81 protein-coding genes, 1 tRNA gene and 1 pseudogene (1 of these 83 running past the window's edge) are annotated in these 102,217 nt (G+C 75.5%); 41 read left to right on the top strand and 42 right to left on the bottom strand.

Annotated elements, in window-relative coordinates; all coding sequences use genetic code 11:
- Positions 1 to 268: ClpX C4-type zinc finger protein (locus ACFVNO_RS22850; RefSeq protein ID WP_355268522.1), on the bottom strand; the 268-nt coding region annotated here is incomplete at its 3' end.
- Between the two features lie 234 nt (positions 269 to 502).
- Between ACFVNO_RS22850 and ACFVNO_RS22845 the strand changes: the two genes are divergently transcribed.
- Genes ACFVNO_RS22845 through ACFVNO_RS22835 form a run of 3 tightly spaced genes read left to right on the top strand, consistent with a single transcriptional unit; the run spans position 503 to position 3,641 of the window.
- Entirely contained in the window at positions 503 to 1,612 is a 1,110-nt protein-coding gene (locus tag ACFVNO_RS22845) for an ATP-binding protein (RefSeq protein WP_378895553.1), read from the top strand.
- Positions 1,609 to 2,871, top strand: a complete 1,263-nt coding sequence (locus ACFVNO_RS22840) for a VWA-like domain-containing protein (protein ID WP_378895551.1) — start codon at positions 1,609 to 1,611, stop codon at positions 2,869 to 2,871. Before ACFVNO_RS22845 ends, ACFVNO_RS22840 begins: the two co-directional genes overlap by 4 nt.
- A 17-nt stretch (positions 2,872 to 2,888) precedes the next feature.
- Positions 2,889 to 3,641 (top strand): hypothetical protein, encoded by a 753-nt coding sequence (locus ACFVNO_RS22835; RefSeq protein WP_355268531.1) that lies wholly within the window; start codon positions 2,889 to 2,891, stop codon positions 3,639 to 3,641.
- Between the two features lie 49 nt (positions 3,642 to 3,690).
- Here ACFVNO_RS22835 and ACFVNO_RS22830 read toward each other — a convergent pair whose 3' ends face one another.
- Positions 3,691 to 4,779 (bottom strand): TetR/AcrR family transcriptional regulator, encoded by a 1,089-nt coding sequence (locus tag ACFVNO_RS22830; protein ID WP_355268534.1) that lies wholly within the window; start codon positions 4,777 to 4,779, stop codon positions 3,691 to 3,693.
- Positions 4,780 to 4,888: 109 nt separating this feature from the next.
- Here ACFVNO_RS22830 and ACFVNO_RS22825 point away from each other — a divergent pair, with 109 nt between their 5' ends.
- The 5 genes from ACFVNO_RS22825 to ACFVNO_RS22805 all read left to right on the top strand — a co-directional run bounded on the left by ACFVNO_RS22825 (position 4,889) and on the right by ACFVNO_RS22805 (position 8,871).
- The gene (locus tag ACFVNO_RS22825; protein WP_378895548.1) at positions 4,889 to 5,848 is read left to right on the top strand and encodes an ATP-binding cassette domain-containing protein; all 960 of its coding nucleotides are present in this window, start codon (positions 4,889 to 4,891) and stop codon (positions 5,846 to 5,848) included.
- On the top strand, positions 5,845 to 6,675 hold the full coding sequence (locus ACFVNO_RS22820; RefSeq protein WP_378895546.1) for an ABC transporter permease: 831 nt from the start codon (positions 5,845 to 5,847) through the stop codon (positions 6,673 to 6,675). Before ACFVNO_RS22825 ends, ACFVNO_RS22820 begins: the two co-directional genes overlap by 4 nt.
- Positions 6,676 to 6,805: 130 nt before the next feature.
- Positions 6,806 to 7,792: an aldo/keto reductase gene (locus tag ACFVNO_RS22815; protein ID WP_355268543.1), complete on the top strand. Its 987-nt coding sequence runs from the start codon at positions 6,806 to 6,808 to the stop codon at positions 7,790 to 7,792.
- A gap of 154 nt (positions 7,793 to 7,946) precedes the next feature.
- Positions 7,947 to 8,312 (top strand): VOC family protein, encoded by a 366-nt coding sequence (locus tag ACFVNO_RS22810; RefSeq protein ID WP_378895544.1) that lies wholly within the window; start codon positions 7,947 to 7,949, stop codon positions 8,310 to 8,312.
- A 43-nt stretch (positions 8,313 to 8,355) separates the two neighbouring features.
- A complete protein-coding gene (locus ACFVNO_RS22805) occupies positions 8,356 to 8,871 on the top strand; it encodes an SRPBCC domain-containing protein (RefSeq protein WP_355268549.1) in 516 nt (171 codons plus the stop codon).
- Positions 8,872 to 9,002: 131 nt separating this feature from the next.
- Here ACFVNO_RS22805 and ACFVNO_RS22800 read toward each other — a convergent pair whose 3' ends face one another.
- The gene (locus tag ACFVNO_RS22800) at positions 9,003 to 9,488 is read right to left on the bottom strand and encodes a MarR family transcriptional regulator (protein ID WP_355268552.1); all 486 of its coding nucleotides are present in this window, start codon (positions 9,486 to 9,488) and stop codon (positions 9,003 to 9,005) included.
- Between the two features lie 100 nt (positions 9,489 to 9,588).
- On the opposite strand from ACFVNO_RS22800, the gene ACFVNO_RS22795 reads away from it, so the two are divergent.
- From ACFVNO_RS22795 to ACFVNO_RS22780, 4 genes are all read left to right on the top strand, one after another.
- On the top strand, positions 9,589 to 10,620 hold the full coding sequence (locus tag ACFVNO_RS22795; RefSeq protein WP_220560112.1) for an LLM class flavin-dependent oxidoreductase: 1,032 nt from the start codon (positions 9,589 to 9,591) through the stop codon (positions 10,618 to 10,620).
- A 12-nt stretch (positions 10,621 to 10,632) separates the two neighbouring features.
- Positions 10,633 to 11,340: an NADPH-dependent F420 reductase gene (locus ACFVNO_RS22790; protein ID WP_378895541.1), complete on the top strand. Its 708-nt coding sequence runs from the start codon at positions 10,633 to 10,635 to the stop codon at positions 11,338 to 11,340.
- A gap of 282 nt (positions 11,341 to 11,622) precedes the next feature.
- Entirely contained in the window at positions 11,623 to 17,106 is a 5,484-nt protein-coding gene (locus ACFVNO_RS22785; RefSeq protein WP_378895538.1) for a carboxyl transferase domain-containing protein, read from the top strand.
- A 451-nt stretch (positions 17,107 to 17,557) separates the two neighbouring features.
- Positions 17,558 to 19,996 carry a M14 family metallopeptidase gene (locus tag ACFVNO_RS22780; protein WP_355268562.1) on the top strand — a complete coding sequence of 813 codons (2,439 nt, stop codon included), beginning with the start codon at positions 17,558 to 17,560 and terminating at the stop codon, positions 19,994 to 19,996.
- A 41-nt stretch (positions 19,997 to 20,037) separates the two neighbouring features.
- Here the strand turns inward: ACFVNO_RS22780 and ACFVNO_RS22775 are convergent, their stop codons facing one another.
- Positions 20,038 to 20,442 carry a VOC family protein gene (locus ACFVNO_RS22775; RefSeq protein ID WP_355268565.1) on the bottom strand — a complete coding sequence of 135 codons (405 nt, stop codon included), beginning with the start codon at positions 20,440 to 20,442 and terminating at the stop codon, positions 20,038 to 20,040.
- Positions 20,443 to 20,638: 196 nt separating this feature from the next.
- Between ACFVNO_RS22775 and ACFVNO_RS22770 the strand changes: the two genes are divergently transcribed.
- The gene (locus ACFVNO_RS22770; RefSeq protein WP_378895536.1) at positions 20,639 to 21,754 is read left to right on the top strand and encodes a PA2928 family protein; all 1,116 of its coding nucleotides are present in this window, start codon (positions 20,639 to 20,641) and stop codon (positions 21,752 to 21,754) included.
- A gap of 372 nt (positions 21,755 to 22,126) precedes the next feature.
- On the opposite strand, the gene ACFVNO_RS22765 is transcribed toward ACFVNO_RS22770, so the two are convergent.
- From ACFVNO_RS22765 to ACFVNO_RS22750, 4 genes are all read right to left on the bottom strand, one after another.
- Positions 22,127 to 22,200 (bottom strand) — tRNA-Val (locus tag ACFVNO_RS22765).
- Positions 22,201 to 22,264: 64 nt separating this feature from the next.
- The gene (locus ACFVNO_RS22760; RefSeq protein ID WP_355268571.1) at positions 22,265 to 22,723 is read right to left on the bottom strand and encodes a redoxin domain-containing protein; all 459 of its coding nucleotides are present in this window, start codon (positions 22,721 to 22,723) and stop codon (positions 22,265 to 22,267) included.
- Positions 22,724 to 22,823: 100 nt separating this feature from the next.
- Positions 22,824 to 23,249 carry a DUF3052 domain-containing protein gene (locus ACFVNO_RS22755; RefSeq protein WP_220560101.1) on the bottom strand — a complete coding sequence of 142 codons (426 nt, stop codon included), beginning with the start codon at positions 23,247 to 23,249 and terminating at the stop codon, positions 22,824 to 22,826.
- Positions 23,250 to 23,425: 176 nt separating this feature from the next.
- A complete protein-coding gene (locus ACFVNO_RS22750) occupies positions 23,426 to 23,836 on the bottom strand; it encodes a secondary thiamine-phosphate synthase enzyme YjbQ (protein WP_220560100.1) in 411 nt (136 codons plus the stop codon).
- Positions 23,837 to 23,965: 129 nt separating this feature from the next.
- On the opposite strand from ACFVNO_RS22750, the gene ACFVNO_RS22745 reads away from it, so the two are divergent.
- Both ACFVNO_RS22745 and ACFVNO_RS22740 read left to right on the top strand, forming a co-directional pair.
- Complete coding sequence (locus tag ACFVNO_RS22745; protein WP_378895533.1) at positions 23,966 to 25,618, top strand: alkaline phosphatase D family protein; 1,653 nt, start codon at positions 23,966 to 23,968, stop codon at positions 25,616 to 25,618.
- Positions 25,615 to 26,757: a phosphotransferase family protein gene (locus ACFVNO_RS22740; RefSeq protein WP_378895531.1), complete on the top strand. Its 1,143-nt coding sequence runs from the start codon at positions 25,615 to 25,617 to the stop codon at positions 26,755 to 26,757. Before ACFVNO_RS22745 ends, ACFVNO_RS22740 begins: the two co-directional genes overlap by 4 nt.
- Before the next feature lie 43 nt (positions 26,758 to 26,800).
- Here ACFVNO_RS22740 and ACFVNO_RS22735 read toward each other — a convergent pair whose 3' ends face one another.
- Both ACFVNO_RS22735 and ACFVNO_RS22730 read right to left on the bottom strand, forming a co-directional pair.
- Positions 26,801 to 27,862: a hypothetical protein gene (locus tag ACFVNO_RS22735; protein WP_355268581.1), complete on the bottom strand. Its 1,062-nt coding sequence runs from the start codon at positions 27,860 to 27,862 to the stop codon at positions 26,801 to 26,803.
- A 312-nt stretch (positions 27,863 to 28,174) separates the two neighbouring features.
- Positions 28,175 to 29,389 (bottom strand): helix-turn-helix domain-containing protein, encoded by a 1,215-nt coding sequence (locus tag ACFVNO_RS22730; protein WP_355268584.1) that lies wholly within the window; start codon positions 29,387 to 29,389, stop codon positions 28,175 to 28,177.
- A gap of 255 nt (positions 29,390 to 29,644) precedes the next feature.
- Between ACFVNO_RS22730 and ACFVNO_RS22725 the strand changes: the two genes are divergently transcribed.
- The 5 genes from ACFVNO_RS22725 (at position 29,645) to ACFVNO_RS22705 (ending at position 34,601) form a co-directional block, all read left to right on the top strand.
- Entirely contained in the window at positions 29,645 to 30,625 is a 981-nt protein-coding gene (locus ACFVNO_RS22725) for an ACP S-malonyltransferase (RefSeq protein ID WP_378895528.1), read from the top strand.
- Between the two features lie 3 nt (positions 30,626 to 30,628).
- Positions 30,629 to 31,585, top strand: coding sequence for a beta-ketoacyl-ACP synthase III (locus tag ACFVNO_RS22720; protein ID WP_355268590.1), 957 nt, complete (start codon positions 30,629 to 30,631; stop codon positions 31,583 to 31,585).
- Between the two features lie 61 nt (positions 31,586 to 31,646).
- Positions 31,647 to 31,904: an acyl carrier protein gene (locus tag ACFVNO_RS22715; RefSeq protein WP_220560092.1), complete on the top strand. Its 258-nt coding sequence runs from the start codon at positions 31,647 to 31,649 to the stop codon at positions 31,902 to 31,904.
- 127 nt (positions 31,905 to 32,031) lie between these two features.
- Positions 32,032 to 33,267, top strand: coding sequence for a beta-ketoacyl-ACP synthase II (gene fabF, locus ACFVNO_RS22710; RefSeq protein ID WP_220560091.1), 1,236 nt, complete (start codon positions 32,032 to 32,034; stop codon positions 33,265 to 33,267).
- 188 nt (positions 33,268 to 33,455) lie between these two features.
- Complete coding sequence (locus tag ACFVNO_RS22705) at positions 33,456 to 34,601, top strand: EAL domain-containing protein (protein WP_355268666.1); 1,146 nt, start codon at positions 33,456 to 33,458, stop codon at positions 34,599 to 34,601.
- Between the two features lie 257 nt (positions 34,602 to 34,858).
- On the opposite strand, the gene ACFVNO_RS22700 is transcribed toward ACFVNO_RS22705, so the two are convergent.
- The gene (locus ACFVNO_RS22700; protein WP_355268668.1) at positions 34,859 to 35,740 is read right to left on the bottom strand and encodes an SGNH/GDSL hydrolase family protein; all 882 of its coding nucleotides are present in this window, start codon (positions 35,738 to 35,740) and stop codon (positions 34,859 to 34,861) included.
- 739 nt (positions 35,741 to 36,479) lie between these two features.
- Between ACFVNO_RS22700 and ACFVNO_RS22695 the strand changes: the two genes are divergently transcribed.
- Positions 36,480 to 38,741 carry a hypothetical protein gene (locus ACFVNO_RS22695; protein ID WP_378895525.1) on the top strand — a complete coding sequence of 754 codons (2,262 nt, stop codon included), beginning with the start codon at positions 36,480 to 36,482 and terminating at the stop codon, positions 38,739 to 38,741.
- A gap of 112 nt (positions 38,742 to 38,853) precedes the next feature.
- Complete coding sequence (locus ACFVNO_RS22690) at positions 38,854 to 39,615, top strand: DUF2470 domain-containing protein (protein WP_355268597.1); 762 nt, start codon at positions 38,854 to 38,856, stop codon at positions 39,613 to 39,615.
- Here ACFVNO_RS22690 and ACFVNO_RS22685 read toward each other — a convergent pair.
- Complete coding sequence (locus tag ACFVNO_RS22685) at positions 39,612 to 41,051, bottom strand: PLP-dependent aminotransferase family protein (RefSeq protein WP_378895523.1); 1,440 nt, start codon at positions 41,049 to 41,051, stop codon at positions 39,612 to 39,614. The two genes, ACFVNO_RS22690 and ACFVNO_RS22685, sit on opposite strands and share 4 nt — an antisense overlap.
- On the opposite strand from ACFVNO_RS22685, the gene ACFVNO_RS22680 reads away from it, so the two are divergent.
- On the top strand, positions 41,050 to 41,943 hold the full coding sequence (locus tag ACFVNO_RS22680) for a DMT family transporter (RefSeq protein WP_378895521.1): 894 nt from the start codon (positions 41,050 to 41,052) through the stop codon (positions 41,941 to 41,943). The two genes, ACFVNO_RS22685 and ACFVNO_RS22680, sit on opposite strands and share 2 nt — an antisense overlap.
- Before the next feature lie 59 nt (positions 41,944 to 42,002).
- Here the strand turns inward: ACFVNO_RS22680 and ACFVNO_RS22675 are convergent, their stop codons facing one another.
- From ACFVNO_RS22675 to ACFVNO_RS22640, 8 genes are all read right to left on the bottom strand, one after another.
- Positions 42,003 to 42,380, bottom strand: coding sequence for a metal-sulfur cluster assembly factor (locus tag ACFVNO_RS22675; protein WP_220560084.1), 378 nt, complete (start codon positions 42,378 to 42,380; stop codon positions 42,003 to 42,005).
- The gene (gene sufU / locus ACFVNO_RS22670; RefSeq protein ID WP_220560083.1) at positions 42,380 to 42,856 is read right to left on the bottom strand and encodes a Fe-S cluster assembly sulfur transfer protein SufU; all 477 of its coding nucleotides are present in this window, start codon (positions 42,854 to 42,856) and stop codon (positions 42,380 to 42,382) included. The genes ACFVNO_RS22675 and sufU overlap by 1 nt, the downstream gene beginning before the upstream one ends.
- A gap of 93 nt (positions 42,857 to 42,949) precedes the next feature.
- The gene (locus ACFVNO_RS22665; protein ID WP_220560082.1) at positions 42,950 to 44,248 is read right to left on the bottom strand and encodes a cysteine desulfurase; all 1,299 of its coding nucleotides are present in this window, start codon (positions 44,246 to 44,248) and stop codon (positions 42,950 to 42,952) included.
- Between the two features lie 3 nt (positions 44,249 to 44,251).
- Positions 44,252 to 45,013: a Fe-S cluster assembly ATPase SufC gene (gene sufC / locus ACFVNO_RS22660; RefSeq protein WP_220560081.1), complete on the bottom strand. Its 762-nt coding sequence runs from the start codon at positions 45,011 to 45,013 to the stop codon at positions 44,252 to 44,254.
- Positions 45,014 to 45,020: 7 nt separating this feature from the next.
- A complete protein-coding gene (locus tag ACFVNO_RS22655; protein ID WP_220560080.1) occupies positions 45,021 to 45,356 on the bottom strand; it encodes a non-heme iron oxygenase ferredoxin subunit in 336 nt (111 codons plus the stop codon).
- Positions 45,349 to 46,509, bottom strand: a complete 1,161-nt coding sequence (gene sufD / locus ACFVNO_RS22650) for a Fe-S cluster assembly protein SufD (RefSeq protein ID WP_355268607.1) — start codon at positions 46,507 to 46,509, stop codon at positions 45,349 to 45,351. The genes ACFVNO_RS22655 and sufD overlap by 8 nt, the downstream gene beginning before the upstream one ends.
- A gap of 1 nt (position 46,510) precedes the next feature.
- Positions 46,511 to 47,923, bottom strand: a complete 1,413-nt coding sequence (gene sufB, locus ACFVNO_RS22645; protein WP_355268609.1) for a Fe-S cluster assembly protein SufB — start codon at positions 47,921 to 47,923, stop codon at positions 46,511 to 46,513.
- 28 nt (positions 47,924 to 47,951) lie between these two features.
- Positions 47,952 to 48,725 carry a helix-turn-helix transcriptional regulator gene (locus ACFVNO_RS22640; protein WP_378895517.1) on the bottom strand — a complete coding sequence of 258 codons (774 nt, stop codon included), beginning with the start codon at positions 48,723 to 48,725 and terminating at the stop codon, positions 47,952 to 47,954.
- A 318-nt stretch (positions 48,726 to 49,043) separates the two neighbouring features.
- Between ACFVNO_RS22640 and ACFVNO_RS22635 the strand changes: the two genes are divergently transcribed.
- Positions 49,044 to 49,988 carry an ABC transporter ATP-binding protein gene (locus tag ACFVNO_RS22635; protein WP_355268612.1) on the top strand — a complete coding sequence of 315 codons (945 nt, stop codon included), beginning with the start codon at positions 49,044 to 49,046 and terminating at the stop codon, positions 49,986 to 49,988.
- Positions 49,985 to 50,821, top strand: a complete 837-nt coding sequence (locus ACFVNO_RS22630) for an ABC transporter permease (protein WP_355268614.1) — start codon at positions 49,985 to 49,987, stop codon at positions 50,819 to 50,821. Before ACFVNO_RS22635 ends, ACFVNO_RS22630 begins: the two co-directional genes overlap by 4 nt.
- A 169-nt stretch (positions 50,822 to 50,990) precedes the next feature.
- Here the strand turns inward: ACFVNO_RS22630 and ACFVNO_RS22625 are convergent.
- A pseudogene (locus ACFVNO_RS22625) lies at positions 50,991 to 51,932 on the bottom strand (MFS transporter); the annotation flags it as partial.
- A gap of 247 nt (positions 51,933 to 52,179) precedes the next feature.
- On the opposite strand from ACFVNO_RS22625, the gene ACFVNO_RS22620 reads away from it, so the two are divergent.
- Positions 52,180 to 52,983: an inositol monophosphatase family protein gene (locus ACFVNO_RS22620; protein ID WP_378895514.1), complete on the top strand. Its 804-nt coding sequence runs from the start codon at positions 52,180 to 52,182 to the stop codon at positions 52,981 to 52,983.
- An 18-nt stretch (positions 52,984 to 53,001) separates the two neighbouring features.
- On the opposite strand, the gene ACFVNO_RS22615 is transcribed toward ACFVNO_RS22620, so the two are convergent.
- Positions 53,002 to 53,694 carry an RICIN domain-containing protein gene (locus ACFVNO_RS22615; RefSeq protein WP_355268618.1) on the bottom strand — a complete coding sequence of 231 codons (693 nt, stop codon included), beginning with the start codon at positions 53,692 to 53,694 and terminating at the stop codon, positions 53,002 to 53,004.
- Positions 53,695 to 53,816: 122 nt separating this feature from the next.
- Between ACFVNO_RS22615 and ACFVNO_RS22610 the strand changes: the two genes are divergently transcribed.
- The 3 genes from ACFVNO_RS22610 to ACFVNO_RS22600 all read left to right on the top strand — a co-directional run bounded on the left by ACFVNO_RS22610 (position 53,817) and on the right by ACFVNO_RS22600 (position 56,267).
- Entirely contained in the window at positions 53,817 to 54,185 is a 369-nt protein-coding gene (locus tag ACFVNO_RS22610) for a hypothetical protein (protein WP_355268620.1), read from the top strand.
- Between the two features lie 6 nt (positions 54,186 to 54,191).
- Positions 54,192 to 55,094, top strand: coding sequence for an EamA family transporter (locus tag ACFVNO_RS22605; RefSeq protein WP_355268670.1), 903 nt, complete (start codon positions 54,192 to 54,194; stop codon positions 55,092 to 55,094).
- A 66-nt stretch (positions 55,095 to 55,160) separates the two neighbouring features.
- Positions 55,161 to 56,267: a COX15/CtaA family protein gene (locus ACFVNO_RS22600; protein ID WP_355268622.1), complete on the top strand. Its 1,107-nt coding sequence runs from the start codon at positions 55,161 to 55,163 to the stop codon at positions 56,265 to 56,267.
- On the opposite strand, the gene ACFVNO_RS22595 is transcribed toward ACFVNO_RS22600, so the two are convergent.
- Positions 56,215 to 57,489, bottom strand: coding sequence for a PrsW family intramembrane metalloprotease (locus ACFVNO_RS22595; protein ID WP_355268624.1), 1,275 nt, complete (start codon positions 57,487 to 57,489; stop codon positions 56,215 to 56,217). The genes ACFVNO_RS22600 and ACFVNO_RS22595 overlap by 53 nt on opposite strands.
- A 153-nt stretch (positions 57,490 to 57,642) precedes the next feature.
- Between ACFVNO_RS22595 and ACFVNO_RS22590 the strand changes: the two genes are divergently transcribed.
- Positions 57,643 to 58,041 (top strand): hypothetical protein, encoded by a 399-nt coding sequence (locus tag ACFVNO_RS22590; RefSeq protein ID WP_355268626.1) that lies wholly within the window; start codon positions 57,643 to 57,645, stop codon positions 58,039 to 58,041.
- 63 nt (positions 58,042 to 58,104) lie between these two features.
- Here ACFVNO_RS22590 and ACFVNO_RS22585 read toward each other — a convergent pair whose 3' ends face one another.
- The 5 genes from ACFVNO_RS22585 to ACFVNO_RS22565 all read right to left on the bottom strand — a co-directional run bounded on the left by ACFVNO_RS22585 (position 58,105) and on the right by ACFVNO_RS22565 (position 70,575).
- The gene (locus ACFVNO_RS22585; RefSeq protein ID WP_378895512.1) at positions 58,105 to 59,880 is read right to left on the bottom strand and encodes a hypothetical protein; all 1,776 of its coding nucleotides are present in this window, start codon (positions 59,878 to 59,880) and stop codon (positions 58,105 to 58,107) included.
- Positions 59,877 to 63,509, bottom strand: coding sequence for a DUF5682 family protein (locus ACFVNO_RS22580; RefSeq protein WP_378895511.1), 3,633 nt, complete (start codon positions 63,507 to 63,509; stop codon positions 59,877 to 59,879). Before ACFVNO_RS22580 ends, ACFVNO_RS22585 begins: the two co-directional genes overlap by 4 nt.
- 1 nt (position 63,510) lies before the next feature.
- Positions 63,511 to 64,653 (bottom strand): AAA family ATPase, encoded by a 1,143-nt coding sequence (locus ACFVNO_RS22575; RefSeq protein WP_355268632.1) that lies wholly within the window; start codon positions 64,651 to 64,653, stop codon positions 63,511 to 63,513.
- A 94-nt stretch (positions 64,654 to 64,747) separates the two neighbouring features.
- Positions 64,748 to 69,694, bottom strand: coding sequence for a hypothetical protein (locus ACFVNO_RS22570; protein ID WP_378895510.1), 4,947 nt, complete (start codon positions 69,692 to 69,694; stop codon positions 64,748 to 64,750).
- Positions 69,691 to 70,575, bottom strand: coding sequence for a DUF4132 domain-containing protein (locus ACFVNO_RS22565; protein ID WP_355268636.1), 885 nt, complete (start codon positions 70,573 to 70,575; stop codon positions 69,691 to 69,693). Before ACFVNO_RS22565 ends, ACFVNO_RS22570 begins: the two co-directional genes overlap by 4 nt.
- Positions 70,576 to 70,705: 130 nt before the next feature.
- Here ACFVNO_RS22565 and ACFVNO_RS22560 point away from each other — a divergent pair, with 130 nt between their 5' ends.
- Positions 70,706 to 71,275: a DUF1203 domain-containing protein gene (locus ACFVNO_RS22560; protein ID WP_378895508.1), complete on the top strand. Its 570-nt coding sequence runs from the start codon at positions 70,706 to 70,708 to the stop codon at positions 71,273 to 71,275.
- 55 nt (positions 71,276 to 71,330) lie between these two features.
- On the opposite strand, the gene ACFVNO_RS22555 is transcribed toward ACFVNO_RS22560, so the two are convergent.
- On the bottom strand, positions 71,331 to 72,293 hold the full coding sequence (locus ACFVNO_RS22555; RefSeq protein WP_355268640.1) for a heme o synthase: 963 nt from the start codon (positions 72,291 to 72,293) through the stop codon (positions 71,331 to 71,333).
- Between the two features lie 624 nt (positions 72,294 to 72,917).
- Here ACFVNO_RS22555 and tkt point away from each other — a divergent pair.
- The 6 genes from tkt to ACFVNO_RS22525 all read left to right on the top strand — a co-directional run bounded on the left by tkt (position 72,918) and on the right by ACFVNO_RS22525 (position 80,990).
- On the top strand, positions 72,918 to 75,011 hold the full coding sequence (gene tkt, locus ACFVNO_RS22550; protein WP_355268642.1) for a transketolase: 2,094 nt from the start codon (positions 72,918 to 72,920) through the stop codon (positions 75,009 to 75,011).
- Positions 75,012 to 75,079: 68 nt separating this feature from the next.
- Positions 75,080 to 76,186 (top strand): transaldolase, encoded by a 1,107-nt coding sequence (gene tal / locus ACFVNO_RS22545; protein WP_355268644.1) that lies wholly within the window; start codon positions 75,080 to 75,082, stop codon positions 76,184 to 76,186.
- 112 nt (positions 76,187 to 76,298) lie between these two features.
- Positions 76,299 to 77,846 carry a glucose-6-phosphate dehydrogenase gene (gene zwf, locus ACFVNO_RS22540; protein WP_355268672.1) on the top strand — a complete coding sequence of 516 codons (1,548 nt, stop codon included), beginning with the start codon at positions 76,299 to 76,301 and terminating at the stop codon, positions 77,844 to 77,846.
- A gap of 28 nt (positions 77,847 to 77,874) precedes the next feature.
- Positions 77,875 to 78,795: a glucose-6-phosphate dehydrogenase assembly protein OpcA gene (locus ACFVNO_RS22535; protein ID WP_220560054.1), complete on the top strand. Its 921-nt coding sequence runs from the start codon at positions 77,875 to 77,877 to the stop codon at positions 78,793 to 78,795.
- Complete coding sequence (gene pgl, locus ACFVNO_RS22530; protein ID WP_378895505.1) at positions 78,792 to 79,538, top strand: 6-phosphogluconolactonase; 747 nt, start codon at positions 78,792 to 78,794, stop codon at positions 79,536 to 79,538. Before ACFVNO_RS22535 ends, pgl begins: the two co-directional genes overlap by 4 nt.
- Positions 79,539 to 79,715: 177 nt before the next feature.
- Complete coding sequence (locus ACFVNO_RS22525; RefSeq protein ID WP_355268648.1) at positions 79,716 to 80,990, top strand: MFS transporter; 1,275 nt, start codon at positions 79,716 to 79,718, stop codon at positions 80,988 to 80,990.
- A 313-nt stretch (positions 80,991 to 81,303) separates the two neighbouring features.
- Here the strand turns inward: ACFVNO_RS22525 and ACFVNO_RS22520 are convergent, their stop codons facing one another.
- Positions 81,304 to 81,723 (bottom strand): DUF6069 family protein, encoded by a 420-nt coding sequence (locus tag ACFVNO_RS22520; protein WP_355268650.1) that lies wholly within the window; start codon positions 81,721 to 81,723, stop codon positions 81,304 to 81,306.
- 128 nt (positions 81,724 to 81,851) lie between these two features.
- Here ACFVNO_RS22520 and ACFVNO_RS22515 point away from each other — a divergent pair, with 128 nt between their 5' ends.
- Positions 81,852 to 82,868 carry an AraC family transcriptional regulator gene (locus tag ACFVNO_RS22515; protein WP_355268652.1) on the top strand — a complete coding sequence of 339 codons (1,017 nt, stop codon included), beginning with the start codon at positions 81,852 to 81,854 and terminating at the stop codon, positions 82,866 to 82,868.
- Between the two features lie 3 nt (positions 82,869 to 82,871).
- On the opposite strand, the gene ACFVNO_RS22510 is transcribed toward ACFVNO_RS22515, so the two are convergent.
- From ACFVNO_RS22510 to ACFVNO_RS22500, 3 genes are all read right to left on the bottom strand, one after another.
- Positions 82,872 to 83,489: a hypothetical protein gene (locus tag ACFVNO_RS22510; RefSeq protein ID WP_355268654.1), complete on the bottom strand. Its 618-nt coding sequence runs from the start codon at positions 83,487 to 83,489 to the stop codon at positions 82,872 to 82,874.
- Positions 83,486 to 85,141 carry a serine/threonine-protein kinase gene (locus ACFVNO_RS22505; RefSeq protein WP_355268656.1) on the bottom strand — a complete coding sequence of 552 codons (1,656 nt, stop codon included), beginning with the start codon at positions 85,139 to 85,141 and terminating at the stop codon, positions 83,486 to 83,488. The genes ACFVNO_RS22510 and ACFVNO_RS22505 overlap by 4 nt, the downstream gene beginning before the upstream one ends.
- 129 nt (positions 85,142 to 85,270) lie before the next feature.
- Positions 85,271 to 87,103 (bottom strand): serine/threonine-protein kinase, encoded by a 1,833-nt coding sequence (locus ACFVNO_RS22500; RefSeq protein WP_378895501.1) that lies wholly within the window; start codon positions 87,101 to 87,103, stop codon positions 85,271 to 85,273.
- 222 nt (positions 87,104 to 87,325) lie between these two features.
- Here ACFVNO_RS22500 and ACFVNO_RS22495 point away from each other — a divergent pair, with 222 nt between their 5' ends.
- Complete coding sequence (locus tag ACFVNO_RS22495; RefSeq protein WP_355268660.1) at positions 87,326 to 88,087, top strand: hypothetical protein; 762 nt, start codon at positions 87,326 to 87,328, stop codon at positions 88,085 to 88,087.
- Positions 88,088 to 88,170: 83 nt separating this feature from the next.
- On the opposite strand, the gene ACFVNO_RS22490 is transcribed toward ACFVNO_RS22495, so the two are convergent.
- Together ACFVNO_RS22490 and ACFVNO_RS22485 are read right to left on the bottom strand one after the other, a co-directional pair.
- Positions 88,171 to 90,345 carry a CRISPR-associated protein gene (locus ACFVNO_RS22490; RefSeq protein WP_355268662.1) on the bottom strand — a complete coding sequence of 725 codons (2,175 nt, stop codon included), beginning with the start codon at positions 90,343 to 90,345 and terminating at the stop codon, positions 88,171 to 88,173.
- 81 nt (positions 90,346 to 90,426) lie between these two features.
- Complete coding sequence (locus ACFVNO_RS22485; protein ID WP_355268664.1) at positions 90,427 to 90,843, bottom strand: hypothetical protein; 417 nt, start codon at positions 90,841 to 90,843, stop codon at positions 90,427 to 90,429.
- Positions 90,844 to 91,199: 356 nt separating this feature from the next.
- On the opposite strand from ACFVNO_RS22485, the gene ACFVNO_RS22480 reads away from it, so the two are divergent.
- On the top strand, positions 91,200 to 92,348 hold the full coding sequence (locus tag ACFVNO_RS22480; protein WP_378895498.1) for a hypothetical protein: 1,149 nt from the start codon (positions 91,200 to 91,202) through the stop codon (positions 92,346 to 92,348).
- Here ACFVNO_RS22480 and ACFVNO_RS22475 read toward each other — a convergent pair.
- From ACFVNO_RS22475 to ACFVNO_RS22450, 6 genes are read right to left on the bottom strand one after another with little or no spacing between them, the layout of a single operon-like run.
- Entirely contained in the window at positions 92,338 to 94,569 is a 2,232-nt protein-coding gene (locus ACFVNO_RS22475; RefSeq protein ID WP_378895496.1) for a TIGR03986 family CRISPR-associated RAMP protein, read from the bottom strand. The genes ACFVNO_RS22480 and ACFVNO_RS22475 overlap by 11 nt on opposite strands.
- Positions 94,566 to 95,312: a hypothetical protein gene (locus ACFVNO_RS22470; RefSeq protein WP_378895494.1), complete on the bottom strand. Its 747-nt coding sequence runs from the start codon at positions 95,310 to 95,312 to the stop codon at positions 94,566 to 94,568. Before ACFVNO_RS22470 ends, ACFVNO_RS22475 begins: the two co-directional genes overlap by 4 nt.
- The gene (locus ACFVNO_RS22465) at positions 95,309 to 96,940 is read right to left on the bottom strand and encodes an RAMP superfamily CRISPR-associated protein (protein ID WP_355269312.1); all 1,632 of its coding nucleotides are present in this window, start codon (positions 96,938 to 96,940) and stop codon (positions 95,309 to 95,311) included. Before ACFVNO_RS22465 ends, ACFVNO_RS22470 begins: the two co-directional genes overlap by 4 nt.
- The gene (locus tag ACFVNO_RS22460) at positions 96,937 to 98,742 is read right to left on the bottom strand and encodes a hypothetical protein (RefSeq protein WP_378895492.1); all 1,806 of its coding nucleotides are present in this window, start codon (positions 98,740 to 98,742) and stop codon (positions 96,937 to 96,939) included. Before ACFVNO_RS22460 ends, ACFVNO_RS22465 begins: the two co-directional genes overlap by 4 nt.
- On the bottom strand, positions 98,739 to 99,404 hold the full coding sequence (locus tag ACFVNO_RS22455) for a hypothetical protein (protein WP_378895490.1): 666 nt from the start codon (positions 99,402 to 99,404) through the stop codon (positions 98,739 to 98,741). The genes ACFVNO_RS22460 and ACFVNO_RS22455 overlap by 4 nt, the downstream gene beginning before the upstream one ends.
- A complete protein-coding gene (locus ACFVNO_RS22450; RefSeq protein WP_378895488.1) occupies positions 99,401 to 101,212 on the bottom strand; it encodes a hypothetical protein in 1,812 nt (603 codons plus the stop codon). The genes ACFVNO_RS22455 and ACFVNO_RS22450 overlap by 4 nt, the downstream gene beginning before the upstream one ends.
- Before the next feature lie 249 nt (positions 101,213 to 101,461).
- Here ACFVNO_RS22450 and ACFVNO_RS22445 point away from each other — a divergent pair, with 249 nt between their 5' ends.
- Positions 101,462 to 101,617, top strand: coding sequence for a hypothetical protein (locus tag ACFVNO_RS22445; protein ID WP_355269304.1), 156 nt, complete (start codon positions 101,462 to 101,464; stop codon positions 101,615 to 101,617).
- Positions 101,618 to 101,885: 268 nt separating this feature from the next.
- Here the strand turns inward: ACFVNO_RS22445 and cas6 are convergent, their stop codons facing one another.
- On the bottom strand, positions 101,886 to 102,217 hold the 3' end of the coding sequence (cas6, locus tag ACFVNO_RS22440) for a CRISPR system precrRNA processing endoribonuclease RAMP protein Cas6 (protein WP_355269302.1). 619 nt of this gene lie beyond the right edge of the window; the window shows 332 of its 951 coding nt (coding positions 620–951); the start codon falls outside the window, past its right edge; its stop codon occupies positions 101,886 to 101,888.

The following is a 102,217-nucleotide window of genomic DNA, read 5'->3' as shown; positions in this document are numbered from 1 at the left end:
CCACCGACAACGCCTTCTTCGCCTGCTCCTGCCCGATCACATACGAATCCAGGAACTCGTAGATCTCCCGCGGCTTGGGCAACGCATCCCAGGAGTCCTCGGCGGGGAGGACGGCGTCCTCCTCCTCCATGATCTCGTTGCACAGGCCGACGCACTCGTCGCAGATGCAGATATGGCCGGGGCCCGCGATGAGCCTGCGGACCTCACTCTGGTCCTTGCCGCAGAACGAGCACTTGAGCAGGGGCCCGTCGGCACCGGTGCGTGTCACTGAACGTCTCCTCACGGGCTGGGGCGCAGGCCCCGTCGCGGGGGACGCCTCCGCCCTCCACGCTACCCCGGTTCGGAGACCGCGCAATCCAGCCGCCGGGGCCGTGAGCGGGGGCGCGGCCGCCCGACGGAAGTCAACCGGGGTTGACTTGTCCGGGGAGTCAACCTAAGTTGACTCATGTCGGGGCCGTCCGCGGCCCCCGCCACGCATTCGCACCCGGCCCCGGAGGACCCCGTGAAGGACACCGCCCGCACCCGCACCGCGCTCGCCCTGGCCGTGCGCGCGAACCTGCCGGTCCTGCTGTGGGGCGCCCCCGGCACCGGCAAGACCGCGTCCGTGCTCGCCCTGGGGCGCGAGCTGGACCTGCCCGTGGAGGTGGTCGTCGGCTCCGTCCGCGAGCCGGGGGACTTCTCCGGCCTGCCCGTGGTGCACGAGGGCGGCACCCGGTTCGCCCCGCCCCGCTGGGCCGAGCGGCTGGCCGCGGCCGGGGAGGGCCTGCTCTTCCTGGACGAGCTGACCACCGCGCCGCCCGCCGTGCAGGCCGCGATGCTGCGCGTCCTGCTGGAGCGCACCGTCGGCGACCTCGTGCTGCCCGCCGGGGTGCGGATCGTGGCCGCGGCCAACCCGCCCGGTCTGGCCGCCGACGGCTGGGAGCTGTCGGCCCCGCTGGCCAACCGCCTGGTCCACCTGGACCGGGAGGTGTCCGCCGCCGAGATCGCCGCGGGGTTCGCGCACGGGTTCCCCGCCTCCGGCGCCGCGGACGTGGTGGCGCCGGGCGCGGAGCAGGCCGCGGCGGCCCGCTCGGCGGTGGGGGCGTTCCTGCGGGTGCGCCCCGAGCTGGTGCTCGCCGTTCCCGGCGACCCGGCCGCCGCGGGCCGGGGATGGCCCAGCCCGCGCAGCTGGGAGGCGGCCGCGCTGGCGCTGGCCGCCGGACGGGCCAACCCCGGGGCACCGGAGGTGGAGGCGGCGGTGGCCGCCCTGGTGACGGGCGCGGTGGGCGAGGCCGCCGGGTTCGAAGTGCTGTCGTGGCTGCGCACCCTGGACCTGCCCTCGCCCGAGAGCCTCCTGGCCGACCCCGGCCTGCCGCTGCCGGACCGGGCCGACCGGCTGCACGCCCTGCTGGGCGCCCTGGTCGCCCACGTGGCGGCCGACGGCGGCGCCCCCGCGTGGGAGCGGGCCTGGGAGGTGGTCGCCCGCGTCTCCCGGGACGTGCCGGACGTGGCGGCCGCGGCGGCGCGCGACCTGGCGGCCCGCAGGCCGGCGGGGGCGGTCCCGCCCGCGGCGCTGCTGGAACTGGCCCCGGTGCTGCGCGCGGCCGGGCTCATGCCCGGGGAGGCGGCGTGAACGACCACGCGGCGCGGACCGCCGACCGGTTCGCCGCGGCCCGCCTGTGGGCGGCCGCCCAGGCGCCCTACCTGGCCCACGCCCTGTTCTCGCTCACCCCGGTCGTGCTGGAGCCGCGCCGGGACGAGGAGACCGGGGAGCCCGTCCCCGACCCCGACTTCCGCGCCTTTCCGACCGACCCGGGCTGGCGGGTCCACATCGACCCCGGGACCGCGCTGGCCGTGCCGGTGCGGGAGTTCGGGTGGTGGCTGCTGCACGGTGTGGGTCACCTGGTGCGCCGCCACGCCGACCGCGCCCCGGAGGGGGCCGCGGGTCCCGGCGATCCGGCGGCCCGGCGGTGGAACCGGGCCGCCGACGCCGAGGTCAACGACGACCTGGAGGCGGCCGGGCTGGAGGCCCCCGCCGGCGTGGTCTCGCCCCGGGCCCTGGGCCTGCCCCCGGGGCGGCTGGCCGAGGAGTACCTGTCGGAGATCGAGGTGCTGGACGAGGCACAGGCGCGCGGCGGACGGCCGGTGGCCGCGCTGGTGGACTGCGGCCGTTCGGCGGACGGACTGGCGAGGTCCTACGAGCTCCCCGGCGGCGGCGCCCTGTCCGATGTGGAACGCGCGGTGCTGGAAGCGGCGCTGGCCCGCGACATCGTCGCGCGGGCCGCCGCGCGCTCGGACGTCCCGGGCGGCTGGGAGCGCTGGGCGCGGGAGCGGATGCGGCCCGCGGTGGACTGGCGGGCCCGGCTGGGGGCGGTCCTGCGGCGCGGGGTGTACCACGGCGCGGGGCGGGTGGACTTCACCTACCGCAGGCCCGCGCGCAGGCAGGGGCCGCCGGGGCCGCACGGCCGGGTGCTGCTGCCCGCGACGGCCGCGCCCGTACCCGACGTGGCGGTCGTGGTGGACACCTCGGGCAGCGTCGGCGACGCGGTGCTGCGGCTGCTGGTGTCGGAGGCCGCCGGGGTGCTGGAGCGCGCCTGCGGCCGCCGGCGGCTGCGGGTGATCTGCTGCGACCGGCACGCCCACCCGGTGCAGACGGTGCGCCGGGTGGAGGAGGTGCGGCTGGTCGGCGGGGGCGGCACCGATCTGCGCGAGGGGATCGCCGCGGCCGCGGGCCTGCGCCCGGACCTGGTGCTGGTGCTCACGGACGGGGACACGCCGTGGCCGGACGCGCCGCCCCGGATGCCGGTGGTCGTCGGCCTGGTCGGCGGGGGCGCTGCTCCGGAACCGCCCGCGTGGGCGCACGTGGTGCCGCTGCCCGGGGACGTGGACTAGAAGAGAGGGGACATCCCGTGGAGACGTTGTCCGACCCCGACGGCCCGGAACGGCCGGAGGACCTGCACGAGTGGACCGCGCGCGGCTACGAGGTGGGCGAGGCCCGCCGGTGGATCGGCGCAGGGTTCGCGCTGGCCGACGCCGACCGGTGGCGGACCGCGGGGGTGTACCGGCCCGGCCCCGCCCTGTCCTGGCGTACGGCCGGGCTGACCCCGTACACGGTGCGGCCCCTGCTGCGGGCCGGGATGGCACCGCGGGAGGCGGTGCGCTGGCACGAGCTGGGGTACTCGCACGCGGAGGCGGCCGAGCGGCACCTGGCGGGCGAGCGCCCGCACCCGCGGAGCGCGGTGCGCCGGCTGCTGCGCCGGCTGCTGCGCGGTTCCCCGGCCCCCTCCCCGGAGGACGGGGGCGCCGAGGCGATGGGGGCGCTGCTGGCCGCCGGGATCGGTCCGGCCGCCGCGCGCCCCTTCGCCGACACCGGCTGGGCCGGGCCGGAAGCGGTGCCCTGGGCCCGGGCCGGGATCGACCCGGCGCGGGCGCTGATCCTGCGCGAGCTGGGGTTCACGGCCGCCGAGGCCCGCTCCCTCGGTGCCGACGCGGTGGAGCTGCTGCGCGCGTGGTGGGACGCGGGCGTCCCGCGCGGCGAGGTCGCCGCGTGGGCGGTGGCGGGGTTCGCCCCCGCCGAGGCCGCCCGCCTGCGCGCCCGCGGCGTGGACCCCGAACGCGCCCGCGTCCTGCGGGCCCTCGGCGGCGATACCGGGCGGGGGTGAGCGGCGCCTCCGGGGCGGCGGTCCCGGGCGGGGCCGCCGCCCCGGGCGGTCAGGACCCGGCCGGGGTGCGGGCGGCGGCCACGGCGTGGGCCGCGCCGCGGCCGGCGGCGCGGGCGGTGATCCGGCCGCCGCCGACGCGCACCGCGGCCTCGGTGTCCTCCGCCGCGGCCGTCCCGACCGCGGCCGCCACGGCGCCGGCGGCGTCCAGGACCAGCCGCGCCCGGGGGACGGCGCGGGCGGGGAAGGCCGCGGCCAGGTGGCGGTACAGGTCCGCCAGGAAGGCGTGCAGCAGCGGCCCGTGCTCGGCGGGGTCGTCGGTGGCCAGGACCGCGGTGACCGCGTCGGTGTCGGCTGCGGCGCGCAGCGCGTCCTCGACGGCCTCCAGGCGGCCCGGCCCCAGGACGGCCACCACGCCGTCGGCGCCGACCCCGACCCGCTCGCCGGTGGCCGGGTCGACCGCCTCGGGGGGCTCCCAGGGGTCGTCGGCGGGCTCGGCCGGGCCGATGTGGGCCAGGTGGGGCGGCTCGGGGTCGTCCAGGTCCAGCCCCGCCAGGTGCTCACAGGTCCGGATGACGGTGAAGGGGTCCACCGTGCCCGGGGCGACGGCGGCGGTGCGCTCGGCGCCGTGGAGCACGGTGAGGACGGCCCGCGCCTGCCGGACCCGGCGGCGGCCGTCACCGGCCAGGGCCTCCAGGGACAGGGCGAGCAGGACGGCCTCCACCCTGACCAGCTGCGCGAAGAGGCCGCGCACCGGGGCGTCGGAGAGCACTTCCGGGGTGAGCCCGGCCGCGGTGCCCAGCGGCTCGTCGGACCCGGTGAGCGGGACGCGGGCGAGCCGGGCCCGGGCGAAGGCCCCCAGCGCGGCCGCCGGGTCGGCGGGGCCGGGGGCGTCCGCGGGGGGCCGGGACGGGTCGCGGGCGGGGTCGGAGCGTTCGGCGGCGTCGGCCAGCACCGAGAAGTACAGGGCGCGCTTGCCCGGGAAGTTGGAGTACACCGCCCCGCGGGTGAGGTCGGCCCGGGCGGCGATGCCGTCGATCCTGGCGTCGTGGAACCCCCTCTCGGCGAACTCCTCCGCTGCGGCGGCCAGCACCCGCGCGCGGTTGCGGGCCTGCTGCTGCGCCCTCGTGAGCCGGACCATGCCCCTCCCCCGTGTCTGGTGGCGTCCACCCATCCTACGTTGAGATGCCCGCAGCATTCAGATACTCTCATCATCCGAATGTTGTCATCATCTGAAAGGAGGCGGAGCCGTGGAGGAACCCGCGTTCCAGGCCGAGGGCCTGGTCAAACGCTTCGGGAAGACCGTCGCCCTGGACGGCGTGGACCTGTCCGCCGCCCCGGGCACGGTGCTGGCCGTGCTCGGCCCCAACGGCGCGGGCAAGACCACCGCCGTGCGCATCCTGGCCACCCTCGCCCGCCCGGACGCGGGGAGCGCCCGCGTGGGCGGGTTCGACGTGGTGCGCGAGGCCGCCCGGGTGCGGCGGCTCATCGGCCTGGCCGGGCAGAGCGCCACCGTGGACGAGGAGCTCACCGGGCGGGGCAACCTGGAGCTCATCGGCCGCCTGCTCGACCTGCGCCGGGGCGCGGCCCGGGCCCGCGCCGCCGAACTGCTGGAGCGGTTCGGCCTGGCCGGGGACGCCGACCGGCCCGTCTCCGGCTACTCCGGCGGGATGCGGCGGCGGCTGGACCTGGCCGCGAGCCTGGTGGGTCGGCCCCGGGTGGTGTTCCTGGACGAGCCCACCACCGGGCTCGACCCGGGGCGGCGCGAGGAGCTGTGGCGGATGGTCCGCGAGGTCACCGCCGAGGGGGCGACGGTGCTGCTGACCACGCAGTACCTGGAGGAGGCCGACGCGCTGGCCGATGACGTCCGCATCATCGACCGCGGCAGGGTGATCGCCCAGGGCACGCCCGCCGAGCTCAAGCGCGTGGTGGGCGGCCAGGCGGTGTCCGTGCGCCCGGGCGGCCCGGACCACATGGACGCGGCCGCCGCGGTCCTGGCCTCCGTCACCGGCCGCGCCCCCGAGCGGACCGGGCGGACCGCCCTGTCTGCGCCCGTGGAGGACGCCGACACCGCCTGGCGGGTGGCCGAGGGGCTGCGCGCCCGGAACGTGCCCGTGATCGAGTTCTCCCTGCACCTGCCGAGCCTGGACGAGGTGTTCTTCGCCCTGACCGGGGACGCCCGCCACCGGGACGAGGAGCCCGCCGCATGAACACCCCTTCCCTCACCCCTTCGGCCGTCCCTCCGGCGGCCGCGCCCACCGCGGCACCCCCGCGGCCCGGCGCCCTGGTCCGGCACAGCCTGCTGCTGGCCCGGCGCGGCCTGGCCCGGTCCGTCCGCGACCCGGGGGCGATCGTCAACGGGGTCGTCACCCCGTCGCTGTTCATGGTGCTGTTCGTGTACCTCTTCGGCGGTTCGGTGTCCGGGTCCACCGGCGACTACCTCCAGTACCTCTTCCCCGGGGTGCTGGTGATGGGCGCGGGCCTGTCGGGGATGCTCGCCAGCGGGGTGAGCATCAACGTCGACCGCCGCAAGGGCGTGTACGACCGGTTCCGCAGCCTGCCCATCGGGCGCTCCGCCCCGCTGTGGGGGTCGGTGCTGGCGGACGTGGTGCGGTACGCGCTGGCGGTGGCGCTGCTGTTCGCGATCGGGGCCCTCCTGGGGTTCCGGGTCACCACCGACGCCGGCTCGGCGCTGGCGGCGGCCGCGCTGGCCATGGGGTTCGGGTTCGCGCTGAGCTGGGTGACGGTGTTCCTGGGCGTGCTGGTGCGCGGCGAGGGGACCGTGCTGGCGATCGCGTTCGTCGCGTTCCTGCCGCTGCTGCTGGGCACCAGCCTGGCCGCGCCGGTGGACACCCTGCCGGACTGGCTGCGGGCCTGGGCGGAGGTCAACCCGGTGACCCGGGTGATGGACGCCTGCCGGGCGCTGCTCACCGGCACCCCGGCCGGGTCGTCGATCGCCGCCTCCCTGGCCTGGTCCGCGGGACTGGTGGCGGTGTTCTGCCCGCTGGCGGTGGCCGCCCACGGCCGCGAGCGCTGAAGGCGCTCGGACCGGCCGCCTCCTCGCGCCGGGTGACATCGGCCCGGGGGCTTGACCTGGAGTGCGCTCCAGGTCGCAGACTCCTGTTCCAGGGCCCGCGGAGAGCGGGCCGCGAACGGGAGGAACCCCCATGCGTCAGCGCACCATCGGCACCGGCCCCGACACCCGGCGCGAGGTGAGCGCCCTCGCCCTGGGCACCATGCTCATGGGAACGCGCACCGACGAGAAGACGTCCTTCGCCATCCTGGACCGCTACGCCGAGGCCGGCGGCACCTTCCTGGACACCTCGAACAACTACGCGTTCTGGGAGAACGGGGACCAGGGCGGCCAGAGCGAGGAGCTGATCGGCCGCTGGCGGCGCAGCCGAGGCGTCGGCGACGAGCTCTTCATCGCCACCAAGCTCGGCGCCCGCCCGCTCGCCCCGGGGACGAGCTACACCGACAACGCCGAGGGGCTGTCGGCCCGGACCATCCGCGAATCCTCCGAGGCCAGCCGCGAGCGCCTGGGCCTGGAGCGGATCGACCTGCTGTACGCGCACATCGAGGACCGGGGCACGCCGCTGGAGGAGACCGTCGAGGGCTTCGCCGAGCTGGTGAAGGAGGGCTCGGTGGGGATGCTGGGGGTGAGCAACCACTCCGTCTGGCGTGTGGAGCGCGCCCGCGCCCTGGCCGCCGCCGCGGGCCTGCCCGGCTACGAGGTGCTCCAGTACCAGCACAGCTACCTGCGGCCGCGCACCGACATCGGCGACCCGCTGTGCCGGTACGGCAACATCGGCGGCGCGGGCCCGGACCTGCTCACCTACCTGGAGGCCGAGCCGGGCCTGACCCTGGTCGCCTACACCCCGCTGCTCAGCGGCGCCTACACCCGCGCCGACAAGCCGCTGCCCCGCGACTACGACCACCCGGGCACCGCGGCCCGGCTCGCGGTCCTGGGGGAGGTCGCGGCCGAGACCGGCGCCACCCCCAACCAGGTGGTCCTGGCCTGGCAGATCGGCCACGAGCTGCCCGTCATCCCGCTGGTGGGCGCCTCCTCCGTGGAGCAGCTGGAGGAGAGCCTGGGCGCCCTCGACCTGGAACTCACCGAGGACCAGCGCGCCCGCCTCGACGCCGCCGCCTGAACCGGCCCCGGGCGGGACCGCGGCGCCGGTCCCGGCCCGGTCGGCGACACTCCGTTCCCCCGGGAATCCTTCGAATGGATGTACGAAGAATGTTAGTTTGAAGACACGGAGCCCGGCTCCGCCCCCCGACGAACCGAACGGAAACGAGGCACCCATGGCCGACGGCCTGAAGCCCGCCCTGGTGATCGTCGACCTTCCGGTCAGGGACCTCCAGGCGGCCACCGCCTGGTACACCCGTGTCCTGGGGCACGGCCCGTCCGGCGAGCCCTCCCCCACCGACGTCGAGTTCGACCTGCGCGACGGGGTGAGCCTGCTGCTGACCACGGGCGACGAGGACGCCGAACGGGCCGGGGCCAAGGTCCTGCTCGGGGTCGGGGACCTGGACGCCGAGCGGAGCCGCCTCGCGGACGCGGGCATCGGGACCGGCGAGCGCCAGGAGATCGAGGGCGCGCTGGCCTGGTCCGACTTCGAGAGCCCGGAGGGCCACCTCCTCGGGCTGGTCCAGCAGCTCGGGCGGTAGGGACCGAGGCGTTCCGAGAACACGCGACACCGGGGAGGAAGCAATGGACACCGACGAGCGGGCCGCCGCCGTGCGCCGGACGGACGACGGCTGGGAGCTGCGCTTCCGGCGCGGGTTCGCGCACGGCCGCCCGAAGGTCTGGGAGGCGATCACCGAGTCCGGGCACCTCGCCCACTGGCTGCCCTGCGACATCGTCGGCGAGCGCCGCGCGGGGGCCGCGATCGAGCTGCCCTTCTGGCCGACGGGGGCCGGGGAGGAGGACGACGCCCCCCTGCACGGCGAGATCCGGGTGTGGGATCCGCCGTCGGTGTTCGAGTGGACCTGGGACGGCGACGTCCTGCGGTGGGAGGCGGCGGAGGCCGACGGGGGGACGCTGCTGACGTTCACCACCCTGCTCGGTCCCGACCCCGACGCGGCCGCGCGCACCGCCACCGGGTACCACGTCTGCCTGGAGTACCTGGAGGCGCTCCTGGACACCGGCACCACCGACCACGTGGTGGAACCCGACCCCGCCCCGCTGCGGAAACTCTACGGCGGGGCCGTCGCGGCGGCGGGCTGAACCGGGCCGTCCGCTCCCCGGGGCCGACGGCCCCGGGGAGCGGACGCGTTCCCGCCACCTCCCGTGCCCCGCCCCCCGGCGGGAGGCGGCGGCCCTGGCGCACGCGCCCTCCCGCCCGGCCGCAGAAGGGGTTAGGCGGGGCGCGCGTCCAGGTGGGCGCGCAGGGCGCGGGCGATCTCCCCGGCGGCGGCGACCTGCTCCGGGGTGAGGGCGTCGACGAAGAGCTCGCGGACGGCGGTCAGGTGCGGGACGGTCGCACCGTGGAAGGCCCTCGCCCCCTCCTCCTCCAGGACGATCTCGGCGCCCCGGTTGTCCACCGCGCAGTCCTCTCTGCGGATCAGCCCGCGCCGCTCCATGCGCTTGAGGTGGTGGGACAGGCGACTGCGCTCCCACTCGACGGCGTCGGCCAGCTCCGAGGAGCGCAGCCGCCCGCCCTCGGCCTCGGAGAGGGCGAGCAGGACCCGGTAGTCGGACGGCGAGAGCCCCGTCTCGTTCTGCAGGCGCGCGGACAGCTCGGCGCGCAGGGCGTCCGAGGTCTCGGTGAACACGCGCCAGTCGCGCAGCTCCTCGCGGGTGGGCAGGCGCCTGCGCCGCCGCACCGGTGTGTCGTCGCTCATCCACGGCCTCCTTATTGACACGTCAATCATATGATCGCATAATTGACGCGTCAATCAAGATGCGGCCGGGGGCCGAAGCCTCCCGCCGAGGAGGAGAACCATGTCTGACCTGCTGTTCGGACTCGACACCTTCGGCGACGTCCCCGAGGACGGCAACGGGGAACCGCTCTCCTACGGGGCGGCCATCCGCCAGGTCGTCGACGAGGCCGTGCTGGCCGACGAGATCGGCGTCGACGCGATCGCCCTGGGCGAGCACCACCGGCCCGAGTACGCCATCTCCACACCGGAGACCGTGCTGGCCGGGATCGCCGGGCGCACCTCCCGGATCAGGCTCGGCTCCGGCGTGACCGTGCTCAGCTCCGACGACCCGGTGCGGGTCTTCCAGCGCTTCGCCACCGTGGACGCCCTGTCGCAGGGGCGGGCCGAGGTCATCCTGGGCCGCGGCTCGTTCACCGAGTCCTTCCCGCTGTTCGGCTACGACCTGCGCGACTACGACGCGCTGTTCGAGGAGAAGCTCGACCTCTTCGTCAAGCTGCTCGACGAGAAGCCGGTGACCTGGAGCGGCACCGTCCGCGCGCCCCTGGAGAACGCCGACGTGTTCCCCAAGACCGAGTCCGGGAGGCTGCCCACCTGGGTCGGCGTCGGCGGGTCCCCGCAGTCGGTCATCCGCACCGCGCGGCACGGGCTGCCGCTGATGCTGGCCATCATCGGCGGGTCCCCGACCCGGTTCAAGCCCTACACCGAGCTGTACGAGCGCGCCGCGGCGCAGTTCGGCACCCCCGCCCACCCGGTGGGGATGCACTCGCCCGGGTTCATCGCCGACACCGACGAGCAGGCCAGGGAGATCTTCTACCCGCGGTACAAGGTCATCCGCGACCGGATCGGCGCCCAGCGCGGCTGGCCGCCGCTGCGCCCGGAGGAGTTCGAGTCCGAGATCGCCCACGGGTCGATGTACGTCGGCTCGCCAGAGACCGTGGCCCGCAAGGTGGCCGCGGCCGTCCGGGCCCTGGGCGTGGGCCGGTTCGACCTGATCTACTCCTCCGGGTCCACCCCGGCGAAGGACCGCATGCGCGCGGTCGAGCTGTACGGGACCCGGGTCATCCCGATGGTCCGCGACATCCTCGCAGGCTGAGAGGCGGAGAACATGGGCACGACGGAGCGGACGGGCGCCCCCGTCCTGGGAGTCCTGGGCGCGGGCAAGGTCGGCACGGTGCTGGCCCGGCTCGCCCTGGCCGCCGGGTACCGGGTGCTGATCGCCGGTTCGGGCGACCCCGCCGAAATCGCGCTGACGGTGTCCGTGCTGGCACCGGGCGCCGAGGCGGTGACCGCGGAGGAGGCCGCCGGCCGGGCCGACGTGGCCGTGCTGGCGCTGCCCCTGGGCAAGTACCGGTCGGTCCCGGCCGGAGCGCTGGCGGGCAAGCCGGTCATCGACGCGATGAACTACTGGTGGGAGGTGGACGGGGTCCGCGAGGACCTGCTGGACCCGCGCACCTCCTCCAGCGAGATCGTCCAGGGCTTCCTGCCGGGGTCCCGGGTGGTCAAGGCGTTCAACCACATGGGCTACCACGACCTGGAGGACGGGGCGCTGCCCGCGGGGGCGCCCGGTCGCCGGGCGATCGCGGTCGCCGGGGACGACCCGGCCGATGTCGAGCTGGTGTCGGGCATCGTGGACGCGCTGGGGTTCGACCCGGTGGTGGCGGGCCCGCTGGCCGCGGGCGTGCGCCTGGAGCCGGGCACCCCGCCCTTCGGCGCGAACGTGGGCGCCGGGGAGCTGCGCGCGATGATCGCCCGCTTCCCCGAGTCCGAACGTGGCCGGGCGGTGGTCTCCGCACGCGGGGGCGTCCCGGCCTGAGGCCGGCGCGCCCGGCGGTCGGGGGCCTGCGCCGCCCGCACCGGGGCGCCCGTGCGCCCGCTTCGATGCGCGGGACACGCCCCCGGGTGGGATCGGTCACGTGGAGCAGAGGGACCGGAGTTCCTTTTGTGGAGTTCCCACAAGGTTCGGCCTCAGCTGTGAGTGGTTCGGAATATCGCATGCCCGTGAGCGATCCAGCAGAGTAGATGCACAAGCTAGGAAAGGCGGCCTCCACACCCCGGAGGTCGCCTTCTGTCGTCAAACAATCGGGGAGGTCGGCCGGTGTTCGGTCGTGTCGCCATCGTCAACCGTGGAGAGGCCGCGATGCGGCTCATCCACGCCGTCCGGGAGCTTTCCGCCGAAACGGGGGCACGGATCGAAACGGTCGCCCTCTACACCGACGCCGACCGCAACGCCACCTTCGTGCGCGAGGCCGACATCGCCTACTCCCTGGGGCCGGCCGCGGCCCGCCCCTACCTCGACCACGCCGTCCTCGAACGCGCGCTGGTGGAGACCGGCGCCGACGCCGCCTGGGTCGGCTGGGGCTTCGTCGCAGAGGACCCCGCCTTCGCCGAGCTGTGCGAGAAGATCGGCGTCACCTTCATCGGCCCCAGCGCGGACGCGATGCGCCGCCTGGGCGACAAGATCGGCGCCAAGCTGATCGCCGAGGAGGTCGGCGTCCCGGTCGCCCCGTGGAGCCGCGGCGAGGTCGCCACCCTGGAGGACGCGCTGCGCGCGGGCGAGGAGATCGGCTACCCGCTGATGCTCAAGGCCACCGCGGGCGGCGGCGGGCGCGGCATCCGCAAGGTGTCCTCCGGCGAGGAGCTGGCCGAGGCCTACGAGCGCACCGGCCAGGAGGCGCTGCGCGCGTTCGGCTCCGGTGTCGTCTTCCTGGAACGCCTGGTCACCGGCGCCCGACACGTGGAGGTCCAGGTCATCGCCGACGGCCAGGGCACCGCCTGGGCGCTGGGCGTGCGCGACTGCTCCGTGCAGCGCCGCAACCAGAAGATCATCGAGGAGTCCGCCTCCCCCGTCCTGGCCCCCGACCAGATCGCCGACCTCAAGGCCTCGGCCGAGCGGCTCGCCGTCGCCGTCGGCTACCGCGGCGCCTGCACGGTGGAGTTCCTGTACCACCCCGGGGAGAAGCTGTTCGCGTTCCTGGAGGTCAACACCCGCCTCCAGGTCGAGCACCCCATCACCGAGGTCACCACCGACACCGACCTGGTCCGGCTGCAGCTGCACGTGGCCTCCGGCGGCCGCCTCGAGGGCGCCCCGCCCCGCGAGGAGGGCCACGCCGTCGAGGCCCGCCTCAACGCCGAGGACCCCGACCGCGACTTCGCCCCCTCCCCCGGCCGCATCACCCACCTGCGCTTCCCCGTCGGCCCCGGCATCCGCGTGGACACCGGCGTGCGGGAGGGCGACGAGATCCCCGCCGACTTCGACTCGATGATCGCCAAGGTCATCGCCTACGGCAGCGACCGCGAGCAGGCGCTGGCCCGGCTGCGCCGCGCGATGGCCGAGACCACCGTCGTCATCGAGGGCGGCGCCACCAACAAGGGCTTCGTGCTCGAACTCCTCGACCAGCCCGAGGTCATCGACGCGAGCGCCGACACCGGCTGGATCGACCGGGTGCGCGCCCAGGGCCGCCTGGTCGACCACCGGCACTCCGCGGTCGCCCTGGCGGCGGCCGCCATCGAGGCCTACCTGGACACCGAGGAGGTGAGCCGCCGCAGGCTGCTGTCCACGGCGCACGGCGGCCGCCCGCAGGTGCAGCACGACCCGGGCCGCCCCCTGGACCTCAAGCTCCGCGGGGTCGGCTACCGGGTGCACGTCGCCCGGACCGGCCCGGACCGCTTCCGCGTCGGCGTCTCCGGCGGCGGCGAGGTCCACCCCGCCGACGTCTCGGTGGAGCGCTTCGACGCGTACAGCGGCCGGATCACGGTCAACGGCCACCGGTACCGGATGGTGTCGGCCGTGCACGGCCCGGTCCACCTGGTGGAGATCGACGGCGTCACCCACCGGATCAGCCTCGACGAGGGCGGCGTGGTCCGCTCCCCCGCCCCCGCCCTGGTGGTCGCCACCCCGCTGGCGGTCGGCGACGAGGTCGAGGCGGGCGCCCCGATCCTGGTGCTGGAGAGCATGAAGATGGAGACGGTGCTGCGCGCGCCGTTCCGCGCCCGCGTCCGCGAGTGCCCGGTGTCCGTGGGCGCCCAGGTGGAGACCGGCGCCGCGCTGATGCGCCTGGAGCCCCTGGCCGACGGGGACGAGGACGCCGTACAGGGCTCCGGCTCCGCCGTGGAGATCGACCTGCCCGCCGAGGCCGTCGCCCCCACCGCCGCCGAACGCGCCGAGCGCGGGCTGCGGGACCTGCGCGCCGCGCTGCTGGGCTACGACTTCGACCGCGCCGAGGCCGACCGGGTGCTGGCCGGCTACCTGGCCGCCCGCGCCGAGCTGGGCGACCGTCCCTCCGAGGGCGAGCTGGAGCTGGTCGCGCTGTTCGCCGACCTGTCCGAGCTGAGCCGCAACCGGCCCGCCGGGGCGTCCGACGCCGAGCGCGACGCCCAGGTGCACAGCCCCCGCGAGCTGTTCCACGGCTACCTGCAGAGCCTGGACGTGGAGCGTTCCGCGGTCACCCCGGCCTTCGAGGCCACCCTCACCGCCGTCCTGGCCCGCTACGGCGTCACCGGCCTGGACCGCACCCCCGAGCTGGAGGACGCGGTCTTCCGGATCTTCCTCACCCAGCAGCGGATGGCCGCGCACGTCGAGACCGTGTCCGGCCTGCTGCGCGCCTGGCTGGCCGGGAACGTGCCCGCCCAGGCCCTCACCGAGAGGTTCGGGCTCACGCTGGAGCACCTGGTGGCCGCCACCCAGGTCCGCTTCCCGGCCGTGTCCGACCTGGCCCGCGGCGTCGTGTTCCGCTGGTTCACCCAGCCGCTGCTGCGCCGCAACCGCGCCAAGGTGTACGCGGCGGTCCGCGACGACCTGCGCCACCTGGACCGCGACCCCGACGCCCCGGACCGCGCCGAGCGCATCCAGGCCATGGTCGCCGGGTCCGAGCCGCTGGTCCGGCTCATCGGGCAGCGGATCGGGCGGCCGGGCCGCGACCACGCGCCGCTGCTGGAGGTGCTGACCCGCCGCTACTACGGCAACCGCGGCCTGTCCGCGGTCTCGGTCGGCGAGACCGCGGGCTGCCGCACGGTCACCGCCGACCACGCCGACCCGCGGGGCACCACCCGCCTGTTCACCACCGCGGTGGACATCTCCGCCCTGCCCTCCGCGCTGGAGGCCGTCGCCGAGGCCGCGGCCGGGGCGCCCGAGCGGGGCCTGGTCGCCGACCTGTACATCGGCTGGGAGGACCAGCCGGACGTGGACGCGATGGCCGTGCGCCTGGGCGAGCTGCTGGCCGCCCGGGAGCTCCCGGCGGGCGTGCGCCGCATCACCACCACCGTGGCCGGTGCGGGCGGCACCGTGATGCACCACCACTTCACGTTCCGCCCGACCGACGGCGGCCTGGCCGAGGACCGGTTGATCCGCGGCCTGCACCCCCAGCTGGCCCGGCGGCTCCAGCTGCAGCGGCTCCAGGAGTTCGACCTCACCCGGCTGCCCTCGGCCGACGAGGAGATCTACCTGTTCCAGGCCGTGGCCCGCAGCAACCCGGCCGACGAGCGGCTCATCGCGATGAGCCAGGTCCGCGACCTCACCCCGCTGCGCGACTCCGACGGCAGGCTCATCGCGCTGCCCGCGGTGGAGGACACCCTCAGCGGCTGCCTGGAGGCCATCCGCAACGTCCAGGCTCGGCGGCCCCAGCACAAGCGGTTCGACACCAACCGCATCCTCATGTACGTCTGGCCGTCGGCCGAGCTCGACCTGGAGGAGCTCGACACCCTGGTGCAGCGCATCCTGCCCACCACCGAGGGCGCCGGGCTGGAGGAGGTCCAGTTCGTGGCCCGCCAGCGCAACGCCGCGGGCGAGCTGGCCGAGGTCGCGGTGCGGATCACCCTCGACCCCGCGCGGGGTCCGCAGGTGCACATCGACCGGCCCTCCACCGAGCCGGTGCCGGTCCTGGACGACTACCGCCAGAAGGTGCTGCGCGCGGCCCGCCGCGGCACCGTCTACCCCTACGAGCTGACCGGCATGCTCACCGGCCCCGAGGGCACCTTCGTCGAGCACGACCTCGACGCCGAGGGGAACCTGGTCCCGGTGGACCGCCCCAAGGGCGGCAACACCGCGGCGATCGTGGCCGGTGTCGTCACCACCCCCACCCCGCTGCACCCGCAGGGCGTCACCCGGGTGGTGCTGTTCGGCGACCCGACCAAGGCGCTGGGCGCCCTGTCCGAGCCCGAGTGCTCGCGGGTGATCGCCGCGCTGGACCTGGCCGAGCGGATGGGGGTGCCGCTGGAGTGGTTCGCCCTGTCCGCGGGCGCCCGGATCTCCATGTCCTCGGGCACCGAGAACATGGACTGGGTGGCGGCCGCGCTCCGGCGCATCGTCGAGTTCACCCAGGCCGGCGGTGAGATCAACATCGTGGTCGCGGGCATCAACGTCGGCGCCCAGCCGTACTGGAACGCCGAGGCGACGATGCTCATGCACACCCGGGGCATCCTGGTGATGACGCCGGACTCGGCGATGGTGCTCACCGGCAAGCAGTCGCTGGACTTCTCCGGCGGCGTGTCCGCCGAGGACAACTTCGGCATCGGCGGCCACGACCGGGTCATGGGCCCCAACGGCCAGGCGCAGTACTGGGCGCCGGACCTGCCGGCCGCCCGCGACGTGCTGATGGCGCACTACGAGCACACCTACGTCGCCCCGGGCGAGGACCGGCCGCGGCGGGCGCGGACCGAGGACCCCGTCGACCGCGACGTGTCCGTCTACCCGCACCGGGTCGAGGGCAGCGACTTCACCACGGTCGGGGAGATCTTCTCCGCGGAGCACAACCCGGACCGCAAGAAGCCCTTCGACATCCGCACGGTGATGCGCGCCCTGTCGGACCTGGACCACCCGGTGCTGGAGCGCTGGGCGGGCATGGCCGACGCCGACACCGCGGTGGTGCAGGACGCGCACCTGGGCGGGCAGCCGGTCTGCCTGGTCGGCATCGAGTCGCGGGCGGTGCCGCGGCGCGGCTTCCCGCCGGCCGACGGCCCGGACACCTACACCGCGGGCACGCTGTTCCCCAAGTCGTCCAAGAAGGTCGCCCGGGCGATCAACGCGGCGTCGGGGAACCGGCCGCTGGTGGTGCTGGCGAACCTGTCCGGGTTCGACGGCTCGCCGGAGTCGATGCGGGCCCTGCAGCTGGAGTACGGCGCGGAGATCGGCCGGGCGATCGTCAACTTCGACGGCCCGATCGTGTTCTGCGTGATCTCCCGCTACCACGGCGGCGCGTTCGTGGTGTTCTCCAAGGCCCTGAACCCGAACATGACGGTGCTGGCCCTGGAGGGCTCGTTCGCCTCGGTGCTCGGCGGCGCCCCCGCGGCGGCCGTGGTGTTCTCCGGCGAGGTCGACAACCGCACCGCGCGCGACCCGCGCGTGGTGGAGCTGCAGAACCGCGTGGCCGAGACCAGCGGTGCCGAGCGCGCCGAGCTCAACACCAGCCTGGCCGAGGTCCGCGCCTCGGTGCGGGCCGAGAAGCTCGGCGAGGTGGCCGCGGAGTTCGACCGGGTGCACAGCATCCAGCGCGCGGTCGAGGTGGGCTCGGTGGACGCGATCATCGGCGCGGCGGAGCTGCGGCCGCGGATCATCGAGGCCATCGAGCACGGCCTCAAGCGCTGACCCGGGTGTGAGAGGGGCCCGGCGGGATCTCCGCCGGGCCCCTCCCGTTGGAACGGGCAGGCGGTACGGGCACCGGGAACGGCCCGCTCGCGAGGAGGGTCCGGGGTGTACGCGAGGACGTTCGGCCCGCGGGGATCCCGCGCCGGATCCGAGGCCGTCCGCGGATTTTTCGCCTTACCGTCCTTGACGTCCCCCCGGAGTCACGGAAGCCTCTGAGCGACAGCCGATTCGGGTGCACGACGGTGGCCGCGCCGTCCATCCGGACGCCTCCCCCATGTCCCCATCCCCCTCCCCCGATTGCGAACACGTCGACCCCCTCCGGTGTGAGTGCCGTCCCCGTGGTCCCGCGGCCGATCCCGTCTCGCCCGTCCGCCCCGCCCGACCGGCGGTGGCGCCACTTGCCGCGGGCACCGGGCCATCCGCCCGCTCCGCGCCGAGCGAGAAGGACACCATGGGACACAGGACATGGAGCGGGCCGAGGCGCGCGGGTCGCGCCGGGCTCGCCGCAGGGGCGGCCGCCGCGCTGCTGCTGCCGACGGCGGTGCCCGCGTCGGCCGCACCCGGTACGGCGGTTCCGGAACTGGACGGGCCGTCGGTGGTGGAGGTCCTCCTGGACGGCCGCGACGACCTCGACCGGCTCGTGGAGCTGGGCGGCGACATCGCCCGGCTGGACCCGGCGGACGGGGGCGGGTTCGTCGCCCAGACCGTGATCGGGCCCTTCGACGCGGAGGTCTACGAGGAGGCCGGGTTCACCTTCGGCGAAGTCCTCTACACCGAGTCCGACGCGCAGGACCGCATCGATGAGCGGGAGGAGACCATCGAGCGGCTGCAGGCCGAGAACGGGCCCGCCGACACCCCGCGCGCGCTGTCCTCCACCGACCGGCTGGAGGTCCTGCGGGCGGACTACTTCGAGGGCCGCAACGGCGCCTTCCTGTCCGTGGAGGTGCGCTCCGACTTCGGGCAGGCCGAGGACTTCCGGCTGACCGTGGAACGCGACGCCGGGCCGGGCACCGAGTTCGGCGACGGCGGCACCCAGACGCTGGGCCGGTTCGTCGACGTCGGGGTGTACATGTACCACCGCGGCCAGGCCCAGGTGCAGGAGCGGCCGGACCGCATCCGGGTGACCGGCCCCCACGGCGGCACCGCCGTCGCGGAGGTCACCGAATGGCTGCCCGACCCCCGCGGGCCCGGCGACCCGCTGCCCTACACCGACTTCCTCAACGCCTACATGACCCCGGGCGAACTCTACGACCGGATCCACCAGATCGCCGAGGAGTACCCGGACATCGCCGAGGTCATCGAGCTGCCCCACCGCACCAACGGCTACCGGCGCCACGCGCAGGCGATCCTCGGGGTGGGCGCCGACGGCCGGAACGCCGACCGCGGCGTCATCGTGGAATCGCTCGCCTACGGGCACGAGGGCGGCAACGACCTCGTCGTGGACCTGGTCGACCCCGCCGCCCCCGACTCGGCGCTGTCGGTCGCCGTGGACGGCGACGAGATCACCGTCTCCCTGGCCACCGACGGCGGCGGCGCGGTCACCACGACCGCGGCGGAGGCGGTGGCGGCGATCAACGCCGGGGCCGGCGACCTGGTCCGGGCCTTCACCTACCGGGGCGACGCCGGTGCCGGGACCGTGCGGGCCGAACGCGTGCGGGCCGACGACTTCCTCAGTGCTCCCGAGGACGCCGTCCCCCGCGAACCGGCACCGGTCTACGCGCTGCGCATCGGCGCCACCCGGGACGGCTCCAAGACCGGTGTGCTGGGCTACGCCCAGGAGCACGCCCGCGAGTGGCAGACCCCGCTGGTGACCATCGAGACCGCCGAGCGGCTGGTGCGCAACTACGGCATCCACGACACGACCACCGAGCTGGTGGACGAGCTGGACATCTTCCTGATGCCCTCGTTCAACCCCGACGGCGCGAACTACTCCTTCTACGACGTGCCGCTGCACCGCAAGAACATGACCAACTACTGCCCCACCGACGGGGCCCGCGACCAGTGGGCCGTGGAGCAGGGCGCGCAGTGGGGTGTGGACAACAACCGCAACTACGGCGCCTACACCCTGTGGGACGGCTACTCCGGGGCCTCCTTCAGCTGCACCGGCGGCAGCTTCGCCGGGCCACGGGAGCTGGGGCCGCTGTCGCAGCCGGAGAACCGGAACCTGGTGTGGCTGGTCGACACCCACGACAACATCGACTTCTCCATGAACATCCACTCCTCCGGCGACTACTTCATGTGGTCCCCGGGCGCCTACATCGCCGAGGGGCGCGTTCCCACGCCCCGGCCGACCGCGATGCAGGAGGCGTACTTCTGGGAGTCGTCGGCGGACATCCTGGGCGCGATCAAGGAGCACCGCGGCACCGTGGTGACCCCGGCCCGCACCGGCCCGATCATCGACGTGCTGTACTCCGCGGCGGGCAACTCCGGCGACCACCTCTGGTACGAGAACGGGATCTTCGCCTGGAACTTCGAGCTGGGCCAGGCGGGCTTCCAGCCGCCGTGGGACGAGGCCCACGCCCAGGGCATGGAGTACGCCAACGGCCTGTACGCCATGCTCGGGGTGGCGCTCGAGTACCAGCGGGACCGGTACAAGCCGCGCTCCAGCGCCTCCCCCCGCGCGGGCGCGCACACCGGGCCCGTGGAGGTCGCCTTCAGCACCAACGAACCCGCGGAGATCTACTACACGCTCGACGGCGGCCGCCCGGACTACGACTCCCCCCGGCTGAACCTGACGGGCGTGCGCGGCGGGCTGGAGACCCTGACCCTGGAGGAGACGACCACCGTCCACTGGTTCGCGGTGGACATCGCGGGCAACGTCGAGGGGGGCTACGACCCCGACGGCAGCGCCCGCAACCACCGCCGCGGCACCTGGACCGTCACCGACTGACCCCGGGGCGGCCCGGGGACACCCTCCCCGGGCCGCCCGGCTCAGGCGAAGTCGGCCTCCGTCATCCCGGCGGGATGGCCGGGCGGCCACTGCACCAGCTCGATCCGGTGGCCGTCGGGGTCGGTGAGCCAGGCGGTCCGCATCCCCCGCCCCGGGTCGGTCGGCGGCTCGGCCGCCACGCCCTTCGCGGCGAGGCGGGCGATGACGGCGTCCAGGTCCTCCACCTGCACGACGAGGTGGTTCACGGAGCCGGTGCCCCGGACCGGCCGGGCGGGGTCGTGCACGAGTTCGAGGCTGACGAACGGGTCGTCGGGCAGCCGGAGCATGGTCAGGGCGCCGAACTCCGTCTCGGGCACCCGGCCGACCTCCAGGTACCCGAGCGCGGTGTAGAAGGCGAGCGAGCGCTCCGGGTCGGTGACCCGCAGCCCCAGGTGCAGCATCCGCATACCGGCAGCCTAGCCGCCGGGGCTCTCCGCGGCGGGACGGCCGTGCGGACCGCCTCCGGCCGCGTCTTCCGCCACCCCGGCCGTCGGGCCCGCGCGGCCGTCGCCCATGATGATCCGGTGCGTTGCGGCCGGAACCCCGCGAGGACCCGCCCCTCCCGGACGGGGTTCCCCTTCCTCGGAACGTGGAGGTTCGGCGATGAGCGATCGTGAACGGGCGACGACCGTGCCGTCATCCGCCGGCACGGCGGGCGCCGGGAAGGGGCGCCGCCGGTGGCCGGTCGCCGCCGTGTGGGTCCTGGCCCCGCTGCTGTTCGTCACCGTGGTCGCCACGACCGTCGAGAAGACGCACGGTCCGGCCTTGACACGTCCGTCGAACGCGATCGCCACCGGTCAGACCGCCGACGGGCGCCGGGTCGCCGTCGTGGCGTACGAGACCGACACGTTCCCCAGCCTCGACCTCTTCCGGATCCGGTCGATCGGGTACAGCGTGCAGGCCACCGCGTTCGACCTCGACACCGGGGAGCGCCTGTGGGACACGATGCTGTCCAACGACCATCCCTCGGTCGGGGCCCAGGCCCTCGCGGTCGGCGGGGACCACGCCTACGTCCGCACCGACGACGGGCTCGTGATCCTCGACGCCGCCACCGGCGACATCGTCGCCCGTGACGACCGGATCCGCGGCCTGGGCGAGGACCGCGTCGCCTCGCTCACCTCCTACGGCTACGACCCGGGGGCGCGACTGGTCGTCCTGAAGGACGGGGACGGCACCGTCCTGGGCATACCGCTCGGCTCCGATACGGCCGGCCCCGTGCCCCCGGACGTGGCCCGCCGCTGGGAGGAGGACCTCGCCGCCACCGAACCCGATCCGTTCCTGTATTCCGAGACCATGGACGACACGACGAACCACGAGGCCCGGCTGCCCGGACCCGAGCCCGAACCCGACCCGCTGACCGGCATCGTCCCGAAGACCGACATGCTGCGGGCCTCCTGGGCGCCGGAGGACGCCTGGAGCGCGAACGTCGTCCTCGACCCCGCCACCGGGTACGCGGCGGGCTCCGAGTTCGGATTCGCCGTGTCCGAGGCGTACGACGGCGGCGGTTACACCTACCAGGTCGCCGATCTCACCACCGGCGAGGCCCGGGCGGGCCTCGAGGTCCGGTCGGGGGCAGGGATCACGACGGTCACGGTCGACCCGGCCGGATACGTCGTCATGACGGTTCCGAACGAAGAGGGCCAGGGGCTCCTCGTCGTCGCCACGGCCGACTCGATCCGCACGTCGGTGATCGGCGAGCGGGGATGGCTGGGAACATGACCGCCCCGGCGGCGAAGCCCCCGAGCAGCCGACCACGACCCCGGGGCAAGGCCCCATGTAAGGGATCGCTACCCACCCCGCCGATCCGCGCGGCCCCGGCCGCAGGGGATGCCTCAGGGGGTTCGGGGGTCTCCCCCCGAAAAACACGAAGGACGACCCTGCGAGGCGGCCGGAGGCCCCGGGCAGACGACCACGACCCACGAGGCGCGGCCCCGCGCCGTAAGGGACCGCTCCACCCACCCCGCCGATCCGCGCGGCCCCGGCCGCAGGGGGGTGCCTCGGGGGGTTCGGGGGGTCTCCCCCCGGTAGGCGGGACGGAACGACCCTGCGAGGCGGCCGAAGGCCCCCGAGCAGGGTCGTGTGAGAGTGGAGTGGGCGCGAAGGGACTCGAACCCCTGACCTATTGCTTGTAAGGCAATTGCTCTGACCAGCTGAGCTACGCGCCCTTGCGTCGCAGGCGATCATACCGCTTCGGGACGGCGGCCCGCGCGCCGTTTTCGGCGCCCCGGTTCAGGCCAGGGCGCGCATCTGTTCGAGGTAGGCGTCCGTGTCGCGGGGCTCGGAGACCGGGACGAGCGTGCTCCAGCGGACGACGCCCGCGGCGTCGATGAGGAAGGTGCCGCGGCGGGCGGTCCCCCGGCCGTGGTCGAGGACGCCGTAGGCGTCGGCGACGGCCCCGTGCGGCCAGAAGTCCGACAGCAGCGCGAACGGGAACGCCTCCCGGTCCGACCAGGTCCGCAGGGCGAAGACCGAGTCCACCGAGATGGCCAGTACCGTGCCCAGTTCGGCGAGTTCGGCGTGGCGGGCGCTCAGCTCGGCGAGCTCGCCGGAGCACACGCCGGAGAACGCCAGCGGGTAGAACACCGCCAGGACCGGCCGACCGCGCAGCGCGGAGAGCGCGGTGTCCCGTCCGTACTGGTCCTGGAGGGTGAAGTCGGGGGCGGCGGCCCCCGGAACGATGTCCGTCATCTACTCGTTCGTTCGGTCGTGTGCGGGCGTCCGTCAGCGCCGCGCGCCCGTGGTCGGGACGCGCGGCACCGGATGCGTCACCCCGTACGGGTGATGTCCGTCACCGCTTGGGCACGACCAGGCGCGTTCCCGACCAGTCCGCTCCGACGCTCACCGCGCTGGTCTGGGACAGACCGGAGGTGGTGGCCGCCTCGGCGACGTCGTTGGGGGACACGTGCAGCTCACGGCCCGCCTTGGGGGTCAGGACCAGGATCGTGCCGCCGTCCGCGATGGTGGTCACCACGTCCACGAGGACGTCGGTCAGGTCGCCCTCCTCGTCGGACCGCCACCACAGCAGCGCCGCATCGACGTCTCCGTCGTAATCCTCGTCGACCAGCTCCTCACCGGTGAGCTCGGCGATGGATGCGCGCAGGCCCTCGTCGACGTCGTCGTCGAAGCCGAATTCCTGCACCACCTGACCCGGCTTGAATCCGAGTCGGTCAGCCAAGCCACGCTCGCTCTGTGCCTGGCCCGCGGTCGCGCTCACGAAAGTTCTCCTCCACAGATGGTTTTTCTCAATCTTGCCTGCACGAAGCAGTTGTCACAACGATGCCGGGCCTTTCCCCCGCCCGTCACGTGTGCCGCGACCATCGCTGATGGCCTAGTTCACACGCTAGCGGGCCCGTCCGTCAACGTGTTCCCGCCGACGGCCGGCCCCTCGGCTCACCCGGAGGAGAGGAAGGACAGCCGGACCGTGCGGTCGGGGTTGTCCACGTTGAGGTCGACCACCGCGATGGACTGCCATGTTCCCAGTCCGAGGCGGCCCGAGAACACCGGAACGGTGGTCTGCGGTGCGATATAGGCCGGCATCACGTGCGACCTGCCGTGTCCCCGCGTCCCGTGCTCGTGCCGCCACCGGTCGTCGGCGGGGAGCAGGTCGTCGAGGTTGGCCAGGAGGTCGTCGTCGGAGCCCGCTCCGAGTTCGATGATCGCCACACCCGCGGTGGAGTGCGGCACGAAGACGTTGAGCAGGCCGTCGCCTCCGTGGTCGGCGACGAACTCGTCGCACTGGCGGGTGATGTCGGTGATGCTCTCCGATCCGCCGGTGTGCAACTCCAGGATCTGTGTCCGCATAGCGCCACCTTCGCGCAGGCGGGGCCGTCGTGCAACCATCCCGTTTTCGGCCTGTGGATGGCGATACGGTCCGGGAGGGGCCATACTCGTCCACTACGTGTGCCAACCCGCCCGAAACGAGGGAGAACGGTGACCGCCTCTTTACCGCTGGGACCCGTGCTGCGGCATGTCGGCACGACCACCGCGACCGTGTGGGTGCAGACGTCCGCGCCCGGCCGGGTCCGGGTGGTGGCGGACGGCGGGGTCACGGCGGTCGCGGACACGTTCACCGTGCACGGCCACCACTTCGCGGTGTGCGAGGTCACGGGCCTGGAACCGGGCTCCGCGACGCCCTACGAGGTCTTCCTGGGCGAGGAGCGGGTGTGGCCGGAGCCGGGGTCGGCGTTCCCGCCGAGCACGCTGCGCACCCTCGACCCGGACGCCCCGACCCGGCTGCTGTACGGCTCGTGCCGCACGCCCACCGGCGACACCCCCGAGGGGGTGGTCCGCTACGGGCCGGACCTGCTGCGGGCGACGGCCCGGCGGCTGGCCGCGGAGCCGGTGGAGGGCAACCTGGTGATGCTGCTCATCGGCGACCAGGTGTACGCCGACGAGGTCCAGGAGCCGATGCGCGCGTTCCTGCGCGGGCGCCGGGGGGAGGGCGGCGACGGCCCCGAGGACGAGGTCGTCCACTTCGACGAGTACGCCGAGCTGTACCGGCAGGCGTGGAGCGACCCGCAGGTGCGGTGGCTGCTGTCGACGGTGCCGGCCCTGATGGTGTTCGACGACCACGACATCCGCGACGACTGGAACACCTCGGCGGCCTGGCGGCGCACGATGGACGGCCGCCCCTGGTGGCGCACCCGGATCACGTCGGGGCTGGGCGCCTACTGGGTCTACCAGCACCTGGGCAACCTCTCCCCCGCGGAGAGGGACAAGGACCCGCTGTGGGCGCGGGTGCGCGCCGCCCGGGTCGACGCCGGGGAGGAGGTGGACGCGTTCGCGCTGCGGGCGTACGAGGAGCCGGAGTCCTACCGGTGGAGCCACCGCCACGACATCGGCGGGGTGCGGGTGCTGATGCTGGACACCCGGTGCGGCCGGGCCCTGGGCGAGGGCGACCCGTCGGACGGCTCCCGGTCCATCCTGGGGGCCTCGGGGCACGCCTGGCTGGACGAGCACCTGACCGGCGGGCCCGACCACGTGGTGGTGGCCTCCACGGTCCCGGTGCTGCTGCCCCCGGCGGTGCACCATCTGGAGTCCTGGAACGAGGCGGTGTGCGCGGGCGCCTGGGGCGGGTGGCTGCGCGGACCCGCCGAGCGGCTGCGCCAGGCCCTGGACCTCGAACACTGGGGGGCCTTCCGGTACTCGTTCGAGCGGCTGGCGGACACCGTGGGCCGGGTGGCGCGCGGCGAGCGCGGTCCGGCCCCGGCGTCGGTGCTGCTGCTCAGCGGCGACGTCCACTTCTCCTACACCGCGCCGGCCCGGCACCGGGACGTGGGGGAGGGCGGGTCGAGGATCCTCCAGCTGGTGTCCTCCCCGCTGTGCAACCGGCTGCCGTCGAACTTCCGCCGGATGGCCCGGTTGTCGGCGAGCGCGCCCGTGCACCTGGCGGGGCGGATCATGACGTGGCTGGCGCGGGTGCCGTCCTCACCGCTGCGCTGGCGGCTTTCCTCGGGGCTCTACTTCGGCAACACCATCGGCGAGGTGTCCTTCGAGGGGCGCACCGCGCGGGCCCGCTGGTACCACGTGGTCCAGGGCGGGCCCGACGCCCTGCCCGAGGTGCACTCCACCGTGGACGTGTGACCCGGGGACGACCCGCGGCGCGCCCCGGCCCGGCCCCCGGCACCGGGGCCCCCGACCACGAGAGGCCCCCTGTGCCCCCGCCCTCCCCCGAATGGACCGACCGGATCGACCGGCTCGCGCGCGCCGCCGAGGCCGGCGGACTGCGCTTCGCCTTCCACGCCCCGCCGCGGCGGCTGGGCGGCGGCTCCCAGGACGTGTGGGCGTTCGACGACCTGTTCCTCGGCCCGGTCGTCCTGCGGGTGGCATGGGGCGGCGGCCTCGACCGGGTCGACCGGGAGGCGCTGGTCCTGCGGCACCTGCCGGCGGAGGTGCCCCACCCGGAACCGCTGGGCCACGGCCGCGCGGCGGACGGCGGCCCGCCGCTGGCCTACTCGGTGACGCGGCGGCCGCCGGGCCGCCCGCTGCACGAGGCCTGGCCGTCCCTGGACGCGGCCCGACGGCGCTCCGCGGTGCGGGGGTACGCCGCCGCCCTGCGCGCCCTGCACACCTGGTCGCCCCCGGCCGAGGTCGCCGCGGTGCTCGCCGCCCGCCCGGAGCCCTCCCCCGGCGGCCCGGCGCCGCCCGTCGGCGCGGACACCGTCCCGCTGCCGGTGGAGCGGGGCCTGGCCCTGGTGGACCACGCACTGGAACTGCCGGGTGTCGACAGGGGCGTGCTGGCGGCCGCACGGGACATGGTCACCACCCTGGCCGACGCGGCCCCGGTGGTGGACGATCCTGCCGCGCACGGCCCGGTGCACGGCTGCGCCCGCCCCGCCGACCTGTGGTGGCACGAGGGGGCGCCGACGCTGCTGGGCTGGGAGCGGGTCCGGGCTGGCCCGCCCGACCTGGAGCTGCGGGCCCCGGTGGAGCGGGCCGACACCGCGGCGCTCGCCGGGGAACCGGGGCGGCCCGAACTCCTGGAGGGGCTGGCCCTGCACTACCCGGAGCTGTTCGCGCACCCGCGGCTGACCGACCGGCTGCGCCTGTACTCCCTGCTGCGGGCGGTGCGGCAGGTGGTGGTCCTGCGTCCGCGCGGCCCCTGGTCGGAGCTGCCCGCCGCCGACAGCGGCAACCGGCTGTGGCGGCTGGTCCGGGGGCGCTGGCCCGCGCCGGGGGTGCTGCCGCGGGGCGGGGCGGCGGGAGGCGGGACGGGGCCGTGATCCGGAGCGGGCCGCGGGGTCGGGGCGGCGGCTCCGGAACGGGTCAGGGCTTGTGCGGGTGGGGCCGGGTGGCGGAGTGGCCGCGGCGGGTCTTGCGGACGGCCAGGCCCAGGGCCCCGCTGCCGCGTTCGATGAACTGCCGGGCGGCCCGGTTGACGGTGGCGCGCGGCCCGGAGGCCCCGCGCTTCTCCTCGGCCTCGTCCTCGGTCCCGGCGCCGGGCTCCCCGTCCTCCGCGGCGGAGTCGCCGCCCAGGTGCGGGAGGACCGCGGTCGGCTCGACCTCGGTCAGGTGCGGCAGGGCCGCGGTGGGCTCCTCGCCGTCCTCCTCGGTAGCCCGGGGGGCGTCCCCGGCCGTGTCGGCGCCCAGGTGCGGGACGACCTCGGTGGGCTCGTCCGCTCCGGCCGCCGGCGGGGCCGTCGGCGGGACCACCGGGCGCAGCAGGTCGGTGCGCTCGTTGGCGGCCCGCACCTCCGGCTCCTCGGCGTTCTCGGTCTCCTCGCGGACGGCCTTGCGCCAGGCCCGCTCGGCGAGCTTCTGCCGCATGGACTCGCGGGAGCGCTCGGCCCGGCGGGAGCGCCAGGCCCTGTACGCCGGGGTGGCGATCGGCCAGGTGACCTTGGCCGGACGCGAGAGCGCGTGCCACAGGTAGGCGGTGGTGCCCCACGCCTCCATGGCGCGGCGGGCACGGGTGATGGTGAAGAAGGTGGGCATCGCCAGCAGCATCTGCGGCAGCGCCAGGGCCAGGGCGGCCAGCAGCGGGTACAGCCCGCCGCCCACCAGCGCCGCGGCGGCGCCGATCGCCGTCGTGGACAGGGCCAGCGCGATGCGCAGCCCGGTGAACTGGCGGAACCGGTGCAGCGCCCGGCGGGCGGACACCGGCGGGGCCAGGCCCTCGGGCAGCGGCGTGGGCTGGACGATGAGGGACATCAGCAGCGTGCCCACGCCCACACTCGTCGCCAGCAGGATCGTCCACCCCGCGGCCGAGAACGAGCCGCCCACGAACAGGGCGACCAGGCCGACCGCGAGGAGCGGTGCGGGCAGCCAGAAGAGCACCCGTCTGCGCAGCTCGCCCTCCTGCGTCGGTTGGAGCACGAACTCGGTCACAGGATTGTCGGTCCAGGACCACTTCCTCGGCCGTTCGACCACAGCGTTGACCCCCCAAGAACGTCGTGACCCGACGGTGTGCGCGGGTCCCCGCCCGGGAGTGCCCTCAGACCGGGAGGACCTCGCGCTTCACCGTTACAAAGCTATCCCTTTTCATGCGGTCCCCGGGCGCACACGGGCAGTAATAGACATACCCGGCGCAGGTGAAACTCGGATAAGGGCGCACGCATGGCGGACTAACGATCAGGTTACGTCCCGGGTTCCCCGGAGGACAGGGTCGCGGCCGATCAGGGATGAATGACACATCCCATGTCAACCGTCGGCGGCCTCGGAGAGTCGTCCCAGCGCGACGGCGACCCGCAGCACGAACGAGCCCCGCCCGTCGGAGGGCGTGTGCCCGGTCAGCTCGGCGATCCGGCTGAGCCTGTAGCGCACCGTGTTGGGGTGGACGAACAGCATGCGGGCCGTGGCCTCCAGCGACGACGCGTGCTCCAGGTACACCGACAGGGTGTCCAGCAGCGGTGACCCGGCCCCGGCCAGCGGCAGGTACACCTCCCGGACCAGCTGGGCGCGCGCCTCGGCGTCCCCCTGGAACGCCCGTTCGGGCAGCAGGTCGGCGGCCGACACCGGGCGCGGCGCGTCCGGCCAGGCCACCGCGGCCCGCAGCCCGCTGACGGCGGCCCGCGCCGACGCCCCGGCCGAGCGCAGGTCGGGTACGACCGGGCCGACCACCACCGGCCCCGGGCCGAACAGCCCGGTCAGCGGCTCGGCGGCGGCGCCGGGCAGGTCCTCGGCCGGGTAGCGCTCCCCCACGCCCACCACCACGACCACGCGGCGGCCCTGCGTGCCGGCCAGGACGTCGTGCCCCAGGCGGCGCGCGGCGGCGCGCAGGTCGTCCAGGACCTTGGTCGCGTCGTCGCCCTCGGCGATCTCCCCGGCCACCGTGATCACCGGCGTGAGCGACCAGCCCAGCGCCGACCCCCAGGTCTGGAGCCCGTCCTCCCGGTCGCCGTGCAGCAGGGCGTCGACGATGAGCGCCTCCAGCCGGGCGTCCCACGCCCCGCGGGCCTCGGCGGCGCGGGCGTAGACCTTGGCGGAGCTGAACGCCACCTCGCGCGTGTAGCGCAGCACGGCCTCGCGCAGCTGCTGGGCGCCGCCGGGCGCGGCCAGCTCGTCGACCTGGCCCTCGACGACGTCGATGACGACGCGGATCATGTCGACGGTCTGCTGCAGGGACACCGACCGGGTCAGCTCCCGCGGAGCGGTGCCGAAGACCTCGACGGTGATGGCGGGGCGCCCGCGCCTGGGGTTGCGGAACCAGTCGACGAACGCCGCCACGCCGGACTGGGCGACCAGGCCCACCCAGGACCGGTCCTGGGCCGACATCCGGCGGAACCAGCCGAGGCGTTCCTCCATGCGGGCGACGGCGGCGGTGCCCAGGGCGCCCATGGAGCGCTCCAGGCGGCGGACCGTTTCGGCGCGGACGCGCTCCTGCTCGTCGGTCCCGGCGTTCTCATCGGTGTTCACCCCTCTAGGTTCGCATCCCCCGCCCCCGGGGGCTGCGGTCCACCCCGGCGCTCCGGGGCTGAAGCCCTCCGGACCGCGGCGGGAGAGCCCCCGGGCTGCGGGGATGTACGGTCGGAGGGTGACCCCTCTCACCGGCCTGCGGGCTTGTGGACACACGTCGAACACGGGTTTGTGGGGTTCCCACAAGCACCCCCGAGGGAACTTCGTGTGCCTCCCCCTCCAACCGGTGATCTCCTACAGGGCAAGGTGGATGTCGTGCTTGTAATCGTTGCTCCCGGCCAAGGTGCCCAGGTTCCCGGATTCCTCTCCCCGTGGCTCGAGCTGCCCGGCGTCGCCGACCAGCTCTCCGCGTGGTCGGAGGTCGTCGGGCTCGACCTGGTGCGCTACGGCACCACCGCGGACGCCGACGAGATCCGCGACACGGCCGTCGCCCAGCCGCTGCTGGTCGCCGCGGGCCTGGTCGCGGCGTCGGCGGTCCTGAGCCCGCTGACCTCGCCCTCCCCCGCCCTGCCGGCGGAGGCCTCCCTGGTGGACGCCGTCGCCGGCCACAGCGTCGGCGAGTTCACCGCCGCCGCGGTGGCCGGTGTGCTCTCCCCCAAGGACGCCCTGTCCCTGGTCGCCGAGCGCGGCCGCGGCATGGCCGACGCCGCCGCCCGCACCGAGACCGGTATGACCGCCGTCCTGGGCGGTGACCGCGAGCAGGTGCTGGCGGCCATCGCCGCCGCGGGGCTCACCCCGGCCAACGACAACGGCTCGGGCCAGATCGTCGCCGCGGGCACCACCGCGCAGCTGGCGGCCTTCGCCGAGAACCCGCCGGAGAAGGCGCGGCTGCGCCCCCTGTCGGTGGCGGGCGCCTTCCACACCGAGCACATGGCCCCGGCCGTGGAGCGGGTGCGCGCGGCCGCGGGCCTGCTGTCGCCCTCCGACCCGGTGGTGCCGATCCTGTCCAACGCCGACGGCGCGGTGGTCGAGGGCGGCAAGGAGTACCTGGACCGGCTGGTCACCCAGATCTCCTCCCCCGTGCGCTGGGACGCCTGCACGCGGACCCTGGCGGATCTGGGCGTCACCGCCCTCATCGAGCTGACCCCCGCGGGCACGCTCACCGGTCTGGCCAAGCGCGCCCTGCGCGGCGTCGACCTCCTCGCGGTGAAGACGCCCGAGGACATCGAGCGCGCGGGCGTCCTCATCAAGGAGCACGCGGGGACCTCCGCCGCGGGCACCGACCAGGAAGGCTGACCCATGTTCCCCACCCCGAGCATCCCCGGCGGCGCGGCCATCCGCTCCTTCGGCGAGTACCAGCCGGCCCAGGTGGTCACCAACGCCGACCTGGAGAAACGGGTCGACACCAGCGACGAGTGGATCCAGAGCCGCGTCGGCATCAAGGAGCGGCGCATCGCCGGGCCCGAGGACACCGTGGCGAGCATGGCCGTGGCCGCGGGCGGCAAGGCCCTGGCCGCCGGCGGGCTGTCCCCGGAGGACATCGACCTGGTGATCGTGGCCACCTGCACCCCGCAGGACCAGATCCCCAACACCGCGGCGACCGTCGCCGCCCGGCTGGGCATCGTCGCCCCCGGCGCGTTCGACCTCAACGCCGCCTGCGCCGGGTTCTGCTACGCCCTGGGCGTGGCCGCCGACATGGTGCGCGGCGGCAGCTCCCGCAACGTCCTGGTCATCGGGTCGGAGAAGCTCTCCGACTGGGTGGACTGGGAGGACCGCTCCACCTGTGTGATCTTCGCCGACGGCGCCGGCGCGGCCGTGGTCTCCGCCTCGGAGGACAACGCCATCGGCCCGGTGGTGTGGGGCTCCTCCGGCGAGCGCGCCGACAAGATCCACCTGCGCGAACACAAGTACCTCTGGCAGGAGGGCCAGGCGGTCTTCCGCTGGACCACCACCGAGCTCTACAAGACCGCGCTGGAGGCGCTGGAGCGCGCCGGGGTGGCCCCCGAGGAGCTCACCGCCTTCGTCCCGCACCAGGCCAACCTGCGGATCGTCGAGTCGATCGCCAAGAAGCTGGGCGCGCCCCAGGCACTCGTGGCCCGCGATATCGTCACCGCTGGCAACACCTCCTCCGCGTCCGTCCCGCTCGCGCTGTCGCGCATGATCGGACGCGGGGAGCTCCCGTCGGGGAGCACCGTCCTCACCCTGGGCTTCGGCGCGGGGCTGGTCTATGCCGCACAGGTGATCCGCATCCCCTGAGGCACGCGGCCGAAGATCCGGACCGCATCCCCGTTCACAGAACACACGCAAGGAGAAGAACATGGCTTCCAGCGAGCAGAAGACTTTCAGCGAGCAGGAGATCCTGGAAGGCCTCGGCGAGATCATCGAGGAGATCGTCGGCACCGACCCCTCCGAGGTCACCCCGGAGAAGAGCTTCGTGGACGACCTCGACATCGACTCGCTGTCCATGGTGGAGATCGCCGTCGCCGCCCAGGACAAGTTCGGCGTGGAGATCCCCGACGAGCAGCTCAAGGACCTCAAGACGGTCCAGGACGTCGTCACCTTCATCCAGAAGTGATCGTCCGGGTCGCCGGGGACCGATGATCCGGCCCGGCGACCCGACCGGCCCACTCCGCCGGACCACCCCAGTCATCCGCCACGCCCGGCCCCGCAGCCGGGACCGACCCACGAAGGGCGATCGGATCATGGCAAAGACCGATGTCGTCGTCACCGGCCTCGGCGCCACCACCCCGCTCGGGGGGGACGTCGCGACCACATGGTCCGCGCTCCTCGACGGCCGTTCCGGCATCAGCACGCTGCCCGAGGAGTGGCACGAGAGCCTCCCGGTGCACTTCGCCGGGCGCATCGCGCAGGAACCCTCGGAGAAACTCCCCAAGCCCCGGCTGCGCCGGCTGGACCGCACACAGCAGTTCGCGCTCATCGCCGCCGGCGAGGCCTGGGCCGACGCCGGCTCCCCGGAGGTGGACCCGCTGCGCCTGGGCGTGGTGGTCTCCAGCGGCATCGGCGGCATCCTGACCATCCTGGAGCAGTACGACACCTTCCGTGAGAAGGGCTGGCGGCGGGTCTCCCCGTTCACCGTGCCCATGCTCATGCCCAACAGCCCGGCCGCCGCCATCAGCCTGGAGTACACCGCCCGCGCCGGCTCGCACGTCCCGGTCAGCGCCTGCGCCTCCAGCGCCGAGGCGATCGCCAACGGTGTCGACATGATCCGCGCCGGCCGCGCCGACATCGTCATCGCGGGCGGCACCGAGGCCGCGATCCACCCGCTCAACATCGCCTCGTTCGCGTCGATGCGCGCCCTGTCCACCCGCAACGACGACCCGCAGACGGCGTCGCGCCCCTGGGACAAGGACCGCGACGGCTTCGTCATGGGCGAGGGCGCGGGCATCGTCATCCTGGAGTCGGCCGAGCACGCCGCCAAGCGCGGCGCCCGCGTGTACGCGCACGCCTCCGGTGTCGGCTACACCAACGACGCCTACGACATCGTCCAGCCCGACCCGGAGGGCGCCGGCCAGTCCCGCGCCATCACCCAGGCGCTGGCCGACGCCGACCTGGCGCCCGAGGACATCGTGCACGTCAACGCGCACGCCACCTCCACCCCGGCGGGCGACGTGGGCGAGACCCGCGCCATCCGCGCCGCGCTGGGTGCGGCCGCCGACCGGGTCGCGGTGACCTCCACCAAGTCCATGACCGGCCACCTGCTGGGCGGCGCGGGCGCGGTGGAGTCGATCGCCACGATCCTGGCGCTGCACGACGGGCGCATCCCGCCGACCATCAACATCCAGGAGCTGGACCCGGAGGTGGCGGTGGACATCGTCCGCGACAAGCCCCGGGACATGCCCTCCGGCGATGTCGCCGCGATCAACGAGTCCTTCGGGTTCGGCGGCCACAACGTCGCGCTGGTGTTCCGCCGGGCCTGACCCGGTGACACCGCGTCCGCGGACGCACGGGGCCCCGCCTGCCGGCGGGGCCCTTCTCCTTGTCGGGGGAGGACCCGACCAACGGCCCGTGAAGGTGAGCTGAACAGCCGCGAAAACGCCTTCAGGTACGCAGGGCGTATCGTCACCATGGAGAGGTGACCACAGCGCACTCGCACCGGGCCCCCACGGTGACAGCTCCCCGGACGGCCGGACCGGCTCCCCGTCCGGACCGGACGCCGTTCGGCTTCCAGCCGATCGTCGACCTGGACTCGGGCGCCATCGTGGCCGTCGAGATCATCTCCCCCGCCCCCGCCGGAACCGGGGCCGGCCCGTTGGAGATGCCTCCGGAGGAGATGGAGGCCATCGCGGAGTGGCTGCTGTCCCTGGTGCGCGAGTCCGCCGGGACCGAGAGCCTGCTCCCGCTGGTGCTGCCGCTGCCCGCGCGGACCCTGATGGCCCGCAACGGGTTCGTCGACCTGGTGGACAGCCTGCTGCGCCGGGCCGGGCGGCGGCCCCGCGACATCACGTTCATGCTCGGGGCCGAGCTGGCCGACCTGCCCCGCAAGATCGTCGTTTCGGGGGTGGCGCGGCTGCGCAGCGCGGGCTTCCGGTGCGGTTTCGGCACCGCGATGGTGCGCCCGGACCTGGTCGTCGAGGCGGCGCCGTTCCTGATGCGGATCGACCCGGGCGTGGTCTCGGGTGTGGCGGCCGACCAGCGGCACGCCACCGTGGTGGAGGGCCTGGCCCGGATCGGCCGCGGCAGCGGGGTGTACGCCATGGCCGCGGGGGTGGACACCGCCGAGGACGTGGTGCGGCTGCGCCGCTGCGGCGTGAAGGTGGGCACCGGCCCGTTCTTCGCCGACGCCGCCTGGCGGCCCGGGGAGCGGGTGACCCCGGTGCCGGAGCCGACCGCCGGGCAGGAGCGGGCGGGGGACGAGGGCCCGCGGGTCACCGAGTTCATGGTCCCGCCGGTGGGGTTCGACGCCGACACCACGGCCGAGCAGATCCTTGAGGCCTTCACCGACGACAAGGCCCTCAACAGCGCGATCCTCATCGACCACCGGGAGCGGCCGGTGGGCGTGATCGACCGGACCCGGTTCCTGCTGTCGGTGACCGGGCGCTACGGGCACGCCCTGCACGCCAAGCGCCCCGCGATCCGGCTGGCGGAGTCGCCGCGCACGGTCCCGGCGTGGATGTCGGCGATCGCCGCGCTGCGCGTCGCCGGCCAGGACACCGAACGCGTCTACGACGACCTCGTGGTGGTCAACACCTACGGGCAGTGCCTGGGCGTGGTCCACATCAGCGACCTCATCCAGTCCCTCTCCCGCAGCTAGGCCGTCTCCCTTCGGACCCGCGGGCCCGGTGTCCGAAGCACCGCCGCCTCACCCGGCGCCCTTCAGAGGCAGGGCCCTTCGGTCCCGCGTCGGTGTCCTCGACGGACGGCCCGCGGCCGCGGCCCTTCCTCCCGACCGTCTCCTCCGGGCCTCCGGAACCCCGCCGGTCCGCCCGAAGACGGGGGCAGGGGCGCGGACGGGCCCGGGGACGGCGGCGCCCCGCGCCGGGGTCCGGGGCGGGGCGTGTACGGCCGGGTTCAGCGCAGGGGCTCGGGGCCCTTGACGCCGGAGGGGCTGTTGGTCGGCTGCTCGGAGGCCTCCTCCACCTGGGGCAGCGGGGAGCGGCCCTCGGCGATGGCGCGGGCGATGCGCTCGCGGGACGCCTCGTCGTTGAGGTAGTCCAGCTCGGGGCGCTTGGGCAGCAGGCCGTCGCCCGAGGAGCGGCCCATGGCCCGGCGGCGCAGCCACGGCACCAGGTACTGGCGGGCCCAGCGGCGGTTCTCCCGGCGGCGCAGGATGGCGGGCAGCTGCCGGGGCGGGGTGGTCCAGGGGTCGGTCCACGACTCGCGCGGCCCCATCGGGAAGCCCAGCAGGTCGGCGATGCGGGCCGCGACGATCTGGTGGCCGGTGCCGTTGAGGTGGAGCCGGTCCTCGCTCCAGGCCCGGGGGTCGGTGAGGGCGTTGAGCGCCCACATGTCGACGATCTCGGTCCCGGTGCGCTCGGCGATCGCGCGCATGTGCATGCTGAACACGGCGATGCGGCCGCGGTAGTAGCGCAGCACGGGGATCCACCCGGTGTCGTGACCGGACAGGATCACGGTGCGGATGCCCGCGTCGCGCAGGCGGCGGATGCCCCGCTCGAACTCCTCGGCCAGGTCGTCCAGGTGGGTGCCCGGGCGCAGCACGTCGTTGCCGCCCGCCAGCACGGTGACCAGGTCGGGCTTCCACTCCAGGGTCCGGTCGAGCTGCTCGCCGAAGATGTGCTTCATACGGCGGCCGCGCACACCCAGGTTGGCGTAGCGGAAGTCCGCGGTCACCTGGCCCAGGTGCTCGGCGAGCCGGTCCGCGAAACCGCGGTACTGGCCGCCGGGACCGCTGTCGTCCTCCATCCCCTCGGTGATGCTGTCACCGATCGCCACATAGGACCGGATGGGCTCCGGTCTGCGCGCGGGAGCGGTCACGGGGGGATTCATCTCAAGGTCTGTCACGTCAACCAATCATCCGGCTCGACCGTCCCACGCCGACTGGGCGCCGTAGGGTGCGCGGGTACGGAATCCTGGTACGGGTCGCGGTGGGTCGCCCCCCGTCTCCGAAACACCGTCGACCCCTGCGGCCGCGGGGCGGCCACCCGGCTCGAAGGTCGTTCGGGCGAGGACAGTGCCCATCCAGCATACCCGGGACCGACGAAGGCGTGCCGGTCACCGAACGCGCTGGTGGGGCGCGCCTGCATCCTCCGTCTCCGGTAGTCCTCCCCCGTTGCGGGAACGGGGAGCAGGCGTGAAGGCTCCGTGAACAACAACGGCCGCACACCGGCGGAAGAGCCGAATGTCCTTTATGAGGTGGATCACATATTCTTGCAGCCGCATGTACCGCCGTTCCCGTACCGGGGAGACGGTCGGCCCGCCGCCGGGGCGCCCTCCGCCCGGACCGGGACGGCCTGGGGGTACCCATGTGGCGTCAAGGGACGTACGATCTCCGAGAAGTACTCACGGCACCCCTGTCCCCCGGCCGCCGTGCCCACCCCTGGCATCCCCGCCCGTCCTCCGGACGGGTCCCCCCAGCGGGTGAAGGGCGCGTACTGTGGTGCATCGAACCGAAGGCCCGTGCGGTTCCTCCCCAATTCACGTGCAGACACCAGGAGGTCGAGGTCCCCAGCGGATGAACGCCGTCTCTCCGATCTGCCTCGTCGACCTCGCACCCGCGCTGCGGTGGTCGAGGTCGCCGGACGTGGCTCCACTACTCCACCATGACCGGTTGATCGACGGCTGGTGGCACTCGCTGCCGGTCGCCAGGGTCCTGGAGATCGCCGGTCCGCCCTGGCTGGCGCACGGGATCGCGCGCCTGGCCGTGGAGCAGTGGGCGCACGTGCCCCTGGCCGAGTTCCTGCCGAACCTGCGCTCCCAGGAAGTGCACTGCGAGGACCTCGCCGAGCCGGTGCGCAGCGTCGTGCTGTCGACGGCCGGCGACTGGGACCACCTCATCTCCAGCCCTCCCCAGGAGATCGGCTCCTGGCCCCTGGGCGACTGCCGCGTGATGGACGTGGTGAGCACCGTGGCCTGGCGGGCCCTGCAGCCCTGCGGCGACCTGCCCGGCGGCCCCGCCCCCTCGCCCGCGCTGATGCTGGAGGCGGTGCGCACCATCGCGCACTGGCTGCCCGACACCGCGCCCGAGCACGTGCGCAGCGCCCTGGACTACTTGACCACCGCCACCGGCTCCGACCAGGCCTCGGCCTCCGGGGGCGCCGGAGGCGACCCGACTCCGCCGCAGACCCCGGCCACCCGGGCCATCCGCACGCTGCGGGCGCTGCGCGCCCAGCGCGACGAGGAGCACCAGGAGGTCCCCCTGCCGGTCGCCGTCGGCGGGCACGAACCGGTGCCGATGGCCATGGTGAGCTCCGCCGCGATGATCCCGGGGGCGGCGCTGGAGGCCGAGGTCTCGGCCGGGAACGGCGTGGGCGATCTGCGCTCGCAGTTCCGCAGTTCGCTGCTGGGTCCCGGGCGGACCCTGCGCAGACCCAGCTTCGGGCCGCCCAAGCACCGCCCCGAGCAGGAGGAGCGCCCGGCCGCCCCGGCCCTGGGCGAGCACCCCCTGGTGGACATGGTCGAGGAGATGTTCCGCTCTTGGCCCGACCTGGAGCGGACGGTGGCCGCCGAGCGCCTGTTCGCCACCGACCCCATCAGCATCCGGGTGCTGTCGGAGCAGATCGCCGTGGACGTCACCGACATCCGCGCCGCCCAGCGCAAGGTCGAGGAGCGGCTGCTGCGCTGGCTGAACTCGCCCGAGGGCGCACCCATCACCAAGCACCTGCGGGACCTGTCGGAGCAGCTGGGCACGGCCACCACGATCGACCGGCTGATCAACGCCCACCCCGACCACCCGGTGGAGGTGCCCACCCTGAGCACGCCGCTGTGGCGGGTGGTCATCACCCTGTTCACCGACCGGCGCATGCACAACGGCTGGCTCATCGCCGACGACCCGGGCCGGCTGCGCTGGCAGACCCGCGAGCTGCTGGCCGACGGGCCGGGCCTGACCGAGGCGGGCATCCGGCTGGGCCGGATCGGCATCCGCCAGCAGGAGCTGCGCGCCTGGCTGCTCAGCACCCCCGGTGTGAGCCTGCAGGACGGGCGCGTGCTCGTGGACCCGTCGGTGCCGATGGAGACTCCCGGCGGCCAGCCCGGGCACACCGCGGACGACTCGGGGGCCACCACGGAGAACGGGCTGCCGATCCGCCGCCGCCCCGACGGCCCGGCGCCGGAGCCCGTACGCCCCGCGCCCGCCCCGTTCGCGGCCCCCGCGGGCCTGCGGATGCCGGCGCCGCCGGAGCAGCCGCCGCCCGCCCCGGCCCCGATGGCACCGCCCGTCGCCCCGGCGCGGCCGGTCCCGGGCGGCCCGGCCATGGCGGCCCGCTGCTTCCGGGCGCCCGACGGCCGGTGGTGGCACCGCATCGACATCACCGCCGACCACCTCAACGGCGCCCCGGTGGCGGTGCCCGCCGGGTACGCCACCCACCTGGGCCTGCAGCCGGGACGGCTCCTGTGCCTCACCGCGCCCGGCGCGGACCTGCTGGTCCTGGTCTGGCGCGACCAGCCCGCGTTCGACTCGCTGCGGCCGCTGCTGCGCCGCCAGGCCGCCCAGCCCGGCGACCGCGTCTTCATCACCGTGTCGGGCGACCGGCTGGACGCGCGCAAACTGCCGGCGACCGACCTGAGCAACTACTCGCCGACCGCGCGGGCGCTGCACCTGAGCGGCTACACGGCGCCGTCCTCCACCGAGGAGGCGCTCAAGATCCTCTCCCGCCGGATCACCGACAGCGACGAGCGGGCCCCGACCGATCCGCAGTCCCTGGTGGAGCTGCTCACCCGGCGGGGCGACAACGACATCGCGGGCGAGCTGCGCGCCGGCCTGTTCGCCGCCCACTAGAACCACCGCCCAGGCCCCCGGTCACCCGACCGGGGGCCTGGTTTTTTACCCTCCGGGACTTTCCTCCCGCCTCACCGTTCTTGTAGGTTAGCCTTACCTAAGCCTAGTTGAGGTGGTTCCCCTGCATACTTCCCGGCACCCGGCCCCCTCCCCGGCCGAACGCGCCAGAGCGGTCCTGGCCCGGCCCAATCCGGCCACCGTCACGACCCAGAGCGGCACCCTCCACCTCGTCGACCCGGCCTGCCACGTACACCCCGGCGGCACGGTGAGCCTGCTGCTCCCCGACCGCCACCACCTGCTGGACGAGATGTCCCGCGGGCGCACCGCGGCCACCGTCGAGTTCACGGACACCAGCGCGGTGGCGCTGCGCGACCCCACGCGCTCGCTGCTGTGGATCAGCGGCACCCTCACCGCGCTGGACGAGGCGACGGCGCGCATGCGGGCCCTGCGGCTGATCCGCGACGACCCCGACGAGCGCCTGCTCGACATCGGCCACGGCCGCACCATGGTCGCCATGGACCCCTACTTGGTGGTGCACTCCGACGCCGAGGGCTGCCACCTGCTCGGCAACGACGAGTTCCTCCGGGCCCGGCCGGACCCGCTGGGCCGCTGGGAGGGCCCCTGGCTGCGCCACCTGGAGGAGGACCACCCGGACCTGCTCGCCGCGCTGGCCGAGGTCTGCCCCGGGGACGTCCCCCCGGTCCCGCCCCGCCCCCTGGGCGTGGACCGCTACGGCCTGACCCTGCGCTTCGAGGGCCCCGACGGCGACCACGACGTCCGGCTGCCCTTCGGCCGCACCGTCGAGGGCCCCGAGGAGGTCGCCGCCGAGGTGCACGCCCTGGCTGACCCGGCCGGCGCCCGCCGCCCCTTCTAGGCCGGGCCCCGGGCGGCGTCCAGGGCCGCCGCCAGCCGGACCGCCCCCTCGGCGGCCTCCTCCGGCCCCGAGGTGCCGGCGTAGGCCAGGCGCAGGTACGGCGCGGGCGGCTCCCCGGGGAAGAACGGCCTGCCGGACGCCGCCTTCACCCCGGTCCGCTGCGCGGCCTCCGCGACGGCGTCCTCGTCGGTGCCGTCGGGCAGGCGCGCCCACACCTGGTAGCCGCCCGGCCGGAACTCCTGCTCCACGGCCGGTGCCCGCTCCAGCAGGGCGGCCGCCACCGCCGTGCGCCGCCGGGTCAGCCCCTCGGCCAGCGCCCGCAGGTGCCGCCCCCAGGCCGGGGAGCCCACCAGTTCCAGGGCCGTCTCCTGGAGGACCCGGGGGACGAAGAGGGACTCCACCACCTGGACGGCGCGCAGCCGGCGCAGCACCGGCCCGCGCGCCGCCAGGGCTCCCACCCGCAGCCCGGGCGAGGACGCCTTGGTCAGCGAGTGGACGTGCACCACCGTCCCGTGCCGGTCGTCGGCGATCAGGGGCGGCGGCAGGGGCGGGGCGTCGGTGTGCGCCAGCCGCCGGGCGTAGTCGTCCTCCACCACGAACGCGCCCGCCTCCCGGGCGGCGCGCAGCACCCCGGCGCGGCGCTCGGGCGCCAGCACCGCCCCTGTCGGGTTGTGGAACAGGGGCTGGCACACCAGCACCCGGGCACCGGTGGCGGCGAACGCCTCGACCAGCAGTTCCACCCGCACCCCGTCCCGGTCCACCGGGACCGGCACCGGGCGCATGCCCAGGGACCGGGCGATGGCCAGCAGGCCCGGGTAGGTCGGCGACTCCACCAGGACCGGCGCCCCGGGCCGGGCCAGCGCCCGCAGCGCGGTGGACAGGGCGCTCTGCCCGCCCGCCGTGACCAGCACGTGCGAGGCGTCCAGCGAGGTCCCGTCGATCTCCCGGGCGAACCAGTCGCGCAGCTCCGCCACCCCCTCCAGCGGCGGGCTCCCCCACACGCCGGGGCGGCGGGCGGCCCGGGCCGCGGCGGCGGCCAGCTCCCGGTCCGGCCGCAGCGAGGCGTGCGGGTAGCCGCCGTTCAGCGGGACGACCCCGGCCGGGGCGGGGGCGAGGGTGGCGAGGAACCCGGAGTCGTCCGGGCCGCGCGGGACCCCGCCCGCCTCGGGCACCGCGTCCAGGGCGACCTCCTGCCAGGAGGTGTCCCGCACGGGCCGGCGCACCGGCTCGCCGGCCCGGAAGGAGCCCGCGCCGGGGCGGGTGACCACGAGCCCCTCGGCGACCAGGCGGGCCATCGCCCGGGAGAGGGTCACGGGCCCCACCCCGTGCCGCTCCACCAGGGTCCGGCTGGCGGGCAGCCGTTCCCCGGGAGCGTAGCGCTCGAACTCCCGACGCAGGGTCTCGGTCAGATCCCGGCCATTGCTACCCTTGTTCATGAAAGCACACGATAGCGCTACCACCCGTTCTCCGGTAGCGGTTCCGCACGGCGCCGTCCTGGCCCTCCTCGGAGTGGTCGCCTTCTCCTTCACCCTCCCCTCCACCGCCCTGGCCCTGGAGGGCTTCGGCCCGTGGACCACCGCCGTGCTGCGGGCCTCGGTCGCCGGGCTGATCGCGGCCGGATGCCTGGCCGCCGTCCGCGCGCCGCTGCCCACCCGCGCGCAGCTGCCCGCCCTGGCGGCGGTCGGCGCGGGCTGCGTGGTGGGCTTCCCGCTGCTGACCTCACTGGCGCTGGGGAGCACGGGCGCGGGCGACGCCGCCGTGGTCGTCGGCCTGCTCCCGGTGACCACCGCCGTCCTGGCCACCCTCCTGGGCGGCACCCGCCACTCCCCCGCGTTCTGGATCGCCGCCGGGGTCGGCGCCGCGGCCGTGGCCGGGTTCACCCTCGCCCGCACCGGGGGCTCCCCCGGCCTCGGGGACCTGTTCCTGGCGGGCGCACTGCTCGCCTGCGCCTACGGGTACGCCGAAGGCGGCCGCCTGGCGGCCTCGATGCCCGGCTGGCGGGTGATCGCCTGGGGCCTGGTGCTCACCCTGCCCCTCAGCCTGCCCGCCACCGCAGCCGCCCTGGTCCTGGAGCCGGCCGCGCCGACCCCCTCGGCGGTGGCCGGGCTGGTCTACCTCTCGCTGGTCAGCCAGTTCGGCGGGTTCGTCCCGTGGTACCGGGGCATGGGCCTGATCGGCGTCGCGCGGGCCGGACAGATCCAGCTGGTCCAGCCCCTGCTCACCCTGACCTGGGCGGTGCTGCTCCTGGGCGAGCGGCCCGGCGTCGGCGCCCTGCCCACCGTCCTCGTGGTCCTGGCCTGTGTGGCCGTCACCCAGAAGGCGCGCTGACACGGCGACGGGCCGGGCACCCCGCGAGGGGTGCCCGGCCCGTTCGGCCGTCGGACGGATCAGACGTTGAAGCCCAGCATGCGCAGCTGGTCGCGTCCGTCGTCCGTGATCTTGTCCGGACCCCACGGCGGCATCCAGACCCAGTTGATCTTGACCTCGCGCTCGAACTCCTCCAGCGCGCTGGTGGCCTGGTCCTCGATCACGTCCGTGAGCGGGCAGGCGGCGCTGGTGAGGGTCATGTCCAGGGTGATCACCGAGTCGTCGGCGTTCACCCCGTACAGCAGCCCCAGGTCGACGACGTTGACGCCGAGCTCGGGGTCGATGACGTCCTTGAGGGCCTCACCGATCTCCTCGACGAGCGCCTCGGCCTCGGGGGACAGCGGGACCTCGGCCGGTGCGGCCTCGGTCGTCGTGGTCTCGTTCTCGCTCGCTGACATCAGACGCCTTCCTTCTCCAGGGACTGCGCTACCGCGTCCTTCCACGCCATCCATCCGAGGAGGGCGCACTTGATCCGGGCCGGGTACTTGGACACCCCGGCGAACGCGACCGCGTCCTCCAGGACCTCCTCGTCGGGTTCGCCCTTGCCCTTGGAGTGCATGAGCTCGTTGAAGGCCTCCAGGGTCCGCATCCCCTCGGCCACCGTGCGCCCGATCAGCAGGTCGGTCAGCACCGACGTGCTGGCCTGGCTGATCGAACAGCCCATGCCCTCGTAGGAGACGTCGCTGACCAGTGCCCGGTCGTCCAGCGTTCCGTCCCCCTGCGCCGGGGTCAGCGCCACCCGGAGCGTCACCTCGTCCCCGCAGGTGGGGTTGATGTGGTGCGCCTCGGCGTTGTGCGGATCCCGCAGCCCCTTGTGGTGCGGGTTCCGGTAGTGGTCCAGGATGATCTCCTGGTACATCGCGTCCAGCTGCATGTGCGGGTCTTCCTCGTCGTTCTTCCGCCCTGCGTTCCGTCGCGGGCGGGTCCGGGGTCTGCGGGGCCCGGACCCGTCCGCGGGACGCGGGCCCTAGCCCCGGGTTCCGAAGAACTCCTGCGCGGCCCTGACGGCCGCCACGAGAGCGTCCACGTCCTCCGTGGTGTTGTAGAGGTAGAACGACGCGCGCGTGGTGGAGTGCACGCCCAGGGCGCGGTGCAGCGGCCAGGCGCAGTGGTGCCCCACCCGGACCTCCACCCCGCGGTCGTCGAGCACCTGCCCGAGGTCGTGCGGGTGGATGCCCTCCACCTCGAAGGACACCGCGCCGCCGCGGTCCACGGCGTCCGCGGGGCCGATGAGGCGCAGCCCCTCGACGTCGGAGAGCGCCTTGAGCGCGTACTCCACCAGCGTGTGCTCGTGGGCGGCGATGCGGTCCATGCCCACGGCCGACAGGTAGTCGCAGGCCGCGGCCAGGGCCACCGCCTGCGGCGCCATCGGCACCCCGGCCTCGAACCGCTGCGGCGGCTCGGCCCAGGTGGAGTACTCCATGTGGACCACGCCGATCATGGACCCGCCGGTGATGAACGGCGGCATGGCCTCCAGCAGCTCCCGGCGCCCCCACAGGACGCCGATGCCGTTGGGCCCGAGCATCTTGTGCCCGGAGAAGGCCAGGAAGTCCACACCCAGCTCCGCCACGTCCACCGGCATGTGCGGCACCGACTGGCAGGCGTCCAGCACCGTCAGGGCCCCCACCTCGCGGGCCCGGGCGACGATGTCGGCCACCGGGTTGACGGTGCCCAGCACGTTGGACTGGTGCGTGAAGGCGACCACCCTGGTGCGCTCGCCGACGAGGGTGTCGAGGTCCGAGAGGTCCAGCCGGCCCTGGTCCGTCACCGGGAACCACCGGAGGGTGGCCCCGGTGCGACGGCACAGCTCCTGCCAGGGCACCAGGTTGGCGTGGTGCTCCATCTCGGTCACGACGATCTCGTCGCCGGGCCCCACCTGGAAGCGGCGCAGGCCCTCGTCCGCCGTGGCGGCGTTGCCCATCGCGTACGCGACGAGGTTGACCGCCTCGGTGGCGTTCTTGGTGAACACCACCTCTCCGGCGTCGGCGCCGATGAAGCGGGCGATGGTCTCCCGCGCCGCCTCGTAGGCGTCGGTCGCCTCCTCCGCGAGCTGGTGCGCACCGCGGTGCACCGCCGCGTTGTGGCGTTCGTAGAACTCACGTTCGGCGTCCAGCACCTGGCGGGGCTTCTGCGAGGTCGCCCCGGAATCCAGGTACACCAGCGGACGCCCGTCGCGGACGGTCCGGGACAGGATCGGGAAATCCTTCCGGATCGCCGCGACGTCGAGCGGGCCTGGGGCCCCACCGAACTCGCGGACCGTGGTCATGGGTTATGCGCCCGCCTTCACGAAACGCTCGTAGCCCTCGGCCTCCAGGGTGTCGGCCAGCTCGGAGCCGCCGGACTCGGCGATGCGGCCGTTGGCGAAGACGTGGACGTGGTCCGGCTTCACGTAGTTGAGGATCCGGGTGTAGTGCGTGATGAGCATGACGCCCAGGTCGTTGTTCTCCTTGGCGCGGTTGACGCCCTCGGAGACGACCTTGAGCGCGTCGACGTCCAGGCCGGAGTCGGTCTCGTCCAGGATCGCGACCTTCGGCTTGAGCAGCTCCAGCTGGAGGATCTCGTGGCGCTTCTTCTCGCCGCCGGAGAAGCCCTCGTTGACGCCGCGGGCGGCGAACGCCGGGTCGATGGACAGGTCCTTCATCGCGCCCTGCAGCTCCTTGGAGAACTGGCGGAGCTTGGGGGCCTCGCCGCGCACCGCGGTGACGGAGCTGCGCAGGAAGTTGGACATGGACACGCCCGGGACCTCGACCGGGTACTGCATGGCCAGGAAGACGCCGGCGCGGGCGCGCTCGTCCACGCTCATGTCGAGGATGTTCTCGCCGTCGAGGAGGACCTCGCCGTCGGTGATCTCGTAGCGCGGGTGCCCGGCGATGGCGTAGGCCAGCGTGGACTTGCCCGAGCCGTTGGGGCCCATGATGGCGTGGGTCTCACCGGAGTTGATGGTGAGGTCGACGCCCTTGAGGATCTCTCGGCGCTCGTCCTCGCCGATCAGGACGTCGGCGCGCAGACCGCGGATTTCGAACTTCGTCATTTCAGCCTCAGGAATTCTTCTCGTCCAACGACACGAGCACGTCGTCGCCGTCGATCTTCACGTCGTAGGTGGGGACCGGCCGGGTGGCGGGCGGGTTGATCGGCGCCCCCGAGCGCAGGTCGAAGCAGGAGCCGTGCAGCCAGCACTCGATGGTGCCGTCCTCGACCTCGCCCTCGGACAGGCGGACCTCCGCGTGCGAGCACACGTCCCGCAGCGCGAACACCTCGCCCTCGGACCGGACCAGTGCGATGGGCGTCTCGTCGTCGGTCTCGACCCCGAGGACCCCCTCCTCGGGGATCTCGGCGAGCTCGGCGACCTTCACCCAGCGACCGGCGTCACTCATGCGCGGCCAGCTTCCGCTCGACCTTGGCCATGATCTCCTCGGCGAGCTCCTCGACCGGGATGCGGTTGATGAGCTCCAGGAAGTAGCCGCGGATGACCAGGCGGCGCGCCTCGTCCTCCGGGATGCCGCGCGAACGCAGGTAGAACAGGTGGATGTCGTCGAGGCGACCGCTGGCGGCGGCGTGGCCGGCGCCCTCCACCTCACCGGTGAAGATCTCCAGGTTCGGTACCGAGTCCACGCGGGTGTCGTCGGTGAGCTGGAGGTTGCGGTTGTGCTCGTAGGAGTCCGTGCCGGTGGTGCCCTCGCCGATGATGACGTCGCCGATCCACACACCGTGGGCGCCCTTGCCGCTCAGCGCACCCTTGTACTCCACCCGCGAGCGCGTGTTGGAGATGTTGTGGTCGATGAGCGAGCGGTGCTCGTGGTGCTGGTCGTCGCCGGTGAAGTACAGGCCGTGCAGCTCGGCGTTGCCGCCGCGCCCCTTGTAGGCCACCTTCGGGGAGAGCCGGACCAGGTCGCCGCCGAGCGTGACGACGATCGACTTGAACGTGGCGTCCTTCTCGACCTGGGCGTTGTGCTGGGTGACGTCGACGGCGTCGCGGTCCCAGTCCTGGAGGCTGACCAGGGTCAGCCGGGCGCCCTCGCCGACGTGGACGTCCACGCTGCCGGCGCGCACGCCGGTGCCGGTCTGCTCCAGGACGACGATCGCCTCGGCCAGCGGCTGGACGTCGATGACGAACTGGTCGTAGCGGGTGCCCCCCTGGGCCTCGCGCCTGATCGTGACCGGGCGCTCCAGCGCGGCGCCCCGGGCGACGGTCACCACCGTGGCCTGCTCGAAGGACGAGTAGGCCTGGGCGATGACGCGGTCGGCCGGCATGCCGGCGGTGCCCAGACGGGCGTCGTCACGGCCGACGGTCTCGACGGTGACGCCCTCGGGGGCGTCGATGTCGACCTTGTCGGTGCCGTCGGCGACGGCGCTGCCGTCGTGCAGGCCCTTGAGGCGGCGCAGCGGGGTGAACCGCCACTCCTCCTCGCGGCCGTTGGGGACGGGGAAGTCGTTCACGTCGAAGGACCCGTGGGTCGCGAGCTTGGAGAACGGGATGTCCCCGAGGCCGTGGCTGTGGGCCTTGGGTTCGATGCTCGGGCCGGTCAACTTAACCAACCGCTCCTTCCATCTGAAGCTCGATCAGCCGGTTCAGTTCCAGCGCGTACTCCATGGGCAGCTCGCGCGCGATGGGCTCGACGAACCCGCGCACGATCATGGCCATGGCCTCGTCCTCGTCCATGCCCCGGCTCATCAGGTAGAAGAGCTGGTCCTCGCTGACCTTGGAGACGGTCGCCTCGTGCGCGAGCTCGGCGTCGTCCTCGCGCAGGTCGTTGTAGGGGTAGGTGTCCGAGCGGCTGATGGTGTCGATCAGCAGCGCGTCGCACTTGACGGAGGACTTGGCGTTGTGGGCGCCCTCCTGCACCTGCACCAGGCCCCGGTAGGAGGCGCGGCCCCCGCCGCGGGCCACCGACTTGGAGATGATGGTGGAGGAGGTGTTGGGCGCGCAGTGCACCATCTTGGAACCGGTGTCCTGGTGCTGGCCCTCGCCCGCGAAGGCGATGGACAGGGTCTCGCCCTTGGCGTGCTCGCCCATCAGGTAGACGGCCGGGTACTTCATGGTCACCTGGGAGCCGATGTTGCCGTCGATCCACTCCATGGTCGCGCCCTCTTCGGCGATGGCGCGCTTGGTGACCAGGTTGAAGACGTTGTTCGACCAGTTCTGGATGGTCGTGTACCGGCAGCGGGCGTTCTTCTTGACGATGATCTCGACGACCGCGGAGTGCAGCGAGTCCGACTTGTAGATCGGCGCGGTGCAGCCCTCGACGTAGTGGACGTAGGCGCCCTCGTCGACGATGATCAGCGTCCGCTCGAACTGGCCCATGTTCTCGGTGTTGATCCGGAAGTAGGCCTGGAGCGGGATCTCCACGTGCACGTTCTTGGGCACGTAGATGAAGGAGCCGCCGCTCCACACGGCGGTGTTGAGCGCGGCGAACTTGTTGTCGCCGGCCGGGATCACCGTGCCGAAGTACTCCTGGAACAGCTCCGGGTGCTCCTTGAGAGCGGTGTCGGTGTCCAGGAAGATGACGCCCTGCTCCTCCAGGTCCTCGCGGATCTGGTGGTAGACGACCTCGGACTCGTACTGCGCGGCCACACCGGCGACCAGGCGCTGCTTCTCCGCCTCGGGGATGCCCAGCTTGTCGTAGGTGTTCTTGATGTCCTCGGGCAGCTCCTCCCAGGAGGTGGCCTGCTTCTCCGTGGACCGCACGAAGTACTTGATGTTGTCGAAGTCGATCTTGGACAGGTCCGCGCCCCAGTTGGGCATGGGCTTCTTGTCGAAGAGCTTCAGCGACTTGAGGCGGAGTTTGGTCATCCACTCCGGCTCGTCCTTCTTGGCGGAGATGTCGCGGACGACCTCTTCGTTCAGACCGCGGCGGGCCGAGGCACCGGCCTGGTCGGAGTCGGCCCAGCCGTACTCATAGTTACCGATCCCTTCGAGTTCGGGATGCGCGATAGACGTCATGCGCGGACTCCTCCTGGACTCAGACGTCCTAGTGGTGTTGCAATCCTCCGCCCGCCGTGCGGCGGGCGCTGGTGGGCGCGGGGGCGTGGTCGTCCCCGCCCGCCCCGTCGTCACCCCTGGGGGTGACGTGCGTGGTGCACACACCGTCGCCGTGGGCGATGGTGGCCAACCTGCGCACCGGGGTGCCCAGAAGCCGCGCGAAGGCCTCGATCTCGGCCTCGCAGAGTTGCGGGAACTCGGCTGCGACGTGGGCGACAGGGCAGTGGTGCTGGCACAGCTGGTCGCCGCCTCCGGGGGCCGGCGCCCGGCCGGCGGTGGCGGCGTAGCCGTCGTTGGACAGGGCCTCGGCCAGCAGCCGGACGCGCTGTTCGGGTGGAACGGCGTCGAGCAGCGGCTCGTAGCGCCTCTCCAGGTCGGCGACCTGACTGCGGGCGAACTCCCCGACGGCCTCGGGGCCGGCGGTCTCCGCGAGGAAGCGGAGCGCGCTGGTGGCGAGGTCGTCGTAGGCGTGGACGAAGGCGTCGCGACCGGCCTCGGTGATGGCGAAGACGCGCGCGGGGCGCCCCCTGCCGCGTCGGCCGCCCGGGGGCCGGGCGTCGCGTGCCTCGACCATGCCCTCGCCGGTCAGGTTGTCGAGGTGGCGGCGGATGGCCGCCGGGGTCAGGCCGAGCCGCTCGCCCAGGGCGGAGGCGGTGATCGGCCCCTGCTCCAGGATGAGCCGGGCCACGCGCGCGCGGGTGCCGGTCTCGGCCCCGCGTTCGGGCCCGGCCAGGGGGCGGGGTACGTTGGCGGCGTCGGGCACGACGATCCCTCCCCTCGACGACTGCTCCTGGTTTTGACAACATCAGTGTGGCGTAAATCAGTCCGTCGTGGCAAACCCGCTTTCATGCCCTTCGTCACCAAGGTCAGGCTTGCCTAACTGGGAGTTCGCCGCAGCGGGGCCCGCCCGGGAAAAGTGCAGGTCATCCCACCTCCGACCGTTCGTCTCTCTGAATGAGACCGCCATCCCATCATGCGGACACCCCCTCCGCTCCTCCCGCGGGGCGCGCCGCCGCCCCGCCGCCCCGGTGCGCGCGGGGCGGTGAAGGGCCTCGCGCGGGCGCACGTAGACTCTGGGCCCATGGACACAGCCGCCGTCGAGGTCGTCGACCTGGTCAAGCGCTACGGCGCCACCACCGCCGTCTCCGGCCTCACCTTCCGGGCGCGCCGGGGCGCGGTGACCGCCCTGCTCGGACCCAACGGTGCGGGCAAGACCAGCACCATCGAGATCTGCGAGGGCTTCCGCCGCGCCGACGGCGGAAGCGTGCGGGTGCTGGGCCTGGACCCGGTCTCCGACGCCGACGCGCTCAAGCCCCGCGTCGGGGTCATGCCCCAGTCCGGCGGCGTGCCCACCGGGGCCCGCGCGGCCGAGTGGCTGCGCCTGATGGCCTCCTTCCACGCCTCCCCCGTGTCCCCGGACCTGCTGCTGGAGCGGCTGGGCCTGACCTCGGTGTCGCGCACCCCGTTCCGCCGCCTGTCCGGCGGGCAGCAGCAGCGCCTGTCGCTGGCCTGCGCCGTGGTCGGCCGCCCCGAACTGGTCTTCCTCGACGAGCCCACCGCGGGGCTGGACCCCCAGGCGCGGATGGCCACCTGGGACCTGGTCGCCGAACTTCGCGAGGCGGGCGTGGCCGTCATCCTCACCACGCACCACATGGAGGAGGCCGAGCGCCTCGCCGACCACGTGGTCATCATCGACCGCGGTGCCGTCGTGGCCGAGGGCACCCCCGCCGAACTGGCCGGGGGCCGCCGCGAGGTGTGCTTCTCCACCGACACCCCCGTCGACGCCGACGCCCTGCGGGAGGCACTGCCCGCCGGGACCCGGATCTCCTCCGCGCGCGGCGCGGGCGGCCGGAGCGAGTACGTGATCGGCACCGACGACCCCGGGGCGCTGGGCCCGGAGTTCCTCGCCACGGTGACCGCCTGGTGCGCGTCCGCCGGCGTCCTGGCCGAGGACCTGCGCGTGCGACGGCGTACCCTCGAAGACGTCTTCCTCGAACTCACCGGCAGGGAACTGCGCGAATCATGAGCGAGCACATCTCCAGCACCGCCGCGCCCGCGCCGGGCGCCGCGCGCCCGGCGGACGGGGCCGCGTCCCCGTTCGCCCCCGCCCCCGGCGCCGCGCCGATGTGGCGGATGGTCGCCGCGCAGGCCGGGATGGAACTGCGGGTGATGCTGCGCCACGGCGAGCAGTTCCTGCTGACCATGGTCATCCCCGTGCTGCTGCTGGTCGGCTTCAGCCTCACCTCCGTCCTGGACGTCGGCGAGGGCCCCCGGGTGGACGCGCTCACCCCGGGCGTCCTGGCGCTGGCGATCATGTCGACGTCGTTCACCGGGCTGGCCATCGGCACCGGGTTCGAGCGCCGGTACGGGGTGCTCAAGCGGCTGGGCGCCACCCCGCTGTCCCGGTTCGGGCTGCTGGCCGCCAAGACGCTGGCCGTGCTGGGCGTGCAGGTCATCCAGGTCGCGGTGCTGTGCGCCGTGGCGCTGGCGCTGGGCTGGACCCCGGCGGTGTCGTTCGGCGGCGCGGCCGCGGCGGCCGCCCTGGTGCTGCTGGCGACCGCCGCGTTCAGCTCGCTGGCGCTGCTGATGGCCGGGACGCTGCGGGCCGAGGCCACGCTGGCCGGGGCCAACCTGGTCTACATCCTGCTGCTGGGGCTGGGCGGGGTGCTCTTCCCCGTCAGCGCGTTCCCCGGCCCGCTGGAGGCGGTGTCCTCGGCGCTGCCGATCACCGCTCTGAGCGAGGGGCTGCGGGCGGTGCTGGCGGACGGCTCCCTTCCCTCGGCGGGCTCGTTCGCGGTCCTCCTGGTGTGGGCCGTCGCCGGCGGGGCGCTGGCCGCCCGCCTCTTCCGCTGGGAGTGAGCACCGCGGCCCCGGCCACGAGCAGGGGCACGGCCACCAGGGGCAGGGCCGCGACCAGGTAGCCCTGGGCGGGTGCGACCAGGGAGACGAGCACGCCCGCCGCCGCGCCGCCCGCGGACGCCCCGGCGTTGTAGGCGGTGTTGACCCACGTGCCTGCCCGGACCGCCCGCCCCGGTCCCGCCGCCGCGTCGGCCGCCAGGTAGGCGGTGGTGATCGCCGGGGTGGCCAGGACGCTCGCGGCGAAGAGCACGGCGCACAGCGTGAGCGGCCCGGACGCGGTCGCGGCCAGGAGCATCGCCGCCCCGACGCCCAGTCCGAGTCCGGCGAGACGGGCCTGCGGCCCCCGCCGCCACAGCACGGCCCCGTAGGCCAGGCCGCCGACGACCCCGCCCGCGGTCTGGGCCGCCTCGAACCACACCAGCAGCGCGGCGCCGCCGTGGCGCTCGGCGAAGGCGACGTGCACCAGCCCGGCCGCGCCCAGGGTCAGGCCCAGCGCGGCCGCCGTCGCCATCACGGGCAGCAGGGCCCGCCAGGGCGGCGGGCCGCCGTCCGGGGCCGGGTCCCCCTCCTCCCGCGGCCGCCGCCGGGCCAGGGGCGCGCCCGCCAGCGGGACGGCCCCGGCCACCAGCAGGAGGGCGGCCCCGGCCAGGCCGGCCGCGGGCGGCGCGAACGGCAGCAGCGCGCCCAGCAGCAGCGGACCGGCGAGGAAGACCGCCTCCTCCACGACCGAGTCCAGGCTGTAGGCCCGCTGGCGCAGGCCGTCGCGGTCGTGGAAGAGGCGGCTCCACAGGGTGCGGGTGACCGGCCCCAGCGGCGGGATCACCGCTCCGATGAGCGCGGGCAGGGCGATCAGGGCCCAGGCGGGGGCGCCCGGCCGCCAGGTCAGGAACGCCAGGGCGAGCAGGCCGACGGCGGCCAGGACCGCCATCGGGACCAGGGCGCGCGGCATGCCGTGGCGGTCGATGAGACGGGCCCGGGCCGGCGCCAGGGCCGTGGCGGCGGCGCCGTAGGCGGCGGTGGCCGCGCCGACCACCGCGTAGGAGTCGGCCGCGGCGGTGACGGACAGGATCAGGGCCGGGCCCAGCAGGCCGAAGGACAGGCGCCCGAGCATGGCGGGCGCGAAGAAGCGGACCGCTCCGGGCGTGCGCAGGACGGCACGGTAGGAGTCGGCCCCGTGGGGCGAGGACATGGGTGTGTTCCCTCAGGGGGCGGCGGCGCGCGGGCGCCGCGGGCGTGCGTGGACACCGGAGGGACCGCGGGCGCGGAGGGCGCGGCGGTCCGGTGTCGGTCTACGCACGGGGGTGGAACACGGGGCCAGGCTACCAGGCGTGTCGGGGCCCGGTCCTAGGATGGCGGGCATGATCGACATGGACGCGGTGACCGGAATCCTGCGCGATGCGGCCCGCGAGGTGATCCTGCCCCGGGCCCGCTCGCTGTCCGAGGGCGAGGTCATGGAGAAGGGCCCCGGCGAGCTGGTCACCGTCGTCGATCAGGAGGCGGAGCGGGTCATCACGGCCCGGCTGCGGGGGCTGGTGGACGCCCCGGTGGTGGGCGAGGAGGCGGTGGCCGCCGACCCCTCGCTGGTGGAGGCGCTGCGCACCGAACCGGTGGTGTGGCTGGTGGACCCGCTGGACGGGACCCGCAACTTCGTCGAGGGCCGCCGCGAGTACGGGGTGATGGCGGCCCTGGTGCACGCCGGGGAGACCGTCGCGGCGTGGATCGTGCAGCCCGAGTGGGACCGCGCCTACGCCGCCGAACGCGGGGCGGGCGCCTGGCGCGACGGGACGCGGCTGCGCCGCGATCCGGCGCCGACCGACCCCGGGCGGCTGCGCGGCTCGGTGCTCACCCGCTTCCTGGCCCCGGAGGCCAGGCGGCACGTGGAGGCGTCGGTGCCGCGGTTCGCCGGGGTGGACGGCGGCGCGCACTGCTCCGCCGTCGACTACCCGCTGCTGTGCGAGGGCTCCCGGGACTTCCTGCTGTTCCACCGGACCCTGCCCTGGGACCACGCCCCCGGCGCGCTGCTGCTGGCCGAGGCGGGCGGGGTGTCGCGGCGGCCGGACGGGACGCCCTACCGGCCCGACCAGGGCCCGGACGTGCTGGGGCTGCTGAACGCCGCCGACGAGACCTGCTGGAAGACGGTGCGCGGGCTGCTGCTGCCCTGACCGGCGGAGGGGCCGTGCTCAGCCCAGGGGGACGAGCCGCCACTGCTGGAAGGCGTGCCCTCCGTCGGGGGCCTGGACCACGGGGGTCCCGTTGTCCGGGGCGCCGCCCTGGCCCTCCAGGGCCTGGCCGGTGGCCCGGTTGACCAGGCGGACGACGCCGCCGCCCGCGTCGACGACGGTCCAGTGCTGGTTGGTCGCCCCGGTGCTGGTGAGCAGGGTGGCCGCGGCCTGGGCGGCCGCGTCGGCGGGGACCTCCAGGACCTTCCCGCTGCCCACGCCCGTGATCTCGTAGAACCCGCCCTCGACCGGCGCGAACCGCCACTGCTGGTTGGCCTGGTCGTGCCGGTCCCACAGGTGGACCGCGGCGCCGTTGCCGGTGGCGGCCTGGGCGACGTCCAGGACGCGGCCGCCGTGCACGTTCTGGAGGACGTAGACGGTCTCGGGGTCGATGCCCGCGGGGTGGGTGGGCTCCTCGGAGGGCTCCGGAGAGGGCTCGGGGGACTCCTCCGGCTCCGCGGGCTGGACCAGGACGCCCGAGACGGCGATCACCCCCTCCTCGGCGCGCGCGCCGTCGGAGGCGAACAGTCCGCCCACGTAGCCGAGGATGGCGGCGATGAGGACCAGGGCGGTGGCGCCGGCCAGCACCGGCCAGTGGGGTATGTACCGTTCCGTTGCGGCTCGGGGGGCGTCGCTGCGGCGGGATCGGGACATGGGGAACAGGCTCCAGTGGGCGGGGTACGGTCCATCAGGAAGCATGTCATACCGTTTCGCTCCCTTCGTTCGTGTTCCCCCTGGAATCGGGGAACACGGGGCGTTCTCGGTAGGGTCCCCGCATGGAAGCCCTCGGAGTCCCGTGGTTCATGTCCGTGCGCCTGCTCGGGCCGCCCCTGCTCCTGCTCGTGGTCGGCGGGGCGCTGCTGCTGTGGCGGCGGCCGGGCCGCTCGAAAGCGGTCTGGGCGGCGCTGGCGGTGAACCTGCTGGCGGCGGCGCTGCCGTTCCTGTGGATCGGGGCGCAGGCCGTCACCGACCAGGCGGAGCGGACGGTGTACGGGCTGGTGATGACGCTGCTCCAGCCGTCGGTGTCCCTGGTGGCCTGGGGCCTGCTGCTGTGGGCGGCGGTCTTCCCGGCCCGCGCCCCTGACGGCGCGGCGGCCGCACGGGAGGGCGGGCGCCCGGAGCGCGAGTCACAAAACATAGGATGAATGACCATGGGCACCCCGACCACACCGAAGGCACCGTTCTCCCTGCGCACCGCGGCGGATGCGGTGCCGCCCGTGTGGCTGGTGCTCATCGGCATCGTCTCGGTGCAGACCGGCGCCGGGGTGGCCAAGAACCTGTTCGAGGTGCTGCCGCCCGCCGCCGTGGTCTGGCTGCGGCTGCTGACCGCCGCCGTGCTGCTCGGCCTGGTGGTGCGCCCCGCCTGGAAGGCGTACACGCGCGGCGACTGGCTGGTGGTGGTCGGCTACGGCGTTGCGCTGGCCACGATGAACTTCTTCATCTACCAGGCGTTCGCGCGCATCCCCCTGGGCATCGCGGTGACCATCGAGTACCTGGGCCCGCTGGCCATCGCGGTCCTGGGCTCGCGCCGCCGCGTCGACCTGCTGTGGGCGGGCCTGGCCGGGCTGGGCGTGGCGGCCCTGGGCCTGGAGTCGGGTTCCCTCGACCCGCTCGGCATCCTGTTCGCGGTGCTGGCCGCGGTGTCGTGGGCCGGGTACATCCTGCTCAGCGCCGCCACCGGCCGGCGGTTCGACGGGGCGTCGGGGCTGGCGATCGCCGGCGTGGTGGGCGCGCTGCTGATGGCCCCGGCGGGCATCGCCCAGGGCGGGGCCGCGCTGCTGGACTGGCGGGTGCTGCTGTTCGGCCTGGCGGTGGGCGTGCTCTCGTCGGTGGTCCCCTACACCCTGGAGCTCAACGCCCTGCGCCGGATGCCGCCGCGGGTGTTCGGCGTGCTGATGAGCCTGCAGCCGGCCGCCGCCGCCCTGGTCGGCCTGGTCCTGCTGGGCGAGATGCTCACCGTCTGGCAGTGGCTGGCGGTGGGCTGCGTCATCCTCGCCAGCGCGGGCTCCACCCGCACCTCCGCCTCCTCCGGAACCTCCGAGCAGTCGCCGTAGGCGCAGGTCGCGCACGTCGGCGGGGGCGCGTCACGACTCCCGGAGCCGTGTACTACGCTCTGTCGTATGTCTGATTCCCCGGCTTCCGCGGCGTCCGCCGTGATCACCCCCGCCCCGCTCGCGGCGGAGGACATCGCCCTGCTCGGCGTCCCCCTGTGGGGATGGCAGATCGCCGTCGCGGCCGCCGGCGTGCTGGCCCTGGTCCTGCTGGCCCGCAGCATCTGGGAGCCCACCGCGAAGTCCCTGCGCCTGTGGTCGCTGGGCAACATCGCCGCCAACGCGGGCATCGCCGTCACCGGCGCGACCGTGCGCGTGACCTCCTCGGGGCTGGGCTGCTCGGAGTGGCCCAAGTGCACGCCCGACAGCTTCGTGCCGATCGACACCGGGCACGCCGCGCTCAACGCCGCCATCGAGTTCGGCAACCGGACGCTGACCTTCGTCGTGCTGGCGGTGGCCGTCATCACGTTCGTGGCGTTCCTGCGGGCCCCGCAGCGCCGCCGCGACCTGGTGCGCCTGGCCGCGATCGTCCCCTTCGGCGTCCTGGGCCAGGGCGTGGTCGGCGGCATCACCGTGTGGACCGACCTGCACCCCGCGTCCGTGGGCGCGCACTTCCTGCTGTCCATGGTGATGGTCTTCATCACAGTGGCGCTGTACGTGCGCTCCCGCGAGCCCGAGGGCACGCCGCGTGTCTGCGTGAACCCGATACTGCACACCCTGAGCATCGGCCTGGTCGTCATCGGCTTCCTGCTGCTGATCGCCGGGACCGTGGTCACCGGCACCGGCCCGCACGGCGGCGACGCCGCCGCGCCGCGCTGGGGCTTCGCGCTGGAGGCCGTCACCAAGCTCCACTCGGCGCTGGCCTGGCTCACCCTGGCCTGCGCCGTCCTGGCCGCCGTGCTGGCGTTCCGCACCGGGGCGGGCCGCCCCGCGAGGACCGCCTCCCTGCTGCTGATCGCCGTGGTGGTCGGCCAGGGGGTCGTGGGCTACGTCCAGTACGCGCTGGCCCTGCCCGAGGGCCTGGTCGTCCTGCACGTGCTGGGCTCGGCGCTGACCTGGATCGCGATCTCCCGGCTGTACTTCGCCACCACCCGCCTGACCCCGGCGGACGGGGCGGACGCCCTCACCGACCGTGCCGGGGAGAGTACTCCTGCTGAGCCCGCGCCTGGGCGATGACGTGGGCGAAGTCCGCGCGGCGTAGGAAGCCCGAGTCCGTGGGCCGCTCCGCCCAGCCCGGCGCCACCGGCTGGGGGAGGCGGCCCAGGAACGCGTCCCGGGACACGTGCATGAGGGCCAGGAACGCGTCCCGGCGCACCTTCCAGTCCTCCCGGCGCAGCCCCGCGTCCAGCTTCTTGTGCAGCAGCGCCAGCTCCGTCGCCGCGAGCTGGTACTCGCGCATCGCCTCGCGGCCCTTGGCCCCCGCGTTGCGCGCCGCCCACTCGCGGGCCTGGCGGCGCCCCTTGAGGGTGCTGAGCATGGAGATGTCGGCCGGGGTGACCAGCCCGGTGGGGATGTAGGGCGGCAGGTAGTGGGCGATCGCCTGGACCTGGCCGCGGCGGTCGTGGGCGGCCAGCGCCAGGACCCCCACCAGCACGGCGAACAGCACGAGGTAGGCCAGGCCCAGCCCGGTCCAGCCGAAGTAGGTGGAGGCGTTCCACATGCCGTGCAGCAGGACCGCGAACACCCAGCCCACGACCGGCGCGAGCAGGCGCAGGAAGCCCGGCCGCATGGCCGCGTAGGCGACGCCGATGCCGATCATCGCGGTGTAGAGCGGGTGCCCGAACGGGGCGACGATGCCGCGGATCGCGAACGTGGCGACCAGGGTCCCGTCGAAGAAGGCGCTGAGGAAGTACAGGATGTTCTCGGTGAAGGCGAACCCGGTCGCCACCATGCCCGCGTAGACGACGCCGTCGGTGAACGTGTCGATCTCGTTGCGGCGCCGCCACAGCAGGATCAGCAGCACCACGCCCTTGGCGCTCTCCTCGACCAGGGGGGCCACCGCCGAGGTGCCCAGGAAGTCGCCCACCTCCTGGCCGAACAGCGGGACGGTGATCGCCGCGAACCCCCAGGTGTTGAGCAGCAGGGCCGCCACCACGGCCACGCCCGCGCCCCAGACGAACGCGAAGAAGAGCACCCAGCCGGGCTCGGGCTCCAGGCGGTCGAGCATGAGGATGAGCGGGACCAGGATGCCGGCCGGGATGACCGCGGCGACGAGCGCGACGACGAACCCGGTGGCGCCGTCGATGCCCGCGGCCGCGCCGCCCGCCAGGGCCAGGAGCCACAGGTAGACGAGCATGCCCGCCATGCAGACGAGGCTGACGGTGATCCCCAGGATCAGGGTGATCGAATGGCGGGAGCGGCGGCCCTGGAGCACGGCCTTGCTGTCGAGACGGGACATGGGCACCGATCGTAGCGGGATTCGCGGCCCGGGAAGCGGCCGGACCCGGCCGGGGACGTGTGGCGTCCGTGTCGTCTCCGGGCGGGGAAGCGGGGCCCTGCGGGGGGACAATGGGCGGGTCGGCCGTACCGAGCACAGACGAAGAGGCCCGCCATGGACAGGACCACCACGACCACCGCGACACCGGCACCGCTGTGGGCGGTGCGCGTCGCCGCCCTGGCCCACCTGGCCGCGATCCTGTGGGAGGGGGCGACGGCGGGCCAGCTGGTGACGTTCAACGCGGCCGCCCTGCCGCTGCACTACTACGGGGCGTTCGGGGTGCACACGATGGCGGTGCTCCAGCTGGCGGCGGCGCTCTGGTACTGGAACTCGGCGGGCCGGGGCGGCGGGGTCCCCCGGACGCTGGCGCTGGTCAGCGGGCTGGCGCTGCTGTTGGGCTTCCCCCAGGCGGCGCTGGGCACCTACGGCCCCCTCCAGGTGCACGTGCCCCTGGCGCTGGTCCTGACCGGCACCGCCGTCTGGGCCGCCGCGCTGGCCTGGCGCCGCCCCTGACCCCGGCGCGGACCTGCGACCGCCCCCGCGGCCCGGCGGTGGCGCCGCCGGGCCGGGCACCGGTCACAGGTCCCAGGCGAGGGTGTGCAGGCGGTGGCGGACCGCGGTGAGGTAGGTCGAGGCGGCCAGCCAGGCCAGCGCGAGCCGGTCCGGGGGCGGGGCCGCCGACTCCCCCGTCGCCGTGCGCACCCGTTCGCGCGCGGCCGCCGCCAGCGCGGTGAGCAGGTCGGCGCCGGTCCGCAGGTGGCGCTCGCGCAGCCGCGTCCCGGGGTCGGCGGGGACGGCCTCCCGGCCAGCCTCGGCCAGGCGGCTCAGCACGCGGGCCAGCACCGCCGTCCCCGGGTCGGAGGCGGTCGGCGGCGGGGGCGCCGGCGCGGCCGGGACCGTGTCCGGGGCCGGCTCCGGGTCCGCCCAGCGCAGGGTGTCCAGCGACAGGTCGGCACGGCCGCGGCGGGCCCGCGGCAGGTCCGGCAGGCCGTCGGCGGTGATCGGCACCAGGCGGCCCGGGCGTTCCAGGACCGGGCGGGCCATGACCCGCAGCACCGTTCCCGGCTGCCGGGCGAGCCTGGCCAGGTTGCGGGCGCGCAGCGGGTCCCGGGCCCCGTCGGCGGCCAGGACGAGGGTGCGGCCGCCCGCGGTCGCCTCGGCGCCCTCCGGGTGCGGCCCGACCACGGTGAACTCGGTGAAGACCAGGTCGGCGCCGCTGCGGCGGGTGGGCGCGGCCAGGGCCGCCAGCGCGTCCGCGATCTGCTCGGCCGCCGGGCGCTCCCACAGCGCCGCGAGGGGCCCCTCGTCCCAGGGCGGGGCGTCGGCGGTGGCGGCCGTGGTGGCCGACATCCCGCTGAGCCGGCCGTCGGCGCTGGCGCCCACGCGCTGCGCGACGAGGGCGGCCCGCCCCAGGTCCCGGTGGCTCAGCGCGGTCCCGCCGAAGGAGACCCGGGCGCCGTGCGCGGCGGCCGCCCGTTCGGGGCCTCCGGGCGCGATGTCGGAGACGCTCCACGTCCGGGGCGCTCCGTCGGCGACCGACACCAGGTGGGTGACCACGCCCGCGTACCCCGAGGCCGTGACGACGCGCTCGCAGCCCAGGCCGTACAGGCGCAGCGACCCGATCTCCGTGTAGGCGCGCCGGCCGACCCCGACGTCGGCCCGGGTGGGGGCCGGCCGCTCCCCCTCGGGCCCCCCGCCCAGCCGCCAGGCCAGGTCGAGCAGTGCGGCGAGGGAGGCGGTGTAGGCGGACAGGTCGAAGTCGGGGGTGGGGTGGTCGCGCGGTCCGGCCGCCACGGCGACGCAGGCGGCGGACAGGCGGGGCAGGCGGGCGGCGCGCGCCAGGGCGGAGGCGCGCAGCAGTTCGGCGCGGCCGGAGGCCCCGGTGGCGCGCACCCCGCGGGCCAGGGCGCGGGCCGCGGCGTCCCAGGCCGCGCGGGCGGCGGCGCGGGCGGCGGCGTCCGGCTCGACGGGTTCGGCCAGGGGGTCGTGGCCGGCGGACGGCCCGGAGGGCTCCCCGTCGGAGGCGTCCGGTGGGTCGGCGGGTCCGTCGTCGGCCGTGGTGTCGAGCAGGGACACCGCCGACAGCAGGTGCAGGCAGCGCGGGGAGAGCAGGCAGGTGCACACGGCCTGGCCGGGGTCGGTGAGGTCGGCGCCGGTGAGGGTGACGGTCTCGCCGCCCGCGGCGACGGTCCACGTCCCGTCCCCGCGGGTCCAGGTCCACTCCCCTGCGGCGCGGGGCGCGGCGTCGAGCTTGCGGCGCACCCGTGCGGGCGCCGCCTCCACCAGGGCGGCGAGCAGTTCGGGGGCGATCCGGGGCCGGTCGGTCATCGTGGGTCCTTCCAGGGTGGTCAACCGCGCACCTTCTCACCGATCCACGCCGCCAGCTCCTCCGGGCCCAGCGCCGCCACCGGCATCCCGGCGTCGGCGAAGGAGGAGGCGATCGCGCGGTTGTACACGGGCGCGCCGCCGTGGTCGAGGGCGGCCAGGCCCAGCAGGTGGACCCCGCTGGAGGCCAGGGCCCGGACCTCGCCCAGGGTGCGGCCGAGGCTCCCGCCCTCCTCGAAGTCGGTGATGAGGGCGACGATGGTGCGGCCGGGAACGCGCACCGCGGAGCGGGTGTGCGCCAGGGCCGCGCCGATGTCGGTGCCGCCGCCCACCGAGACCTCCAGCAGCAGGGCCAGGGGGTCGTGGACCCGGTCGGTGAGGTCGATGACCTCGGTGGAGAACGCGGTCAGGGAGACGCTCAGCGCGGGCAGGCCGTGCAGGATCGCGGCGACCAGGGCGGCGTGGATCGTCGAGCGCTCCATGGACCCGGAGACGTCCACGACGATGTGCACGTGCCAGTCGGCGCTGCGCCGGGCCCGGGTGGCGAACACCGGCCGTTCGGGGAGCAGCAGCGGCCCGTCCGGTCCGGGGCGGACGGTGTGCAGGTTGGCGCGGACGGTGCGGCCCAGGTCCAGGCGGCCGCCCCGGCGGCGGGTGGGCCGGGGCACGGACAGGCCGGTCAGGGCGGGGCGCAGGCGGCGGGCGAGCTCGGCGGTGAGCCGGCCGGTGATGCGTTCGACCAGGGGGCGCAGCCGGGCCAGGCGTGCCTCGGGCAGGGCCCCGGCCAGGGAGAGGACCTGTTCGAGGAGGTCGACCGAGGGGGTGACGGTGTCGGGGTCCAGGTGGTCGAGGACGTCGGTGCGGCCGCGTTCGGCCGCCCGGCCCAGGACCTCCTCGCGCACGGTGGCCCCGAAAAGGGCCTCCAGTTCGTCGGACCACTCCCGGGCGGCGGGCACGGAGCGGCCGCGGCCGCCGGTGGGGTCCTGGGACCCCTCGCCGTGGCCGTGGCCGTAGAGCTCGTCCAGGGCGCGGGCCGCCCGCCGCGCGGGGGCGCCCCCGCCGTGCGGTTCGCGGCCGAGCACGAGCCGCCAGCGGTCGGCGGCGCCGATGGCGCGGGGCCCGGGGGCCGTTCCGGCCGCGGGGGCTCCGTCCGCCCCCGCGGCCGGGGCGCCCGGTCCGGAACCGGTCCCCGCCCGCGGGCGGGGGTCGGGGGCCGCCGCGGCGGCGGGGGGCTCCGCGGCGGCGAGGCCGGGGAGGAGGGCCGGGAGGAGGGCGCCCACGGCGGCGCGGGCGACACCGTCCGCGTCGGTCAGGGCGGCGGCCAGGGCCGCGGGCACGGAAAGGTCGGTGTCCACCTCGCCCAGGCGTTCGGTGACCGCGTCCAGGAAACGGCCGCGGGCCGCGGTGGACAGGGCGTCGAACCCCTCGCGCAGCGCGGGCAGGCGGGCGAGGAAGCCCGCGTCGTCCCAGCCCTCCACGCGTTCGGTGAGGGTGTCCAGCAGCGCGGGGTCGGCCTCCAGCACCGGGGCGGCCACCACCAGGGCGCCGGTGAGCCGGCGGGCCAGGGCCGTGCCGTCGGAGGCGTCGTCGGCCCACCCGGCCAGGCGGGCGGCGGTCTCCCCGGGCCCGGCGGCCTCGAGCAGGAGCAGGGCGGCCGAGGCCGCGCCCTGGGCCAGCGGACCGCCCTCGGCGAGCAGCGTCCGCAGCTGCCACAGCAGCCGGTGGGGGCCGACCGCGCCGGGCAGGGCGGCCTGGTCCTGGACCATCCGCACCACCCGCAGCAGGGACACGGCGTCGTCCCTGCCGGTGGCCCCCGCCATCCCCGGCACGGAGGCGATGGCGGCCTCGGCCAGCCGCGAGCCCAGCCGCACCAGGGACTCGGGGGCCTCGGGCAGGCCGGGGACGCGTCCGGCGGCGATCCGCTGGACGCGGTCATGCAGGGCGACGGCGTCGGTCAGGCCGGCCCGGGGCAGCACCTCGTCGAGGATCCGGGCGCCCAGTTCGGTGACCAGGTCGGGCAGGGCGCACTCGGCGGCCCGGGTGAGCAGGTCCCCGGCGAGCCCGGGGGTGAGGTCGCCCTCGTGTTCGCGCAGCCGGGCGGCGATGCGGCCGCGGGCGGCCTGCTCCAGGGTGGTGCCGTAGCAGGCGGCCAGTTCCAGCGTGGCCTCGGTGGAGGGGGTCCAGCGGGCCTCCCAGGTGCGGCCCAGGGTCTCGCCGTCGGTGGTGGGGCCGGCGCCCTGCACCGGGTCGGCGTAGGCGACGCCCGCGGCGGACGCGCGCTGTAGGGCGATGTGCCGCTCGCGGTCCAGCGGGGAGCGCTCGGGGTCCAGGCGCAGCTCGCGCCGGTCGTCGGCGGGGCCGGGCAGGCGCAGCCGGGCGACCAGGGCGGCGACGTGCACGCCGAGCCCGGAGGCGGGGGCGTCCGGGGCCGCTCGGCCGCGGCGGAGGCCGATGAGCTCGCCGCGGGCGGCGCGGGCCAGGGCGCGGGCGCGCCCCAGCGGCTCGCCCTGGGCCAGCGCGGTGGTGAGCGCCTCGATCAGCTCGCGGCGGCCCGGCGCGGGCAGGCCGCGCAGAGCCGCGAGGTCGCGCGCCAGGCGGTAGGCGGCCGTGGTGTCGGGGACGCCGCACACGTGGCCGGCGGTGCGCAGCCGGGCGCCGATCCCCGCCAGGCGGCGGATCGCGGCCTCCTCCACCCGCCGGGGCGCGCCGCCCGCCGCGTACACGTCCTGCTGCCACTCGGGGTCGCGGATGCCGGCGGGGTAGCCGGACCGGGAGTCCAGGAGGGCGAAGGTGTAGGGGATGAGGGCGCTGACGACACCGCCGGTCTGCTCCCCGGGCGCGGGGAGGGGCACCTCTCCGGAGTCGGGCAGCCCGACGGGGCTCTCCGGCACCGCCAGCGAGGCCGACGTCACGGCCGCCGGGGACGGGGAGGGGGCGCCGGGGTCCGCGGAGCCGGCGGCGAGGAGGCGGCGCAGGGCGTCCCGGGCGGGGTCGGGCAGGAGGGCGGCGGCGTGGTAGGAGCCCACGACGGCGGCCGGGCGGGCGGCGCCCACCTCCGCGATGCGGCGGCGCATCCACGCCTCGCGGGCGCGGTCGCGCGGGCCCGGGCCGCCGGGGTCGGCGGCCCGGTGGGCCCAGCCCAGGGCCAGCGCGGCCCGGCGGACCCGCTCGGGGTCGGCGCCGTAGGAGCGGGACTCCACCAGGCGGTCCCACAGTTCCTCGCCGTCGTCGACCCCGGCGGCGCGCAGCAGCGCCCCCGACAGCCCGGTGTCGGCGCCCGGCCCCTCCCCGGGGACGGGCACCGCGACCGGCAGGTCGACGGCGTGGACCGGGACGCCGCGGTCACGGGCCCAGCGCAGGGCGGCCAGCTCCGGGGAGAAGTCCGCGAACGGGTAGAAGGCGTGCCGGCCCCCGTCGGCGGCGCCGAACACCAGGGCGACGGGCGCCTCGGTGTCCGGGTGGGCGAGCCACTCCAGCCACGGCCCGGCCTCCCAGGGCAGTTCGACGAACAGCGCGTCGGGGTCGGCGGCGTCCAGCAGCGCGGGCACCGCCGCGGCCAGCACCGGCGAGTGGTGGCGCACTCCCACCAGGAAGGGGTCGGCGCACCCGGCCAGCGCCTCCAGCACGGCCCCGGGCGCCTCGGCGGAGGTGGTCAACTCACTCCCCCAGCACGTGGCGCAGTTCGTACAGGCGGCGCCACATGCGGGCGCCGTTCTCCGCGCGGTGGCGGATGGTGGAGTCCCAGTAGGCGAGCAGCCGCCCCTGGTCCTCCGGGTCGTCCTTGCGGACGGCGCCCAGCAGGTAGCCGGGCAGCAGCGACAGCGGGTCGGTCACGCCCAGGTAGGCGCTCTGCAGCCCGAGGGAGGTGGTGACGCCGACCGCCTCCGCCGTGCTCATCACGGTGGTGGGCCGCTCCACGGGCCACCCCTCCGCCGAGGTGCCCGAGCGCAGGTCGCGGAACGCGGTGACCAGCGCCTCCAGCACGGCGTCGTCCACGGGCAGCGAGTGCCCGTGGCGGGCCAGGGCGGCCCCGGCCCGGTCGCGCACCAGCGCCACCTCGGCGGCGGGGTCCGCGATGGGGGGCACCACCTCGAAGTTGAACCGGCGTTTGAGGGCGGCGCTCATCTCCGACACCCCGCGGTCGCGCAGGTTGGCGGTGGCGATGACGTTGAACCCGGGCCGGGCGTGGAAGGTGCCCTCGTCGCCCAGTTCGGGGACCGCCATGCGCCGGTCGGACAGGATCGACACCAGGGCGTCCTGCACCTCGGGCAGGCAGCGGGTGACCTCCTCGACCCGGGCGACGCGGCCGGTGCGCATCGCGGTGAGCACCGGGGAGGGGGCCAGCGCCTCGGGGACGGGGCCCTTGGCGAGCAGCAGCGCGTAGTTCCAGCCGTAGCGCAGGTGCTCCTCGCTGGTGCCCGCGGTGCCCTGCACGGTGAGCGCGCCGGTGCCGCAGACCGCGGCGGCCAGCAGTTCCGACAGCATGGACTTGGCGGTGCCGGGTTCGCCGACCAGGAGCAGCCCGCGCTCTCCGGCCAGGGTGACGACGCAGCGTTCGACCAGGGAGCGGTCGCCGACGAACTTGGCGGGGATCTCCAGCGCGTCGGGCAGGCCCTCCACGGGTCCGGGCAGCCGCAGCCGCTCGCCGCCGCTGCCGGCGATGAAGGTCACCACGGAGCGGGGTGTGAGCGCCCACCCGGGCGGGCGCGGCCCGGTGTCGTGGGCGGCCAGGAAGGCCAGTTCGCCGGCGTGGCTGCGCTCGGCGGGTTCGATCTGCACATCGGTGGCGGGCTCGGGCACCACGGGCTCCTCAAAGGTCTGCGGTTCGGGGGTCGGAGGGGAGGGGCGGAGGGCGCCCCGGCCCGGGCGGGTCGCGCCGGGGCCGGGGCGCGGCTCACAGGGCGGGTGCGTCGCCCTCACGGGTGCGCCGCCACGCCTCGGCGAAGATCTCCGGGACCGGGCGCGGGGGCAGGTGGCGGCCGGGGACCGGCCCCGACACACCGTGCTCGCCCCGGGTGAGACCGTACAGCGGCGCCTTCCAGGTCTCGAAGGGCAGGTCGGCCCCCGACTTGATGTCGGTCCACGCTCCGGGCAGGAAGACCGTGCGGCCGGCGCGGGCGCGCTTGGCGGTCATGACCAGGCCGTGTTCGAGCAGCTCGGCCTGGGCCTTCTTGTGCCGGGCGGGGGTCCACCCGTTGCAGGCGCGGACCTTCTTGTCGGTGGGTTCCAGGACCGCGAGCAGCTGGAGGTACAGCCGGGCCGCGTCGTCGGACAGCCCGAGCGTCGCGGCCGCCTCGGTCAGCAGCTCCGGCGCACAGGCCGCCGGGTCGTACTCGCGTGCGCCCGCGGGCAGGGCGCCGGCGGCGATGCGCTCGGCGATCGCCGTGTACCCGGGGCTGCGCAGCAGGTCCACGATCCCGGTCTGGTTGTGGCCGTACACGGTGTACTCGCCGCTGTCGATCAGGGCCCGCAGGGTGCGGGCGTCCACCCCGTCGTCGAACCGGGCCGGGCGGAAGAACAGGTGCAGCGAGTAGTGCGCCTGGACGGCGAGCACGGTCCCGTTGTCGCGGGCCTGAGCCGAGGCCCCGGCCTTGCCGGGCACCGGGCGCTCCTCGCCGCCGATCCGTTCGAGGAGCCCGTCGTGGTCCTCCCCCCAGGTGGTGAACGCGCTCAGCAGCAGTTCGGGGGCGTCCAGGCGGGCGCGCACCGCCTCGAGCAGGGCGGGGACGGACTCCCGGACGGGGTCGCCCGCGGGCAGTTCGGCGTACGCCCAGGGGATCAGCAGGGCGAACTCCCGGAGCAGGTCGTGCAGCCTCGCCGCCTGCTCGGGCTCCTGGCGGAGCGCGACGTCGACGCGCCCGTACCTCTCCCCGACCTCCAGGTGGCTGCTCGCGTCCTCTGTCAGGGCGGGGTGCCCGGTGGGGTCCGCCAGCAGTCGCACCGTGGTGGTGCCGACGGGGCGCCAGGGGGCGTTGAGGGCGTCCAGCACGGTCCGCGGCAGGGGCGTGCGCGCGCCCCTGAGGCGGTTCCAGGCGTCCGCGAGCCGCTCGGCGGCGGCGCGCGCCCCCGCCGGGGACCACAGGGCGGCGGTCTCCTCGGGGGCGGGCAGGGCTTCGTGGTAGAGCGCGCACCACAGGTCGCGGTCGTCGCCCGCCGCGAGTTCCTCGGCGCCGATCGAGACCTGGGCCTCGGTCAGCCCCATGGCCTTGCGCTGGTCGGCGGGCAGCCCGAGCTCGTTGAAGCGCTGGTGCAGCAGCAGGGTCGCGGCCTCCCGCGGCAGCCCGGTGCGCTCGGCCAGCACCTCGACCGCCTCCTCGTCCCAGGTCAGCGGGCCGTGTTCGGCCAGGGCCGCCAGGAACGCCGTGATCGCCGCGGCGGTGCCCCAGCCGGGGGCGGTCCGGGTGCGGTCCACCTCGCGCAGGCCCTCCGGCAGGGGAAGGGGGTCCCCGGTCCGGACCTCGGCGAACCACTGGGCGTGCTTCTCCTCCATGCCGCGGGGCCGGCCGGAGAGGTCGGGGACCAGGGCGAGGCCGACCCGGCGGCCGCCGTCGGCGCCCACCGCGACGGGGTCGCGCTCGTCCGCGGAGACCGCGGTCCCCAGGTCGAGTTCGACGGCGGGGTCGGCGAACACGGTGCCCGCCCACCGGGCGAGGAAGTCCACCAGGGCGGCGCGCTCCTCCTCACCGGTCAGCGGTGAGGCCGCGGACCAGGCCAGCAGCCCGATCGCCCCGGGCAGCCCGGACCAGTCGATACCGGCGGGCGGCCGCGCGGCCAGCGCCTCGGGGCCGGTCTCCCCCCGCAGGAAGCGGGAGGTGGCCTCGATGTGGCCGCGCACGTCGCCGCCCACGTGCCGCAGATTCGGCAGGAACCGGCAGAGCCCGCCGACGAGCGCTTCGGGCTCGGGACCGGAGGGGACGACCTCCCGGACCTTCCGGATCGCCTCGAGGTACCCGTCCAGGTCGCGGCGGAGCTGGACGGCGGCGACGGTCAGGCCCACGACCCCGTCGGCCACGCCCGTGTCGGGGCTCCGGTCGCCGCCGGAGAGGACGGACAGGGCCGCCTCCCGGCTGCGGGGCATCTTCTGCTCCACGGTGAACACGGTCGTCGGCGCCGGGGAGGGGTTCGCCCCGACGACCCGCCGGCTGCGGACCGGGGCCGCGGCGGCGGCGCCGTGCTCGGCGGTGGCGGCGGCGACCAGGTCCTTGAGGTCGGCGCCGCGCACGGTGCGCAGGCGGGCCGAGGCCCCGGCGTCGCGCGGACCCATGAAGTACCAGTACTGCAGGGGCGGCAGGTGCGGCGTGCCCCACTTGGCGGTGCACTCGCAGGCCCCGCCGGTGTGGCAGTTCCACATCTGGCCGCCCGTGGAGTCCAGGAGGGCGATGCCGTTGTCGGAGGCCAGCATGCGGGTGTCGCCGCCGGGCGCGGTGAACAGGCCGATGGCCGCCGGGGGGCGGCCCCGGGCCTCCCCGGCGAACCGGACCGTGAGCTCGTCGCCGCCGGTGGAGACGACGCGGTAGGAGCCGTCGCCCCGCACCACCGCGAACCCGGCCGCTCCCGCGGCCTCTCCCAGCGGCCCGCCGGTGACGGGCCCGGGCAGCGGCGCCAGGCTGGACAGCCCCGTCTGCAGCCACTCGCCGGCCCCGAGCCGCAGGTCCTCCAGGAAGGACGGCAGGCTGACGCGCCCCTGGGCCCCGGTGGCGGGGTCGACCTCGACCAGCCCGTCCCGGAGATCCCGCTCGGCCCAGTAGGTCCGGCCGTCGGAGAGCACGTGCCGGTCCCGGGGGCCGTCGGGGTCCCCGGCGCGCAGCGCGCGCTCGCCGTTCATGCGGGCGCCGTCCGCGGTCAGCTGGGCGGCGCTGGGCAGGGTGTAGCGCCACCCGTTGCCGCGGGACACCGAGGTGTGGCTGTCGACCACCGACGAGTAGTCGAAGGAGAGCCGCTCACCGGGGGCGTCGGACCAGTAGCCGTACCGGTCGTGGTTCTGCGAGTACGCGACCAGGAACCGGTCCTGGACGTAGAACGCGATGGGTTCGTGCGCTCCCTTGGGCAGGTCCAGGGCGTGCTCGGCGACACGGCCCTGTGGTCCCACCGCGATGGTCCGCTCCTGCGAGGTGAGCGTGTAGTACGGCCAGCTGGCGGTCCCCGCCAGCCGGGCGCCCCCGCCCGCGTGGGCGCCCAGTTCGAGGGCGGCCTCCTCCAGTGCGGGCCAGGCGTACTCGTCGATGATCCCCGCGTTGAGGGTGTCGGCCAGCAGGTCGGCGACGTCGAGGGAGGCGAGCCGGTCCAGGTGTTCGGGGAAGGCCCGGAACACCCCGCCCCCGCACTCGTTGCGCAGGCTCTGGAGGCCCTCCTTCACCTGGAGGAGCCCGCCGCCCAGCGCTCCGGTGAGGATGTCCAGCCGCTTCCCGATGTAGGGGTGCAGGTACTCGTAGGGCAGGAGGTCCTCCAGCACCCGGCGGCCGCCGTGCCCCCGGGCGTACCCGCCGCTGTAGGCGGCGACGGCCCGGCCCACCAGCGGCTCCCAGGCGGGGTCCGCCCGCAGGAAGCGCAGGTCGCGGCGGGGGCCGCCGCGCGGGTGGTCGACCCAGGTCTCCAGGTCCAGGCCGCGCTGGTCGGTGTCCGCGGTGACCGGGACGCCCAGTTCCAGGCACAGGTCGAGCAGGTCGGCGGGGATGTTCCCCGTGTAGTACCCGACGGTGCGGGTGAGGTCGACGGGGACCCCGTCGGCGCGCAGCCGGTCGGCGATGCGCGCGGTCAGGTCCAGGAACCCGGCGGGCAGCGACCGGCGCCAGCCGCGGGTGTGGGAGATCATGCGGCTCAGCCATCCGGCGGCACCGCCGGGCACGGCCTGGGCCGGGTCGGCGAGCAGGTCCACGGAGCCGGCGTCGGACAGCAGCTCCAGCCACCAGGCGTGGAAGCCGGTGTCCTCGTAGCCGCTGGAGTCGACGAACATGCCCAGCAGGGCGCGGGCCACCTCGGCGTCATCCCGGCCCAGGGCCGCCAGGGTGGCGCGGGCGGACTTCCAGAACCCCTCCGGGGCGGAGGAGGTGGCGGGCACGGCCAGCAGCTCCCGCAGCAGCTCCCGCTCCTGCTCCACCTGGTCGATCCCGGCGGCCTTGGCCAGGGAGCGCATCTGCTTGAGCAGGCCGGTCCACGGCGGCAGCCCGCCCAGGGTGCGGCGCACGGCCAGCTCGCGGAACTCGGTGTAGGCGCGGTCGGCGGTGTACCGGCCGGACAGCTCGGCGGCGTGGGCGGTCAGGGCCTTGACGGTGAGGGCCCCGGCGAACGCGAACTCCAGGAACGACTCGCGCCGGGTGGCCTCGTCCACGGGCAGGCTGTACACCTGCTCGGCCTCACGGGCCCGGCCGAACATGACGGCGGCGGTGCGGGCGTTCCCCGCGGCCAGGAAGGCCCTCCCGGCCTGCTCCCAGTAGGCGGGCAGGTGCGGGATGGGCACCTCGGCGGCGATGCGCGCGAACTCGTCGGAGGCGGGCCCGGGCCGGGTCCCGGCCAGCCGGGCGGCCTTCTCCATCGGGCGGACCAGGGCCAGCGCCCGCGCCCGCCGGTCGGGGTCGTGGATGAGCGCCCACTCGGGGTAGCCCAGGCCGCGCGGGCGGGTCAGGGCCAGGGGCTCGGAGTGCCCGCCGCCGGCGAACCCGAGGAAGTCCATGGCGGAGTCCTCTGCGGGGGCCAGGGCGTCGGGCACCAGGCGCACGACCGCGCGGTCGCCCAGGGCGGTGTGGGTGTACACCCGGGCGGAGACGGTGTCGGTGTGTCCGTCGACGGCGGCGTCCAGGGGGGCCAGGGCGGCGTCGAGGAGGGCTTCACTGGGGGCGGTCACTTCTTCTCCTCCTCGGTGTTCTTGCGGCCGGCGTGGACGAGTTCGGCCATCCGCACGCCCTCGGACCAGGCGACGGGGCCGATCTCGGTGAGCTTCAGGACGCGCTCGTCGTCGTCCACCCACACCAGGGGGCCGGTCTCGGTCTCCCAGTCGGGGGCGTCGGAGCCGATCCAGTACCGGGCCTGCACCGGCCGCCCGCCCTCGACGACGCGGCAGGTGGCGTAGCCGCCGCGGACGGGGAAGCCGTGGCGCTGGGCCAGCCCGGCGGCGTGGCGGAGCTGCTCGAACCGCCCGCCCGCGTAGTCGTCCACCCGGGTCGCGTCGGCGTCGAGGGTGCCGGGGAGGCGGTGGATCTGGCGGGTGAGCTGGGGCAGCCGCTGGGTGATGCCCAGTTCCAGGGCGAACTCGCGCACGTCGTCCAGGTCCTCGATGAGGACGGGGTGCAGCGGGACGACCCGGTCGGCGTCCAGCCAGGTGCTCTCGGCGTCCAGGTCGAGCACGCCGATGCGCCCCCGGTCGTCGACGCCGCGCAGGAACCCGCCCTCGCCGCCGCCCTCGGGGGCGACGAACAGGTCGGAGAGCAGGCCCTGCCAGGAGGGGTCGGCCCATACCCGCGACAGCACGGCGGACGGGACGGGGAGGGAGCCCAGCAGCCAGGACTCGACGCGGGCCGCGCAGTCGCGCTCGTGGCGCTCCAGCCACAGCAGCACGTCGGACAGGCGCTGGGCCTGCTCGGACTCGCGCACCTTCTTGGGGACCGTCTTGAGCCGTTTGCCCTTGGCGTTGCGGCAGGCGAGGGCCGTGCCCTCGATGGCCAGGGAGTAACCGTCGGGACCCTCGGTCCAGATCGGCTCCGTGACGTGTGGGGAAGTCGTGGACATGCCTGAGGTTATAGCGGGCTCCTGTGACAGGAGTCCGGCCGTCAGGGGGACCCGCGCGGACGGCGGTTCGCCCGAATGAGATGTCCGATGACCGCCGGTGCCCCGGCCGCGGACGGGGGATGCTCCACCCATGACCACGATGAACGCGAATGTCCCGACCATCCCGGTGGCCGCGCCGCCGAAGGCCCGGACCACCCGGACGGCCCCGTCGTTCGAGATCCGGGCGATCGCGCCCGACGTCCTGGAGCGGCTGCGCGTCGGCGACGACGCCGGCCGCGTCCGGGAGATCTTCGCCGACCCCGAGGGCGGCGCCCCGTTGCGCTGCTGCCTGCGCCGCAGCCGGGCCGGGGAGCGCATCATGCTCGTCTCCTACGCGCCGCTGCGGGCCTGGGCCCTGGAGCGGGGCGTGGACCCGGGCGCCTACGACGAGGTCGGGCCGGTCTTCGTCCACGGGGACCCGTGCGGCGGGCCGGAGGGCGGCGGCTACCCGGTGGGCCTGCACGGGTCCCTCCGGGTGCTGCGCGCCTACGACGCCCGTGGGCGCATCCGCGGGGGCGTCACGGTGGAACTGCCCGTCGAGCGGGCCGGGGAGGTCGACGGGCTGCTGGCGGAGGTGTTCGCCGACCCCGGGGTGGCCCTGGTCCACGTGCGCGCGGTGGTGTTCGGCTGCTTCCTCGCCGAGGCGCGCCCGCTCCGCTGAGGCCCCCGCCGCCCGGGGAGCCCCGGAGGCCGCCGCGGAGGTGCTCACCGGCCGGTCAGGCCAGCAGCCCGGCGATCAGCGGATCCACCGTCACGGCCGCGAACAGCAGCGCCAGGTAGGCGTTGGAGAGGTGGAAGAAGCCCATCGTCTTGAGCTTGGCCCCGCTCACCCCGGCGCGGGAGCGCTGGAGCAGGCGGTGGGCCTGGAAGACCAGCAGCAGGCCGAGCACGGACGCCACGGCCCCGTAGAACCAGGTGGTCCCGGCCACCGGCCAGAAGACCAGCGAAACGATCACGGTGGCCCAGCTGTACAGGACGCACTCCAGCAGCACCCGGCGGTCGCCCGCGACCACCGGCAGCATCGGGACCTTGGCCTGCGCGTAGTCCTCCCGGTAGCGCATGGCCAGCGTCCAGGTGTGCGGCGGCGTCCAGAAGAACACCACCAGGAAGAGCACGAACGGCGCCCAGTCCAGGCTGTTGGTGACGGCCGACCAGCCGATCAGGACCGGCATGCACCCGGCGATGCCGCCCCACACCACGTTCTGCGCGGTGCGGCGCTTGAGCAGCAGGGTGTACACGAAGATGTAGAACAGGATCGCGAAGACCGACAGGGCCGCCGACAGCAGGTTCACCAGCAGGGCGAAGCCCACGGTGGAGCCGACCGCCAGGACCAGGCCGTACACGAGGGCGCCACGCGGGGTCACCACGGCCATCGCCCCGGGGCGCTGGCGGGTGCGACGCATCTCACGGTCGATGTCGCGGTCGATGTAGCAGTTCATCGCGTTGGCGCTGGCCGCCGACATGGTGCCGAACAGCAGCGTGTACACGGCGGTCCACAGCGGGGGGACGCCGCCGGCGGCGACGAACATCACCGGGATCGTCGTGATGAGCAGGAGCTCGATGACGCGGGGTTTGGAGAGCGCCACGTAGGCGCGCACGTACTCGCCGAAGGAGGCCTTGCGGGGGGCCTCCGGTGCGGCGTCGGACGTGGTGCGGGGCGCGGGGTCAGCGAGGGCCATGGGTCACCGCGTCCTCACGGCCGGACGGCTCGCTCGCGTTCCCACGGGGGGCACCGGCTCGGTTTCAGACACGCGGATACCTCGACAACTCTTAGGGTCTTCGACACTGCTCGCCACGCGGGGTCGGGCGGACCGACGAAAGCGTCAGGATCGGCGGAAACCCCGTCAACGACATACTGTAGTACTTGTTCGCAGAGCCCGATGACCAGCCCCCTCGGATGCGAAAGTCCCAGGTCCTTCGGCCCCTCACTGCGCTCCGCGGCGGCGCCGGGTGACAGCAGGGTCGCACACGCCCCCGCGCCCCGCCACTCGCCACGCGCCCCTCCCCCGCCGCCCCACCGGCCGCGATGTGCGGTGTCGGGCAACGACATCCCCGGTTACGGGCGATAGGCTCGAAGTCGGCCGAACCGGTCAGCGGCCCCGCACGCCCCGGCGCATCCCGCCGGGACCCCGGATCCGCCGGCCGGCGGCCGCGCACAATCGCACGTCACCCCCGCGCTCCCCCTGACGCCCCGCCCCGGCGGGGGCCGTCGGGGATGCCCGGCGACGGTGCCGGCGACCGATGCGACACCGACCGCACGCCCGCGCCCGAGGGACGTGCCCGAGAAGGAGAAACGAGAGTCCGTGAACGCCCACACCCCGCAGGCCCTGGAGTGGTCGGACCTCGACCGCCGCGCCGTCGACACGGTCCGCGCCCTGGCGATGGACGCCGTAGAGAAGTCGGGTAACGGACACCCCGGCACCGCGATGAGCCTGGCCCCGGCCGCCTACCTGCTGTTCCAGAAGGTCATGCGGCACGACCCGGCCGCCCCCGAGTGGGTGGGCCGCGACCGCTTCGTGCTCTCCGCCGGCCACTCCAGCCTGACCCTGTACATCCAGCTCTACCTGGCCGGCTACGGCCTGGGCCTGGACGACCTCCGGTCGCTGCGCCAGTGGGACAGCCTCACGCCGGGGCACCCCGAGTTCGGCCACACCCCCGGCGTGGAGACCACCACCGGCCCCCTCGGCCAGGGCGTCGGCAACGCCGTCGGCATGGCCATGGCGGCCCGCCGCGAGCGCGGCCTGTTCAACCCCGAGGCCGGTCCCGGCACCAGCCCCTTCGACCACCACGTCTACGCCATCTGCTCCGACGGCGACGTGCAGGAGGGCGTGAGCCACGAGGCCAGCGCCCTGGCCGGCACCCAGAAGCTGGGCAACCTCACCCTGATCTGGGACGACAACCGGATCTCCATCGAGGACGACACCCGCGTCGCCCACACCGAGGACGTGGCCGAGCGCTACCGCGCCTACGGCTGGCACGTCGAGGAGGTCGACTGGACCGCCACCGGGGAGTACGTCGAGGACGTGCCGGCCCTGTTCGAGGCGATCCGGCGGGGCAACGCCGAAACCGAGCGCCCGACCTTCATCCGCCTGCGGACCGTCATCGGCTGGCCCGCGCCCAACAAGCAGAACACCGGCGCGATCCACGGCGCGGCCATGGGCCCCGACGAGATCAGCGCCACCAAGGAGATCCTCGGCCTGACCGACGAGCCGTTCCACGTCGACGAGGCCGTCATCGAGCACACCCGCAAGGCCCTGGACCGGGGCCGCACCGCCCGCACCGAGTGGGAGGGCCACTTCCAGGCCTGGCGGCGCGGCGCGGGCGAGCGCGGCGAGCTCTTCGACCGGCTCCAGTCCGGCAAGCTGCCGGAGGGCTGGGAGGAGTCCCTGCCGACCTGGGAGCCCAGCGAGAAGGGCGTGGCCACCCGCAGCGCCAGCGGCGCGGTCCTGAGCGCGGTCGCCCCGGTGCTGCCCGAGCTGTGGGGCGGCTCCGCCGACCTGGCCGGGTCCAACAACACCACGCCCAAGGGCGAGCCCTCGTTCCTGCCCTTCGACCGGTCCAGCAGCATGTTCCCGGGCAACCCGTACGGCCGGGTGCTGCACTTCGGCGTCCGCGAGCACGGCATGGGCTCGATCCTCAACGGCATCGCCCTGCACGGCCCGACCCGCCCCTACGGCGGCACCTTCCTGGTCTTCAGCGACTACATGCGCCCGTCGGTGCGCCTGGCCGCGCTCATGAAGCTGCCGGTCACCTACGTGTGGACGCACGACTCCATCGGCCTGGGCGAGGACGGCCCCACCCACCAGCCGGTCGAGCACCTGTGGTCGCTGCGCGCCATCCCGGGCCTGGACGTGGTCCGCCCGGGCGACGCCAACGAGACCGCCGTGGTCTGGCGCCGCGTCCTGGAGACCTCCGACCGCCCGGCCGCCCTGGCGCTGACCCGCCAGAACGTGCCGGTCGTGGACCGCTCCGAGTACGCCCCGGCCGAGGGCGCCGCCAAGGGCGGCTACATCCTCGCCGAGGCCACCGGCGGCACCCCCGCGGCGATCATCATCGCCACCGGCAGCGAGGTGCAGCTGGCCCTGGCCGCCCGCACCGAGCTGGAGGCCGACGGCACCCCCACCCGCGTGGTGTCGATGCCGTGCGTGGAGTGGTTCGAGGAGCAGAGCCCGGAGTACCGCGAGGAGGTCCTGCCGTCCTCGGTGCGCACCCGCGTGTCCGTGGAGGCCGGGATCGCCCTGGGCTGGCGCGCCTACGTCGGCGACGCGGGCGAGTCGGTGTCCCTGGAACACTTCGGGGCCTCCGCGCCTTACCAGACTCTGTACGAGAAGTTCGGCATCACCGCCGAGGCCGTCGTCGCCGCTGTCCGTACCAGCGCCGCCAAGGCCGGACGCTGACGTCGCGGGCCCCGCCGGAACCGTCCGGCGGGGCCCGCACTCCCCGCGAGAGGAAAGGCGCACACACCATGAGCAAGCCGCTTGAGGCCCTGGCCGACGCGGGCGTTTCCGTGTGGCTGGACGACATCAGCCGCGAACGCCTGCGCACCGGGAACCTGGCCTCCCTGATGTCCACGCACAACGTGACCGGGGTCACCTCCAACCCGACCATCTTCGACAAGGCCCTCGCCGAGGGCGACGCCTACGACGAGCAGGTGGCCGAACTGGCCCGCCGCGGCGTGGCCGTGGACGAGGCCGTCCGCCTCCTGACCGCCTACGACATCCGCTGGGCCGCCGACACCCTGCGCCCCGTCTACGACGCCACCGACCGCGTCGACGGCCGGGTCTCCCTGGAGGTCGACCCGCGCCTGGCCCGCGACACCGAGCGCACGGTCGCCGAGGCCAAGGCCCTGTGGTGGCTGGTGGACCGGCCCAACCTGATGATCAAGATCCCGGCGACCGCCGAGGGCCTGCCCGCCATCACCCGCGTGCTGGGGCTGGGCATCAGCGTCAACGTCACGCTGATCTTCTCCCTGGCCCGCTACCGCCAGGTGATGGACGCCTTCCTGGAGGGCCTGGAGCTGGCCAGGGACAACGGCCACGACCTGACCCGTATCCAGTCGGTGGCCTCCTTCTTCGTCAGCCGGGTGGACAGCGAGGTCGACAAGCGCCTCAAGGCCATCGGCACCGACGAGGCGAAGGCGCTGCTGGGCAGGGCCGCGATCGCCAACGCCCGGCTGGCCTACCAGGCCTACGAGGAGGTCTTCTCCAGCGCCGAGTGGAAGGCCCTGGAGGCGCTGGGCGCCACCCCGCAGCGACCGCTGTGGGCGTCCACCGGCGTCAAGGACCCCGCCTACCCGGACACCGCCTACGTCACCGAGCTGGTGGCGCGCGGCACCGTCAACACGATGCCGCAGGCGACCCTGGACGCGACCGCCGACCACGCCGACGTCACCGGCAACACGGTGCTGGGCACCTACGACCGCGCCCGCGCCGACTTCGCCGCCCTGGAGGACGCCGGTGTGAACCTCACCGAGGTGTTCGGCCTCCTGGAGGAGGAGGGCGTGACCAAGTTCATCGACTCCTGGAAGAGCCTTCTGGAGGGGCTCTCCGCCAAGCTGGAGTCGGCCGCCTGACCCGTACGGCCACGGCATCCCGCCCGCGCCCCGAGCCGGGGCGCGGGCGGTACGCGTCACAACCCGCCGGCCACTCTCGACAGGAAGAGCGAGAACCGTGAAAGAACCGGTGATGCCGGGAGCGGTGCCCAACCCGCTCCGCAGCGTCCTCGACCGAAGACTGCCGCGCATCGCCGGGCCCAGCGTCCTGGTGCTGTTCGGCGTCACGGGCGACCTGGCCCGAAAGAAACTCCTTCCCGCCATCTACGACCTCGCCAACCGCGGGATGCTGCCGCCGGGCTTCGGCCTGGTCGGCTTCGCCCGCCGCGACTGGGAGCACCAGGACTTCGCCGTGCAGGCCTACGAGGCGGTGCGCGAGCACGCGCGCACCCCGTTCCGCGAGGACGTGTGGCGCCAGCTGAGCGAGGGCGTCCGGTTCGTCCAGGGCGAACTGGACGACGACGACGCCTTCGACCGGCTCGCCGACACCGTCCGCGAGCTGGACGCCGCCCGCGGCACCGGCGGCAACTACGCGTTCTACCTGTCCCTGCCGCCCAAGCTGTTCCCGACCGTGGTCAAGCAGCTCAAGCGGTCGGGGCTGGCCGAGCCCCCCGAGGCCGGCCCGGAGGGGGTGCGCCCCTGGCGCCGGGTGGTCATCGAGAAGCCGTTCGGCCACGACCTGCGCAGCGCCCAGGAGCTCAACGCGGTGGTGGACGACGTGTTCCCGCCGTCGTCGGTGTTCCGCATCGACCACTACCTGGGCAAGGAGACCGTCCAGAACATCCTGGCGCTGCGGTTCGCCAACACCCTGTTCGAGCCCCTGTGGAACCGCGGGTACGTCGACCACGTGCAGATCACCATGGCCGAGGACATCGGCGTGGGCGGCCGCGCGGGCTACTACGACGGCATCGGCGCGGCGCGCGACGTCATCCAGAACCACCTGCTCCAGCTGCTGGCGCTGGTGGCGATGGAGGAGCCCATCTCCTACGACGCCGACGCCATCCGCAACGAGAAGGAGAAGGTGCTGGCGGCGGTGTCGCTGCCCGAGGACCTGGAGACCGGGACCGCGCGCGGCCAGTACGCGACCGGCTGGCAGGGCGGCGCGGCGGTGCGCGGCTACCTGGAGGAGGACGGCATCCCCGCCGACTCCGTCACCGAGACCTACGCGGCGCTGAAGCTGGCCGTCAACACCCGCCGCTGGGCGGGGGTGCCGTTCTACCTGCGCACCGGCAAGCGGCTCGGGCGACGGGTCACGGAGGTGGCCCTGGTGTTCCAGGCCGCGCCCCAGCAGCTGTTCCCGCGCAGCGACATCAGCGAGCTGGGGCAGAACGCCCTGGTGCTGCGCATCCAGCCCGACGAGGGCGTGACGCTGCGCTTCGGGTCCAAGGTGCCCGGCGCCAGCATGGAGGTGCGCGACGTCAGCATGGACTTCGCGTACGGCCAGTCGTTCACCGAGGCCAGCCCGGAGGCGTACGAGCGCCTCATCCTGGACGTGCTCATCGGCGACCCGCCGCTGTTCCCGCGCCAGGAGGAGGTGGAGCTGTCCTGGCGGATCCTCGACCCCGTCGAGGAGTTCTGGGCCAAGGAGGGCCGCCCCGAGCAGTACGGGTCGGGCACCTGGGGCCCGGAGTCGGCCGAGCTCCTCCTCGCCCGCGACGGCCGCCAGTGGCGGCGTCCGTGACCGGCAACGACCACGTCGGGAGGAACCGATGACCCTCTACCTGCCGCGCACCACCACCGCCCAGATCGCCGAGGCGCTCATGTCCGAGCGGCTCAGCGTCGGCGGCGGCGCGATGAACATGGTGCTCACCCTGATCATCGTCACCGACGAGGCCGACCACTACGACGCGGTGCGGGCCGCCACCGAGGCCGGGCTCGAACACCCCTCCCGGGTGATCGCGCTGATCCGCCGCGACCCGGAGGCCGAGCCCGCCATCGACGCCGAGATCCGCCGCCCGGGCACCGCCGGGCCCGGTGAGGCGCTGCTGCTGCGGCTCTACGGTCCGCTGGGCGAGCACCCCGACTCGGTGGTCACCCCGCTCCTGGTGCCGGACGCCCCCGTGGTCGTGTGGTGGCCGGGCGCCGGTCCCGCCGACCCCTCGCAGGACCCGGTCGGCCGCCTGGCCCAACGAAGGATCACCGACGCTTTGCGCGCCCCGGACCCGTTGCGGGACCTCGTGGAGCGGGTGTCCCACTACAGTCCGGGTGACACGGACCTGACCTGGACCCGGCTGACCCCGTGGCGCTCGCTGCTGGCCAGCGCCATGGACCAGCCGTGCGGGTGGGTCACCTCGGCCAAGGTGACGGCCGAGTCGCACTACCCGAGCGCCGAACTGCTGGCGGCGTGGCTCTCGGAGCGGCTGGAGGTGCCCGTGGAGCGCGAGACCTCGCACGGGCCCGGGCTGACCGAGGTGCGGTTGATCACCGACCAGGGGGACATCGCGATCTCCCGGGCCGACGGCCGCACCGCCACCCTGTCGCGCTTCGGCCAGCCGGACCAGACGGTGGCTCTGGCCCGGCGCGGCGCGGCCCAGGCCCTGGCCGAGGAGCTGCGCCGCCTGGACGCCGACGAGATCTACGAGGCCGCGGCCCGCCACCTGGGGTCGCTGCCCACGGGGAGCGCAGTATGAGCACACCGCAGATCGTCCGGCACGCCGACGCCAAGGCCCTCGCCGAGGACGTCGCGCTGCGGCTGGTCGACGAGATCGTGCGCGCGGAGGCCGACGGGCGTGCGTTCCACCTCGTCCTGACCGGGGGCGGCATCGGCATCGCCGCCCTCGAAGCCGTCCGCGACCACGCGGCCGAGTCCGGCATCGACTGGTCGCACGTGCACCTCTGGTGGGGCGACGAGCGGTTCCTGCCCGCCGGGCACCCGGACCGCAACGAGACGCAGGCCTGCGCGGCCCTGATCGACGCGATCGACATCCCGGCCACGCAGGTCCACCCGATGCCCGCCGCCGACGGTATGGACGGCGACCACGCGGCGCACGCGGCGACCCGCTACTCCCGGGAGCTGGCGGTGGCGGCCCGCGGCCGAGGCCCGGTGCCGGCCTTCGACGTGTGCCTGCTGGGCGTGGGGCCGGACGCGCACATCGCCTCGCTGTTCCCCGGCCTGCCGCAGATCGGCGAGGACGAGGCGGCGACGGCCCCGGTGCACGACTCGCCCAAGCCGCCGCCGACCCGGATCACCCTGACCCTGCCGTCGATCAACAGCTCGCGGCAGGTCTGGCTCCTGGCCTCCGGCGAGTCGAAGGCCGAGGCGGTGCGCCTGGGCCTCTCCGGCGCCGACCCGAACGAGGCGCCGGTCGCCGCGGCCCGCGGCACCGACAGGACCGTGTTCTGGATCGACGAGGCGGCCGCCGCCCGTCTGTAGGAGGTACCCGGAGGGGGCCGGCGCGGCCGGCCCCCTCCGCCGTGTCCGGAACCGGCCGCGGGGGGCGCCGGGGCCCGTCGGCGGGCTATGCTCCGCTGAGCACACGCCCCCGGGGGCCGGGCCCGGCCGACGCCCGCACCGGCTCCCGCCGACCGGTCCGCCCGACGAGGAGCCCCCGTGCCCGCCGACCAGGCCCCGCCCCGTCTGAGCGCCGCCTTCCACCGCTTCTGGGCCGGCTCCCTGGCGAGCAACCTGGCCGACGGGGTCATGCTGACCGCCCTCCCGCTGCTGGCCGTGGCCCTGACCGACGACCCCCTCGCCGTGGCGGGGCTGACGGCGGCCCGGTACCTGCCCTGGCTGCTGTTCGGACTGGTGGGCGGCGCCCTGGTGGACCGGGTCGACCGCGGCCGGGCGATGGTCGCCGCCAACCTGCTCCGGGCGGGGGCCGTGGCCGCCCTGGCCGCGCTCGTCGCCCTGGACCGGGCCGGTGTCGGCTGGCTCTACGCCGTGATGTTCACGGTGATGTGCTGCGAGATCGTCTACGACCTGTCGGGGCGCGCGATGCTCCCGGCCCTGGCGCCGGGGGCGGTGGACCGGGCCAACGGGAGGCTGACGGCCTCCCAGGAGACCGCGCAGGACTTCGTGGGCGCTCCGCTGGCCGGGTTCCTGTTCGCGGTGGCGGCGGCGCTGCCCCTGGCGGTGAACTCCGGCGCCTACCTGCTCGGAGCGCTGATCCTGATGGGGCTGCCCTCCGCCGCCCGGCGGCCCGCCGCCGCGCAGGCGCGCGAGGCCGCCGGGCGCGGGTCGCTGCGCGCCGACATCGGCGAGGGGCTGCGGTTCGTGTACGGCGACCGGGCGCTGCGGGCGCTCGTCGTGTTCTCCACGGCGGTGAACCTGGCCGCGGGGGCCCAGGCGGCGGTGCTCGTACTGGTGGTCCGCGACCACCTCGGGGTGCCGGCGCCGCTGTTCGGGGTGTTCCTGGCGGTCGGCGCGGTGGGGGCGCTGACCGGGGCCCTGCTGGCCGCCGGGCTCGCCGCCCGCGTCGGCCGGTTCGCCGCCGTCACGGGCGGCTACCTGCTCCAGGCGGTGTGCGCCGTGGTGGTCGCGGCCGCCACCGGGTCGCCGTGGATCGGGGCCGCCGCCTGGGCGGTGCTCGCCGGGGCGAGCGCCGTGGCGGGGGTGCTGTCCGGCGGGATCGTCCAGCAGATCGTCCCGTCGGGCCTGTTGGGGCGGGTGATGAGCGTGCGCCGCATGCTCGGCCTGGGAATGGTGCCCGTGGGCGCCCTGCTCGGCGGTCTCCTGGCCCGGCTGGACCTGCGCCTGCCCCTCCTGCTGGGCGCCGTGGTGTTCACCCTGAGCACCCTCGCGGTGCTCCGCCACCTGCGCCGGGCGGCCGCCCGCGCCGACCTGGCCGAGCGCCGGGCCCGCCGTGGGTCCCCCGACCCCGACTGAACCGCCGCCGGCCCCCGCCGGGGCCGACCACCGGTCCCCGGGGGCGGGGGCTCCCCTGGGCACCCGCACCAGGAGCCTTCCCGCACCGTCCCCGGAGCGTGACACAAGCGGGGCCGACCACCGACCCGCCGGAAACCGGAAGCTCCACCGGGCGCCCGCGCCAGGAGCCGTCCTGCACCGCTGCCCGGAGCGCGGCACGGGCGGGGTCAGCGCCCGCTCCACCTCGCCGGGGCGGGGGCTCCGCCGGACGTGCCGCGCCGCGGCACGTCCGGGAGGGCCGGCGGCCGGGGGCGCCGGCCCTCCCGACGGCCGCTCAGGAGGTCGGGGAGGACTTCCAGAAGACCGGGATCACCCCGGCCGCGACCACCAGGTGGGACAGCTCCAGCACGACGGTGGTGGCGGCCGTGCCCCCCGCGGACAGCGGCGGCACCACCATCAGCAGCGTGACCAGGACCGCCGCCACCGTCCAGACCACCAGCCCCCGGCGCCCCAGGAGGCGCTCGCCCAGGGCCAGCACACCCCAGCCCAGGAGCCCGAAGCCCGCGCTGAACACCGCGAAGGCGCCGGCGGAGACCGCCGCGGGGTCCTGGCCCGGCGGGGCGACCACCAGGTCCGCGCCCAGCAGGGGCGCGACCAGGGCCAGCAGGGCGTTGGCGACGGCCACGGCGGCGACGGCCGCCAGGCGGGGCGGCCAGGAGGAACGGGTCGGGGCGGCGACGGGTGCGGCGGTCATGGCAGGACTCCTTCGTGTTCGGGTTCGGACCCAACACTAAGAAGCACGGGCGAGACTTCCCATGCCTGAAAAGCTTGTTCCTATACTCCATCGTCCACAGCCGGACCCTCCGGGGATACGATGGCGGCATGGACGTGCTCAGCGACGTGATCGGCACCGTACGGACCGGGCGCCCCAACGCGGCCCGCGTCGAATGGCACTCGCCCTGGGGCATGCGCTTCCCGGAGGTCTCCGGCGTCGGCTTCCAGGTGGTCCTCCAGGGCTCCTGCGTGCTGACCGTGGAGGGCGGGGAGCCGCTCCACCTGGGGGTGGGCGACATCGCGTTCCTGCCCAACGGCCAGGGGCACGTGCTGGCGGAGGAGTCCGCCTCGCCCGTGCGGGACCTGTGCGACCTCCTCCCCCACGGCCGGGGCGCGGACCGGGGCGCCCCCGTGACCGAGCTGGTGTGCGGGCCGCAGGGGGCCGGGCCGCGGTTCGGGTCGGCCGCGGTCGGGGAGGACGGGCGCGGGAGGCCCTCGTGCGTCACCCTGGGCGGTTCGTACCACACCTGCGGGGCGCGGCCGCATCCGATGCTGTCGGAACTGCCCCGGCTGGTCCACCTGCCCGCGCGGGTGGGGGCCCGTACGGAGCTGGGCGCGGCGGTGGAGCTGCTGGGCGCGGAGCTGGGCCGCCCCCGACCCGGCGGGGACGCGATCGTGCCCTCCCTGCTGGAGATGCTGCTGGTGTACATCCTGCGCACCTACATCGAGGAGAACCGGAGCGCGGCCGCCCGGGGCTGGCTGGGGGTGATGCGCGACCCCGCCGTGTACGCGGCGGTGCAGGCCGTGCACAGCGACCCGGCCCACCCGTGGACGGTGGCCGAGCTGGGCGAGCGGGCGGGCCTGTCGCGGGCGGCGTTCGCCAAGCGGTTCACCGCGCTGGCGGGCCTGTCCCCGCTGGCGTACGTGACCTGGTGGCGGCTGACCACGGCGGGGAGGATGCTCCAGGAGAACGACGATCCGATCTCCGCCATCGCCGCGCGGGTCGGCTACTCCTCGCAGTTCGCGTTCGCCAACGCCTTCAAGCGCGAGTTCGGCCTGTCCCCGGGCCGCTACCGCTCCGGGACGCCGCTCCCGGCCCCGCCCGCCGCCCCGTCGGCGGGGTGAGGGTCAGCAGTCGAACACGTCGGCCCGGGGGGCGCCGTCGGCGGCCAGGCAGAGCATGGCCTCGTCGATCCCGCCGGTGGCGACCTCGGGGGCCGACACCGCCAGCACCTCGGGCAGTCCGGCTCCCGGGAAGACCAGGGAGAACGGCGCCGCGGGCGCGTCCGCGGTGAGCGCGGGCAGTTCCGAGGCCTCCCCGTCGGCCGCCGTCCCGCCCAGGGTGAACTGGTGCGGGCGCAGCCCGTAGCCGCCCTCGCCGAGGTGGTAGCGGGCGGTGCCGGTGACCCGGACCCCGTCGGCGTCCGCCTCCGCGCCGGTGACGACCAGCCCGAACACCCCCGTGCCGCCGACGTGCAGGACGATCCGGTCGTCTCCGTGCACCACCAGCGCGTTCAATCCCTCCAGGGCCGGGTCGGCCGGCTCCACCCTCGGCGGCACCGCCTCCTCCGGCTCCCCGGAGGGCGCGGCGTCCGGCGGGCCGGACGGGTCGGTGAACACCGCGCCGACCGCCGCCACCGCGTAGCCGCCCGCCGCGGCCAGCACCAGGACGAGCGCGGAGGCGACCAGCAGGACCGTGGAACGGGCCCACAGCCGGTACGCGAACCTGGTCAGGGCTCGGCTCATGCGGGGCACTCCTCTCCCTCGGCCGGGGCGGTGAACGCGGTCCCGTCCGCGGCCCCGGTGTCGTAGCACAGGCGCAGGTCGGCGTAGGAGTCCCCCGGCGCGAACGTGTAGCGCTGGTGGAAGACCACCGTGCCGCGCGCCGGGGCCCCGGGGAACGACGCGGTGAAGACGGCCGGGACGGAGGCCGGGGCCAGGTCGTCGGCCCCCGGGCCGGAGAGGGCGCCCTCGATCTCGCTCCCCCGGGCCCCTGCGGTCAGATCCACCTGGGTGGAGCTCATCGGCCCCACCGGCCCCTCCGCGAAACGGGGGGTGCGCAGGCCCGTGATGCGGACCCCGCCGTCCTCGGCGACGGCCTCCCGCAGGGTCACCACCAGGGCTTCGGAGACGAACGCGGAGTCGCCGACGACCGCCGCCGCCAGCCCCGCCGTGTCCTCGGCGGTGACCTGGGTGAACGGCTCGGGGTCGGGCACCGGCGCGGTGGCCGCGTCGGGATCCTGTCCGCCCGCGGCACCGGAGGGGTCCGGGGCGGCGGCTCCCGCCTCCCCGGTGCCCGCTGCGGACGGGTCGGCCTGCGCGGCGTCCGCCGCCGGGGGCGCGCCGCCCAGCCGGTACCCCGCCGTTCCCGCCGCGGGGACCGCCAGCAGCACCGCGGCCGCGACCGCGAGCGTGGGCCAGGGCGACCACGAACGGCGGCCGGTGCGCCCGCGTCCGGGCCCGGGTGCCCGTTCGCGCCCGGGCGACCACTCCCCCTCGACCAGCCGGGTGACCAGGGCGGTGGGCTCGGCCGCCACCAGGGTCGGGTCGGTCCCGTACCGGCCCCGGCCCACCGCGTGCAGCGCCGCCAGCGCGCTCGGCCGGGCGGCGGGGTCCTTGGCCAGGGCGGCCGACACCACGCCGTGCAGCCAGCCGGGCAACCCGGCCAGGTCGGGCGGCTCCTTCCGGGTGCGCTCCAGCACGGCCGCGGTGTCGCCGCGGCCGAACGGCGGGCGGCCGGTGGCCGCGTAGGCGACCATGCCGCCCCAGGCGAACACGTCCGAGGCGGGGCTGGGGTCGGCCCCCTCCAGCAGCTCCGGCGCCGTCCACCCGGGGGTGCCCATGAGCATCCCGGTCCGGGTGACCGCGGTGCCGTCCACCGCCCGGGCGATCCCGAAGTCCAGCACCCTCGGCCCGTCGGGGGACAGCACCACGTTGCCGGGTTTGAGGTCGCGGTGCACGACCCGGGCCCCGTGGATCGCGTGCAGCGCCTCCGCCGTCCCCGCGGCGAAGGCGGCCAGATCGCCCTCGTCCAGGGGGCCGCGGTCGCGGATCCGGGCGGCCAGCGTGGGCCCGGGCACGTAGTCGGTGGCGATCCACGGGCTCTCGGCGCCGGTGTCGGCGTCGCGCACCGCCACCGTGCACAGCCCGCCGACCCGGCGCATCAGGTCGGCCTCGCGGGCGAACCGGGCCCGGAAGACGGGGTCGGTGGCGAAGTGGGCGTGGATCACCTTGACCGCCACGCAGCGGCCGACCTCGTCGGCGGCGGCGTAGACGGCTCCCATGCCGCCCGCGCCCAGCAGGCCCGCGACCCGGTAGGGGCCGAGCCGCCGCGGGTCCTCGGGGGTGAGCGGGCCCAGGTCCGGCGGGACCGGCCCGTGGGTGAAGAGTCGTGTCATGGATTCTCGGGGGTCTCGGGGGACGGCTATGGACGACGAAGGTATCCGGGTGCCGGGCGCGTCCGGACGCCCGGGCCGGTGAAGCACCGGGGCGTCCGGACGGCGGGGCGCCGCGGCGCGGGGACCGGATCAGGTGGGGCAGTCGGTGAGCATGCTCTGCTCGGGCCGGTAGTCGGACAGCGCGAAGCCCTCGTTGCCCTGGTGGACGTCGTCGCGCCAGCCGGTGGTGCCCTCGACGTCGTAGCAGTGGCCGCTGATGTCGTGCACCATCGCCCCGAACAGCGCCGAGGGCCGGTAGGCGATGCCGCCCCGCTCGGGGGCGCCGGGCAGGAGCACGGTGGCCTCCTGGACGGGCTCGTCGGGGCTCAGGGTGGCGACCGGGGTGACCGGACCGCTCCAGTCCTCGTTGACCCCGCCGTGCACGATGACCTTGTCGCGGCCCTCGGGGTCGGTGGCCGGGTCCAGCGACGCCACGGCCATGAAGTCCTCCGCGTGGACGGTGTAGGAGCCCACGTGCGGGTGGTAGGTGAACCTCGCGGTGATCTCGACCCCGTCGGCGGCGGCCTCGGCCGACACCCAGCACACGGTGGCCACCGGGAACCCGTCGATGGCGCCGTTGCCCAGGCCGAAGTCGGCGGTGTCGTGGTCCAGGGGCGCGACGAACGGCCACACCTCGACGGAGGAGTCGGTGACGGTGAGGGAGTCCGGGGAGTCGGCCGCCTCCAGCATCATCTCGTACTCCTCGTCCGTGATGGTGTCGGGTGAGAACGGCCGCCAGGTGGCCACGGCCTCCTGGGCCGCCAGCCGTTCTCCGTCCGGCTCGCACGGGACCGGTTCCGCGGCGGCCCCCTCCCCGGTCTCCTCCCCCGTCCCGGTCCGCGGCGGGGTCGCGGCGGCCAGGGCGCCCCAGGTGGCCTGGCGCAGCGGGGGGACGATCGCGGTGAGCAGTCCGGCGACGAGCACCAGCACCGCGGCGGCCGCGGCCGCCAGCGGCCAGACGCGCCGTCCGCGCCGGGGCGGGACCCACGGGGTGTGGTCGACGGGCGTGTCGATCCGCCAGCCGGTGGCCAGCAGCCGCGCCAGGGTCTCCTGCTCGTGCCCGGGGCCGGCCGGACCGGGTCCGCCCGCGCCGCCCGCTCCCGGACCGCGCAACAGGGCGGTCATCACCTGGGCCGCGGTGGGGCGGGCCCCCGGGCTGCGGTCGAGGGCGCCGCGGACCAGCGGCAGCAGCTGCGGCGGCACCCCCGCCAGGTCGGGCTCCTCCTGCCGGGTGCGGTGCACCAGGGTGTCGAGGGGCCCGGTGCCGAAGGGCTCGCGGCCGGTGGCGGCGTAGGCGATCAGCGCGCCCCAGGAGAACATGTCGGCGGCGGGCGCGGGCACCGCCCCGTCGTACTGCTCGGGGGCCAGCCAGCCGGGGGTGCCCACCACGCCGCCGGTGCGGGTGAGCGCCGTCTCGTCCAGGGCGCGGGCGATGCCGAAGTCCAGCACGCGCGGCCCCTCGGGGGACAGCACCACGTTGTCGGGCTTGAGGTCGCGGTGCACGATCCCGGCGGAGTGGATGGAGTGCAGCGCCTCGGCGGTCCCGGCGGCCAGCGCCAGCAGGGTGTCGCCGCCGAGCGGCCCGCGGGCGGCCACGTGCGCGCGCAGCGTGGGTCCGGGCGCGTACTCGGTGGCCAGCCAGGGCCGGGCCCCGGTGGTGTCGGCGGCCAGGACGCGGACGGCGCAGGCGGAGCGGACCCGGGTGAGCAGGTCCACCTCCCGGGCGAACCGGTCGCGGAACTCGGGGTCGGCGGTGTAGTGGCGGTGCAGTGTCTTGACCGCGATCCGCGTGCCGTCGGGGGTCAGGGCCGCGTAGACGGTGCCCATGCCGCCCGCTCCGAGCCGTCCCACCAGGCGGTAGGGGCCCAGGCGGTCGGGGTCTCCGTCCAGGAGGGGGAGGAAGCCGGTGGAGGGCGTGGTCATCGACGCTCCGGGGGTGTGCAGGGGTGTGGTCGGCGAGGACGCGTGTCCTTCTGGGACATTAGCGCCCCCGTACACCGGATTTTCTGTGTTCCGCCGCCCGGATCCCCGGTGGACGGTCCCCGGATTGTCGGTGGCGGGTGTGAGACTGGGATCACAGTCGACGAGGCCGGGGGCTCTCCCCGGCGACTCCCACACCGTTCTCCCGATGGGGGCGACACCGTCATGGGCGCGAACACGCGGAATCCGCAACGGACCCCGGTCCGGCCGGAGCGCGCCGACGACCGGCCGGGGCCGGACACCACCCGTTCACTGCTGCTCTGCGGTATGGCCGCGGGGCCCGCGCAGCTGCTCTTCTCGCTGGCCCAGGTGTCCTGGGGCGGCCCGGGCACCGCGGCCCCGCCCGCGAACCCGTTCGTCGCCTCGGGCGGGGGCTGGACGCAGGCACTGGCCGTGCTGGTGTGCGGTGCCCTGGCCGTCGGCGGCGCGGTGGGGCTGGCCCGGGCGCTGCGCGGCCGGGCGTCGCAGCGCTCCACCTCGGTCTCGGTCGCGGTGTACGGGGCCTGCGTGCTGCTGAGCGGGGTGTGGACGGTGGACCCGATGGCGGCGCCGTCGCCGGGGGCCACCGAGGCGGCGGCCCCGGCGCTGAAGGCGCTGGCGCGCGTCGCCCTGGGGTGGGCGGCTCCGATCGCCCTGACCCGCGCGGTGCTGGGCGGCTCGGGGTGGCTGCGGTCCACCGGCCGGGGCGGTGCCGTCCTGTACTCGTGGTCGTGCGCCCTGGTCTCGGTGGTCTGCGGGGTCGTCGCGGTCTCCGCGCCCGCGGCCGCCACCGCCGCGGCCTGGCTCGCGGCACTGGTGCTGTGGACCTGGCTGCCGGTGTTCTTCGCCGGGGTCCTGTGGGAGCCCTCCGAAACGCGCCCGGCCCTCCCGGGGCCGGGTCCCGCCCGGCGCCCGGCGGTACCCTCCCCGCGCCGCCCCCTCCCCTGAGAGCCCCCTGACCGGGGGACCCCGTCGCGCGGAGCGGCCGTACGGCGGGGTCTCCTCCACGTCCGGCCCCGGGCCGCCGCCCCTCACAGGGTGCTGGCGTCGGTGTCCCACAGCCGGGGCGGCGCCGCGGGGTCGGCGACCACCAGCACCGGCCGCTGCGGATCGCCGAAACCCCAGCCGCCCCCGCCGTGGTCCCCGGCCTCCTCCGGCTCCTCCTGGGTGATCCAGGCGACCAGCTCGGCGGCCCGGCCCACGTCGCCGCCCGGCCGGGTCAGCGCCATCACCTTGCCGGCCACGTCGCAGCGCAGGTTGAGGTGGCCGGTGGCCGCGGAGACGCTCTGCGCCCAAGCGCCCCGGCTCACCCTGCGGACCGCGCCCGATCGGACGGGGCGGCTCCAGGTCGGGGCGGCCAGGCCCAGGGCCCGGTCGTCGAAGGTGAGCACCAGTGCCGGGCGCTCCCGAGCCGTGTCGGCGGTCTCCGGGTCCGCCAGGGAGCGGTCGACCCACAGCCCCACCGGCCCGCTCGCCGCGCGGACCAGGTGCTCGGCGGCGGCCGCCACCAGGGGGACGTCCACCTGCGCGGCGCCCCGCGGGCACACCGCGTCGGCCAGGGGCCCTGCCAGCGGGGTGTACCCGTCCAGGACCAGGGACCAGTCCACCACCGCCCGGCCCTGTACGGCGGCGCCGCCGTGGGTCAGGCACACGACCTTGCGGTCGCGCACCACCTGGCAGGCGACGCACGCCCCCGAGCGGCGGGCGGCCAGGGCCAGGCCCAGGCTCATCGCCTTGGTGCCGGTGGTGACGTCCACGACCACCGGCCGGCCGGGGTCCTCGGCGCGCATCCCCGCGATCCAGGTGTGCGCGGCGTCGGCGACGGCCCCGGCGCTGGAGCCGTCCACGGGGTCGGCGGCGAACCGGATGCGGTCGCGGTGGCCCGAGGCGCGCAGCCCGTCCGCGTCCGGGACGGGCTCTCCGGGGTGCTCGGCGGCGTACAGGGCGCGCGCCGCCGCCTCGCGCACGCCCGCGCGCACCCCCTGTCGGGAGGAGAGCAGCAGCGCCCGTTCGGGCCGGTGGGCGTGCACGGCCGACAGCAGGCCCAGACGGCTGCTGCCCAGCGCGGTGACCAGGATGGGGGCCGCGGAGGCGGCGGTCACCGCGCACACCGGCGCGGGAGGCGCCGGGGGCACCGCCGGCCGTGCCGGGGGCTCCGCGCCCCGCGCCGGGGCGGCCGGTGCCGCGGCGGCCGAGGCGGCCTGTCCGGGGAAGAACACCCTGCGCAGCGCCTCCGCGTCGGTCAGGCGGGCGCGCAGGTCGTCCAGGCTCCACACCTGCACCTGGGAGGAGCTCAGCGCGGGGCCGTGCCCGGCGATGCGGTCGCGCAGTCCGGGCACGGCGGGCCCGGTGTGCACGAACAGCACCTTGGCCACGTTGCCGAACACGCGCCGGGCCTTGGCGACGGTCCACCCCGCGCGGGCGACCACCTCCTCCGCTCCGCTCTTGACCTCCACGCACAGCACCCGGTGCCGGAAACGGACCAGGGCGTCGAAGTCGGCGATGGAATCGGCGGGATGGCGCGGGTCGGCGACCCGGCGCGGCCCCAGCACCTCCACCCCCTCCCGGCCGCGGGTGATGCGCCGCAGGTGGCGCAGCACGTCGGCCTCGCCGACGACCCCGCGCACCTCCGTGGGGTGCAGGCCGGGGAAGGCCTCGCGCAGGGCGCGGGCGCCGCCGCGCAGGGCGGTGCCCACGGTCGCGGGGTCGCGGTCGGAGAGCCAGTGCGCTCCGTGGACGCCGGCGAGGACGCCCAGGTCGATGCCGTCGTCGGAGAGCGGCAGCGGCGGGTCGCCGGGGTCGACGGGGCGCAGCAGGTCGGAGGCGGGGTCGAGGTAGTGGCAGCGGGGAGCCGCGGCCTCCGGGTCGGCCGCGCCGCCGTCCCGGTACAGGGCGGCGGCCACGCTCATGACCTTGGTGCCGCCGGTGTAGTCGAGGTGGCGGGGGGCGGTGCCGTGCTCGCGGTGGATCCGCTCCAGGGCGGCGGCGACCCCGGCCGGGTCGTGCGGGTCGGGGCCCACCCCCTCCACCCGCACGGTGCGGTCGGGGGCGAGCCTGGCCAGGGCGGCGGCCGTGCGTTCGGCCAGGGCGCGGGTGCCGTCGCTGCTCAGCAGGACGATCCGGTCGGCCGGCAGGGTGAGCGAGGACAGCAGTGCCGGGGTGGGGTTCCGGCCGACCAGCACGACGGCGACGCGGGGAGTGTCCACGGCGTCCTTCTCCACACGGGGGCGTTGTTCGTTTCGTGGGGGTCAACGCTATCCCGTAGGTGAAGGCGATACTCGAACCCGTTACGTCCGTTTTGCCGTTGCGTCGATTCGGCCGACCCCTTTTCTCGTGGTCGAAACGGTCGGTTTCCGCGGCCGCCGTCCGCTGACCACGAACGAACGGCAGGCGGTGACCACGCCCTTATTGTCCCTTACCAGGTCGGAGGGGATCAACAGGTCGTCGCGCTCGGGGTGGGCGAAGCCGACCACGGACGAGACGATGAGCCACACGCCCGGTTTCGGCTCGGGCAGATTGGCCCTGGTGCGCCGTTCGGCGATCAACGGCACCGGACCCGGGCAGGTGGAGTCGTCCAGGTGGCCCACGGGCACCCGCTCGGCCTCGACCCTGGCGGGGTCGTCCGTGCCCGGCCAGGTGCCGATGACCTTCGCCTCGTCGTCCACGACTGTCACCACATGCGGCGTCAGGTTGAGCACCGGCATCCGGCGACCTCCGTTCCTCTCTCACAGCGCGTCCCCCGCGGCCGCGCCCGCCCCTTCCGGGGGGCTCACCGCAGTCTCTCGGACAGGGACGATGAGGGCCCGGGAGTGACATACCACCGATCGCCTCTGGGGCTCCAGTGACCCGTGTTTCTGGTGTCCGTTTAATGGGCTTCTCTATTGTTTTATATGCCTTAGGGACCAGGGCCGATAATTGACAGTTGGTCGCCTCAGTCCTAGTTTGTTAGTTGGTCTCCCGTTGACTCGGGAGTGCCACCTGAGGTCTCACGTACTCGCACACGCTTCTCCGGAGGGCTGGGGAAGCGACCCGGCCCCGGAACACCCGGGGAGAAGAGTTCGTGAGCACGCACCACTGCTCCGCCTGGGAGCTGTTCGGCTCCGCCGCCTTCCTGCGCGTCTTCACGCGCGTCCTGGGGTGCGGGCCCTGCTCCGCGGACGGAACCGCGCAGGGCTGCTCGGGCCACGCCGAACAGTTCTGCGACTACGTCGACCTGTGCGCCGAGCACTGCCCGTGCCCGGACCACGGCGGCGACCCCGACGGCGTCATCGCCGTGCGCATGCGGCGCGCGGCGCCCGTCGGAGAGGCGGTCGACCGGACCGCCGCGCACCGGCTGCGCGACGCCCTGGACGACGTGCGCCGGGACCGGTCGTACAAGAACCTGCGCCACGTCTACCCCCAGCCGGCCGCCGACGGGCGGGTGCGCTGCGCGTTCTCCGAGCGGCCCCGGCGCTGGGCCCCGCGCCGCGACGTGGCCCGCGTGGCCGCCGACGTCATCGACCAGGAGGCGCTGGCCATGCTCGTGCTCACCGCGGGCTGGGGCAACCCCGCCGCCGACCTGCCCGAGGACATCTCCCCCGGCGAGACCGTCTCCTTCACCGAGGACGGCAGCGCCGTGCCCGTCGCCGACCTGCACGGCCGCGGACTGGGCGGCCCCAAGGAGGCCCCGATGGTCTCCACCGCCACCGGCGACTACCTCCTGCGCAAGCTCGCCGAACTGGCCGCCGGCCGCGACGCCGACCCCGGGCGCACCCCCGACCAGCGGCGCCGCCTCCTGCTGCGCCGCCTCCTGCCGGCCCTGAGCGGCGAGGACGTGGCCCGCAGGCTCACCGGGGTCCTGGGACGCATGGCGGTGGACATGCCCACCCACTTCGCCCTGGTGCAGCGGGCCCGGGGCCGGGCCCGCAGCGCCCCCTACGCACCCGTGCCGGACGCCCCGGCCGTCCCGGCCGGGGCCGACCCCGAGCGCCGCGAGGTGCTCAGCGAGGAGGAGAAGATGTGGCTGGAGCGGACCGCCCTGGAGCTGTCCGCCCGCGCGCAGGAGCGGCGGGCCGCCCTGGAGGCCGACCCCCAGGGCACCCTGGACACCCTGCTGTGCGCGATCCTGGAGGAGGGGCGGGGCGTGCCCGCCCGCTGGGCGGACGCCCAGGACGACCCCGACCGGCGCGCCGACCTCATCGACGCGCTGACCGAGGTCATCACGGGGTGAGCAGGCCGGCCGCCGCGTAACGGTCGACCAGCGGGGGCAGGACCGGGTACTCGGCGAACGCGCGCAGCGGCATCACCGCCGTGTCCTCCCAGGGCAGCCGGCGCCGCCAGCGCGCGGCCAGCAGCACGTCCACGGCCTGGTCCACCTCCCGCCACCGGGACGGGTCGCCGCTCCCGGAGATCCGGCGTGCCGCCAGCGCGCCGTCGAAGGCGTCCAGGAACGCCCGCACCCGGGCGGCGCCGGCGCGCTCCACCCCGGCGCCCGGGTCCGGGGACAGCGCCCGGGCCCGCCGGTCCACCAGGTACAGCCGCGGCCGCAGGTGGACGCTGCCCATCCCCAGCGACTTGCCCATGCCGATCTTGTGCGCGTACTCCGGATCGGCCGGGTCGCCGCCGTCCACCGGGTTGTCCAGCAGCAGGGCCCGCAGCAGGGCGCCCAGCTCCCCGTCGGTGAGGTTGGTGAAGGTGATCCGCGACCGGAACATCAGGCCGTCGCGGAGGGGGACGACGTCGCGCTGGGTGTCCCGCGGCGGGCCGTGGCCGCCCCCGGGCCGCAGTACCTCCAGGCCCGGGTCCTCGCGGGCCGCCTCGTCGTAGCGCACCGGCGAGCCCAGGCCGTCGCGGTGCCGGTGCAGGTAGACCTTGTAGCCGTTGAGCCGCACCTGCCCCTCGTGCGCCCACGTGATGACGTCGGCCCTGCCCCCGGCCGCGTCCGGCCCCTGGAGCAGGTAGTTGGCGAAGCAGCCGCGCTGGGGGGAGAGCAGCCGCACCCGCAGGGCCGCCCCGTCGGGGTAGTCCGGGTCGGGGGCGGTGCACACCGCGTTGCCGAAGAACACCCGCCCCTTGGAGGCGGACGCCTCGCCCGCGAACGTGTCCACGTCCCCGAACAGGGCCCGGCCCACGTCCACCGGCCGCCCCGCGCGGTCGGCCCGGTCGGCGTCCCCGTGCTGGGGGCTGAGCAGCGCCTCCGGCACCGCCCGGCGGATCGGGTCGTCGTCGCTGACGGCGATCCGGTAGCCGCCCGAACGGCCGAAGGACACCACCGACCCCCGCGGGTCCACATCGAACCAGACCGGCTCCATCCCGCGGCGGGGCAGCCCGCCGCCGCCGGAGCCGCCGACCCGCTCGCGCTCGGGGTCGCCCTCCTCCGTACCGAGCCCGTCGGGGAACGCGGCCCGCTGGTACCCCGTGATCTGCTCGGCCGACTCGAACATCTCCACCAGGGCGTCGGGGACGCGCAGCCGGCCGGTGCGCAGGTCAGGCGGCCGGGGGAACAGGTAGGCGTTGCGGCGCTCGCCCCCGGCCGCGCCGGTGAGCACCACCAGGGCCGGGACCACCCCGCCCCGGCCCAGGTCGCGGACGTCGATCCGGTGCTCCGCCAGGTGGGCGCGGGCCTCCTGCTCCGTCGGGGCGACCGCGGAGACGCGCCGCTCGCCGGGCAGGTGGACGGCGTACACCCAGCGGTACTGGAGCCGGCCGTGCTGCTCGTGGGCGGTGGGCACGTACGGGGCGCCCCGGGGGTTGTCCGGCAGGTCGTCCACCCCGAAGTCCCACCGCTTGAGGCTCTCCCGCAGCACCGTGAACGGCACCTTCAGCGCCTGGCCGCGCTCCCCGCCGGGCCTGGCGGCCGGGACCTCCACGATGTACCAGCGGTCGCGGGAGCGCTCGTGGAACAGGAAGCCCTGCCGGGTGCGCAGGCCCGCCCGCCTCCTGCGGTACTGGGAGTGGCGCAGCGCCATCACCGAGCGGGTGCGGGGCGACAGCGTGCTGTCGGCCGAGGCCGGGTCGATGCGCACCGGCGCCCGGAAGAACAGCATCGGCGTGTTGACCGGTCCGGTCTCCCCGCTGGTGAGCATGCGCAGGGTGTTGCGGACCAGGCCGCGCAGCCCCGAGCCCGGCAGCACGGGCAGCGGGGTCTCGCCGTGCGGCAGCCGCAGGGAGCGGCTCACCCCGCCCCGGTCCGGGGTGCGGCCCACGAAGGTGGGCGTGAGGGTCGTCAGGGTCAGGTCGATCCACCCCGAGTGGGTGCCGCGCACCGTGCGGTCGTGGCTGCGCAGCAGGTCCCCGGTGTCGTAGCCGCCGTGCAGGTCGGCGGCGGGCATGGGCTCGGCGGCCATGCGGACCGCGCCGTAGGGCGCGGTGGCGCGCGCCGGGGCGTCCCGTCCGGCGGGACGGGGCCGCTCGGTGCCGCCCAGGCGGGAGGCCACGTCGCGGGGGTTCACCACGGCTCCTCCCCGGCGGGCTCGTCGCCGGTGCCCGGGTCGAACACCGGGCCGGTCGGCTTGGGCCCGGTGGACAGGCCGGTCAACCGGTGGAAGGCCACCCCCACGGTGCCGGTCCCGGGGTCCTGCGCCCAGTACTCGCGCACGGTCAGCCAGCTCCCGGTCCCCTCGGCGACGGCCCGCCCCCCGCGCACACGGCGCACCCGCGCGGAGAAGTCGCTCCACACGACCGGCAGGACCGCGCGCGCCCCGGAGGGCTCGGCGGTCACGGTCAGCGGCACCCCCTCGCCCGGGGAGCGGCCGTGCTCGGGCCCGGTCCAGCCCTGGAGCAGGAAGGAGCGGTCGCGCGGGCGCAGCCACGGGGGGACCTCTCCGGGCGCGTCGGCGCAGATCCACCCGGACCGGCCGCCCTCCCCGATCCGGATCTGGGCATGGGCGGCGAACACCAGCACCTCCAGAACGCGGACCCTGTCGGCGGGCGCGGCCGGCGCCGCCGCCGACAGGTCGGCGGTGCCGGGACCGTCCGACCGGTGCCAGCGGTCCCGCGGGCAGACCCCGGTGATCCGGCCGTCGCCCAGCTCGGCCAGCAGCCACTGCGGCGCGTCCGGGTCGCCGGGGGGACCGGGCGGACCGGTGTCGAGCAGGCCGCAGCGGGCGCCCCGCACGAAGACGTCGTCGAAGACCGCGTCGATCTCCGCGGTGTCCAGCCGGCGCACGGTCACTCCCACAGGGGCGTCGGTCACGGCCGTCCTCCTTCCCGTCGTGGCGCTTCGGACCCGGCGTCTCCGGAGACCGGGCCGCCGGGGGCCGTGTCACCGGAGACCAGGAGGCGCAGGGCGGCCACCCATTCCCGGACGGCCTCCGCGTCCGGGCCGTCGGGGGCGAACACCGCCGCGACCAGGTCGACGCGCCGCCGCGGTCCTTCACCGTAGGACACCAGCTCCGCGCGGACCGCGCTCACCCGGCCGTGGCCCACGCCCGAGCCCGCCCCCAGCGTGTCGAAGGGCACCGTCGCCAGGTCGCGGACGACGAGCGCGCACAGGCCCAGAATCGCGTCGTCGGGGTCCTCGATGTCGAACACCGCCTCGGCGGTCCCCCCGCACTGGAGGTCGTGGGTGAACAGGCGGCCGTCCACGGAGTCCCCGAACAGGGGGTCCACGGCCATCCGGGTGGCCGTCACCGGGGCCCCGCCGGTGATCACCGGGACCTCCCGCAGACGCACCCGGGAGGGGCGGGGGACGGCGTCCCGCGCCGGGGTGTCGGCGCCCCACCAGTGGCCGAACCAGTCCTGCGGGCCGACTCCGCCCAGGGCCTGGGCGGCGTCGTGCACCGACCGCGCCGCGATCCGCTTGACCAGCGCGAACAGGGCGGTGTCGCCGAGAACCGGGGCCATGCGCACCTCGCCCTTGTCGGCGTCCTCGACCACCGGGCGCCACCGGTGGGCCCGGTCCGTTTCGCCGAGCCGGTCTCCGGCGGGGACGTCCCCGACCGACAGCAGCCCGGGGCGCAGCGCGTCCGGCGGCGGCGCCAGCGGGTCCTCGCGCTCGCCCACCGCCAGGGTCAGCCGCAGCTCGGCCCGGCGGCGCCGGTCGGGGGCGGCGACCCGCGCCGCCACGTGGGCGGCCGTCCCGGTCCGGCCCGCGGCGCGCAGCTCCCGGCCCAGGGCGTCGGCCAGGTCGGCGGGGGCGTCGGCCAGGGCGTCCTCGCCGGCCTGCCACCGCTCCCGCCAGGAGACGCCGTGGTGGGCGAACCAGTCGTGTTCGTCCCCGAGGTCCAGGCGGCGGGCCGCCCAGTGGGTGGCGCGCACCGCCCCGTGCCCGCGGCCGGTGCGCCCGCCCAGCCGGGCGCCGGCGCCGCCGACCCCCTCGGCGGCCAGGGCCAGCAGTGTCAGCAGCCGGGCCTCGTCCGCGGGCGCGGGCACCCGCAGCCGCAGGTGGACGACGAACACCGTGCCCGCCGGGAGCACCTCCCACTGCCACAGCAGGCCGGGCAGGACCGTCCCGGAGGCGGGGTCCACCCGGGTCCCGGTGCGCACCGCCACCCCCGTCCCCTCCGGCAGGCGCGCGAACGCGTCGTCGACCTCCAGCGCGCTGGCCCGGGGAGCGGTCCCGTCGTCCTCGGCGGTCCCGAACAGCTCGCCGGCCCGGCCCGGGCCGCCCGTGCGGCCGGCCAGGGAGTGGCGCAGCAGCCCGGCCAGGGTGGTGGCGCGCAGCCGGGGCGCGCCGGTGCGCGGGTCCCGGTCCAGGTACAGGTCCACGTCGCTCTGGGCGGCGTGCCGGGGCACCGCCTGGGCGGCGCCGATGTGGGTGTCGGAGAGCAGGCACCAGCGTCCGGCGACCTCCCACAGCACCCCGGGTCCGGGTGTGTTCACCGGCGGCCCCCCTGGGTGTGGGCCGGGTCGCGGGTGCGCAGTACCCGGGCGGTCTCGGCCAGCCAGGAGGACACCAGCGCCAGGCACAGCCGGGCGGCGTTCCGGCGCTCCCAGGCGCGGGCGCGCGGAGAGAGCCCGGCGGGGTCGTCGCGCGGCGGCAGCCCGTCGGCCAGGGAGAGGTCCACGGCGGCGATGGCGGCCGCGTAGGCGGGGCTGTGCGCGGGCCGGGGGCGGTTGGCGTCCCACCAATCGGCCGCGGCCCCTCCCCCGCCGATCCCGGACAGCCACACCCGCACCGGGATCGGCGGGCTGCCGGGCGGCACCACCCGGGCCCGGGCCAGCGCCCGGACGGCCCGGTCGTGCAGGGTCTTGGGGGCCCCGCCCGTGGAGCGCTCCCCGGCCAGGACCCCGGCCAGCGCGTCCAGGGCGGCGTCCGCGCCGTGGTGCGGGTGGGTGACCGCCTCCCGCAGCCGCCCGACCAGGCTGGGGGTGAGGGGCTCCAGCCGGCGGGCGGACCGGCGGGCCAGCATCCGGGCGTGGTCGCGGACCGGTTCGGCCGCGGCGTTCCACAGCAGGTCGTCGTACAGGGCGGCCAGCCCCGGGTCGTCCCACTCCAGGGGGCCGTGCGCGGCGACGGCACCGCCGTCGGGCAGGGCGACGGTCCCGGCGGGCCGCCCCGCCAGGGGCACGGCCTCGGGAGCGGGCGGCAGCGGGCCCCGCGGGGGCGGGTCCAGCAGTACGAACTGGCCGTGGCCGTCGATCACGCGGTCGCCCAGCGGGTCGGCCTCGATCGCCCGGACCAGGGAGGCGGGCAGGGCGCGGTCCAGCACCAGCCGCACCACCGCGCCGGGGGCGGCCGCACGCCGCTGGGCCATCGGCCCGCGGTAGCCGCGGTGGTAGGCGCCGACCACGGTCGACTCCACGTGGGAGGCGACCACCCGCACGCCGGCCCCCGGCAGGTGCCGGTCCAGGAGCGCCCGGACCTCCGCGACCAGGGCGCCGGGGGCGTACTGGCCGTGGTCGCCCACCACCAGCGCCGGGGACAGCAGCAGCAGGTCGACCGGCTCCCCCGCCGCCCAGGAGCGCCGCCCCGCCGGTGCGGTCCGGTCCGGGGAGAGCGGGGCGTCCGGGTCGACCGGGGACACGCGCACCCCGCCGTGGGCGCGGGTGCCTCCGGACCCCAGGGTGAGCGAGCCCCGCGCGGCGTCCAGCACCCCGATGACGCGCTGGGCGAGCGCCTCCAGGCCGGCGGAATCCTCTGCCAGCAGCTGCCAGCGCGCCTCGAAGACCTGGCCCGAGTCCAGGGCCGTGGTGAAGAACGGCACCCCCCGGTCGGGGTCGCCGGTGCGCGCCCGCCCCAGGTAGCGCTCGGTGGTGGTGCGCACCCGCGCCCGCAGCGACCGGTCCAGGGTGATGGGGTCGCGCACCGCCCGGTAGGGCACGGCCGGGTCGGCGCCGGCGAACACGTCCGCCATGGTGTCGCTGTTCTTGCCCAGGGTGTACAGGTAGGCGGGCGGCGGGTAGGCGGTCCGGGCCGGGTCCGGGCCCGGCAGGTCCGGGTCGGCCCCCGGCTCCAGCCGCGGATGGGCGGCGGAGAACCGGACGGCGCCGCCGTCGGCGACCCATGCCCGCTCCTCCTCCCCGAGGCCGGCCCGGCGCAGCGCCGCGGCGAGCATCCCGCGCTGGGCGCGCCCGCCGATGACGTGCTCGGAGTCGATCCGCAGCGGGTCGAAGGAGGTGCGCACCACCAGGGTGTCCGCCAGGACGTAACGCAGCGGCAGGTAGCCGCTCACCCCGCTCACCGCGGCTCCCGCAGGGGCGGGGCGGCCAGCCGCAGGGTGAGGGCGTCCGGGTCCTCGTCCGGGTCCCCGGCCAGGCGCACGTCGACCCGGCCCCGCCCCCGGGTGCCCTTGAGGCCGATCCCGGTGGTGGCCAGGCAGGCGCGGGCCAGCAGCCGCCAGTGGTCCGGCCCCGGCTCCCGGGCCCAGGTCAGCGCCGAGGTCAGGACCAGGCCGGGCAGCAGCACCCGGTGGGTGCGCAGCCGCCCCGGCTCGGCGGCACCGTGCGGGCCGACCTCGATCCCGGTCTCCAGCACGGTGTGGGCGTCGGTCACCGCGCGTCGCAGCACCGCGCGCGCCGACTCCGACCGGCCCGCCAGCGCGCGGGCGACCGCGGTGCGCACCGCGTCCCCCGCGACGGCGTGCCCCAGCCGCAGCATGCGGTCGCGGCCGTGTGAGCGCTCCCGGCCGAACACCTCGCCCACCGCGTCCTCCAGGCCCGGGGACACCGCCAGGGCTCGCCGGGCGCCCGCGCGCAGCCGCGCCGCCAGCCGGTGGCGGGGCAGGTAGGGCAGCCCGTGGTCGTCGGTGACCACGTCGGTGTCGGCGCCGGTGCCGTCGGCGCTGGCCCCCACGAACAGCGCGGGCGAGGCCAGCCGCACGACGATGCGTCCGGGGGCGCTCACCGGGGACCGCCCCCGGGTCCGCCGCGGGCCGCCGACAGGCGGGGGTCCAGGGCCCGGGACAGCTCCGGGTCCAGGTACAGGTCCATCATCTCCACGGCGTCGAGCAGGCCCGCGGGCTCCCAGTCCCGGGGCAGGTCCACCGGCCCGCCGGTCACCCGGGCGCGCCGGGCGATCTCCGGGGCCGGGTCGGTGCCCGACTCCAGCAGGGGCACCAGCGACGAGATCAGCCAGCCCCGCCGCCGGGAGTCGCCCTCCGCGGTCAGGCTCCCCGGGGCGTCCGGGTCCAGGTACCGGTCCAGGAAGCCGGTGAACCCGGTACCGGTCAGCGGCAGGCCGGTGCGCCGCACCGGGCCCCGCCGGGCCGCCTCCCACCGGGCGAGAACCCGGTCCACCCCGTCCACCCGGGTCGTCCACGCCACCACGTGCTCGTCGGGGGCGCCGTCCTCCATCGCCGTCACCCGGTGCCGCTTCGCGGTGCCGCACATCGCCTCGCACAGGTCGTGCCCCAGGGACAGGGGCGCGCCCACCGGCTGCACCGCGACGCCCACCCCCACCGTGGGCACGAACGTGGTGTGGCGGTGCCCGCCGTACCCGGCCGCGGTGCGCCCGCCGCCGGGCCGGTCGCCGTGCGCGGCGACCAGCGTGCGGTGCAGGGCCGTGCGGGGGTCGGCCGGGTCGCCGATCCCCTCCGGGTCCGCGTCCAGCCACTCCAGGGCGTACCGCACCAGGGGCAGGGCCAGCCGCGCGTCGCACAGGACGGTCAGGTCGTCCCCGGCCACCACGATCGGCCGCACCGGCAGCCGGACCGGGCCCGACGGCTCGTGGTCCAGGGCGATCGAACGCGCCCCGCCCGGGATGACCGGCTCCCGGCCCGGGTCCGCGCGCACCGTCGCCGCCACCGCGCGGACCAGCACCCGCGCCAGCGCCCCGGTGAGGTCCGCGATGCGCTGCGACAGCCGCCGCTGCGCCAGGGCCCCGGAACCGGGCACGTCCCGGTCGCCCGCCCGCTCGCGGTACTCGCCCAGGATCGCGCCGAGCCCGTTGACGTCCAGGTGCACCACCGCGATCCGGCTGACCCCGCCCGGCTCCCGGCCCAGCCGGTCCACCTCCATCGGCAGCGCCAGCCGCGGCGCCCCGGTGGCGGTGGCCGCTCCGGCGGCCCAGGCGGCGCTGTGCGCGCGGTGCCAGCGGCGGCCGATCCCCCGGGCGCGCGCCACGTCGGCGCTCACCCGTTCGGGGACCCCGGGGCGGTCGTCCTGGGCGCGGCTGGGGTCGAGCACCTCGGCCGGGCCGCCGCCCACCGCGCACACCGCGGTGATCCCGTACCCGTGCGCGGGGTCGTGCAGGGTGGACATGTACCCGCGGGCCCGCCGCAGCCGGTCCGGCAGCAGGGCCAGGGCCTCGTCCACGTCGTGCGCCGGGGCCGGGCCCTCCCCGGGGGCGGAGGGGCCGTAGGGGACGTGCGCCACCACGGGGGTGAGGTCGCCGGCGCGCTCGCGCAGCACACGGGTGTAGCGGGCGGTGAAGCGCCGGGCCGCCGCCGCGTCGGGCAGGACCACGGTGAGCGCCCCGCCCGCGTCGCGCAGCACCGTGCAGTCGTCGGGGACCAGGCCGGCGATCCCCCGCACCGGGTCGGAGGTGTCGGTGAGTTCGGCGACCAGGGCGGCCCGGCCCACCGCGTCCAGGATGCGCCGCCCGCTGTACACGTAGGCCTGGATACCGCGCAGGTCCACACCGACCACCACGCCCCGTGCCGGGGGCGCGGGCACGCCGGCGGCGGACCGGTGCTGCTCGGAGGCGGAGGTCACCGTGTCGAGACTCCTCGTCGCGTGGCCGGGCGGGGGCAGGGCGTGGGCCGGGCGGGACCCGTCCACCACTCTCGGACGGTCCGGTCCCATCGACAGCCCACAACCCTTACCAGCACAAGGGCGGCGAGGCATCCCCGGGGAGGGGATTGGCCCGAACCGGCCACCCGGCGAGGGGGCCGGGCGGCCGCCGCCCGTGTCTGTCCGAGAGGGTTTCCATGCACGAACCACCCACGGTACGGAGGTTCCCCGGTGTCGCCGCACACATCAGAGACGATCACCCAGCACGAGCCCGCTCCGACCGCCCCTCCGGAGCCCGCCCCGCTCACCCCGCAGGAGCTGGTCCCGCACCTGCGCGACCTGGCCCGGTCCCTGCGCGAGCGGGCCGCCGACCGGCGCTCCTCCTGACCCGGACGGGCAGCGGACCCCACGGTCCCCCTCCCCGGAACGCCCCGACCGGAGCCGTTCCGGACCGGTTCCCCGGCCCCACCCCGCCGGGAGCCGCACGGCGACGAGATCCACCGCCCCCGCGCCCTTCGACCCCGCGTGCAGGCGGCCCCGCCGGTCCGGTCGTCCCCCTCCTCCCGCGCCCCGGCCCCCGCGCGTGCACGACAGCGCCTCCGGCGTCCCCGCCCGCCGCGGACCTCGCCCGCCACCGCCCCCGGCCGCGAGCCCCTCAGTCGAAGAGCAGTCCTCCGAACTCCTCCAGCCCGGCCACCGCCGCACGTGTCTCCAGCGGCCCGGGCCGGGAGGGCGGCCGCTGGGGGGCGCGGCGGGCCCTCTGGGCCACCGCCGCGGAGGACGGGGCGCCCGGGGTCACGGTGTCCACCAGCACCGAGCCGAAGCCCTGCGCCGTGTACTTGCCCACGCCGGTCAGCTCCACCAGTTCCAGCAGGGCGGTGAAGGCCTCGGCGTGCCGCCGGTCGCCGCCGGTCAGCTCCAGGCGCAGCCCGCCCTGCCAGCCCAGCACGGTGCGGCCCTCGGCCTGGTGGTGCTCGGCCAGCCGGA

The sequence above is a fragment of the Nocardiopsis sp. NPDC057823 genome (assembly GCF_042797335.1).
Taxonomy (GTDB): domain Bacteria; phylum Actinomycetota; class Actinomycetes; order Streptosporangiales; family Streptosporangiaceae; genus Nocardiopsis; species Nocardiopsis changdeensis.
The sequence above is the reverse complement of the archived record's forward strand: the minus strand, read 5'-3'. Positions and strand labels throughout refer to the sequence as shown.

Excerpts from the sequence above, each read along its gene's own strand:
- ACFVNO_RS22520 (WP_355268650.1), bottom strand. The coding sequence starts at position 81,723 with ATGACCGCCGCACCCGTCGCCGCCCCGACCCGTTCCTCCTGGCCGCCC.
- pgl (WP_378895505.1), top strand. The coding sequence starts at position 78,792 with ATGAGCACACCGCAGATCGTCCGGCACGCCGACGCCAAGGCCCTCGCC.
- ACFVNO_RS22615 (WP_355268618.1), bottom strand. The coding sequence starts at position 53,694 with ATGTCCCGATCCCGCCGCAGCGACGCCCCCCGAGCCGCAACGGAACGG.
- tal (WP_355268644.1), top strand. The coding sequence starts at position 75,080 with ATGAGCAAGCCGCTTGAGGCCCTGGCCGACGCGGGCGTTTCCGTGTGG.
- ACFVNO_RS22760 (WP_355268571.1), bottom strand. The coding sequence starts at position 22,723 with ATGACGGACATCGTTCCGGGGGCCGCCGCCCCCGACTTCACCCTCCAG.
- fabF (WP_220560091.1), top strand. The coding sequence starts at position 32,032 with ATGGCAAAGACCGATGTCGTCGTCACCGGCCTCGGCGCCACCACCCCG.
- ACFVNO_RS22680 (WP_378895521.1), top strand. The coding sequence starts at position 41,050 with ATGAAAGCACACGATAGCGCTACCACCCGTTCTCCGGTAGCGGTTCCG.
- ACFVNO_RS22500 (WP_378895501.1), bottom strand. The coding sequence starts at position 87,103 with ATGACCACGCCCTCCACCGGCTTCCTCCCCCTCCTGGACGGAGACCCC.
- ACFVNO_RS22805 (WP_355268549.1), top strand. The coding sequence starts at position 8,356 with ATGGACACCGACGAGCGGGCCGCCGCCGTGCGCCGGACGGACGACGGC.
- ACFVNO_RS22780 (WP_355268562.1), top strand. The coding sequence starts at position 17,558 with ATGGGACACAGGACATGGAGCGGGCCGAGGCGCGCGGGTCGCGCCGGG.
- ACFVNO_RS22695 (WP_378895525.1), top strand. The coding sequence starts at position 36,480 with ATGAACGCCGTCTCTCCGATCTGCCTCGTCGACCTCGCACCCGCGCTG.
- ACFVNO_RS22715 (WP_220560092.1), top strand. The coding sequence starts at position 31,647 with ATGGCTTCCAGCGAGCAGAAGACTTTCAGCGAGCAGGAGATCCTGGAA.
- ACFVNO_RS22665 (WP_220560082.1), bottom strand. The coding sequence starts at position 44,248 with ATGACCACGGTCCGCGAGTTCGGTGGGGCCCCAGGCCCGCTCGACGTC.
- ACFVNO_RS22635 (WP_355268612.1), top strand. The coding sequence starts at position 49,044 with ATGGACACAGCCGCCGTCGAGGTCGTCGACCTGGTCAAGCGCTACGGC.
- sufU (WP_220560083.1), bottom strand. The coding sequence starts at position 42,856 with ATGCAGCTGGACGCGATGTACCAGGAGATCATCCTGGACCACTACCGG.
- ACFVNO_RS22560 (WP_378895508.1), top strand. The coding sequence starts at position 70,706 with ATGACCACGATGAACGCGAATGTCCCGACCATCCCGGTGGCCGCGCCG.
- ACFVNO_RS22820 (WP_378895546.1), top strand. The coding sequence starts at position 5,845 with ATGAACACCCCTTCCCTCACCCCTTCGGCCGTCCCTCCGGCGGCCGCG.
- ACFVNO_RS22830 (WP_355268534.1), bottom strand. The coding sequence starts at position 4,779 with ATGGTCCGGCTCACGAGGGCGCAGCAGCAGGCCCGCAACCGCGCGCGG.
- sufB (WP_355268609.1), bottom strand. The coding sequence starts at position 47,923 with ATGACGTCTATCGCGCATCCCGAACTCGAAGGGATCGGTAACTATGAG.
- ACFVNO_RS22770 (WP_378895536.1), top strand. The coding sequence starts at position 20,639 with ATGAGCGATCGTGAACGGGCGACGACCGTGCCGTCATCCGCCGGCACG.
- ACFVNO_RS22590 (WP_355268626.1), top strand. The coding sequence starts at position 57,643 with ATGGACAGGACCACCACGACCACCGCGACACCGGCACCGCTGTGGGCG.
- ACFVNO_RS22535 (WP_220560054.1), top strand. The coding sequence starts at position 77,875 with ATGACCCTCTACCTGCCGCGCACCACCACCGCCCAGATCGCCGAGGCG.
- ACFVNO_RS22495 (WP_355268660.1), top strand. The coding sequence starts at position 87,326 with ATGGGCGCGAACACGCGGAATCCGCAACGGACCCCGGTCCGGCCGGAG.
- ACFVNO_RS22675 (WP_220560084.1), bottom strand. The coding sequence starts at position 42,380 with ATGTCAGCGAGCGAGAACGAGACCACGACGACCGAGGCCGCACCGGCC.
- ACFVNO_RS22685 (WP_378895523.1), bottom strand. The coding sequence starts at position 41,051 with ATGAACAAGGGTAGCAATGGCCGGGATCTGACCGAGACCCTGCGTCGG.
- ACFVNO_RS22485 (WP_355268664.1), bottom strand. The coding sequence starts at position 90,843 with ATGCCGGTGCTCAACCTGACGCCGCATGTGGTGACAGTCGTGGACGAC.
- sufC (WP_220560081.1), bottom strand. The coding sequence starts at position 45,013 with ATGACGAAGTTCGAAATCCGCGGTCTGCGCGCCGACGTCCTGATCGGC.
- ACFVNO_RS22800 (WP_355268552.1), bottom strand. The coding sequence starts at position 9,488 with ATGAGCGACGACACACCGGTGCGGCGGCGCAGGCGCCTGCCCACCCGC.
- zwf (WP_355268672.1), top strand. The coding sequence starts at position 76,299 with ATGCCGGGAGCGGTGCCCAACCCGCTCCGCAGCGTCCTCGACCGAAGA.
- ACFVNO_RS22620 (WP_378895514.1), top strand. The coding sequence starts at position 52,180 with ATGATCGACATGGACGCGGTGACCGGAATCCTGCGCGATGCGGCCCGC.
- ACFVNO_RS22655 (WP_220560080.1), bottom strand. The coding sequence starts at position 45,356 with ATGAGTGACGCCGGTCGCTGGGTGAAGGTCGCCGAGCTCGCCGAGATC.
- ACFVNO_RS22775 (WP_355268565.1), bottom strand. The coding sequence starts at position 20,442 with ATGCGGATGCTGCACCTGGGGCTGCGGGTCACCGACCCGGAGCGCTCG.
- ACFVNO_RS22555 (WP_355268640.1), bottom strand. The coding sequence starts at position 72,293 with ATGGCCCTCGCTGACCCCGCGCCCCGCACCACGTCCGACGCCGCACCG.
- ACFVNO_RS22795 (WP_220560112.1), top strand. The coding sequence starts at position 9,589 with ATGTCTGACCTGCTGTTCGGACTCGACACCTTCGGCGACGTCCCCGAG.
- ACFVNO_RS22630 (WP_355268614.1), top strand. The coding sequence starts at position 49,985 with ATGAGCGAGCACATCTCCAGCACCGCCGCGCCCGCGCCGGGCGCCGCG.
- ACFVNO_RS22505 (WP_355268656.1), bottom strand. The coding sequence starts at position 85,141 with ATGACACGACTCTTCACCCACGGGCCGGTCCCGCCGGACCTGGGCCCG.
- ACFVNO_RS22815 (WP_355268543.1), top strand. The coding sequence starts at position 6,806 with ATGCGTCAGCGCACCATCGGCACCGGCCCCGACACCCGGCGCGAGGTG.
- ACFVNO_RS22810 (WP_378895544.1), top strand. The coding sequence starts at position 7,947 with ATGGCCGACGGCCTGAAGCCCGCCCTGGTGATCGTCGACCTTCCGGTC.
- ACFVNO_RS22605 (WP_355268670.1), top strand. The coding sequence starts at position 54,192 with ATGGGCACCCCGACCACACCGAAGGCACCGTTCTCCCTGCGCACCGCG.
- ACFVNO_RS22565 (WP_355268636.1), bottom strand. The coding sequence starts at position 70,575 with ATGTCCACGACTTCCCCACACGTCACGGAGCCGATCTGGACCGAGGGT.
- ACFVNO_RS22720 (WP_355268590.1), top strand. The coding sequence starts at position 30,629 with ATGTTCCCCACCCCGAGCATCCCCGGCGGCGCGGCCATCCGCTCCTTC.
- ACFVNO_RS22510 (WP_355268654.1), bottom strand. The coding sequence starts at position 83,489 with ATGAGCCGAGCCCTGACCAGGTTCGCGTACCGGCTGTGGGCCCGTTCC.
- ACFVNO_RS22600 (WP_355268622.1), top strand. The coding sequence starts at position 55,161 with ATGTCTGATTCCCCGGCTTCCGCGGCGTCCGCCGTGATCACCCCCGCC.
- ACFVNO_RS22610 (WP_355268620.1), top strand. The coding sequence starts at position 53,817 with ATGGAAGCCCTCGGAGTCCCGTGGTTCATGTCCGTGCGCCTGCTCGGG.
- ACFVNO_RS22750 (WP_220560100.1), bottom strand. The coding sequence starts at position 23,836 with ATGCGGACACAGATCCTGGAGTTGCACACCGGCGGATCGGAGAGCATC.
- ACFVNO_RS22790 (WP_378895541.1), top strand. The coding sequence starts at position 10,633 with ATGGGCACGACGGAGCGGACGGGCGCCCCCGTCCTGGGAGTCCTGGGC.
- ACFVNO_RS22595 (WP_355268624.1), bottom strand. The coding sequence starts at position 57,489 with ATGTCCCGTCTCGACAGCAAGGCCGTGCTCCAGGGCCGCCGCTCCCGC.
- ACFVNO_RS22515 (WP_355268652.1), top strand. The coding sequence starts at position 81,852 with ATGGACGTGCTCAGCGACGTGATCGGCACCGTACGGACCGGGCGCCCC.